Raw genomic sequence first — 111,651 nt, 5'->3', positions numbered from 1 at the left:
CGGATCTTCACCAAGCTCGGGCTGCGCGACCGGGTCCAGGCCGTGGTGTACGGCTACGAGGCGGGCCTCGTCCGCCCAGGCGAATGAACCTCGCTCCCAGGCTGCCGCGGCCGTCCTGGCTCGACGTCGTGCTGGCGCTCGCGGTCGCCGGTGCCGGTGTCGTCGAGGCGTTCGGGCGGGCCGGCGCCGGACCAGGGCAGGTGCACCGGCCGGGGCTCGTCGCCGCCGGGGCGTTGCTCGCCGGCGTGATCCTGCTGCCGCGCCGCCGCTTCCCGGTCGCGACCCTCGCCGCGCTGACGGCGCTGTCGGCCCTGTTCCGGTTCGCGGTCCTGGACGACGACTACCCGCTGACCGCCTGGCAGTTCTACTCCAACCTCATCCTCGTGCACACCGTCGGCAGCGCGGCGACAGGGCGGCGGGCCCGGGCCGCCGGCGCCGCCACCGTCCTCGCCGCCTACGCCCTGCTGCAGACGCTGCCGGGGCAGGACGTCGCGGAGGGGCTGATCGGCGCGATCTTCATGGGCGTCGCCTACGGCAGCGGTGTCCTGCTGCGGCGCCAGACGGACCGGGCGATCCGGATGGCGGAGCGGGCCGCGGTGGCCGCCGAGGAGGAGCGCACCCGCATCGCGCGGGAGCTGCACGACGTCATCTCCCATCACGTCAGCCTGATGACGCTGCAGGCCGGCGGGGTCCGGATGCTGCTGGCCGCCGACCCCGCCCGCGAACGGGAACGCGACCTGCTGCACAGCGTCGAGCGGGCCGGCCGCGACACGGTCGAGGAGCTGCGGATGCTGCTCGGCGTCCTGCGTGACGGGCGGGCGCCGGTCGGCCTCGACCAGCTCGACCGGCTCGCCGCGCCGCTGCGCGCCGCCGGCCTCGACGTCAGGATCGGGACCACAGGCAGGCCGCGACCGGTGCCGCCGGCGGTCGGGCTGGCCGCGTACCGCGTCGTGCAGGAGGCGCTGACGAACACGCTCAAGCACGCCGGGGCCGCGTCGGCGGACGTGACCGTCGGCTTCGCGCCGTCCGCGCTGACCGTCGAGATCAGCGACGACGGCACGCCGGCCGTGGCCGGCGCGGGGCACGGGCTCGCTGGGATGCGGGAGCGGGTCGCCCTGCACGGCGGCACCCTCCGCGCCGGGCCCGGCGCCGGCGGTTACACCGTCGCCGCGACGTTCCCGCTCGGATCCTGAGCCCACTCGGCGTCGGTCATCCGCAGCATCCGCACGCCGATCACGCCCGCGCCCGCGATGTAGAGCAGACTGCCGGCGATCATGCCGATCGGGTAGATCGGGCCGGTCAGCATCCCGGCCAGCATCGCCGGCGGTGCCCACCAGGGGACGCGCCGGTCGTACGCGAGCGCCAACCCCAGCAGGAGCACCCCGAGCAGACCGAGGAAGCCCGGCACCTGGAACCCCCACTGTGCCCCGCCGGCGGCGAAGGCGGCGTCGGCGAGGCGGTCGCCCGCCGCGGTGCCGAGGTCCGCCTCGAGCCGGGCGTAGAAGAAGTCACCGAGCATCAGCGCGGAGAAGTTGACGACGCCCAGCAGCGCGACGAGCCCGGCGATGTGCCCGAAGAGCACGGCGCGCCGGCGGACCAGGTGGATCATGCCGATGATGCCGGGCACGAGCAGGACCCAGCTCCAGTGCAGCAGCGCGGCGCTCACCGAGACCTGACCGGGGTGGCGCCCGTACGCGCCGTCGGCGGCGTCGCCGGCGCGCAGCGCGGGGTCGGTGAGCAGGCCCGCCACGTACACCAGCGGGGCGACGATCAGGCAGCCGCCGGCAAGGAGACGGCGAAGTTTGTGCGGCATAGCGACCTTTCAGACGGTTTCAGGTGACTCGACGGCATGTCGAGTCGGAACCGTAAGCCGGCCGCCGCGGCCCCGTCGTCAGCCGCAGCGATGACCCGGGTCCGCGCGGCGGCGGACCGCGCCCGCAATTGCTTAGGATCGGAGGCGTTGCGTCGATGTGAGGGCTGCAGGGTCGGCCGGATCGGGGTAGGCGAGCCGTGGATCGAGATCGGGACATGGCGATGGCCGCCATCCGTTCCGTCTACCGGATCACGGGGCGCATCAACACCGGCAGCACCGTCGTCGAGACGCTGAACCGGATCGCCGACGCCGTCGTCGAGCACGTCGGGTTCGGCGCCGCCGTGGTCAACTACCTGCATCCGGAGGGCGTGTACGAGGCGGTCGCGATCGCCGGGTCCGAGGAGGCGCGGGCGGAGCTGCTCGGCGTCCGGTACCCGGCGGCGGAGTTCGACGCGCACCTCGCCGCCGCCGACGAGTGGGGCCAGCTGCGGTTCCTGCCGCACGAGCGGCACAACGACGGCATCCAGTCCTGGATCCCCGCCGCCCCCGACGGCGCGGACGGCATCCCGGAGGAGGAGCGCTGGCACCCCCTCGACGCCCTGTTCGCGCCGCTGTGCGCGCCCGACGGCTCGCTCGTCGGCGTGCTCAGCGTCGACCTGCCCGCCGACGGCAGGCGGCCCGGCGCGTTCCAGCGCGAGCTGCTCGAGATGCTCGCCGCGCAGGCCGGCATCGCGATCAACAACGCCAACCTGGTCGAGGCGCTGCGCCGGGAGCGGCAGCACCTGGAGGCGAGCGAGGCCGCGTTCCGGCTCGCGTTCAACGGCGCCGGCACCGGCATGTGCATGATCGGCCTGGAGGGTGCCGACCTGACCCGCCTCGTCCGGGTCAACCCCGCGCTGTGCGAGCTGCTCGGGCGGGACGAGGACGTGCTCGTCTCGATGCGCTTCGGCGACTTCATCCACCCTGACGACTTCGAGCGCAGCCGGGAGGTGTTCGCCGGCGGTGCCGGCATGATCCGCGACTACGAGGTGCGCTGCGTCCGCGGCGACGGCGAGACGATCTGGATCTCCGCGACGATGTCGGTGGTCGCCGGGTCGCCCGCGTTCGCGATCACGCAGGTGCAGGACATCACCAGCCGCAAGGCCACCGAGGCCGACCTGGTCCGCAGGGCCTCCCGCGACCCGCTGACCGGGCTGGCCAACCGCGAGGCCGTCGCCGAGCCTCTCGCGGCCGCGATCCGGCGGGCCCGCACCGAGCAGGTGATCAGCGCGCTGTTCTTCTGCGACCTCGACGACTTCAAGATCGTCAACGACACCCTCGGCCACGAGGCCGGCGACGCGGTCCTCGTCGCCGTCGCGCAGCGCCTCCAGTCGCTGGTGCGGCCCACCGACACCGTCGCGCGCCTCGGCGGCGACGAGTTCGTCGTCCTCATGGGCAACGTCGCCGCCGGCGACCTCGGCGTGCTGGTGGACCGCCTCGAGCGCGCCGTCTGCGCACCCGTCACGCACCAGGGGCACATCATGCGGGTCAGGGTCAGCGTCGGTGTGGCCGTGATCGATGACACGGTCGAGGACGCGGGCGCCGCGCTGCGGGCCGCTGACCGCGCGATGTACCTGGTCAAGGGCGGTCGTCACGCCGGTGAGGTGACCAGGCGGGTGACGGCGTTCGGTGAGCGTTCGGGTGCTCAGGGTGGTATGCCGTTGCTGCGGTTGGCCCGGCCCGAGACGGCCCAGTAGTGTCGTTGCGTCCGCTCCGGTCGACCTGCACCGCATCGGTGCTGCCGGGCGGGCGCCGTCGAGTCGCGATCTTCGCGAGCCGGGGACCCATGCGCGTCCTCTGGGGTGCATCCGCGGCCTGGCCGCGGTAGGGCGAAACTTCCCGCCCGAACCCGTCAGCTAACCCGGTAGGCGGCACCGGAAGGAGTCTGCGTCGATGCCGGCCGCCCGCGCGCCCTCGTAACACCTCACCACTGGTTCCCCCCTTCCAGCATGCCGTCCTCAGGCGGCGTGCCGATGCCGCATGTCTTCTGCCTGCCAACGAAGGAAAACATCAGTAGTGAAGCCCATATTGAAGGTGTTGCCACGCCAGTTCCACCCGCGACATCGCCGGCTGGTGCCCGTGCTCGGCGCCAAGGCCGGCACCGTCTCGGTCGCCATCCTGTCCGCCACGCTGCTGGGCACCCTGCCGGCGGACTCGCCGGCGTCGATGTTCACCGGCTCCGCGTATGCCGAGTCAGCGGCCGCGGCCTGGTCCTGGCCGTCGCCGTCGTCCCTGTCCGCTTCGGGGCCGTCGGCCGCGCCCTCCGCCGGCGCGGCGCCGGCGCCCGCGACCGGGCCCCTGGCCGTCGCGGTGCCCGCCGCGCCCGCGCCGCCGGTGCCGCCGGTCGTCAGGCCCGTCGCCGGCCTCGACCAGCGGCAGATGGACAACGCCGCGATCATCGTCAAGCAGGGCCGGGCGCAGGGCATGCCCGACCGGGCCCTGGTCGTGGCGGTCGCGACCGCGATGCAGGAGAGCGACCTGTACAACGTCGCCAGCTCCGCCGTGCCCGCGTCCCTCGGGCTGCCGCACGACGGCACCTCGACCGACCACGACTCGGTCGGGCTCTTCCAGCAGCGGGCCAGCCAGGGCTGGGGGACCGTCGCCGAGCTGATGAACCCGGCCCACTCCGCGATGCTCTTCTACAACGCCCTCAACCGGGTCGAGGGCTGGCAGCGGATGAGCGTGACCGGCGCCGCCCAGGCGGTGCAGCGGTCGGCGTTCCCCGGCGCGTACCAGAAGCACGCCACCCGCGCGGAGCAGGTGGTCGCCGCCCTCTCCTGACGCGCACCCGCACCCGGCCGGCGCGCCTTCGGGGGAGCGCCGGTCAGGAGCGGGTCTGTGGATCGCCTTGTGGATCGCCGGTTGGGCGCGGGTTTTGTGGATCGCCGGCGGGGGTGCCGGTCAGGCCGGGTGGCGGGTCGCCCAGCGGGCCAGGGCGACGAGCTCGGCGACCGCGGCCGGCTCGGGGATCGCCAGGTCGAGGGCGACCAGGGCCTGCGCGAGGAGGTCGTCGGCCTGCTGGGCGCACCAGGAGCGGGCGCCGGAGCGTTCGACGACCTTCGCGGCGCGCTCCAGGTCGGCCTCGCTGAGGCGGCGGCCCTCGCGGTGCAGCAGGTCGGCCAGCTCGTCGGCGCCCGCGGCGAGGGCGGCGGCGACCGGCAGCGAGCGGCGGCGGCCGCGCAGGTCGGCGAACGCCGGGCGGCCCGTCACGGCCGGGTCGCCCCAGATGCCCTGCAGGTCCTCGGCGAACCGGACGGCCAGCCCGAGCCGCACGCCGAACAGCCGCAGCTGCTCCACCCGCGCCGCGTCGCCGCCGCCGGCGAGCGCGCCGAGGGCGCACGCGCAGCCGAAGAGGGCGCCGCTGCGCTGCTCGACCGCGGTGATGCACGCGCGGAGCAGGTCGTTGCCGGAGCGGTGCCGGGGCAGGGCGGCGTCCAGGGCCGTGTTGAGGTCGGTGTGCTGGCCGTGCAGGAGCTGCTGGACGGTGTCGCCGAGGATGCGGACGCCGGCCCGGTCGACGGACGCCGCACCGGACTGCCGGCGCGCGTCGGTGCACGGGTCGGGGGTGCCGTGCTGCTCGGTGAACCTGTCCCGGGTCGCCCGGTCCTGCCGCACCGGCTCCCTGGCGGGCGCAGCCGGCGCGGTGTCGGGGGTGGCGCGGCTGGCCTGGCGCAGCGGGCGCGGCACGCGTCTGGTCGGGTCGCCGGTCGCCGCCACGTCGAACGCGAGCGCCAGCATCGCCTGCCCGCCCAGCGTCGCCGGGTGCGGCCCCACCACGCTCCAGGCGGTCGGCCGGTGCAGGCGGGTCAGGTCGCCGTCGAACAGGTCCCGTTGCAGCCCCGACCAGTGGTGCACCAGCTCCACCGCGACGGCGCCCGACACCGCGTCGTGCGGGTCACCACCGACGGCGCCCGCGCAGACGAGGGTCAGTGCGGCGCGTGTACGGGCGGCGGGCGGATCCTCGTCGAGCCCGCCCAGCTGCAGCTCGGCCACCTCGCGCGACGGCTCCGGGAGCCGCCCGACGGCGGTGCGCAGCGGCGGCCCGACCAGCAGCTCCGCCCATGCGAGGACGTCGTCGACGGTGCGCAGCACGGTGACCATCAGCCGGAAACCCCCGGACGCGGGATCATCACCGGTAACGCACCACCCATCGGGCCAGGCATGGACAAGCGCCGATCTGATGTCGGCGCCGTGGACGGGTCAAGTATGCCGCCGGTGCCTGCCGGGCGTGCCCAAAACCACGATGGTGGGCGGGTCAGCGCATCGCCTGCAGCAGGGACGGATCCGGTGGCGACACGACTGCCGCCTGTCGGTGCCGGAGGGCCTCCCAGGCGGCCTTCGGCCCGGCCGCGACGTCCCTGGCCGTGTTGTACCAGATCGTCACCCGCTGGCATCCCTCGCAGAGGGCGGGCACCCCGTACGCGTCGACGCCCAGCCGCCGGCACAGCGTCACCGCACGGTGCAGGTGCAGCTCCTGGCTGACGAGAACGGCCTTCGTCACGCCGTACACGTCGCGGGCACGGCGGCACGTGTCATAGGTGTCGAGTCCGTGCGGGTCGACGACCATCCTGGCCGGATCGACGCCCTTGCCCGCCAGGTAGTCGCGCATGACCCGGACCTCATCTCCGGATCCGCCCTGCGCGTCACCGGAGATGAGCAGCGCCTTCACCTTGCCGGACGTGAGCAGTTGGGCGGCGACGTCGAGCCGCCCCTTGAGGAACGGCATCGGCTCCTGCCCGCCCGGCGCGACCTGGGCCCCGAACACGATCGCGACGCCCGCCTCCGGGGCCGTCGAGGCGGGACCGATCCGGCCGGCGGAGGCCGCTCGTACCCACACGGTCGGCGACAACACGATGACGGCGGCCGCGACGGTCCCCGTGAGCACGACCCTGAGCAGGATCCGGCGGCGCCGCTCCAGGCGGGTCTCGCGGCCGGCGGGGAGCGACTGCTTGTCGCGCGCCGCCCACCTGGCCCGCTCGACCTCGAACAGGAACCACGGCGGCACCGTGCCGTGCGTGCGCAGTGTCTCGCGCTCGTCCTCGCCGAGGTAGCCGGTGACGTGGTCGACGGCGAGCGAATACGCCGCCATCCGCGCCGCCCCACGCCCCTGGGACCGCAGCACCGCCCACGCGCCCAGCGTGGCGATCGTCAGCAGCCAGCCCCACGGCCCCAGCCGCCGGCTGCGCCGCCGCAACCGGTCCTGTACGGCCAGCCAGGCGACCCGCTCGTCCCGCAGTTTCGGCATGGCGGCAGCATCGCACGGTGATGTGCGCCCATGGTGCCCGTGTGGTGTTGGCCGTGTGAAGCCGTGGCTGTGTGGTTTTGCCCGGGTGAGGTCGTGGCTGTGTGGTTTTGCCCGGGTGAGGTCGTGGCCGGTGTGGTGTTGCCGGGGTGAGGTCGTAAATTGTCGTAGGCGCGAGGCAGGATGTAGGCCTCGGGTTGGGGAGGTGGCGTCGGGTGGCCGGCAAGATCAAGGACGAGGACATCGCCTTGGTACGGGAGCGCACCGCGATCGCGGATGTGATCTCCGAGCACGTGACGCTGAAGTCGGCCGGGGGCGGCAACCTGAAGGGGCTCTGCCCGTTCCACGACGAGAAGACCGCCTCGTTCAACGTCTCGCCCGCGCGCAACGTGTATTTCTGCCACGGCTGCGGCGCCGGTGGTGACGCCATCAAGTTCCTGATGGACCACGACCACCTGACGTTCGTCGAGTCGGTCGAGCGGCTCGCCGGCCGCGCCGGCCTGCAGCTGCAGTATGTGGAGGCGGGCAGCGCGCCGGTCCGCCAGACGGGCCAGAAGCAGCGGCTCATCGCCGCGCACGCCGAGGCGGCCCGCTTCTATGCCGAGCAGCTCGGCTCGCCCGGCGCCCGGCTGGCCCGCGAGTTCCTCGCGCAGCGTGGCTTCGGCCGCGAGGAGGCGGAGCGCTATGGCTGCGGCTTCGCGCCCGAGGGCTGGGACCCGCTGAGCAAGCACCTGCGGCTGAAGGGCTTCTCCGCGCAGGAGCTGATCACCGCCGGGCTGTCGAAGGAGGCCCGCTCGGGCAGCCTCATCGACCGGTTCCGCCGCCGCCTGCTGTGGCCGATCAAGGACATCTCCGGCGACGTGATCGGCTTCGGCGCACGGAAGCTGTTCGACGACGACGACGGCCCGAAGTACCTGAACACGCCCGAGACCCCGCTCTACAAGAAGTCCCACGTCCTGTACGGGGTGGACCAGGCCAAGCGCGAGATCGCCAAGCAGAGCAAGGTGGTCATCGTCGAGGGCTACACCGACGTGATGGCCTGCCACCTGTCCGACGTGCCCGTGGCGGTCGCCACCTGCGGCACCGCGTTCGGCGCCGACCACATCGCGGTCCTGCGCCGCCTGCTGCTCGACGCCGACGGCTACGGCGGCGAGATCATCTTCACCTTCGACGGCGACGCCGCCGGGCAGAAGGCCGCGCTGCGCGCCTTCGAGGACGACCAGCGGTTCGTCGCACAGACGTTCATCGCCGTCGGCCCCAACGGCATGGACCCGTGCGAGCTGCGCATGGCGAAGGGCCCCGTCGCCGTCCGCGACCTCGTCGCCGACCGGCAGCCACTGCTCGACTTCGCCCTCCGCTCCGTCATCCAGCGCTTCGACCTCGACACCGCCGAAGGCCGCGTCGGCGCCCTCAAGGCCACCGCCCCCCTGGTCGCGAAGATCAAGGACCGCACCCTGCGCCCCGAGTACGCCCGCAAGCTCGCCGGCGACCTGGGCATGGAGCTGGAGACGGTCCAGCGCGCCGTCGGCGCCGCCGCGAAGGGCGTCGTCGAGCCCCCACCCGCCGCCTCCACCCGCAAGATCCTCGCGCCGGACAGCGCCGAGGCCCTCGTCGAGCGCGAGGCGCTGAAGCTCGCCCTCCAGCAGCCCGCCCTCGCCGGCCCCATGTTCGACGTCATCGGCGCCGACATCTACGCCCACCCCACCTACACCGCGCTGCGCGCCGCGATCGCCGACGCCGGCGGCGCCTCGTCCGCGACCGGCGGGGCCGTCTGGATCGAGCGGGTCCGCGAGGCGTGTCCGGACCCGGCCGCCGCGGGCCTCGTCACCGAGCTGGCCGTCGAGCCGCTCCGCCTCGACGGCGAGCCCGACCCCCGCTATGTCGAGGCCACGATCGTCCGGCTGCAGCTGCCCGCCCTCAACCGCCGGATCGCCGACCTCAAGTCCAAGCAGCAGCGCATCAACCCGGTCACCCACGCCGACGAGTACCTGCGCCTCTTCAGCGAGCTCGTCTCCCTGGAGCAGCACGCGAGGGCGCTGCGCGACCGCGGCGCCAGCCGCTGGTGACCGTGCGCGTGCGGGGCGGGTGTTTCGGCGTCCGTGGCCGCTCGGGCGCCGGCGGGCGGTCGCTGCCGGTGGCCGGTGCGGTGTCGGCTTGCGACGGGTTGCTGGTGGCCGGCTCGGTGCCGGCTCGCGGCGGGGTTCCGACGGCCGGCTCGGTGTCGGCTCGCGGCGGGGTTCCGGTGGCCCGCGGCGCGGTCGCCGGCGGTGGTGCGTGGCCGGTTCGTGGTAGGTAGCAGGTCGGTGGGGTGCGGCCGGGGCCTGGTCCCGCGGTCGTCCGACAGAAGGAGAGCGTCGTGTTCGGCTTCCTGAAGAAGCGCCGCCTGCCGCCCGCGCAGCGGCCCGCCCTCGCCGACGACGAGCGCGTCGTGTCGTGGGCGGGCGCGACCGGCGATACCGTGGTCGTCGTCACCAACCTCGGCCTCTGGCTCCCCGGCGCGGGCGAGCGGCTCGGCTGGCACGAGATCCACAAGGCCACGTGGTCGGGCCGGCAGCTGGCCCTGATCGCCGCCCGGGAGCTGCCCGTCGACGCCCCCGGCGGGTACGTCGTCATGGAGGACCTGACGCCCCTGGTCATCACGCTGCTCGACCCCGACAGGGTGCCCGAGCAGGTCCGCACCAGGGTCAACAAGTCGATCGCGCACACCTCGCACCACCCGCTCACCACCGGCTTCGGCGTCCGCGTCGTCGCCCGCCGCGTCAGCGGCGTCGACGGCCTGCGCTGGACCGTCCGCTACGACGAAGGCGTCGACCCCACCGCCCCCGCCGTCACCGAACAGACCGCCGCCCTGGTCGCCGCCGCCCGCCAGTCGATCGGCACCCCCGCCTGACCCCACCCACCTGCCCCCGACCGCACCCGCAACGTTCCCTCCGTCCGGCCCTTCGGGTGGACGGCCCGCCACTAGCACCCGACCCAACCTCCAGCCCCCCGCGATACCACCGGGCAGCTCGCAACGCGCGGCCGCTGAGTGGTTGGGAGTGGCCGGCCGGGATCTGGTCCGCTGACGGTGGTGCTACTGGGCTGGCCCCGCGACGTGGGGTGGTTGCCACGCTGGCTGGTTGGGGTGGCTGGTCGGGAGCCTGGTCCGCTGATGGTGGGGTGCTGCTGGGGCGGCTCGCGACGTGGGGTGGTTTCGACGTTGGCTGGCTGGGAGTGGCCGGTCGGGATCTGATCCGCTGATGGTGCTGCTGGCTGGCCCGCGACGTGCGGTGGGTGCCACGCTGGCTGGCTGGGCGGCTGGTCAGGAGCCTGGCTGGCTGATGGTGGGGTTGCCGCTGGGGGCAGCTCGCGACGTGCGGTGGTTTCGACGCTGGCTGGTTGGGGTGGCTGGTCGGGAGCCTGGTCCGCTGATGGTGGGGTGCTGCTGGGGCGGCTCGCGACGCGGGGTGGTTGCGGTGCTGGGTGGTTGGGTCGGTCAGTCGGTGGCCGGCCCGCTGACGGCGGGTGTGCCCGGGGTCGAGTGTGCGGCGGGCGGGGGTGCGGATCGGCGACGACGGCGGATCAGGTGAACGGCGGCGGCAGTGACGAGCGCGACGTCCAGGAACGCCCCGGGCACCTTCGTCTTCGTCGCCAGCCCCAGGCTGTCGGGCAGCGTCAGCAGCGGCAACCCGGCCGCGGCGACCAGCACGACCGTGCGCAGCCGGCCGGTGAGTGTCGTGCCCGCGAGCAGGGCGATGCCGGCGATCGCGTACCAGGCGTAGAACACCGGGCCGAGCACCGCGGCCGCGAGCATGCCGCACCCCGCCGCGGTCAGCACCACGTCCTGCGCCCGTCTCCCCGTCGCGCCGCCAATCACGCCGACCGTCGCGCCGTCGGTCATGCCGCCGCCGGTCGCGCCGCCGCCGGTTACGCCGGCCGTCGCGCTGCTGGCCGTCGCGCGGTCGGCCGTGGCATCGCGGCCTGTGGCGACGTCGTCCCCTGGCTTGGGGCCCGTCGCGCTGCCGCTGTTGGTCGGTGTGCCGCCGGGGTGGGCGGCGCGGTGGAGTGAGGCCAGGGTGGTCGCGGTCCGCCACCACAACCCCACCAGGATCACCGCCAACGCTAGCAGTCCCACGGCCCGCGCGACCGCCACCGCCGTTGCGAACGACTCTGGGTGACCGATCACACGCAGCACGTAACCCACGGCCATGCCCACGCCGGTGGGGATGGAGAGCCACTGGACCATGGTGCTGGTCGAGCCGAGGGCGTGCAGGAAGCCGAGGCCGTGGCCGGTGAGCACCGCGAGGAGGGCGTAGGTCGCTCCGATCGTCACGCCGAAGGTGAGGGTGCTCGTCCAGCGGGCTCTGGTCGTACCGGCGCAAAACACCAACAGGAGGGCGAACGGCACGGCGCCGAGCGCGGTGACCTTGACGGCGACGGCGAGGCCGAAGGCGAGCCCGGACGCGGCGGCCGCCGCGAAGCCGGGCCGCCGCGCGGCGACGAAACCGGCCAGGACCAGGCCCGCGAGGACGACGTCGTTGTGGGCGCCGGAAACGACGTGGACGAGGACGAGCGGGCTGGCGGCGAGCAGCGCGTTGCCGCGGGAGAGGCGGTGCACGGCGGCGACGCACAGCACCAGGCCGAGCACGGCGGCGAGGCGCAGCAACAGGACGGCGGCGGGCAGGCTGCCGTGCGCGAGCCAGGCCGCGGCGCCCTCCACGGCGATCCACAGTGGACCGTAGGGCGTGGGGGTCTCGCGCCACAGCTCGGGCACGTCGGACAGCCACGTGCAGGGCAGTGCGGCGGGCCCCACCTCGTAGAGGTCGAAGCCGGCGTCGAAGAGCTGGCCCTGGCAGGCGTACGCGTAAATGTCGTGGCTGCCCAGCGGCGGCGCGACCAGCAGCGGGACGCTCCAGAGCGCGGCGGTGACCAGCAGGCCGCGCTGGTCGGTCTCGTCGCGCAGCGTCCACCAGGCGCGGATCAGCATCGCGAGGGCGACGAACCACACGATCACACCGAGCAGCCACGGCCCGTCGTGCGGCACTGGCTTGCCGGCCAGGAAACCGCTGGTGGCGAGGAGGACGGAAGCGGCCAGCCCGAGCCAGCGCGGGTTGACGCTCACCAGCACATGGTGCCAACCGGCCGTCGCCGGCGGCAAATCGGACCGATTTTTGTCAGACCCCCGGGTTAGTGTCGCCACGTGGCAGATGACGGAGCGCTGATCGCGGCCACCGGGCTGGTGAAACAGTTCGGTGACTTCACCGCGGTCGACGGGATCGACGTGCGGGTGCGGGCGGGGGAGGCGTTCGGGTTCCTCGGGCCCAACGGGGCGGGCAAGTCCTCCACGATGCGCATGATCGGCTGCGTGTCGCGACCGACCGGCGGCTCGCTGCGGATCCTGGGCATGGACGCGGCGCGGGACGGTTCGGCGATCCGGGCGCGGCTCGGGGTGTGCCCGCAGCAGGACTCGCTCGACCTCGAGCTGACCGTGCTGGAAAACCTGACGGTGTATGCGCGGTATTTCAACATCCCGCGCCGGGTCGCGCGGGCGCGGGCGATGGAGCTGCTGGAGTTCGTGCAGCTGGCGGACCGCGCCGGCGACAAGGTCGAGCCGCTGTCGGGCGGGATGAAGCGCCGCCTGACGATCGCGCGGGCCCTGGTCAACGAGCCCGAGATCGTGCTGCTCGACGAGCCGACCACCGGCCTCGACCCGCAGGCTCGGCACCTGGTGTGGGAGCGGCTGTTCCGGCTCAAGCAGCGCGGCGTCACGCTGGTGCTCACCACGCACTACATGGACGAGGCGGAGCAGCTGTGCGACCGCCTGGTCGTCATGGACGGCGGCCGGATCGTCGCGGAGGGCTCGCCGCGCGAGCTGATCGAGCGGCACTCGACGCGGGAGGTGCTCGAGGTGCGGTTCGGCACCGAGCCGCTCGACGGGTTGGCCGGCAAGCTGGAGGGCATCGGCGAGCGCGCCGAGGTGCTGCCCGACCGCATCCTGGTCTACACCGGCGACGGCGACGCGGCCGCCGCGCAGGTCCACGCCCGGGGGCTGACGCCGTCGAGCGTGCTGGTCCGGCGCGGGTCGCTCGAAGACGTGTTCCTGCAGCTCACCGGCCGGACGCTGGTGGACTGATGGCGCACCGGACCGCCCTGGCGCTCGAATACCACCTGGTGTCCTACAAACGCACCTGGCGGGCGAGCGTGTTCAGCTCGTTCGCGCTGCCGGCGATGTTCCTGGTCGCGATGGGGATCACCGTCGGGCACTACATCGACGAGCGGTCGACGTCGATCGGGGTGCCGTACCTGGACTATCTCGGACCCGGGCTGCTCGCCTCGACCGCCCTGCAGGTCGCGGTCGCCGACTCGACGTGGCCGGTGTTCGGCGGGTTCAACTGGACACGGGTCTACCACGCGATGCGGGCGTCGCCGCTCACGGTGGGTGACGTGCTGCGGGGACATCTGGCGTTCGTCACGCTGCGGGTCGCGCTGTCGAGCATCGGGTTCCTGGTGGTGCTGGCGCTGTTCGGCGCGCTGCACTCGTGGTGGGCGCTCACGACCCCGCTGGTCTCCATGCTGCTGGGTGTGGCGTGCGCGGCGCCGTGCTTCGCGTTCGCGGCGCGGACCGAGACCGATGGGGCGTTCGCGGTGCTGTTCCGCGTGGCGGTGGTGCCCATGACGCTCTTCGCCGGCGTGTTCTTCCCCGTGGAGAGCCTGCCCGTGGCGGCTCGGCTGCTGGCGTACGTGTCGCCGCTGTGGCACGGCGTGGAGCTTTCCCGGGCCGCGACCCTCGGCACCCCGACCGCCTGGGGGCTGCCCGCCCATGTCGCGGTCCTGGCGGTGTGGTGCGCGGTGGGCTATGTGCTGGCGGTGCGTTCGTTCACCCGGAAGCTGGGCGACTGATGGTCACGACACTGATCTTCCCGCGGGCGATGTCCCGTCTCGACCACCGCGCCTCCGGGGCCCTCTCCGTCACCGCGCGTAACCTCGCGGCGGCCCGGCACGCGGCGTACTGGTGGGTGCTGCTGTCCGGGTTCGTCGAGCCGCTGCTGTACCTGCTGTCGATCGGCGTCGGCGTTGGGCGGCTCGTCGGGGACATCGCGCTGCCCGACGGGCGGCTCGTGACCTATGCGCAGTTCGTCGCGCCGGCGATGCTGGCCGCCTCCGCGATGAACGGGGCGCTCGCGGAGACCACGATGAACTTCTACGGCAAGCTCAAGTTCATGCGCATCTATGATGCGACGCTCGCCACCCCGATCACGCCCATGCAGGTCTCCGTCGGCGAGCTCGTCTGGGCGATGTGCCGCGGCGGCATGTATTCCGCGGTCTTCCTCCTGGTCATGGCGGCGCTGGACCTCACCACGTGGGGGTGGGCGCTGGTGGCCTTACCCGTGACGCTGCTGGTGGGGTTCGCGTTCGGGGCGCTCGGGATGGGACTGTCGACGCTGCTGCGCTCCTGGCAGGACTTCGACTACATCAACGTGACCCAGTTCGGGCTGTTCCTGTTCAGCGGCACGTTCTCCCCACCGTCGGACTTCCCGGCGCCGCTGCAGGTCCTGATCGAGCTGACGCCGCTGTATCACGGCGTGGCCCTGCTCCGGGCGATCACGACGGGCTCGCCGGACTGGTCGCTGCTGTGGCACGTGGCGTACCTGGCCGCGCTGGCCGCGGTCGGCCTGACGATGGCCAGCCGCCGGATGGGCACGCTGCTGCTGAAGTGAGCGGCCCGCGCCTTCCAGCCGGCTGACGGCCCCGCGCTGGCAGGAGGTGCCCGCCACCGCTCGGGCATGTCGGCAGCATCGGGGACTCCGTGCTGCGCGGCTCCAGGCTGTTCGACTCCACGCTGCGCGGCTTCGGACGGTGCGGCTTCGGATGGTGCGGCTTCGGATGATGGTGCGGTTACGGGCGGTGCGGCTCCAGGCTGCGCGGCTTCGGACGGTGCGGTTACGGGCGGTGCGGTTACGGAAGGCGCGGTACGGAGGCGCGGTTACGGAAGGTGTGGCCTTCGGGCATGTGGCCCTTCGGGTGGTAAGGGCTTCGGGCGGCGTGGCCTCCGGGCGGCGCGGCTTGGGTGGTGCGGCTTGGGTGGTGCGGCTTGGGTGCGGAGGCTAGGCCGGGCCGGGTGGTGCGTGGGCTGGGCTGGGTGGGGCTGGGCCGCGCTTCGGGCTCGAGTCTGTCGCGGGTCCTGACCGCGCCGTCGTGGTGATGTCGATGTGGGATGTTGCGACGGCCGCGACCGTCGGCATCAGGATGGACCGGCGGCGCTGAGCAGGTCCCACGGCCATGACCGTCCTTCGATCAAGCGCTCAAGACCGGCAACGGCGCTGCCGCGATGTTCGCCGGACCGCATGATCCAAGGACGGATCTGGCGGTGTGTGCGGCCACGGTTGTCCTTCGATCGAGTGTTCGGGATCGGTGTGCGTGGCGTTGGGTGGCTGGTTGTCGCGGGTGCTGGCGTGATCCAAGGACGGATCTGGCCGTGTGGGTGGCCAGGGTTGTCCTTCGATCGGGTGCTTGGGATCGGTGTGTGCGCGGTGTCGGGTGGCTGGTCGTCGCGGGTGATGGCTTGATCCATGGACGGATGTGGCGGTGTGTGCGGCCAGGGTTGTCCTTCGATCGGGTGCTTGGGATCGATGTGTGCGCGGTGTCGGGTGGTCGGCCGTCGCGGGTGATGGCTTGATCCAAGGACGGGTCTGGCCGTGCTCGCGGCCAGGGGTGTCCTTGGATCATGTGGTCGAGTCCGTCGGCGGGGCTGTTGCCTGGTCCGGGTGCGGTGGTGCGTCCGGTGCTGTGGTCCAGGGGGCGGATCTGGCGGTGCGGGCAGACGCTGTTCGCCCAGGCCGCCCACAGGTGTTGATCAATGCCCAGATTTGCGGCTTTTGTCGCCCAGGCGATGTGCGATCCGCGGTGGGTTCAGTGATCGAGCTGTGGGTGGATCGTGCAACGTTCATCGCGAGACAGGGGCACGCGGGGTATTGGTCGACGTCTGTTCGCTGGGAGCGGGCCGGGGCTGGCGGGGTCCGTGATCCGGAAGGGTTTGTGCAGCTCAGGTGGCACAAGGTCTCCGGAGCGTGGGGAGTCCTGGTTACTGCGGAGGGCGGCCACCGGATGCGGCGCGTATGCGCCGCTTGGCCTGCCTCGCGTCTCGGTGCGGGCAGTGCGTCGCGGAGCGGCGCATTGGGGTGCGGGTGAGAATCCCCGCCGGGACCCGCCGCGAAGCGGTGGGGCGGAAGCACAGCATCCCGCCGGGGCCCGCCGCGGGAGCGGTGGGGGGAATTACAGCTTGAGCTGGGGAAACGCGGTAACGTTCGGAAGTGGGCCAACTTCCGTTGGATTCAGCAAAAGTTTGGTAACGGGAGATAGAAGACCTAGACGCGGCGCTTCGGAGGGCCTAAAGTCTCGACGCAACACGGGTGTAACGCATGGCACACGACCCGGCAACCGGCACCTCAGCGGAGGTGTGGTGGTGTAGCCGCGTGTCGCGGACGCCTGCCTGCGACCAGATGAGGAGGTGCCATTGTGAACACGGTCAGTGCGGTAGACGGCCCCGTTCAGTCGCGCCTGCTCCGCTTGTTGCGGGACACCGGTGCGTTGTCGCGTGCGGAGCTGGCGGATCGCCTGGAGGTGCCGCGGCCGCGGCTGCTCGCGGACCTGGACGCGCTCGTCGCGACCGGGCTCATCCGTGAGGCGGGCCCGGCGGCGAGTCGGGGCGGTCGCAGGTCGACGCTGGTGGAGCTGAACCCGGATCTGCGGTTCGCCGCGGTCGACCTGGGGGCGAGCTCGATCGACGTCGAGATCACCGACGGACGGCTGGAGCCGGTCGCGGCGTACGGGGAGCCCGCCGACATCAGGTCGGGACCGAAAGTGATACTGCAACGGGTCAACGAGATTCTGCACAAGTTCCGTGTGGATGGCTCGTTCGAGCGGTTGCACGCCATCGGCATCGGCGTGCCAGGGCCGGTCAGTTTCCGGGACGGCGTTCCGGTCTCGCCACCGATCATGCCGGGCTGGGACAGGTTCCCGGTGCGGGAGGTGCTCGGGCGCGAGTTCAACTGCCCGGTCGTCGTCGACAACGACGTGAACATCATGAGCATCGGCGAGCGCTACGGCGGCGTCGCGCACTCGGTGGACAACCTGCTCTTCCTCAAGGTGGGGACCGGCATCGGGTGCGGCATCTACCTCAACGGTGAGGTGTACCGGGGCACCGACGGGTGCGCCGGCGACATCGGGCACATCCAGGTCGACAGTCACGGGCCGGTGTGCTCGTGCGGCAACGTCGGCTGCCTGGAGGCCTTGTTCGGTGGCGGCGCGCTGGCGCGTGACGCGACGGCGGCGGCCCGCAGCGGTGCCTCACCGGCGCTCGCGGACCGGCTGAACGCCAACGGCATCGTGACCGCCAAGGACGTCGCCGACGGCGCCGCCGAGGGTGACGTCACGTGCATCCGCCTGATCCGTGACGGTGGGCGCCGGGTGGGTGGGGTGCTGGCCGGCCTGGTCAGCTTCATCAACCCGTCGATGATCGTGATCGGCGGCGGTCTCGCCGGCCTCGGTCACATCCTGCTGGCGGAGATTCGTAGCGTCGTCTACCGGCGTTCGCTTCCCCTCGCGACCGGCAATCTGCCGGTCGTCCTGTCCGAGCTCGGCCCCCGCGCCGGCGTTGTTGGCGCCGCGGTGCTGGCCAGCGAACTCGCATATGGACGGCCATCATGACAACTACGGACGAGATCGTCCTCAAACTTACCGATGTGGTGAAGACCTTCCCCGGCGTCCGCGCGCTCGACGGGGTCCAGCTGGAGGTGCGGGCCGGAGAGGTGCACTGCCTTCTCGGGCAGAACGGCGCCGGCAAGTCCACGCTGATCAAGGTGCTCTCCGGCGCGCACACCCCGGACTCCGGCGAGATCATGTGGCTGGGTCAGCCGGCCGCGTTCAACAGCCCGCAGACGGCCATGAAGGCCGGCATCGCCACCATCTACCAGGAGCTCGACCTCGTCGACGGCCTCAGCGTCGCCGAGAACATGTACCTCGGTCACGAGCCGCACAGCGCCGGGTTCGTCGCCCGGCGCACCATGCGCAACGGCGCGGCGGAGATCCTCGAGCGGCTCGGCCACGCGGAGATCCCCGTGGGCCGGGAGGTCGGCAAGCTGCCGGCCGCCGCGAAGCAGATCGTGAGCATGGGCCGGGCGCTGTCCCGCGAGGCGCGGCTGCTCATCATGGACGAGCCGAGCGCCGTGCTCGCCCATGACGAGGTGCAGAACCTGTTCCGCATGGTCCGCGCGCTGACGGCGCAGGGCATCGCGGTCATCTACATCTCCCACCGCATGGAGGAGATCCGCGAGATCGGCGACCGCGTGACGGTGCTCAAGGACGGCCGCACCACGGCGGCCAACCTCGACGCGAAGTCCACGCCGACCCGCGAGCTGGTCAGCAAGATGACCGGCCGCACCATTGAATACGTTTTTCCGGATAAATCAGACAGGCCGGCGGGAGAGCTGCTGCTCAGCGTCGAAGGCTTGAGCCTGGAGGGTCGGTTCAGCGACATCTCGCTGAACGTCCACGCGGGGGAGATCGTCGGGATCACCGGCCTGGTCGGCTCCGGGCGGTCGGAGGTGCTGGAGACCATCTTCGGCGCCCGCCGCGCCACCGCCGGCACGGTCGCGCTCGGGGGCAAGGTGCTGCGCAAGGGCAGCGTCAACGCCGCCGTGAAGGCCGGCATCGGCATGGCCCCCGAGGAGCGCAAGAGCCAGGCGCTGCTGCTCGGCGAGCCGATCTACCGCAACGTCACCCTCGCCGGGTTCACCCGCTTCGCCCGCATCGGCTTCACCGACGCCGGGCGCGAGCGCTCCGAGGCCCAGAAGATCACCCAGGGCCTCGACCTGCGCCCGAACGACGTCCGGCGCCCCGTGCGTACCCTCTCCGGCGGCAACCAGCAGAAGGTCGTCGTCGGCCGGTGGCTGCTGGGCGGCACCCGGCTGCTCCTGCTCGACGAGCCCACCCGGGGCGTCGACGTCGGCGCCCGCGCCGAGCTCTACCAGGTGATCCGCAGACTCGCCGACGAGGGTGTCGGTGTGCTGCTCGTGTCCAGCGAGGTGCCCGAGGTGCTGGGCCTGTCCGACCGCGTGCTCGTCATGCGTGAAGGACGGCTCGTACGGGAGGCTCCGGCGGACGAACTCGACGAAGACACCGTGCTCGACCTCGTGATGGCCGGCTCACTGCTGGACGGGGCCGATCTGGCGAGCACCGCCCCTGAAGGGACCGCAGCATGAGCACCGCGACCACACCGTCCGCCGACTCCGTGGAGCTGAGCAAAGGCGCGGCGAACGCCGCCGGGCAGGGCTGGTTGCAGCGGGACGGTGCCGACTCCGTCAAGCGCAACCTCGCCCTCATCGGGGTCCTGGTGCTGCTGCTGATCATCGGTGCCGTCACCCGTCCCGACATCTTCCTCGACCTCGACCGGCTCTGGTCCAACGAGCTGACCGTGCTGACCCAGGCGTCCAGCATCGGCGTGATCGTGGTCGGCATGACGTTCGTGATGATCAGCGGCGGCATCGACCTGTCGGTCGGCGCGCTGCTGGCCCTCGCCAGCGTCTGGTGCACCACCGTGGCGACCCAGGACATGGGGCCGGCCGCGATGGTCTTCACCGCGCTCGCCGTCGGTGCGGCCGCCGGCCTCGTCAACGGCGGTCTGATCGCCTACGGCAAGCTGGTGCCCTTCATCGCGACGCTCGCCATGATGCTGTCCGCCCGCGGTCTCGCCCAGAACATCTCCGGGTCGCACACCCAGATCACGTCGGACCCGTTCATCAAGAGCCTCGCCGGCGACCGGCTGCTCGGCGTCCCGTACATGGTCATCATCTTCGTGGTGGTCACCGCGCTCGGCTGGGTCCTGCTCAACCGCACCACCTTCGGCCGCCGCACCATCGCGATCGGTGGCAACGCCGAGGCCGCCCGCCTGGCCGGCATCAACGTCCGGTTGCAGACGATGCTGCTGTACGTGCTGTCGGGCCTCTGCTGCGGCATCGCCGCGCTGATGATCGTGTCCCAGACCACCTCCGGCAGCAACACCCATGGCGACCTGTACGAGCTCAACGCCATCGCCGCAGCGATCATCGGCGGCACCGCCCTCACCGGCGGTCGCGGCACCATCGTCGGCTCGCTCCTCGGCGTGCTGATCTTCACCCAGATCACGAACCTGTTCATCGTCAACAACCTGCAGCTGGACGTCCAGCGGATCATCAACGGCGGCATCATCGTCGCCGCGGTCCTCATCCAGCAGTTCCGGGTCGGCTCCTTCTTCCGGACCCGCCTCAACAGATAGGCACCTCGGTCCCACCTCGATAGGGCGCATCGCCACCGAACACCCAGCACCGCCGTCGACGACGGCAGTGTGGATCAACACGCCCAAAATGCAGCAAAACCTACCCGCCCCCCATCCCACAGACGACCAGGAGGTCGTGATGAGCGCATCCTCGGGTGACATGTCCCGCCGTAAGCTTCTCCTCGGCGGGGCCGCCCTCGGCGCCGGTGCACTGCTCGCCGGTTGCACGTCCAACGAGAAGAAGGACGACGACGCCGGCACCAACACGAAGGTGAACGCCGCCGCCTCTGAGGCGCCCGGCAAGGCCGTCACCATCGGCTTCTCGGCCCCCGCCGCCGACCACGGCTGGATCGGTGCCATCACCGCCAACGCCAAGGCGCAGGCCGCCAAGTTCTCCGACGTGACCCTGAAGGTCGTCGACGCCGGTAAGGACGCCCCCGCGCAGATCGCCGCGCTGGACACCCTGATCGGCTCGAAGCCCGACGCGATCGTGCTGCTGCCGCAGGACGGCGCGCAGCTCACCGAGATCGGCAAGAAGGCCACCGCGGCCGGCATCATCGTCATCAACCTGGACCGGGAGTTCTCCGACTCGGCCGCCTCGTTCTCGCTGATCAAGGGCGACAACTACGGCATGGGCATCGCCGCCGGCAAGTACATCGGCGAGAAGCTCAAGGGCAAGACCGACGCCGTCATCGGCGAGATCCCGGGCATCGACGAGCTCCAGCTGACCAAGGACCGGTCGAAGGGCTTCGCCGACGCGCTCAAGACCTACGGCCTGACCGTCAAGCACCGGGTCGCGGCGGGCTTCACCGTCGAGTCCGGCCAGAAGGCCGCGGCGAACCTGCTGCAGGCCGCGCCGAAGCTCGACGCCGTGTGGAACCACGACGACGACCAGGGCGTCGGTGTCCTCGCCGCGATCCAGCAGGCGGGCCGCAAGGAGTTCTTCATGGTCGGCGGCGCCGGCTCCCGTGACGCGATGGACCACATCAAGGCCGGCGACTCGGTGCTCACCGCGACGGTCACCTACCCGCCGTCGATGGCGTCCTCGGCGATCATCCTGGCCCGCCTCGCCGCCCAGGGCAAGGGCATGGGCGACCTGGTCGAGCTGCAGGTGCCGAAGCTGATCGTCCTGCAGTCCGAGACGATCACGAAGGACAACGTCGACAAGTACCTGCCGCTCGGCTTCAAGTCCTAGCAGGTCGTCAGGTAGAGCCAACCACCAGAAAGGAAACCGCCAGTGTCCACTCAGGGCAGCAGCGGGGAGCTGCGCGTCGGCATGGTCGGATACGCGTTCATGGGCGCCGCGCACTCACAGGCGTGGCGCACCGTGAACCGGGTCTTCGACCTGCCGGTGCGGGCGACCATGGTCGCCGTCTGCGGCCGCGATGGGGCGAAGGTGGCGGACGCCGCTAGCCGGCTCGGGTGGGCCGAAGCGGTGACCGACTGGCGCGAGCTGATCGCCCGGGACGACATCGACGTCATCGACGTCTGTACCCCGGGCGACAGCCACGCCGAGATCGCCATCGCCGCGCTCGAAGCGGGCAAGCACGTGCTGTGCGAGAAGCCGCTCGCCAACACGGTCGACGAGGCGCGCGCGATGGTCGCGGCGGCGGCGAAGGCCCGGGCGCTCGGCGTCCGGTCCGCCTGCGGGTTCAACTACCGCAGGGTCCCCGCCGTCACGCTGATGCGCAACCTCATCGCCGACGGCCGGCTCGGCGCCATCCGGCACGTCAGAGCCGTCTACCTGCAGGACTGGATCACCGATCCGAACTTCCCGCTCGTCTGGCGGCTCCAGAAGGACAAGGCCGGCTCGGGCGCGCTCGGCGACATCGGCGCGCACATCATCGACCTGACCCAGTTCGTCACCGGTCAGCAGATCACCGGTGTCACCGGCATCACCGAGACGTTCATCAAGGAGCGCCCGCTGCCGGAGGCATCCAGCGGGCTCTCCGCGAGCGCGGGCGCCACGACGGGTGAGGTCACCGTCGACGACGCCGCGGTCTTCGTCGCCCGGCTCTCCGGCGGCGGCCTGGCCACCTACGAGGCGACCCGCTTCGCGACCGGCCGCAAGAACGGGCTCAAGGTCGAGATCAACGGCGAGCTCGGCTCGCTCGTCTTCGACCTGGAGCGGCTCAACGAGCTCGAGTACTACGACGCCACGAAGCCGGCCGCCGAGCAGGGCTTCAGCCGCATCCTGGTGACCGAGGGCGAGCACCCGTACCTCTCCGCCTGGTGGCCGCCGGGCCACATCATCGGCTACGAGCACTCGTTCACCCACGAGATGCGGGACTTCATCGAGGCGGTGGCCACCGGATCGGATCCGACGCCGTCGTTCGAGGACGCGCTGCAGGTACAACTCGTGCTCGACGCCGTGGAGAAGTCCGACGCCTCCTGGGTCAGCGTGCTGGCATGAACGATCCCTACGCCCCCACTCCCGCGGACCGGTTCTCGTTCGGGCTCTGGACGGTGGGCTGGCAGGCCCAGGACGTCTTCGGCTCGGCATCGCGCGCGGCGCTCGACCCGGTCGAGTCCGTGCACCGGCTCGCGGAGCTGGGGGCGTACGGGGTGAGCTTCCACGACGACGACCTGATCCCGTTCGGCAGCGACGAGACCGTCCGGGACAAGCTGATCGGCCGCTTCCGCGAGGCCCTCGACACCAGCGGCATGGTGGTGTCGATGGCCACCACCAACCTGTTCGGCCACCCGATCTTCAAGGACGGCGCGTTCACCGCCAACGACCGTGCCGTCCGCCGGTTCGCGCTGCAGAAGGTGCTGCGCAACATCGACCTCGCCGCCGAGCTCGGCGCGCCGACCTACGTGCTGTGGGGCGGCCGCGAGGGCGCCGAGTCCGGTGCCGGCAAGCAGATGCGGGCGGCGCTCGACCGGTACCGCGAGGCCATCAACGCCCTGTGCGCGTACATCCGCGAGCGTGGCTACGACATCCGCCTCGCCATCGAACCGAAGCCCAACGAGCCCCGCGGCGACATCCTGCTGCCGACGATCGGCCACGCCCTCGCACTGATCTCGACCCTGGATGAGCCGTCGCGGGTGGGGCTCAACCCCGAGGTGGGGCACGAGGAGATGGCCGGGCTCAACTTCGCCCACGGCATCGCCCAGGCGCTGTGGCACGGCAAGCTCTTCCACGTCGACCTCAACGGCCAGCACGGCCCGCGGTTCGACCAGGACCTGCGGTTCGGCGCCGGCAACCTCCGCGGCGCCTTCTGGACCGTCGACGTGCTGGAGAACAGCTCCGGCTACCCGACGGCCTACGCGGGACCACGCCACTTCGACTACAAGCCACCACGTACCGAGGACGCCGCGGGGGTGTGGGTCACCGCCGCGGCGTGCATGCGCAACTACCTGATCCTCAAGGACAAGGTCCGTGCGTTCCGTGACGACCCCGAGGTGTCGGCGGCACTCGCGACGGCCCGCGTCGACGAGCTCTCGGTACCGACGCTGATGCCGGGGGAGTCGCTCTCGGCGCTGCGGGCCGAGGAGATCGACGTCGAAGCGGTGGCCGCCCGCGGGATGGCCTTCGAACGCCTCGACCAGCTCGCCATGGAGCACCTCCTGGGGATCAGGGGATGAGTCCCGCATAACGAAGCTTTTCCTCGCCGGCAGCGAGGGCCTTGCCGCGGTTGCGCCCCGCGGCAGGGTAGCCGGCGGGGAAGGGTCCGTCGGGCCGGCGCGGCACGTGTGCCGCGCCGGCGGACGGGCACAACTGAAGACGACATCATGACGGCGCGACGGCGCGCGCTCACGCCCATCGTGAAGGAACTGTCATGCCCAGAAGCACAGCCCGGAACTGGTTCGCCGCCGCTACGGCGGGCCTGCTCGCCGCGGCCACACTGAACCCGGTGCCCGCCAGCGCCGCCGACGCCCCGTACAAGGTCCTGGTCTTCTCGAAGACCGCGGGCTTCCGCCACTCGTCGATCCCCAACGGCATCGCCGCCGTCCAGTCGCTCGGCTCCACCAACAACTTCACCGTCACCGCCACGGAGGACGCCGCCGCGTTCACCGCCGCCAACCTGGCCCAGTACCAGACGGTCGTCTTCATGTCGACGACCGGGGACGTGCTCAACGACGCCCAGCAGACCGCCTTCGAGGCCTACATCCGTGGCGGCGGCGGGTACGTCGGCGTGCACGCCGCGGCCGACACCGAGTACAGCTGGCCGTTCTACGGCACGCTCGCCGGTGCCTGGTTCGCGTCGCACCCGGCGATCCAGCAGGCGATCGTGAACGTCGAGGACCGCAGCCACCCGGCCACGGCCCACCTCGGCGCCACCTGGACCCGCACCGACGAGTGGTACAACTACCAGACCAACCCGCGGGCCACGGCGCACGTCCTGGCCTCGCTCAACGAGTCGTCGTACTCGGGTGGATCGATGAGCGGCGACCACCCGATCACCTGGTGCAAGACCATCGACAGCGGCCGGTCGTTCTACACCGGCTTCGGGCACACCGAGGAGAGCTACGCCGACGCCAACTTCCGCAACCTGCTGCTAGGTGCCATCCGGTACACGGCGAAGCGCGTCGACGGCAACTGCGCGGCGCCGGTCCAGCCGTCCGGCAGCGTCTACCAGGCCGAGGCGTGGTCGGCGACCGGCGGCGTCCAGGTCGCGAACCACGCGGCCGCCGTCGGCGGCAAGACCGCCGGCTACATCGACAACAACGACTGGATCTCGTTCACCGGCGTGAACCTGTCCAACGTCACCGGCGTCACCCTGCGCTCGTCGTCGGCCGGCGCCGGCGGTACCGTCGAACTGCGCGCCGGAAGCACCACCGGCACCCTGCTCGGCAGCGCCGCGATCGCCAACACCGGCAGCTGGGAGACCTTCCGGGACGTGTTCACGCCGCTGGCGACCAACACCAGCACCTCGTTGTTCCTGGTCTTCCGCGGCACCGGCAGCTCCCTGTTCGACCTCGACCAGCTCACCCTGACGCGCTCCGCCACGACCCGCCAGGGCGAGGCGTGGTCGTCGATGAGCGGCCTGCAGGTCGCCGGGCACGCCCCCGCGACCGGTGGGCAGACCGCCGGGTTCATCGACAACAACGACTGGGCCGCGTACACCGGACTGTCGCTGGCCACCGCCGCCGGCGTCCGCGTCAAGTGGTCCTCGGCCGGCCCCGGCGGCACGATCGAGATCCGGGCCGGCTCGGCGACCGGCGCGCTGCTCGGCTCGCTCGCGGTCGCCAACACGGGCAGCTGGGACACGTTCCGCACGGCCTCGGTCGCCCTGGTCCCGAACGCGTCGACCACGCTGTGCCTGGTGTTCCGCGGCGGCAGCGGATCGCTCTTCGACGTCGACGAATTCACGGTGTTCAGCGCCTGAACTTCGGTCGCGGGTCCTCCCGCGACCGGACAGACGGGTAGCGGGGTCGCGACGCCGACCGGCCCCGCTGTCCGGGCCCCGTCCGCTCGGATGCACCACAGCACCTGCACAACGTCCCGGGTGGTGACGCCGACTCCCCCCGTGGCCGGGCAGGTGCGATCCGGGCGGACGGGTCGCCTATTTTTGGCTGTTGTACTGGCATCGCCTGGTTCCTAAACTGGGTGTTGCACCTGGTCGGCCCTTGGACAGGTGCGGGTGGGAGGCGCAACCCACCCGCGCCGCTGGTTGCGTTCATCGGCCTCTGTTCAGGTCTCTCCCTCGCGCCCTCATCACCGCCGTTACACCGGAGGAACTCTCATGGCGCGTCCGATCACGCTGTTTACCGGCCAATGGGCCGACCTGCCCTTCGAGGAGGTCTGCCGGCTGGCCTCGGAATGGGGCTACGACGGCCTCGAGATCGCCTGCTGGGGTGATCACTTCGAGGTCGACAAGGCGCTCTCCGACGAGTCCTACGTGGACCGCAAGCTGGAGACCCTGGCCAAGCACAACCTGAAGGTCTACGCGATCTCCAACCACCTGGTCGGCCAGGCCGTCTGCGACCACCCGATCGACCAGCGGCACCAGGGCATCCTGCCCGCCCGCATCTGGGGCGACGGGTCACCGGAAGGCGTCCGCCAGCGGGCCGCCGCCGAGATCGCGGACACCGCCCGCGCCGCCCGCAAGCTCGGCGTCGACGTGGTGGTCGGCTTCACCGGCTCGTCCATCTGGCACACCCTGGCCATGTTCCCGCCCGTGCCGCCGCAGATGATCGAGGACGGCTACCAGGACTTCGCCGACCGGTGGAACCCGATCCTCGACGTCTTCGACGAGGTCGGCGTCCGCTTCGCGCACGAGGTGCACCCCAGCGAGATCGCCTACGACTACTGGACCACCAAGCGCACCCTCGAGGCGATCGGCAACCGGCCCGCGTTCGGCCTCAACTGGGACCCGTCGCACTTCGTGTGGCAGGAGCTCGACCCGGTGAACTTCATCTTCGACTTCGCCGACCGGATCTACCACGTCGACTGCAAGGACGCGAAGGTCCGCACCGGCGACGGGCGCCGCGGCCGGCTCGCCTCGCACCTGCCCTGGGCCGACATGCGCCGCGGCTGGGACTTCGTCTCGACCGGCCACGGCGACGTACCGTGGGAGGACTGCTTCCGGGCGCTCAACGCGATCGGCTACAACGGCCCGATCTCCATCGAATGGGAGGACGCCGGCATGGACCGCCTCATCGGCGCGCCCGAGGCCCTGTCGTTCGTGCGTCGGCTGGCGTTCGACGCCCCGGCGGCCGCCTTCGACGCCGCGTTCTCGTCCTCGTCCTGACCCTGCACACGCGAAAGGCCGGCCTCGCGGCCGGCCTTTCGTGTCTTGTCGTTCTTAGTAGCTGGTGCCGCCGCTGGGGGTCGTCTTGGACGGACCCGTGGTCGCCAGCACGTCCCGCTCGATGGCCGGCGTGGTGGTCGTCTCCGAGGAGCCCATCAGCCGCTGCCCGAGATCGCTCTCGGCGAACCGGCTGTTGGCCAGCTTGTCGGTCACCATGGTCTTGCCCTCGCTGTAGAGCCGCGTCGCCTGCTCCTGGACGACCCCGGCGGCTTCCTGCACCGTCGGGCTCTCCTTGATCTTCAGGGCAGTAGCCTTGAGCTCTTCGTACTTCTCCCGACCAGCCCGGGCGCCGAGCACGAAGCCCGCGGCCAGTCCGCCGAGGAACAGTAGCTTGCCGCGCATAGCGACGAACCTCCTTCTGAGCGGCGCCCGGTCATCGTTGCGTCTTCAGCGCCGTCCTGGTCCTGAGTTACCCGTCCATCCTCGTTCCGACACATCGATCATGTACCCGTTTGCCGAGATCTGGCACACGATGGGATGGTCTCCGCCGCGCCGCGCACAACCCGCTGGCGCGACCCGGGGGTGCGTGCTGTACTCTTTGCCGGTCGCCCTGATTCACCGGGTTTCCCGGGGGTCTGAGCGCTGCAATCCCGCGTAGCTCAATTGGCAGAGCAGCCGGCTGTTAACCGGCAGGTTATAGGTTCGAGTCCTATCGCGGGAGCTCCAAACGGCCCCTTACCGGGGCCATTTTACTGCCCGGACCCTTTCCGGGCGGCGTCCCGCTTGCGCAGGTCGGTAAGCTTGCCATCGCTCGGGGCGGTAGCTCAGCGGGTTAGAGCAGGGGACTCATAATCCCTCGGTCGCGGGTTCGAGTCCCGCCCGCCCCACCGACCTGGGTGGACCCTGCTCGTGGTCCCTCCGGGACCGCTCGCCGGCGGTCGGCGGGATTCCCCGCGCAGCCTTCGGCTGCTCCCCATCGGGGGAGCTGCGCTCCACCCGCGCCCCCTCAAGACCGTCGCGGCGCCGACTTCGTGCGTGTGGCCGGCCGGATGGGTGTTGAGTGGTTGGCCTTCGATGTCGATCGTCCGGTTCGTGTGGTGCTTCGTGCGTCCCACCGACCGGGGTGGACCCTGCTCGTGGTCCCTCCGGGACCGCTCGCTGAGCGGTTGGCGGGGTTTCTTGCGCAGCCTTCGGCTACTCCCCGCCGGGGGAGCTGCGCTCCACCCGCGCCCCCTCAAGACCGTCGCGGCGCCGACTTCGTGCGTGTGGCCGGCCGGATGGGTGTTGAGTGGTTGGCCTTCGATGTCGATCGTCCGGTTCGTGTGGTGCTTCGTGCGTCCCACCGACCGGGGTGGACCCTGCTCGTGGTCCCTCCGGGACCGCTCGCCGAGCGGTTGGCGGGGTTCCTTGCGCAGCCTTCGGTTGCTCCCCGCCGGGGTAGCTGTGCTCCACCCGCGCCCCCTCAAGACCGTCGCGGCGCCGACTTCGTGCGTGTGGCTGGCCGGGTGCGTGCCGGGTGGCTGGCGTTCGACCGTGATTGTTGGGTTCGTGTGGTGCCTTGTGCGCTCGGCAGGTTTGGGCCGACCCCTGCTTGCGCTGCTGTTCTGGTGCGCTCGCGGGGGCATGTTCTTCTCCGCGCTCTTGTGGAGTCTGTGGTTTCACGTGGGAAGCTGCGGTCCATCCGCGCCCCCTCAAGGCCGTGGCTGCGCCGTCCTTTCTTCGGTTGGGCAGATGTGTGGTGAGCGGCTGACATCGGCCGTGATCGACCGTTGTGTGGTGGTTGTGTGCTCCGCCGATCTGGTTGACCGGGCTCCACGTCCCTCGTGATGAGCTCGTTTCTGAATGGTGGGTTCGGAACCGATGGCTCGCTGGCAAGGCGACCGCTTCCGTTGAGCTTCTTGGTGGTCAGCCTAGTGGCCGGGTACGACACTTCCGGCGTGTGGAGCGTGCCTGTGCGGACCGTCCGAACACTTTTCGTGGCTCCGGCGAACTACAGGTGTGATGCAACTGTGGACGACGTGGGGGAGGCGGGCTTGGTCGTGATGACGCAGCCCGGCGCAGCGCAGGACGCTGGTGCCGACCTCGTTGAACAGGCGAAACACGCGCCGGAGCGGTTCACTGCCGTGTTCGACCAGCACTACCGGCAGATCTACGCGTACGCGGCCCGGAGGCTCGGTCCCGACCTGGCCGAGGACGTGGCGTCGGAGACGTTCCTGGTGGCGTTCGACCGCCGGCACACGTACGACAGTGCGCGTGCCGGGGTGCGGCCGTGGCTGTACGGCATCGCGTCCAATCTCATCGCCCGCCATGCGCGGGCCGAGACGCGGCGGTACAGGGCCCTCGCGAAGGCTGTCGACGCGCAGGAAACGGGCGACCACGCCGACGCCGTCGCCGGGCGGCTCGACGCGACGGCTGTGCGCGGCCGCCTCGCGGAGGCGTTACGACGGCTGCCCGAGCCGGTCCGGGCGGTGCTGCTGCTCGTGGCGTGGGCGGGGCTCAGCCAGCAGGAGGTCGCGGCGGCGCTCGGTATCCCCGCCGGCACGGCCAGGTCCCGGTTGCACCGGGCGCGTCAGGAGATGCGGCAGGCGCTCGGCGCCGAGATCGAGGTGAGCGAGTGATGGACGAGATCGGCGCGCTGCGCGAGGCGTTCGGGGGCGACGAGGTCCCCAGCCAGGCAGCCGAGAACCGGGCCCGCGCGGCCCTCCACCAGCGGATGTCGTCGAAGGAGCAGCGAGTGACCAGCATGAGCCGCCGGAACCGCTTCGCCGTCACGGCCGGGGTCGTCGTGGCGGCCGCCGCCGCGGTCGTCGTCGCCGCGGTCATGGTGGTGGGGGGAGGCGGCGACCAGGCGGTGCCGGACGCCGCACCGGCGAAGGGGGTGCTGCCGTTCGCCCGCCCGGCCAGCGCCGCCGAGTACCTGGAGAACGCCGCCTGGACGGCCGAGCGCAAGCCGTGGAAGGACCCGCGGCCCGACCAGTTCATGTACATCGAGACGCTGGAACTGCGCAACAAGCCGGCCTACGAGAACGAGCACCCGAACGATCCGATCAAGACCGGCATGGGCGAGAACCGCAAGATCCAGGAGTGGAACAGCATCGACGGGCAGACCAGGGCGGGTTACAAGGACGGCCGGCTCGTGGTGACCAGGCGCGGGCAGGGCGGCGAGTACTGGGACCGGATCGCGTGGTCGACGATCACGTCGATGACCCGCCCGGACAAGGTGCCGGACGCCGTGCCCGGACCCGGTTCGATGGGCATCGAGCTGGACGCGTTCATCGGCCAGTACGTCGTGCCGCCGAACGTACAGGCGGCGATCTTCCGGCACCTGGCGCAGGCGCCCGGGATGACGATCAACCCCGACGCGGTGAACATCGACGGGCGCCCGGCGGTCGGGCTCGGCCGGATCATCGAGGGCTACCTGTCGCAGGAGCTGCTGTTCGACCAGCAGACGTACCAGTTCATCGGCGAGCGGCTGGTCGCCGTCAAGGACCACGTGAGCCACGGCGACGACGGCGACCACGTCAGCCACCGCGGCGACGTGTACCGCCAGGTCATCTACTCGAAGATGACCATCGTCGACCGCCCCGGCGACACGCAGTAGCGCCCGGACGCCGCCCCGAGCCGAACCGGCCGGGGCGGCGCTTCCGCGCGGGTGGTCAGCGCGGGTGGTCAGCGCGGTTGGTCAGCGCGGGTGGTCAGGTGGTGACGGTGACCGGGTGGGAGCGGGAGGATTCGCCGGCGGAGTTCAGGGCGGTCACCTCGAACGTGTGCGCGCCCGGCGGTACGTTCGTCACGAGGTACGCCGGGCCGTAGCTCCAGGCGATCCGCACCCCGTCGCGGTACACGTTGTAGCCGTCGGTGGCGGGCTGGACCGCTTCCCAGGCGAGCCACACCTGGCCCGGGGCGGGGGTGGAGGTGGCGACCGAGCGGGGGGCGTACGGCGGGGCGGCCTGGGCGGGCATGGTGTTCGTGGTGACGGGCTGCGACAGGGCCGACTCGCCGGCCGTGGTGACCGCCGACACCGCGTACGTGTGTGAGGTGCCGGGGGTGAGCCCGGTCAGCGTGACGGACGGTTCGGAGCCGGTGGTGGTCCGCAGCGCGCCGTTCTCGTAGACGCGGTACTGGCTGGCGCCGGGCGAGCCGGTCCAGGTGAGCCGCACCGAGTGGCTGGTGGTCTCGGACGGGCTCAGGTCGGTCGGGGGCGCCGGGACGGTGCTGGTGCTGTCCGGTCCGGAGAGCACGAGGTCGTCGGCCTCGAAGGCGGGCTGCGCGTACCAGCCGTGCACGTACACCCGGACGGTCGTGGTCGTCGGGCCGGTGGTGAAGGGGACCGACAGCCGGGTCCACTGGCCGCTCGGCGGCGACCAGGTCCCGCCGAACTCGGTGCCGAGGAAGGCGTACCCGCCGCGGACCCACCCGGAGACGGTGTACGACGAACCCGGCCGCACCGGCACGACCTGCGCGCACTCGGCGGTCGACGCGAGCGTCGGGGTGCCGGTCAGCGCGTACTGGCCGGAGTGCCCGCCCCAGGTGGTGGCCGTGCCGGCCGCGCAGGTCCATCGAGTGGAAGCCGCCTCGAACCCCGGGTTCGCCAGCAGGTTCACCTCGCCGGCCGCGGCCGCGGAGGGAGCGAACGGGGCGATACAAAGGCAGGTCGCGAGAGCGACCGTGGTCAGCCGGCGCACAGCGTGCCCCCTTTCCCGGGAACCGGACCGGCCTGTCGGCCGCGATTCTGTAAGGAAAGCTTCCTGAATCATTGCTGTCAATGCTGCGAACGGACGGGGCACCGGAGTGCCCCGTCCGGCGGCGCGTCAGACGGAGAGGGTCCAGACGTTGATGTAGCCGCTGTCGGACGCGGCGGCGTCCTGCACGATCAGCCGCCAGGTGCCGTTGCGGGCCTCGCTGGACAGGTTGAGCGTGTAGGTCTGGTCGATGTTGTCGGCGCTGCCCCCTTGGCGGTTGCTCAGGATGTACACGCTGCCGTCGGGTGCGACGAGCGACACGACCAGGTCGCCGCGGTACGTGTGGACGATGTGGACCTCGGCGGTGCTCGCGGCCGACGCGTTACCCGCGCAGCCGGCGATGGTCACCCTGCTCTCGACCGTGGACAGGTCGGCGGTGGACACGTCGGTGGGGTTGGTGGCGGTGCAGGTGGTGCCGTTCGTCGGAACGGGGTTGAGGGTCCAGGTGTTGATGTAGCCGTTGTCGCCGTTCGCGGCGTCCTGCACGCGCAGCCGCCAGGTGCCGTTGAGGGGCTCGGAGGAGAGGTTCAGGGTGTAGGTCTGGTCGATGTTGTCGGCGCTGCCCCCTTGGCGGTTGCTCAGGATGTACACGCTGCCGTCGGGCGCGACGAGCGACACGACCAGGTCGCCGCGGTACGTGTGGACGATGTGGACCTCGGCGGTGCTCGTGGCCGACGCGTTACCCGTGCAGCCGGCGAGGGTGATCGTGCTCTCCACCGTCGCCAGGTCGGCGATCGTCACGTCGGCGGGGTTGGTGCCGGTGCAGGTCCCGGCCGCGGCGGCGGGGGAGCCGCTCACCGCCACCGCCGCCGAGATCGCCAGCAGGCCCGCGCCGAGCCACCGCGTTGCCGATGTTCCCGCAGTACGCATTGCTTCTCCTCGTTGAACCGGTATCCCGCAGGCCCTGAGGGGTCCTGAACGGAAGGTCGCAACGAGGACGGCTGTCGGCGGCGGCCCGGACGTCGGGTTTTTGACGTATCAGGCGAGGCGCGAGAACTGGTAGTGCGCGATCCGCCAGGTGTCGCCGGAGCGGCGGACGAGCACGCCCAGGAAGCCGCGTACCGGAGCGCGGTCGGTGAACGTGAACTCGACCGCCGCGTAGCCGAGGACGAGGTCGTCGGACAGGCGGCGGGTCTCCCGGAGGTCGTAGGCGGCGGCGAGGCCGATCGGCTGCGGCGCGTAGTACGCGACGACGGCGGCCGGGCCGACACCGTACGGGTGCACGCCCTGGAAGATCGCGTCGTCGGTGAAGAGCGTCGCGACGCGGTCGGGGTCGTGGGCGTCCACGGCGGACTTCCAGCCGTCCAGGACGCCGCGGAGCACGGTTTCGTCGGACATGAAGGTCACCTCGTTTCAGTGGCCGGCGCTCTGGCCGCCGTCGACGTGCAGGATCTCGCCAGTTACGAAGCCGGCGGTCTCCAGGTACAGGATGGCGTCGACGATGTCGGAGGGGTCGCCGATGCGGCCGACGGGGGACAGACCGGCGAGGGCGTCGTGGGTCTCCGGCGGGTGCATCGGGGTGCGGATGACGCCGGGCGAGACGGCGTTGACCCGGATGCCGCGCGCCGCGTACTCGATGGCCAGGGACTTCGTGACGGCGTTGAGGCCGCCCTTGGTGAGCGCGGCGAGCGCCGCCGGCGCCCCGGAGGTGGGCTGGTCGACGATGCTGGCCGTGATGTTGACGACGTGGCCGCCGCCCCGGGTGAGCATCGCCGCGATCGCCCGCTGCGTCACGTCGAAGAACCCGCGCAGGTTGACGCCGGTCATGAGGTCGAAGTCGGCGGCGGTGTAGTCGGTGAACGGCTTGGCGACGAACACGCCGGCGTTGTTGACGAGGGTGTCGACGCGGCCGTACGCGCGCAGTGCCTCCTCGACGACGCGGGCGCCGACGGCGGGGTCGGCGATGTCGCCGGCGACGGTCAGCAGCAGCGGGTCGCCGGACGGCCCGATCGAGCGGGAGGTGGCGACGACGGCGTAGCCGAGCTTGCGGTACGCGGCGGCGACGGCCGCGCCGATGCCCTGGGAGGCGCCGGTGACGACGGCGACCGGGGGAGTGCTCATGGGTTTCCGTTCTGTGGTCGGGACTCGCGTGACTGGCAGCGGTGCGCGCAGGCGAGGCCTCCTACCCACGCGGAGCACCGCTATCCGCCTGGACGGCGGGTGCCGTTGACGGCCGGTTTTAGGGTGTGCGGGTGACCTCGTACGGGCCGGGCCTCCTCGATCTGATCCCCGACGCCGACGTCCTGGAGGGCGACCCGACCGGCGGGGACGGGGTCGCGTGGCTGCTGGAGCTCGCCGCGATCGGGCTGAGCCGGCGGTTCCGGGTCGCTGTGCACGAGCGGGTCGCCGAGTTCACCTACGACGACGGGCGGGTCGGGTGGCGGTGGCTGCCCGGCGACGAGGCGGCGCCGATCCTGGCGGCCGGCACGTGCTTCGGCGACGCCGACCGCGACTGGCCGGTGGCGATGGACCACGACCTGTTCGTGCCCAACTGCACCGCGCCCGAGGCGGGCAACGTCGGGGCGCCGGGGTCGCCGGTCGACGGCTGGTGCTACACGCCGATCGAGCCGGTCGTCTCGCGGATGCGCGAGGTGCTGGCGGAGATCGACCGCGGCGACTACGACTACGCCGCCGACGAGGCCGCGGAGCTGCTCGACCAGCTCGAGTTCTGCCGTACACACGACCTGATGCTCGCCGTGGTGTAGCCAGGTCCGAGGCGTCCGGCCGCCACCTGGTTCCGCTACAGCCGGATCTTCGACGACGATTCGGGGAGGGTCGATGGCTGCGGTTCGCGCTGGGTTCGTCGTTCGGGGCGGCGCCGTTCGTGTCCAGCGCCATCCGGCTGGGCCTCGCCGTCGGCCTGGGCATCTCCAACCCCGGCTCGATCTGGCAGGCCGGCGACGAGTGGAAACAGGCGGCCACCGCGCGCGAGGTGGTCAAGTCCCGGATGGTCAACGCGAACGCCAAGGTCGGCCCGCAGTGGATCGCGAGGACAAGGACGCCTCCGCCATCCTGCTCGCGGGCGTGGCGCCGCCGAAGGCCTTCCAGTCGCAGCCCGGCGGCGTCAAGGGCGCCGACTTCAAGGTGATCACGATCGACCACTCCCCGCTGACCGGCGGCAACGGGTATGTCGCGCCCCGGCGCGAGCTGCCCGGCCCGGCGAAATGAGATAGGAACAGCACGTGGACCCGAACATGGACCCCGACCGGCTGGTCGAGGAGTCGCTGCGGCAGATGTGGCAGGTCGAGGACTTCCAGCGCCGGTCGGCGGCGATGGTCGGCCATGGCGAGGCCCTCGACGGCCTCGTCACCGCGGAGGCGCGCGGCGACGCCGGGCTCTCCCGGATCACCATCGACCCGCGGGCGATGCGCAGCCCCGCGCAGGACCTCGGCGACGCGACCCTCCGGGCCGCCCAGGGCGCCCTGGAGGACCTGCGGCGCCAGACGATGGAGGCCATGCGCGAGATCCTGGGCGACGACGTGATGGGTGTCGTCGACGGTACCGGCGACCCCAGCAAACTGGTCGCCGAGGCCGAGCAGCGCTTCCAGGCCTCCGCCGACGAGGCGATGGAGACCCTCGAACGGCTCCGCCGCCAGGGCGGATTCTGATCATGTCGCCGGTCGTGCTGCGGCGGGCCCGGGCGCTGCACCGCAGCCACCGGGTCAGCCTGCTCGTGCTGGCGTTCCTCGTCCTCATGACCGCGTTCAGCGTCGCCGTGGCGGTGATCGACAGCCGCGACCACGACCTGCCCGCGTTCCTGTCGGCGCTCACGTTCGGCCTGCGCTGGGGCTGGACGGTCCTCGCCGTGCTCTGGGCCGCGCTGGCGCTGCTGCTGGTCGCCGCCGAGCTCGGCTGGCTGACGGGCACGACCACCCTGACCGACCGGGGCGTCGTCCTGCGGTCCGGCCGTCACGAGGCGACGGTCGGCTGGTTCGACATCGACGAGCTGCGTGCCGTCCCATCCGCCGGCGGCCACCTGTACCACCTGCGCACCACCGTCCCGATGCCCCGCCCGCCGCGCCTCGGCCTCCAGGGCCGCCGCGAGGCCTGGCTTGGCTGGCACCCCGGCGCCGACACCGCGGTGGCGGCCATCGCCCGTCCCCATCTCGGCGTCAAGTACCAGTCGCCACCCCGCTGACCTTCCTTTTCGCAGGGCCGCGTCAGCTTCGCAGGTTTTGCAGGGCCGCGTCAGCTTTGCAGGCCGCGTCAGCTTTGCAGGCCGCGTCAGCTTTGCAGAGCCGCGTCAGCGGCGCGTCAACGGCGGATCAGGGCCGGGGACGACGCTTTCGGCAGGCCGGCGGGGTACCGCCGGGAAGGACTGTCGAAGGGAGCAGAGCGGACATGCGGCTCAGTTTGCGGAAGGTGCTCGGTGGTCTCGCCGCCACCGTGGCGCTGATGGGGATGACGCTGGTGCTGAGCGGGGCACCGGCGGCGGCCGCCCCGGCGGAGAAGGCGGCGCCGCTGGCGGCGGGCGTGTTCCGGCCGATCAAGAACGTCGGCAACGGGATGTGCCTCCAGCCGGCGTCGACCGCGGAGTTCGCGGCGATCGTGCAGCAGCCGTGCGTCGCCGGCAGCATCGCGCAGGGGTGGCAGACGGTCGGCCTCGGCGGCACCAAGTACCGCTTCCTCAACCAGCTCAGCGGGTACTGCTTCGACGCCTTCGACGGGGCGTTCAACAACGCGCGGCTGCTGCAGGGGACGTGCGTGGCGATCAGCAACGAGGAGTTCAACACCGGCTCGACGCTGCCGAACGTGGTGCAGATCCAGTCGCGGGTCGGGTTCCGTGACACGGGCTACTGCGTCGACGTGCCCGGCGGGTCGGCGACCGCCGGCCTCGCGATGCAGATCTACCGCTGCAACGGCACCCTCGCGCAGCGCTGGGTCGTCGGGTTCGCCTAGCCCTCGCGGGTACGGACGGGCGGCGGTTCTCCCGCCGCCCGTTTTTTCTCAGAGGCCGACGGGTCGCCCGGCGATCGTCAGGTACGTGTAGCCGAGCCGGCTCAGCCGCTGCGGGTCGAGCACGTTACGGCCGTCGAGGACGACGGGGGTGCGCATGAGGCCGACGTACTTGCCCCAGTCGAGCTCCAGGTACTGCGGCCACTCGGTGACGAGCACGACGGCGTCGCTGTCGTCGAAGACCTCGTCGACGCTCTCGCAGAGGCTCGCGGCGAGCTCCGGCTCCTCGGCCCGGAACCGCTCGGCGGCGACCGGGTCGTGCAGCTTGACGCGGGCGCCCCGGGCGATCATCAGCTTGGCGATGTCGATCGCGGGGGAGTCGCGCAGGTCGTCGGTGTTGGGCTTGAACGCCAGGCCGAGCAGGCCGATCTTGCGGCCCTTGAGGATGCGCAGTTCGTCGAGGAGCTTGTTGACCGCCTCCTCGCGCTGGCGCTGGTTGACCTCGCGGGCGGCGGACACGATCGGCATGTCGTAGCTGTACTCGGCGGCCGTCGCGATCAGCGCCGCGGTGTCCTTGCCGAAGCACGACCCGCCCCAGCCGACACCCGGCTGCAGGAACCGCGAGCCGATCCGCGCGTCGAGCCCGGTGCCCCGCGCGACCTGGTTGATGTCGGCGCCGACCTTGTTCGCCAGCTTGCCGATCTCGTTGATGTAGCTGATCTTCAGGGCGAGGAACGCGTTCGCCGCGTACTTGATGAGCTCCGCCGAGGCGAGGTCCGTCGAGACGAGCGGGACCGCGCCGACCTCCTCGGGCCGCGGCAGGAACGTCGGCGCCGTGAACGACTGGTTGAGCACCGCCCGGTAGAGCCGGTTGAGCACGTCGAGGCTGCGCGGGTTGTCCGACCCGATGACGATCCGGTCCGGGAACAGCGTGTCGTGGATCGCCGACCCCTCGCGCAGGAACTCCGGGTTGGACGCCACCGCGAACTCGCCCGCGGCCCGCCGCGAGTGGAACTCCTCGAACGACTCCCGCAGGATCGACTCGACCCAGTTCCCGCTGCCGATCGGCACCGTCGACTTGTTGACCACGACGGTGAACTCGCCGTCGATGGTCTTGCCGATGCTCTCCGCAGCCATCCGCAGGAACCGCAGGTCAGGCTGCCCGTCCGGCAGCGACGGTGTCTGCACCGCGACGAACACGACCTCGGCGCCCGGGACACCCTCGGCGTAGTCGGTGGTGAACGTCAGGTTGTGCGCGGCCTCGTGCATGAGCTCGTCGAGGAACGGCTCGTAGATCGGTGAACGCCCCGCCCGCAGCAGGTCGACCTTCTCCTGGCTGAGGTCGACGCAGGTGACCTCGTGCCCGAGATAGGCCAGGCAGATGCCGGTGGTGAGGCCGACGTAACCGGTGCCCACGACGCATACCTTCACCCGGGCGATGATACACAGCCGTCATCTGCGACTGATTCCACATATTGGACAATTCGGCCACCCAGTCTGCTTCCAGACCGTGCCGGCGGGGGCCCTTGCGTGCCCCCCGCCGGCGTCGCGGCCGCACTACCCCCGCGGCTGGAAGACCCCGAAGTGGTTGCCCTCCGGATCGGTGACGTTGGCGAACACCGGCCCGTCCTCGATCCGCGTCGGCTGCACGAGCACCTTCCCCCCGGCCGCCTCGACCCGCTCACACACCCCCGGCACGTCCTCGACGACGACGAAGAAGATCGCATGCCCCGGCTGCCCCACCGCCAACCCACCCATGACCGACCCCTCGTCCGGCGTCGTGATCATCTGGTACGCCCCGTCCCCGCCGAACGTCCACCCGAACAACTCCCCGTAGAACCGCCGCGCCACCGCCGCATCACTGACCCCGACCTGAAACCACCCAATGCCGTTCATTTCACTCCTCAACACCGTCGTCTCCGAGCCGCGCGTCCTCCCGCCCGACCACTTGCCCACCACCTTCACCCCCTCCCACGACACCGTCCTGTCGGCATTTCCCCCCACCCTCACAACCACCGAGCCCGCCACCCACACCCCCCACCGTGATCAAAGGTCGGCCTTGGCCGCCCGGACAGCCACCCCGCGACTTCGATCACGCCAACCACGGCCCCGATCGCTTCACGGGGATGTGGGGACGGCGGCCGGGGCCACATCTCTGCGACCACGGCGCGGACGGTGCCTGCGAGGGCCGACCGTCACCGTGATCGAAGGACAGCTCTGGCCGTCCGGGCGGCCACCGGGCGACTTCGATCACGCCAACCACGGCTACGACTGCAGGGAATCGCGACGGCGGAGGCCAACTCTGCGGTCAGGTGCGTTGCACCGGTTTTGAACCACGGCGGCGAGTGCGTCATCGGTGGTCGGTGTGAGGTGGGTGGGTTGTGAAAGCCAACGACGGTGTAGAAGCACCGAACGACGCCCCCCGACGGCGCAGGACCATGCGAGAACGGTGTCGGGGGAGCGCCACCGCGACCACGGCGCGGACGGTGACTGCGAGGGGCGGCTGCCACCGTGATCGAAGGACAGCTCTGGCCGTCCGGGCGGCCACCGGGCGACTTCGATCACGCCGACCACGGCCCCGATCGCCCCACAGGGAAGCCGCGACGGCGGAGGCCAAATCCGCGGCCACGTGGGTTGCGCCGGTTGTGAAGCCCACGGCGGCGGGTGTGGCGTCGGCGGTCAGTGGGATGTGGTGGGTTGTGAAAGCCGACGACGGTGTTGAAGCACCGAACGACGCCCCCGACGGCGCTGGACCATGCGAGGACGGCGGCCGGAGACATCACCGCAACCACGCCACCTGGCGCCCGGACCCCAGCCGGGCGGAAAGAAACCCACCTCCGCGCTGGCCTGACCTGCTACCCAAAGGATCGGCGCACGCGGACAAGCAACCGTCGGGCGGGAGTGGGGTCAGGCGGCGATGGCGATCCGGGTGATGAGCTTGCCGGGGATGTCGAGGGCGTTGGGTGGCAGGGGGCGGGGGGTGGTGAGCTCGGGGGTGGGGGTGACGTCGTGGATGCGGTCGACGCGGAACGAGCGGACCGCGTCGCGGAGGCGGCACCAGGCCAGCAGATACCAGCCGGTGGGGCCGCCGAGATAGCCGACGGGCTCGATGTGGCGGCGGGTGGTGGTGCCGAAGCGGTCGGCATAGGCGATGTCGAGGACGCGGCCGGTGGTGAAGGCTTCGACGACCGCGGGGGAGACGGGGGCCGGGCCGGGGTCGGCGCCGTCGACGAGGTGGATGCGGGCGGCGAGCTCGGTGGCGCGGTGGACGTCGGCGGGGGACATGACGGCGAGGAGCTTGTGCAGGGCGGTGCGGGCCGGGGCGTGGAAGGGGGTGCCGTGAAGGCGGTGCAGGGCCACGGCGATCGCGACCGCCTCGGCTGGGGTCATGTTGAGCGGCGGGAGGGTGTGGGTGCGGTCGAGGGCATAGCCGCCGGTGCGGCCGAGGGAGACCCAGATCGGGACGCCGGACTGCTGCAGGGCGCTGATGTCGCGCTCGATGGTGCGGGTGGAGACCTCGAACCGGGTGGCGAGCCAGCGGGAGCTGCGGGGGCGGGGCGCCACCGCGCGCAGCTCCTCGACCAGCGCATATAACCGATCCGTCCGATTCACGCCGCCAGACTATCCACCAGGTACGACAAAAAATGGTGGAGCCAGGTCTACTGAACGGTGCCGGTGGCGTCCGTATGGTCGGTGCCGTGAGCGGTGTGTGGCAGGCGATGGCGAGGGCACCGCACCGGTTCCTGCTGTCGGGCTGGCCGCTGCGGTGTCTGCTGTACCTGCTGGGCAGCGTCGTCGTCGCGGTGGGTCTGCTGATGGCGCTCATCGCCGGCATCCTGTTCCCGCCGGCCGTGGTGTTCCTGGGGTTGCCGGTCGGGGCGCTGGAGCGGCGGCGGCTGCGGATCCTGGACCGGGTGCCGGTGCCCAGCCCGCATCCGGTGCCGAAGCCGGGGCGCGGTGGGTGGTTCCGGTCGCGGCTGGGTGAGGGCGCGACGTGGCGGGAGCTCGGCTACGTCCTGGCGCTGGCGTCGGTACTGCTGCTCGTCGACCTGGTCAGCCTCGGCCTGCTCGCCGACTGCCTGATCGTGGCCGCGGCGCCGGTGTTCGTGCAGGCGGGGGTGCCGTTCCAGTTCGGCGACCTGGTCGTCGACACCCGTGGGGAGGCGCTGGCGGCGACGGCGTTCGCGGTGCCGGCGACGGCGGTCGGGCTGTACGCGTTGAGCGCCGTCGCCGCGACGCAGGCCGCGTTCGCCCGGTGGCTGCTCGCGCCGCGCGACGCCGAGCTCAACCGCAGGGTCGAGGAGCTGTCCCAGTCACAGAAGAGGCTGGTCGACGCGTTCGAGGCGGAGCGCCGCAGGATCGAGCGGGACCTGCACGACGGCGCCCAGCAGCACCTGGTGCTGCTCGCGATGACGCTCGGGCTGGCGCGGCTGGAGGCCGGCGACGGCAAGGCGGCCCACCTGCTCGAGGACGCGCAACGGCAGGCGCGGCAGGCGCTGGCGTCGATCCGGGAGCTGATCCACGGCATCCACCCGCAGGTGCTCACGGACCTGGGCCTGCCGGCCGCCGTCGGGGAGCTCGCCGAACGCTGCCAGGTGCCCGTCGTCATCGACCTGCCCCTGGACCGGCGGCTGCCGGCGGCGGTGGAGACCACGGCGTACTTCGTCGTGTGCGAGGCGCTGACCAACGCGGTCCGCCACGCCGGCGCGTCCAGGATCACGGTCAGCGCCCGGATCACGCGGTACGTCCTCACGTTGACGGTCACCGATGACGGCCGCGGCGGCGCCGACCCCGCCACCGGCACCGGGCTGCGCGGCCTCGCCGACCGGACGGCGGTCATGGACGGCACGTTCACGGTCACCAGCCCGGCGGGAGGTCCGACGACGCTGCGGGTGGACCTGCCGTGCGGCCTGACCTAAGGTCGGCCGGCATGAAGATCGTGCTCGCCGACGACGCGGTGCTGCTGCGGGAGGGCCTCGCCAGCCTGCTCGAACGGTTCGGCCACACGGTCGCGGCCGCCGTCGGTGACGCCGAGGCGCTGCTCGGCGCCGCGCGGGAACACCGACCGGATCTCGTCATCACCGATGTACGGATGCCGCCGACGCACACCGACGAGGGCCTCCGCGCGGCGCTCACGCTGCGGGAGGACGACCCGCAGCCGGCGGTGCTGGTGCTGTCGCAGTACACCGCGACCGCCTACGCCGCGGAACTGCTCGCGCCCGCCGGGCGGGCCGGCGTCGGGTACCTGCTGAAGGACCGCGTCGGGGACATCACCGAGTTCGCCGACGCGGTCACGCGGGTCGCGGCGGGCGAGACCGTCATCGACCCTGACGTCGTGCGGCAGCTGCTGACGCGGCAGCGCGCCGCCGACCCCCTGGCACGGCTCACCCCGCGGGAGCGCGAGGTGCTGGGGCTGATGGCGGAGGGCCGGTCCAACGCGTGGATCGCCCGCGCGCTGCACGTCGGCGACGCCGCCGTCGCCAAGCACATCGGCAACATCTTCGCCAAGCTCGACCTGCCCGGCCCCGACGACGGCCACCGCCGCGTCCTTGCCGTTCTCAAGTACCTGCGCACCTGACCGAAAGAACGAAATTTGGGACCCCGAAAATGGGTCTTCGGGCTCAGGTGCCGCGGTCGTGCCGGTCCTAGCGTGGAAAGCGGTCAATCCCCCTTCCCCGCCAGGAGGAGCCTCATGTCAAGACTCAGGCGCGCGGCCGGCGTCATCGCCGTCGTGCTCGCCGCCGTCACCGTCACCGCCGTCAACATGGCCGACGCCGCCACCCCGCTCGTCGTGCAGGCCGAGTCGTTCGCCGCGCAGTCCGGGGTACAGGTGGAGACCACCGTCGACACCGGCGGCGGCCAGAACGTCGCGTATCTCGCCAACGGCGACTGGATGCGGTTCGACGGCGTCGACCTCGGCCCCGCCGGTGCCGTCACCGCCGCGGCCAGGGTCGCCTCCGCCGTCGGCAACGGCACCGTCGAGCTGCGGACAGGTTCGCTGACCGGGCCGCTGCTGGCGCAGTTCCCGATCGCGGCGACCGGCGGCTGGCAGGCGTGGACGACGCTGTCCGCGACCGGCACCCACGCCACCGCCGGCCCGCAGCCGGTGTTCGCGGTCCTGCGCAGCGGCGCGGGCGGCGACTTCGTGAACATCAACTGGTTCTCGTTCACCGCGGCCACGTCGAGCAGCAGCAGCCCGGCGGCGACCGGCTGGGTCGACGTCGACCAGGCGAAGTGGGGCGCGCAGCTCGCCGCGTTCAACGCGATGCCCATGGACCCCGCGCCCGCCGGCGCCGTCCGGGTCCCGGAGTTCAACGCGTCCTGCACGTACAGCCACTCCCGCAAGGACGACCCGATCGTCTTCCCCGGCCTGCCGGGCGCGTCGCACATGCACAGCTTCATCGGCAACCGGAGCACCGACGCCAACAGCACCGCCGACACGCTGCTGGCCAACGCCGGCACCAGTTGCGCGCCGGCGCCGGACCTCTCCGCGTACTGGGTGCCCACGCTGTACGAGCACGGCCAGCCGGTCGAGCCGAAGGCCGTCGTCGTGTACTACGGCTCCAGGCTCACGGACTCCAGCAAGACGGTGCCGTTCCCGCAGGGCTTCCGGATGATCGCCGGCGACGCGAAGCTGCAGGCGCCGACCCCGGCCGGCACCGTCAACCAGTTCTACTGCGCGGGCCCCGGCGGCGAGATCGGCCGCAGCGCCGACGGCAACTGGCCGCGGTGCGCGCCGGGCGCCTCACTGCTGTTCCAGCTCGTGTTCCAGGACTGCTGGGACGGCGCCCACCTGGACAGCCCGACGCACAAGGGGCACGTCGCCTACACGTACGACGGCAAGTGCGGCGGCGCGTTCCCGGTGGCGATCCCGTCGGTGTCGTTCGTCATCGCCTACCCGACGCCCGGGTCGATCGACGGGTTCACGCTGTCGTCGGGGATGGCGTCGTCGTTCCACGGTGACGCGTTCCTCGCCTGGGACAACGCGGCACAGGGCCACCGGGTGAAGAACTGCATCGTCCAGAAGGCCAAGTGCAACACGGCCGGGACGTTCTGATGCCGTGACCACGAGCGCCCACCGGTGTGGTTCGTCGCCGCGGTGCGGCCGGGCGCCTCCCCACCGGTGGGCGGGCCTCAGCCTGCTGCCGTGCACCGTCCGGCGGGCACCCGCCCACAACCCCGCCGAGCGGGTGTGGGCACGGCATCGGCGGGGTCGTCAGTGCAGCTGGATCTGGTTGACGTCGGGGGCCGGGCCCTCGTCGTTGAAGAACCGGATCCAGCTGGTGCCGGCCGGCAGGTGCACGCGCAGCGTCACGGTGGCGGGGATGCGCCAGTCGCCGGCGCCGCTCAGCGTGAGTGACTGGGTGGGGCCGTCGTTGACGGCGACGCGGAGCGTGCGGGTCTCGGCGGTCTCGTACGTGACGGTCATCGTCCGTTCGCCCGCCGCGGCGACGCCGGTGACGCGGATGGCGAGGGTGTTCGGTCCGCCGATGTAGCCGACCCGGCTGCCGCCCACGCAGGTCGGGCACTCGATGACGCGGGCGCCGTTGCGCAGGTTGGCCGCGTCGGCCGCATGCAGGCTGATCGCCGCGAAGGTCGAGGACCCGGCAGGTGTACGGGACGGCGAGGCCCCCGGGGCGGGCGCCGAGGTGCGTGGCAGCGCCGAGAGCGGCGTCGCCGGGGCGGGCGCGGTGAGGGTCGGCGTCGGCGGGACCGGCGCCGGCGAAGGCCCGCCCGGCGGGGGTGTCGAGGCGGTCGCGGCCGGCGGGTGGCCGCGACCGTCCGGCAGCACCAGCGGCGGCACGACCGTCGCCGTGGCGACGACCGCGACGGCGAGGGCCACCCAGCCGGCCCGCCGCACCCACTCCCGCCGCGCACCATCCACAAAGGACCCGGCGGAAGCAGCGGGAGACGGGTCGGTCATCGGCGGCCGGTCCACAGCAGGACCGCCTCCATGCGGCCGCGGACGTGCAGCTTCGCGAAGATGTGGTGGAGGTGGTTCTTCACCGTCTTCTCGGTCAGCAGCAGCCGGTGCGCGATCGCCGCGTTCGACAGCCCCTCCGCGAGGAGGTCCAGGACGTCCCGTTCGCGGCGGGTCAGCCGGTACCGGCCGAGCGTCTCCTCCTGCCGCTCCGCCAGCTCCTCCCGCGACGCCTGCGCCCGGACGGTCGCCGTCGCGACGGCCGCCGCGACCGGGGACAGCCACCCGTGCCCGGCGGCGACGGCGAGCACGGCCCGGCGCAGCTCGTCGGGGTCGAACGCGCCGTGCACCAGGTACCCGCGGGCGCCGCCGCGCAGCATCCGCCCGATGAGGTCGGGGTCGGCGTCGCTGGTGATGACGAGGACGCCGCTGAGCCGGCTCAGCTCGGCGAGCGCGGACAGCCCGTCGGCGACCGGCATCCGGTGGTCGAGGAGCGTCACGGCCGGGCGGTGCGCCTGTGCCTGCGTGACGGCCTCGCGCCCGTCCGCGGCCTCGGCGACGACCCGGACGCCGTCGAGGCCGTCCAGGTACCCGCGCAGCGCCGCCCGGACGATCGGGTTGTCGTCGACGATCAGGACCTCGATCATGCCGGCACCGTCACCTCGACGGTCGTGCCGCGGCCGGGGGCGGACGCGACGTGCAGGCTCCCCTGGATGGTGCTCGCCCGCTCGTACATGCCGATCAGCCCGAAGTGCTGTGCGGTGCGCAGCTCGGAGAGGTCGGCGGGCAGCCCGAACCCGCGGCCGTCGTCGTGGATGCGCAGGAGCAGGTGCCGGCGACCCTGGTGCAGGCTGACGGTGGTCCCGGCCGCCGACGCGTGCCGGGCGACGTTCTGCAGGGCCTCCTGGAGGATGCGGCACAGCTCGTAGCGGACCGCGACCGGCGGGTCGACGGGTGCGGTGACGAGTCGCACCGGGATGCCGTACACCTGCGACCAACGCCGGCAGATCGCCTGGACGGTGCCGGCGAAGTCGCCGTCGAGGGTGTCCAGGCGCAGGCCGTCGACGAGCTCGCGGGCCTCCTGGGCGGCCACCTCCGCGCCGCGGGAGACGGTGCCGGCGAGTTGCTCGGCGAGGTCTGGGTGGCGGCGCAGGGACTGGGGCAGCGCGAGCGCGGCGAAGCTCACCCCGCGCAGCGTCTTGGTGACGGAGTCGTGCAGCTCCCGGGCGAGGCGGGCGCGTTCCGACGCGGCGGCGGTACGTTGTGCGGAGGCGACGACCCGCACCGACAGCTCCATGTGGCGGCGCAGGGCGGCGGTCGCGACGGCGGCGCCGGCGGTGGCGAGGACGCAGCCGATCGGGAACGTGAGCATGAAGCCGGCGAGCTCCGGGTCGGCGCCGGCGGGCAGGACCGCGGCGGCGACGGTGTAGCCGAGCGCGGTGTAGCCGGCGGCGAGCGGCAGCGCGCGCATGCCGGCGAGGACCCCGGCGAGGGCGGACGCGCCGATGGCGCCGCAGTGGAAGACGACCCCGCCGCCGTCGAGGGCGAGCACACCGGCGACCGTGAGCGCGTCGGCGGCGAGGACGGGGACCGGGTGGCCCGCGACGTGCGGGTGGCGGGAGAGCACGGCGAGCCCGGCGGCGGTGGTGCCGGCGACGACGGCCAGGGCGGCGAGGAGCGGGCGGGGGTCGGCGACGAGACGGACCCCGACGGCGCCGGCGGTGAGCGTGGCGGCGGCCCGGGCGAGCAGCACCGCACGTCCCAGGGCGGCCGGTGCCACGACCCTGTCGACATGCTGCCCCACGGCCGGGACTCTACGCGTTCCGACGCTGGTCACATAGACAGCGATCGGCGCCCCGCCATGACGGGAACGGGGCGCCGACCGGTGTTCGTGCGTTACGGCAGCATGTAGTTCTCGTTGAGCGCCGCGCCGCGCTCCGGCTTGTACTGGTCGAAGCCGCGCGGGTCGCACTGCAGACCACCGTTGATGCAGTGGGTGGTCAGTGCGGCCAGGGTCGGCGGGTCCCAGGCGTTGTACACGTCGTAGTGGAACGAGTAGCCGCGGCCGCTGGAGAACGCCACGTTCGCCATGTTGCCGCTGACCGGCCACGCCATCTTGAACTCGATCATGTTGACGGCGACCGGGTGCGACGACGGGCAGACACCCACGACCGGGTAGGCCATGTGCGCCTTGTGGTCGGGCGAGTCCAGGTGCAGGCCGTCCCAGCAGCTGGGGGCCTGGAACCGGACGTTGAGCTGGCTGCCCGCGACACAGTTGGCGGGGATGTCCCACTGGCGGGTCAGGTCACCGCACTCGAAGCCCTCGACCGCGCCCGGGTGGTTCTTGAACTGGTCGAGCGTGGAGGACGGGCTGCCCACGACGTACCGCAGACCGGCCGGCATCGGCCGGACGCTGCGCCAGTCGAGGACGCCGCTCTTGTAGTAGATGACCTGGCGGCCGACGGGCTGCACGGCGACGCCGTTGTTGAGCAGGGTCGGCATCCAGTAGGCGGTCTTGTCGCCCGGCGTGATGCAGGCGGTGCCGCCGGCCTGCAGCGAGGACAGGGTCGTGTTGGCGTTGGTGGTGGTGTTGCCCATGAACGTGTGCGAGTGCGACGCGCCCGGCAGGCCGAAGAACACGATCGGGTCGTCGTTGAGGTTGCTGCGGCTCACCGAGCAGTTCGCCTGGAACTCGTGGTGCGTCGTCGGCGGGTTCGTCGCCGGCGGGGTCGCCGTCGACGGGGTCACGCCGGTGACCGGGTTGGGCGCGTCGACCCAGCCGGGGCCGCTGGTCGGCGGCGGGGTGCCGGTGGACGTGCCGTAGACCTTGAACTCCCACAGCGAGTAGCCGTAGCCGGTGCCGCGCTGCGTGCCGTACATCCGCACGTAGCGGCCGGAGCCGTTGACGTTGAGCGTCTGCGTGCCGCCGGTGCCGGTGGTGGTGCTGTAGATGCTCGTCCAGGCGTTGCCGTCGGGCGAGGTCTGGATCTGGAACGCCTTGCCGTAGGCGTTCTCCCACTGCAGGACGACCTGCGTGATGGTGGCGGTGGCGCCGAGGTCGACGCGCAGCCACTGCGGGTCGCTCCACTGGCTGCCCCAGCGGGTGCTCGGGTTGTTGTCGAACGCGCCGGCCGGCGGCGACTCACCGAGCTCCTGCGAGGAGGCGAGCGAGGGCTTGTTGAGCGAGAGCAGGGTGGCGTCGGCGGCGTCGGCGGCGGTCAGCTGGAACGCGCCGACAACCATCGATGCGACCACCGCGGTGGTGACCCCGATGGGGGCCAGGATTCTTCTGAGCCGTCTCGTACTCGGTCGTGTACTCATCGAGCTCCCAGGGTGTGGGCGGGCGCCGTCGCCGGTCCGGTGGTGCCTGACGCGCGTGAGGCGGTCGCGCGCGTCGCCGGTGCCGGCGGTGGTACCGGGTGGCGGGGAAGCGCCCGTTGGAGAGCGCTCTCCCAAATGTTGCGCCCGTGTGGCCGGTCCGTCAATACGTGGCGACGCTCTGCGGGTGCGAAAGCGCACATTCCGGGCGCAGCTCAGCGGAACTTAAGGCGCGAGTGGAGAGCGCTCTCCAGTTGATCGCGCGGCGTGCCCGATTTGCGCCTACATAGCGTGGTTTGACTGATACTCTCCGTGCACGGCTGAACGGGAGGTTGCCATGCGGCGAGAGACCCCGAGGATCCTGCACGTCACCGAGTCGATGAGCGGCGGCACGGCCGCCGCGATCGTCGAGTTCGTCCGCTCCACGCCCCAGTTCGAGCACCACCTGCTCTTCCGCGGCAGGGCCGGCAGAGCCGGTCGAGGCCGCGCCCGCACGGCGGCCCCCGACCTGCCGGTCCGGTTCGAGGACCTGTTCGCCGGCAGCCGCGACGCCGGCGGCGGCCTGAGCGGTGGCCTGGTCTCCCTCGGCCGGGCGCTGCGCGAGACCCTGCCCGCCGTCGCGCCCCGCGTCGTGCACCTGCACGGCGGCCGGGCCGGCCTCGTCGGGCGCACCGTGATCCCGGCGGTCGCCCGGTCCGCGACCGGGCCCGCGATCCTCTACACGCCGCACTGCTTCGGCTTCGAACGCACCGACCTGCCGGCCGTCGCGCTGCGCCTGCTGCGCGGCGCGGAGCGGGCCGTCGCCGCCTCGACCGACCTCGCCGTCTGCGTCAGCCCGCGCGAGGCCGGCCTCGCCACCGAGCTCGGCATCCCCGCCGTCGTCGTGCCCAACACGACCCGCGCCCGCCCCGCCCGCCCGGACCGCACCCGGCACACGGGGTCGGTCGTCACCGTCGGCCGGGTCGGCGCGCAGAAGGACTTCGACTTCCTCCTGCGGGTCAAGGCCCTGCTGCCCGACCCGCCGGGGGTCACCTGGACGTGGGTCGGCGGCGGCGACCCGCGCGGCGAGGCCGCCCTGCGCGCCGCCGGCGTCCGGGTCACCGGCTGGCGGTCACCGGCGGAGGTGCGCAACCATCTCGCCGCCGCCGACGCGTACCTGCACACGGCCGCCTGGGACAGCTGCCCGCTGCCGCTGCTGGAGGCGGCCGCGGCCGGGCTGCCGCTGGTCGCCCGCAGCATCCCCGCCCTGGACTCCATCGGCCTCGACCCGGACCTCGGCACCGCCGAGGCCGTCGCCGCCGAGCTCGGCACCGTCCTCGCCACCGGGCGGCCGTCACGGCCGCGGCTGCAGGAGGCGTTCGCCGCCCGGCACACGCCCCAGGCGCAGGCCGCCGCGCTCGCGGAGGCCTACGCCACCGCCCTGGGCGCGATCCCCGCCCCGGTCCCGCGCGCGTCGCACCCCGCGGCTGGATCGTTGACCGAAGTGGAGGTGACCAGGCGATGAGTGTCACGGTCAGCGTCATCATGCCCGTCTGCAGGACCGCTCGCGCCCTGCCTTCACTGCTCGCGACCCGGGTGCCCGACGGCGTCACCGTCGACCTGGTCGTCGTCGACGACACCGACGAGCTGGGGCCGGTGCCCGCCGGCGCACCGTTCCCGGTGCGGGTGCTGCGGCACGACGCCCCGCGCGGGCTGGCCGCGGCCCGCAACACGGGCCTGGCCGCGGCGACCGGCGAGTACGTCTGGTTCGTCGGCGGCGACGACTGGGTCGACCCGGAGCTGCTCGCCTCGCTCACCTCGGCCGTCCTCGGCGACGAGGACCGCGCCGACATCGTCGTGGCCGGCACGGTGCCCGTCACCGAGGACGGCGTCACCGGCCCGCCGCTGCCGCCCCGCGACACCGCCACGGTGTGGACCGGCCCGCAGGCCGTCGAGGAGTTCCTCTTCCGCCGCATCCGCTCCGGCGTGACGAACAAGCTCGTCCGCCGGGACCTGCTCGACGGGCTCGCCTTCCCGCACGGGCCGCGCCACGAGGACGTCGCCGTCATGGCCTGGCTGCTGCTGCGGGCGCGGACGGTCGCGTTCGTCGCCGGCCCCGCGTACTTCCACCTGAGCCGCCCCGTGTCCCGCTTCAACCCGCGCACCGCCGAGCGCGCCGCCGCCGTCGACGAGGCCCTGTTCGTCCTCGACGGCGCCGGCTCGCCCGCCGCCCGGCAGCACTTCCGCCTCAGGGCCGGCGCCCTCGCGGTCGCGGGCGCCGCGGCCCGCTCGTCGGCGGGGGAGCTGTCCGCCGACGCCTGGGACGCGGTCGGCGCCGCCCGCCGCGGCCTGCGCCCCCGCGACGCCTGGTCCGCGCTCCGGCACCGGCAGGTCGTCCTCGCCGCGGCGGTGCTGCTCATCAGGGCCGCCCCCGCGCTGTACGTCCGGCTCTACCGCGCCGCCCGCGCCGCCGACCGCCACCGCCACGCCCGCCTCGGCCGCCCGTGGCGCGGCGAGGCGGCCGCCCTCCAGTCCACCGCCGCCGGCGTCACGCTCGCCGCGGCCGGCACCACGCCCGCCGCCAGCGTCACGCCTGCCGTCCCGTCGCAGCCCGGCCCCGCCGACCAAGCCTCGCCGTGCGCCGCCGTCTCGAAGCCGGCGCCCGACGACATCGCCGACCAGAACGCCACCTCTGCCGAGGCGGTTGGTGACGCCGACGTCCGGTTCGTGGGTGATGCCGAGGTCCGGGCGGTCGGTCATGTCGACGTCCGGGTGGCGGGAGGCGCGGACGTTCCGGCGGTCGGTGATGCCGGTGACCGGGCGGCGGGCGATGTCGACGTCCACCGGGCAGCCGTCCCGGCGCAGGGGGCTGATGCCGCCGCAGCCCGGACCGTCCCTGCCGACGGGCCGGCACCCGCGGCCGGCGCGACACCCGACTCGGCCGACGGGTCTGACCTGGCCTCCGGCGCGGCGTCCGACGTGACGGCCATCGGCGCCGTGTCTGCCGAATCGTGCGACGCCGACCCGGGCCTTCCGCGCGAAAGCGACCTCGCCGACGCCGACCGCGACTGATCCCGTGCGGCTGACATCGCGCGCTGCTGACACCGAGCACGACTGACACCGGTGCGGTCAGTGTCCGCACAACGGGGTGCGGCGTCCAGGGGCAGAAGCCACAAACCCGGGCATTGACCAATGTTTGTGTGGTGCTGGGTGTGGTGTCTGGGTGGTCGGGTCTGGTGTCGTCGGCGTCGGGGCGACGGGTGTGGCGTCCAGGGGGCGGAAGTCGTAAGTCCGGGCATTGACCAATGTTTGTGTGGTGCTGGGTGTGGTGTCCGGGTGGTCGGGTCTGGCGTCGCTGGCGTCGAGACGCTGATCAATGCTTCACGTGCTGTTCCGACATCGATGGTTCGCTGCTGACGCCGAGCACGGCTGGCGCCGAGTGCGATCAATGTCCGCATGGCAGGGGTGCGGTGTCCAGGGGTGGAAGCCGCAAATCCGGGCATTGGCCAATGTCTGTGCGGCGCCGAGTGTGGGTTCGGGCGGTCCGGTCTGCTGCCGTCAGCGTTGAGGCGCCGATCGATGCCTCGTCTGTGCGGCTGTCGGGTGCGGGGTCCGGGTGGTCCGGTCCGGCGCCGCCGGTGTTGAGACGGTGATCGATTCCTTCTGCGCCCCTCCGGCATCGATGTTGCGCGATCCACCTGCATTTTGAAGATCAAACTGGGGGTGGATCGCGCAACGTCTATGGGGCAAAGGCCGCAAACGCGGGCATTGATCAGCGTGTATGCAGCGGGTTGTGGCGCCCGGGAGAGCTGCACACCGGGGGTCCGACGCCGTAAGGGCCGCCGTACCGTCGCGGAAAGGGCGGCAAGAGCGAGGGCTCAGAGCTGTGGAGGAGCCGCGATCCCGAGCAGGCCGAGGCCGGTCGCCAGCGTCGAGGCGGTCAGCGCGCACAGCGCGATCCGGTTGCCCCGCACGGGTTCGGGCGCCTTGAGCACGGGGCACCGTTCGTAGAAGGCGGTCACCGCCTGCGCGAGCTCGAACAGGTACGTGCAGAGCCGGTGCGGCTCGCAGCCGGCCGCGACGCCCGCGACGACGTCGCCGAACCCGTCCAGCCGCAGGATCAGCGCCCGCTCCACGTCCTCCAGCGGCGCGTCGGCCCGCACCGGCGGCACGGCGGAGCCGGCCTTCGCCAGCACCGACCGCAGCCGTGCGTGCGCGTACTGCAGGTACACGCTCGTGTTGCCGGTCAGCGCCATCATCCGGTCCGGGTCGTACAGGTAGTCGCGGGTCCGGCTGGTGGACAGGTCGGCGTACTTCACCGCGCCGATCCCGACCTCCCGGCCCCGTTCGGCGAGCTCCGGGGCGGGCAGCGACGGGTTCTTCGCCGCGACGACCGCCGTGGCCCGCTCGACCGCCTCGCCGAGCAGCCCGACGAGCGGGGCCGTGTCGCCGGACCGGGTCTTGAACGGCCGACCGTCCGCGCCCAGCACCATCCCGAACGCGGCGTGCACCGCCTCGACCTCCGGCGGCAGCCAGCCGGCCCGCCGTGCCGTGTCGAACACCATCCGGAAGTGCGGCGCCTGCCGCGCGTCGACGACGTAGACGATCCGGTCGGCCCGCAGGGTCGTGACCCGGTGCCGGACGGCGGCCAGGTCGGTGGCGGGGTACCCGAACCCGCCGTCGCTCTTGCGCACGATGAGCGGCGCGTCGGCGCCGTCGGCGAACACGCACAGCGCCCCGTCGCTGACCCGGGCCACGCCCGCGGCGGCCAGGTCCCCGGCGACGCCGGCCAGCATCGGGTTGTAGCTGCTCTCCCCGGCGATGTCGGCGGCGGTGAGCAGGACGCCGAGCCGCTCGTACACGTCGGAGAAGTAGCGCGTCGACTCCTCGACCATCGCGTGCCAGGCGGCGAGGCTGTCCGGATCGCCGCCCTGCAGCGCCACGACCCGCGCCCGCGACCGCGCCGCGAACGCGGGGTCGGCCTGGAACAGCGCGTACGCCGTCTTGTACCGCTGCGTGAGCGCCGACGTGTCCGCCGGGTGCTCCGCCAGGTACTGGATGAGCATCCCGTACTGGGTGCCCCAGTCGCCGATGTGGTTCTGCCGCACGACGGTGCCGCCGAGGTGGGTCAGGACCCGGGCGAGGGCGTCGCCGATGATCGTCGACCGGAGGTGCCCGACGTGCATCTCCTTGGCCACGTTCGGATGCGAATAGTCCAGCACCGTCCGGACGCCGGTCTCCGGCAGCCCGACCCCGAGCCGCGGGTCGGCGAGCCGCTCCGCGACCCGGCCGAGCAGCGCCTCCCCGGTCAGCGTGACGTTGAGGAAGCCGGGCCCGGCGACCCGCACGTCCGCGACGATGCCGCCGGGCAGCGAGGCGGCGACCTCGGCGGCGAGCTGCCGCGGGGGCCGCCGCAGCGGCCGGGCGAGCGCCAGGACGCCGTCGGCCTGCAGGTCGGCGTGCTCCGACAGGCGGACCTGAGGGTCGAAGCCGGCCGGGACGGACGGGAGGGCGGCGGTGATCCGGGCGGCGAGCAGCGCGGCGAACGACGGCACGACCATCGTGAGACTCCAGGCGAGGAAGGCAAAGGCGGGGACGGACGGCGGTGTGGTTACCGTCGTCGTCGCGTGGCCGCGCTCGTCGTCGTCATGGTGCGTCCACCATAACCGCGGATTCCAGTAGGGTCGCCGCATATTCTCGCGACGGGTCAGGCTCGGCATGCTGGCGGTCGCCATCGGCCTGGTCACGGTCGGTGTGCCACCGCTGCTGCTGCCGCGCGACCGCGACCCGTCGCCCTCAGCCGGTCCCGCAGCGGTTTCTTCGCCGGTACCGGCGGCCGGCGCCTCGCCGTCCGCGGTCGGCAACTCCGGTGGGTCTGCGGCGCAGTCGCAGCCCGCGTCCCCGGTTGCTCCAGCGGCGTCCCCGTGCGGCACCGCCGGCAGCGCCAGGCCCGCCTGCACCGTCTACGGCGCCGCCGTCGGCACCGGATGGAGCGTCCACAGCGTCGGGGTGAAGGTCGTCACCAACGGCGTCCTGCCCGGCACCGACCAGGTGGCGCTGCGGGTCGAGCCGAAGGAGAAGACCGCCGCCGTGGCCCTCGTCGCCGCCACCCCGGTGGCCGCGAGCCGGCTCACGTTCCGCGTCTACGGCGGCCGCGTCCACGGCACGGTCCTGCGCGTCACGGTGTCCGCGACACCCGACCCGGCCGGCACGCCGCCGCTCGTGCTCACCGCCCCCGTCGACGTGTGGACCCCGTTCGACGTCGACCTGCGCGAGCTCGCGCCCGGCCGCCCGGTCCGCCGCATCGACCTGGTCGTCGCGACCGACATGCTGCCCAACGCCTACCGCTTCTTCGTCGACGACCTCCAGCTGCACTGATGCCGCCACATCCTGTTCAACCAGCGGCGCCCGCGGCGATCGCGCGGGCGGTGCTGCTCGGGCGGGCGGCGATCGCGGCGACCGCGGCGGCGGCCGGGCTGCTGCTCGTCGACGACTGGTGGCGGATCGTGGCGGTGGTCGCGACGGTCGCGGCCGGCACCGTCGCGGAGGTGAGCGCCCTGACGCGGTGGCCCGCGGTGACCCGGCACCCGTGGCCGGCGCTCGCCGTGGACCTGGCGGTCGCCGTGGCGGTGCTGTTGCTCAGCCGGGGCGGGATGGCGTTCTTCTGCTACGTCGCCGGGTCTGCCGCGCTCGGCGGGGCGCTGCTCGGGATGCGGGCGCTGCTGCTGTGGGTGGTGCAGGCGGCCCTCGGGTTCGCCGCCGCCGGAGCGGTCCTGCGCGCCAACGACCCGCCGCCGGACGTGGCCGCGTTCGTCGTCGCGTTCCCGATGATCAGCGTGCTCGCCGGGATCGGGGCGGCCGCCGCGGCCGGCGCCCTGCAGCGCCACCTGGACCTCGCCGTCGACGTGGTCGCCGCCGCGCAGCGCTCCGCGGCCGCCTCCGAACGGGCCAGGCTGGCCCGGGAGCTGCACGACTCGGTCGCCAAGACGCTGCGCGGGGTGTCGTTCGCCGCGCTCGCCCTGCCGCAGTCGCTGCGCCGCCACCCGGACCTGGCCGAACGGCTCGCCGGCACCGTCTCCCGCGGCGCGGAGGCCGCCGCCCGGGAGGCCCGCGAGCTCCTCGAGGGGCTGCGGATCGACCACCTCGACCTCAGCTTCGCCGACACGGTCAGGGCGACCGCCCGCGACTGGTCCGACCGGTCCGGGATCCCGGTCCGCGTCGCCGCGGAGCCGGCGGAGCCCGGCGTCGAGGTGCGGTACGAGCTGGTGCGCATCCTGGCCGAGGCGCTGCAGAACGTCGCCCGGCACGCCGGCGCGTGGCGGGTCGACGTCGCGGTCCGCCGGGCCGGCGACCGCCTCGAGCTCAGGGTCAGGGACGACGGCCGTGGCTTCGTCCCGCGGGACCTCGCCGTGTTGCAGGCCGACGGCCACCTCGGCATCGTCGGCATGGCGGAGCGGGCCAGGGCGGTCGGCGGCTCGCTGCGGGTGTCCTCCGCACCCGGCCGGGGCACCGAGATCATCGCTGCCGTCCCGCTGGAGGCCCTGCCGTGACGATCCGCGTGCTCGTCGTGGACGACAACCCGGTCGTGCGGGAGGCGCTGCGGGGCGTGCTCGACCTCAGCGACGACGTCCGGGTCGTGGGGGAGGCCGGCAACGGCCGCGACGCGCTCGCCCTCGCGCTGCGGCACCGGCCCGACGTGACGCTCCTGGACCACCGCATGCCGATCGCCGACGGGCTGTCCATCGTGGACGAGCTGGCCCGGCACACCGCGGTGCTCGCCCTCACCAGCGACGCCACGCCCGGGGTGATCGCCTCGATGCTGCGCGGCGGCGCCCGCGGCTACCTGGTGCACGGCCACTTCGACCCGCCCGACCTGCTCCGCGCCGTCCGCGCCGTCGCCGCCGGGCAGGGCTGGCTGTCGCCGGTCGCCGCGTCCGTCGCCACCTCCGCGCTGCGCGAGCAGGGCAGCCGGCGGGCGGCCCGGGACCGGTTCGGCCTCACCGACCGCGAGCGCGACGTCCTCGACCTGCTCTGCGACGGGCTGTCCAACGCGGCGATCGCCGACCGGCTGCGACTGACCGAGAAGACGGTGAAGAACCACCTGTACAACATCTTCGCCAAGCTCCAGGTCGGCAGCCGCACCGAGGCGGTGGTCCGCTGGAGCACTGGGACTTTCGACTCATGACCGCCCGGGCGGGCCGGTCATAGGTTCGGCGGCGGGTGGCACCGTCGAACCGAAAGGCACCACAACCGTGCGCAGACAACTCGGGCTTCTCCTGGCGGCAGGCCTGCTGCTCGCCGCCTGCGACCCCAACCAGGGCCCGATCGTGACCGGCCAGCCGGCGCCTTCGTCGCCTTCGTCCCCAGTACCGGCGAATCCGACAAATCCGGTAAGTCCGTCTGCGTCTGGGGCCGGGTCCGCGGCGCCGGTGCCGACGGCCACCGCCTCGCCGGTCAAGACGTTCACCGACAAGCCACCGCAGGCGCAGTACCGCGAGTTCCACGCCAACTGCACCGAGACCCACCGCCTCAGCGACGACCCGATCGTCTTCCCCGGGCTCGCCGGCGCCGCGCACAACCACACGTTCGTCGGCAACCCCGCCGCGAACGCGACCTCCACCCCGCAGACCCTGCTGAAGGGCAGGACGTCCTGCGAGGACACGCTCGACGCGTCGTCCTACTGGTTCCCGACGCTGACCCGCAACGGCGCCGTCGTGCAGCCCGAGAAGGTCACCATCTACTACAAGTCCGGCGTCAAGGACTACCGGACCGTGCAGCCGTTCCCCGCCGGGTTCCGGCTCATCGTCGGCGACATGCGGCTGCAGGACGCCGGGCAGTTCACCGGCACCTGGAACTGCGGGAGCTACCTCGGCAAGGCCATCCCGCCGTCGTGCCCGCCGGGGTCGTCGCTGATCGTCCGGATGCAGGCGCCGAGCTGCTGGGACGGGCGCAGCCTCGACAGCGCCGACCACAAGTCGCACGTCGTCTGGCCGGTCAACGGCGTGTGCCCCGCGGGCAACCCGGTGCCGCTGCCCATGTTCGAGATGAAGGTGCCCTACAAGCTGCCCGGCGGCGACACCTCGGGCCTGCAGTACTCCTCCGGCAACGGCTCCTCGTTCCACTACGACTTCATGAACGGCTGGGACGCCGCCCGCCAGGCCGCGCTCGTCGCCCACTGCATCAACGGCGGCCGCCAGTGCAACGGCTACGGCATCGACCAGCACAAACCCTGACCACCCGCCAGCCCGCCGCGGGCCACACCACGCCACGGCCGACAAGCCAGCCGCCACCGTGCCGGCGAGCCGACCGTTACCGCGCCGGCGAGCCGACCGTCGCCGTGATCGAAGGACGGTTCTGGCTGCGCGGACGACCGCGGCACGACTTCGATCACGGCGACCACGCGATGCCGGCCGGTGCTCGCTGGCGACCATGGGATGCCCGCTGGTGCTGCTGGTGCTCGTCTCGGTGCGCTGGTGGTCGGGGAGCCTTCTGTGGTCGCGACAGGGTTGGCGAGCCGGCCGTCGCGGTGATCGAAGGACGGTTCTGGCTGCGCGGACGACCACGGCACGACTTCGATCACGGTGACGACGCGATGTCCGCCGCGGTGCTCGCCTTGGCGCGCCGCTTACTGGGTTCGGGCTTAGTTGTCCCGCTCGGAAACACACCCGACAAATGCGATATGTAGGATAAGTCCGGCACTTGTGCCGGACTTATCCGGGGGAGCGTTCGGTGGGAACTGTCGCCGCTGCCGCGCCGGAAGGGAGACAGGGGAGAAGTGGTGTGTGGCGGCGCAGGGCTCAGGACGCGGCGAGCCCCGTGGCGTAGGCGAGGATCACCAGCTGCACCCGGTCCCGGACGCCGGCCTTCGCGATCGCCCGGGTCACGTGGGTCTTCGCGGTCAGCGGGCTGATGAACAGCTCCCGCGCGATCTCCTCGTTGGACAGCCCGGCGGCGACCAGCCGGACCACCTCGACCTCCCGCGGGGTCAGCCCGGCGAGCCGGTCGTCGGGCACCCCCGACGGCCCGGCCGGGCGGTGCGCGAACTGCCCGATCACCCGGGCCGTGACGCTCGGCGACAGCAGCGCCTCGCCGGCCGCCACGACCCGGACCGCGCGGCGCAGCTCGTCGGGCTCGACCTCCTTGGTGAGGAAGCCGCTCGCGCCGGCCCGCAGCGCCGCGAACACGTTCTCGTCCGTCTCGAACGTCGTCAGGATCACGACCCTCGTCCCGGCGAGCTCCCGGTCCGCGACGATCCGCCCGGTCGCGGCGATCCCGTCGAGGCCGGGCATCCGGATGTCCATCAGCACCACGTCGGGCCGCAGCCGCCGGGCCTCCCGGACCGCCTCGTCGCCGGTGGACGCCTCGCCGACGACCGTGATGTCCCTCGTGCGCCGCAGCAGGCTGCTGAACCCGGCGCGCACGAGGGCCTGGTCGTCGGCGAGCAGCACGTTGACCGTCATGCGGGGATTGTCGCGTGTACGGCGAAGCCCCCGTCGCCCCGCGTGGTGAGCGACCCGCCGAGTGCCTCGACGCGCTCGCGCATCCCGGTCAGCCCGTGCCCTTCGGCCCGCCGGGAGCCCGCGCCGTCGTCGGTGACCGTCACCTCCGTCACCGGCCCGTAGCGGACGTCGACGGTGACGGTCCGCGCGCCGGCGTGCCGGACCGTGTTCGTCAGCGCCTCCCGCACCACCAGGCCGACCGCCGTGCGGACCGGCAGCGGCGCGTCCCCGCCGGCGACGGTGAGCCGCGCGTCGAGCCCCGCCTCGCGTACCTGCGACACCAGCGCCGCGAGGTCCAGCGGCTCGGCGGGCGGCCGGCGGTCGTCGCGGAGCACCCCGACCAGCGAGGACAGGTCGCCCATCGCCTTGCGGCGCACGTCCTGGGCCAGCCGCAGCGCCTCCCGGGCCTCGTCCGGCGCGCTGTCCAGGGCGTCCGCGGCGACGTTCAGGTGCACCCCGACGACGGTCAGCGTGTGCGCCACCGTGTCGTGCACCTCCCGCGCGACCCGCAGCCGCTCCTCGGCCCGCTGCTGCTCGATCGCCGTCCGTGTCCAGCGCTGCCAGTTGCCGGCCGCGACGGTCACGGCGAGCGCCGCCGTCAGCCACAGCGCGTCCGGCCCGACGTGCTGCAGCGTCCGCGCCGCGCCGTGCTGGAGCACCGTCCACTCCAGGTTGAACGCCGTGACCGCGTGGACGGCGCCGATCACGACGACGACCCGCAGGCGCGGCTTGGGGGCCAGCGTCGCCGACACGTACAGCAGCGTCACCGGCCACAGCCAGCCGCCCGTCGTCAGCTCCGCCACGCGCATCGCCACGACGCTGCAGATGCCCGTCACCAGCCCGGTGATCGGCCACCGCAGCTGCGCCCAGAGCAGCGCGGCCAGGGTCGTCGCGAGCGGCAGCGACCCCTCCGCGAGGTGCTCGCCGGACCCGCTGAGCACGGCGATGAACGTGACCGCGGCGAACGCGGCGACCATCTTCCTCTTCGTCATGGTGCCGAACGCTATGAGCCCGGCGTCGCCAGGTCGTCGTCCGCGCGGAGGCACCGTCCCGTACACCAAATGGAGTATCAGGCAGCAGGCTGACGTATGCCCGCCGTATCTGGTTAGCGTTTCGGCCCATGGAGCACCGCTGTGGCAAGCATGCCGTCCTGGCCAACCCGGCATCGCGCATCCCGATCTGGATGGAGTGCGCCGTCCACCGCTACACCCCGTACCAGATCGACCGCCGCTTCGCCGTCATCGTGAGCCTGGACTTCTCCTACGAGGAGACCGCCAACCTCTCCTGGATCATCGAACACGGCATGCTGTGAGGAGGGCGCACGCCGCCCCCCGGGGGCGCCGCTACGCCCGCGCGACTCGTTCGCCGGTCCCGTCGCGTGACAGGACGCCCGAGACGATGAGGTACAGCGCGGCGATGTAGGTCGCCATGACGACCAGGTTGCGACCCGGGAAGCCCAGGCCGGCGGCGCCCAGGCCGATGAGCAGGTCGGAGAGCAGGAACAGGAAGCCGCCGGCGGCGACGACGGGGGAGACGGCCCACGCCGCGGCCGCCATCGCGCTCAACGCCAGGCTGTACACCAGGATCGGCACCCGCAGATCGCCCAGCGACGGCCAGAGCACGGCGTTCAGCACGGCCCACAGGATCCCGTAGCCGAGCGCGACGAGCCGGCGGGGACGGCCGTGCCGCAGGAAGGCGACCAGGAAGCAGATCTGCGTGCCGAGGAAGCACGCCATGCCCAGCAGGAAGGGCACGGTGCCCGGCACGAGGAGCGCCACGTCGCCCGCGGTCGCGAAGACCAGGCCCCACCCGACGAGGCAGAAGCGCCCCAGGTGCCAGAGCAGCAGCGGCGCGAGGAGCGGCTTGGCGACCCACTGCAGCGGCTCCCACGACAGCGCGACGCCCGTGAGCTCCACCGCCGCGGCGGCGAGGAAGAGCCAGAGCTTCATGCGGCCGGCTGCCAGCCGGGACGGCCGAACACGAACCGCAGCCGCTGCCGCCACGTGGCCGCCGTCCGCACGTCGCGCCAGATGTCGCGGTACTCGTGGGTGGCGACCCGCAGCGGGTTGTAGGTGCCGATGTTCTTCGTCAGGCCGTAGACGACGCGGGCCTGTTCGGGCTCGAACGTGCCGAAGAGCCGGTCCCAGACGATGAGGATGCCGCCGTAGTTGCGGTCCAGGTACTCGGGGTTGGCGCCGTGGTGGACCCGGTGGTGCGAGGGGGTGTTCCAGAACCATTCGATGACCGCCGGCAGGCGGCCGACCCGCTCGCTGTGCAGGAAGAACTGGTAGGCGAGGCTGATCGACTGCTGCAGGAACACCATCCACGGCGGGATGCCCAGCAGCGGCAGGAACAGCCAGAACGGGGTGCCGGTCATCGGCGTCCAGCTCTGCCGCAGCGCCGTGGACAGGTTGAAGAAGACGCTCGAGTGGTGCACGACGTGGCCGGCCCAGAAGACGCGGACCTCGTGGTGCAGCCGGTGGAACCAGTAGTACGCGAAGTCGTCGGCGAAGAAGAGCAGCACCCACGTCCACGGGCTGGTCGGGTCGAGCTTGAGCGGGGTGAGGACGTAGAGGCCGGCGAACGCGAGCGCGACCAGGATCTTCCACGGCACGCCGATGATCTGGCTGCCGAGGCCCATGGACAGGCTGGTGGTGGTGTCGCGGACCTCGTAGCCGCGCTCCTCGTCGTCGGGCAGGAAGCGGTACGAGACCGCCTCCATGACGATCAGCAGCAGGAACGCGGGCACGGCGTAGAGCACGGCGGGGATCATGCTCGGGTCTCCTTGCGATCCGAGAGCGGGGCGGTGAGCAGGGCCTGGGCCGCGGCGAAGGCCGAGTCGGCGGCGCCGGCGGTGATGTGCGCGCCGAGCCGGCGGTGCCCGGCGACGTCGAGCAGCTCGGCGGTGCGCAGCGTGGGCGGGACGTGCCCGACGGCGAGCGCGCCGCTGACGAGGCTGTTGAACGCGAGGAGGTACGCGACGTTGCCGCTGCCGGCCACGATCGCCCGCCACAGCGCGATGTTCGCCTCGCCCATGCGGTCCAGGTCGGGCGCGGCGGCGGCGAGCGCGTCGACACAGGCCGTCACGTGTTCCTTGGCGGCGGGTGTACCGCGCAGCGCGCACAACCTGGCGGCGTCGGCGCCCAGGCAGGCGCGCATCTCCATCATGTCGCGCACGAGGGTGCCGACCGGCAGGATGTCGCCGCTGGACATGGCGAGGTCGAGCCCGGCGTGCGCCCGCCAGTCGAGGACCCGGGTCGCGCCGCCCTGGCTGACCTTCACCAGGCCGAGCTGCTGCAGCCGCCGCAGGGCCTCCCGGACGGCGTGCCGGTTCACCTCGAACGTCGCCGCCAGGTCCCGCTCGCTGGGGAGCGGGGACTCGGGTGCGTAGGCGCCGCTGACGATCGCGTCGCGCAGCTGCGCGAACACGTGGTCGGACACGGAGCTGCGGGGAGCCGGCGTCAACGTCACGCGGTGACTGTCTCACACATCAACTGGTTGGACCAGTGTCGAGAAGTGCGGAACCCGCCGGACGAGGGGCGGGCTCAGTCGGTCAGCTGGTCGACGATCTTCTGCGCGGTGGTGGCGTGCTTGGCGTACGCGCTGGCGAAGGCGCTGCGCTGCACGGCCTGGGCGGCGCCGGTGACGCTCATCGACTGCCAGCCGGAGACCTTCATCAGCCTCGTGTAGAACTTCGCCGACGCGATCGCCGGGTCCATCAGCTGCTCGACCGTGCCCCAGATGCTGACCCGCTGCTGGAAGATGCCGATCGAGTCGTAGTTGGTGCCGGTGCCCTCGTGCGGGAGCTTCAGCGACGCGGGGACCTTCGGGTTGGCCATGTTCTTCAGGTACGTCTCCTGCAGCGCGGTCGCGATCGCCACGACGTACGCGCGCTCGGGCAGCCCCATCTGCCGGCCGACCTCGATGACGATGAACGCGTTGTTGGTCGCCGCCTGGGTCAGCCCGGCGACCGGCTTCGGCACCAGGGACGCGCCCGGGGCGGAGGCCAGCTCGACCCCGCGGGCCGCGTTGGCCCGGGCGTTCGTCTCGTAGAACTTGGCGGCATCGAAGGAGGTGTCGTCGGTGACCGCCGCCGGCTCCTCCGGGAAGATCGCCCAGGAGACACCGACGCTGACCAGTGAGGCGACGAGAGCGACCGCGGCAAGCAGCACCATCCTGCTGAAATGCAGGCGGCGTGCGGCAGCGGGCCTACGCCGGGGGGTGGCGCCACGCACCGCGCAAGCTTAGGGAACGCGGCGCCCCATCCGGTAGTCGTCTTAACAAAACCTAAGGAACAGTGATCAGTCCGCGACGCTTGAGTAGCGGCTCGATCAACGGATCGCGACCGCGGAACGCCCGGTAGACCTCCATCGAGTCCGCGCTGCCACCCTTGGCGAGCAGCCCGTCACGGAACGCGTCCCCGAGCTCGCGGCGCAGGCCGCCCTGCTCGGTGAGCCAGTCGACGGTGTCCGCGTCGAGGACCTCGCTCCAGATGTAGGAGTAGTAGCCGGCGCTGTACGCGGCGCCGCTGAAGATGTGCGCGAAGTAGGCGGTCCGGTAGCGCGGCGGCACGAACGGCACCGCGACGCCGGCCCGCTCCAGCGCCGCCGCCTCGAAGGCGAGCACGTCGGTGACCGCCTCGGCCTCCTCGACGGTCAGCGTGTGCCAGGCCAGGTCGAGCAGCGTGGCGGCCAGGTACTCGGTGGTCGCGAAGCCCTTGTTGAACTGCTCCGCGGCCTGCAGCCGCTCCACCACCGACTGCGGCAGCGGCTCGCCGGTCCGGTGGTGCGTGGCGTAGTTGGCCAGGACCTCCGGCCACAGCATCCACACCTCGTTGACCTGCGACGGGTACTCGACGAAGTCGCGCGGCACCCGCGTGCCGGCGAACTTCGGGAAGTGCACCTGCGAGAAGAGGGTGTGCAGCGCGTGGCCGAACTCGTGGAACAGGGTGCGGACCTCGTCGAGCGTCAGCAGCGTCGGCTCGCCCTCCGGCGCCCGGTTGATGTTGAGGTTGTTGACGACGACCGGCGCGGTGCCGAACAGCCGCGACTGCGGCACGAGCGCGTTGGCCCACGCCCCGCCGCGCTTCGACGGCCGGGTGAAGAAGTCGCCGATGAACAGCCCGAGCGGCCCGCCGTCGCGGTCGAAGACCTCGAAGACGCGGGCGTCGCCGTGGTACGCGGGAAGGTCCGGCCGCTCCTCGAACCGGATGCCGTACAGCCGGCCGGCGGCGTGGAAGACGCCGTCGCGCAGCACCCGCTCCAGCTCGAAGTACGGCCGCAGCTCCGCCTCGTCGATCGCGTAGCGGTCCCGGCGGATCTGCTCGGTGTAGTACGCCCAGTCCCACGGCTGCAGGGTGAACGCGTCGCCGATCGCCTCCTGCAGGTCCTCGGCCTCGATCCGGGCGTTGGCGACCGCGGCCGGGGCGAGCTTCGCCAGCATCTCCTGGACCGCGCCGACGCTGCGGGCGGTGTTGTCGGCGATGTTGTAGGCCGCGTGGTGCTCGAAGCCGAGCAGCCGCGCCCGCTCCGCCCGCAGCCGCACGATCCGCAGCACCAGCGCGGTCGTGTCGTGGTCCCCACCCGCGGCACCGCCACCGATGCCGCGCCCGACGGAGGCGGTGTGCAGCCGCTCCCGGACCTCGCGGCTGTGCAGCGACGCGAGCGCCGGCTGGGCCGTCGGCAGGATCAGGTTCAGCGCATACCCGCCGGTCAGGCCCCGGTCGCGGGCGGCGACCTCGGCGGCGGCGATCGCGTCGGCGGACAGCCCGGCCAGGTCGGCGGCGTCCTCGACGACGACGGCGGCGGCCTTCATGCCGTCGCGGACCTTGTTGCCGAACTCGGTCGCGAGCGCCGCCAGCTCCGCGTTGAGCTCCCGGAGCCGCACGTGCTCCTGCTCGGACAGCCGCGCCCCGGCCCGGACGAACTCGGTGTGGTACCGCTCCAGCAGCCAGGCCGGCTCGGCGTCGAGGGCGAGGGCGTCGCGCCGGGCGTACAGCTGCTCGATGCGCTCGAAGAGCCGCCGGTCCAGCATGATCGCGTCGCCGTGCGCGGACAGCAGCGGCACCACCCGCGACTCGATCTCCTGCACCTCGGGGCTGGTGTCCGAGCTGGTGACGTTGAAGAACGCGGCGGACACGCGCTGCAGGACGCGTCCGGAGCGCTCCAGCGCGACGAGGGTGTTGTCGAACGTCGGCGGCTCCGGCAGGCTGGCGATGGCTTCGACCTCCGCCCGCTGCTCGGCCATGCCCCGCTCGAACGCGGGCAGGTAGTGCCCGGTCTCGATGCGGTCGAAGGGCGGCAGCTGGTATGGCAGGTCACTCGCGGCGAAGAACGGGTTGTCCGTGGTCACGTACCGACTGTATCGGGACGGATGTTTTCCGGCGGTCCGTGCAACCGATCGGACCGCCGGACCCGTGAGTTACGCATGACGGATCGGGACACGGCGTTCGCCGAGTACTTCGCCGCGCGGTCGGACGCGATGCGCGGCACGGCGTTCCTGCTGTGCGGCGACTGGCACCGGGCCGAGGACCTGACGCAGGTGGCGTTCACCAAGCTGTACCTGGTGTGGGACCGGGTCAGCCGGCACGAGGCCCTCGACGGGTACCTGCGGCAGACGCTCTTCCGGGTGTTCCTGGACGATCGCCGGCTCGGCTGGTGGCACCGGGTGCGGGTCACCGACCGGCCGCTGGACGCCGTCAGCCACGACCGGGCGCCCGACGACCGGATCGCGCTGCTCGCCGCCCTCGCCGCCGTGCCGGCCAGGCAGCGGGCGGTCCTGATCCTGCGGTACTGGGAGGACCTGTCCGTCGAGGAGACGGCGGCCCTGCTCAGTTGCACCACCGGCACCGTGAAGAGCCAGGCCGCGCGGGGGCTGCAGACCCTTCGCACGCACTTGCAGACCAGCAGCCACTCGCAAGCGACGAGGACGCAGACATGAACGAGGACGACTTCCGGGTGTCGCTGCGCGACGCCCTCGACAGCTCTACCCCGCCGCCGCCGATGTCACCGGCGGTGGCCGTCACCACCGGCCGCCGGGCGGTCCGCCGCCGCAACCTCGTCGCCGGCGGCGCCGGCCTCGGGGTGACCGCAATCGTCGCCGCCGTGGCGGTCGCGGTCGCCGGCGGGCCCGGTGCGGGCGCGCCGCTGCAGGTGGGGGCGCCGGGGCAGACGCCGCCGGCCGCCAACGCGACCGTCACCGCGCCCGGGGCGGGCACCGAGACCAAGGAGGTCTGGCCGACCGGCCCCGACGGGCAGCCGCAGCAGGACCGCACCGCCCGCGCCGGCCACAGGTTCGACCAGGGCGAGCAGCTCATGCGGGACCTCCTCGCGATCGTGCCCGCGGCGTACACGGCGCTGGACAACCCGGGCACCGACCAGCTGGTCTCGTCACGCATGTCGCAGGCCCAGTACGAGGGCAAGGTCGGCGGCAAGGACGCCTGGTCCTACCTGGCCAGCACCCAGCTCGGCAAGGACGGCGGCGTCGGTCAGCTGCTGGTCACCGTGTACGAGCCGGGCCTGGTCGCCGCGGCCGGGGACGCCTGCGCGGTCGCGGGCGGGTTCTGGACCGCCCCGGCGAGCTGCAAGCTGGTGACGACGACGGCCGGGGTGACCGTCGGCGTCGCGACCGGCGCCCCCGGCCGCGACTTTGACCAGTGGGCGGCCTACCGGTACCCGGACGGCACGGTGGTCTTCCTGGCCCAGGCGAAGTCGGACGACCGGCCCGGCGGCGGCGACAAGGGCCTCGCCGCGCTACCGCTGCCCGAGGACCGGCTCGCCGCCCTCGTGGCCGACGAGCGGTTCCACATCAAGGCCTCGTGACACAGGGCCGGGCCGCAGCAGCCGCCCGGCCCCGTACGCGAGACCCGCGCCGAGGGTGTTGACCAGCACGTCGTCGGTGGCGGAGACCCGGCCCAGGTCCAGGACGTACTGGAGCACCTCGACGGTCGCCGAGCCGGCCGCCGCCAGCAGCAGCACCGGGCCCAGGGTGAACCGCGGCCAGCGCAGCGGGGCGAACGCGCCGAACGCCGCGAAGACGAGCAGGTTGCCGACGATCTGCACGGCGGCCTCGGCGAACCCGGACGCCAGGATCCCGCCGAGGCCGCTGACCGGGTCCAGGTGCACCCGCCGCGCGTGCGACGACGGCGTGAGGATCATCCAGATCCACGGCAGCGTCCCCGACACCGACGCGACCAGGCCGAACGTCCGCCGCCGGTCGGGGGAGCGGCGCCGGGCGACGAGCCACCACAGCCCGCCGAGGACCAGGAAGACCGCGAGGACCGCGAGCCAGCGGAGCATCAGTGCGCGTGGGCGGGGACGCTGGCCGTCAGGCTGTCGGCGAGGACGGTGATCTCGTCGCCGGGGCAGTAGTCGAACCTGATCCGCACCTCGTCGCCGGGGAGCACCTCGACCGGCTCACGCATCGGCACGACCAGGTAGTTCATGGTCCAGTCGACGGAGCCGGGCGGCTCGTACAGCAGCGACAACAGGTTCTTGGTGATGACGCGCACCGCGTTGACCACGGCCGGCCGCTCCGCGACGAAGGTCAGGTCGCCGACGCAGTCGTGCGGCAGCGGGTCGGTGTAGAAGAACTGCTGGAACACCTGCGGCGGGGCGGCCTCGACGGTGCGCGGCTGGACGCTCTCCGGCAGCTGGAACACCGGCGCCGGCACCGTGTAGCCGAAGTACGTGAAGTCCTGCTCGACCGGCTGCACCGCCTGCACGCACGCCTCAGGCACGAAGCGCGGCAGCGGCCCGCCGATGTGCCGCAGGTAGCGGCGCTTGAAGCTGTTGATGACCTCGATCTGCCGCTCGCGGAGCAGGCCCACGTGCAGCATCTCGCACAGCACCACGTCGACCGGCTCCTCGGGCAGGTAGTCGCGGGCGTCGGCGTGCACGACGGTGACGGCGTCGCCGACCGCCGCCCGCAGCGCCGCCCGGGCGGTCGCGAAGACCCGCGGCTCGCGCTCGATCGCGGTCACCGTGGCGCCCTGCCGGGCGGCGAAGAAGGACAGGACGCCGGTCCCGCAGCCGAGGTCGAGGACCCTGGACCCGGGCTGGACGGTGTGGGCGATCGCGCCGGCGAACGCCTCCATCCGGCGGTCGTCGGACAGCAGCAGCGCCTGGTACTGCAGCGGGATCACGTCCGCCGGGAACCCGAGGTGCTCCAGCTCCAGGTGTTCCATGTGCAAAGCGTAGGCCCTAACGCAGGGCCAGACCGTCCCATCCGGCATAGCCGCGCACCTGGCGCCGCTCCCGGGCCCGCAGGACCAGCCAGCAGGTGGTGGTGAGCGCGGCGCCGGCGATCGCGTCGACGATGTAGTGGTTCGCGGTCAGCACGACGGCGGCCACCATCAGCACCGGCATCGCCGCGCCGAACGCCCGCAGCAGCGGTCTGGCGGCGGACTTGGACGCCGCGGCCAGGATCGCCAGGCCGATGAGCAGGTCCCAGCCGACGTGCAGGCTCGGCATCGCGGCGTACTGGTTGGTGAACATCGTCGGCTGGAGCACCCGGTACGCGCCGTCCGACTGCGTCACGGTGTCGACCAGGCCGAGCTCGGCCAGGCGCGGCGGGGCGAGCGGGAAGAGCATGAAGACGACCAGGCCGATCCCGCCGGACAGCAGCATCGCGTTGCGGGTGCGGTAGTAGATCGCCGGGTTGGTCCGCGCGAGCCAGATCAGGGTCGCGACGATGACCGGCCAGTGCCCGTAGATGTAGATCCAGTTGAAGAACGTCGCCACGGCGGGGGTGCCGGCGAACGTCGACTGCAGCCACGACTCGTGGAACAGCCCCACCGACTTCTCGAAGTCGACGACCTTCGCCGCGTTGGCGAGGGCCTGGTCCGTGGCGGCCTCCGTGGCGCCGCGGACCCCGAAGTACGCGGCGACCGCCGCCGTCACGATGCCGACCTGCCGGCCGAGACCGACCGGCCGCAGCGCCGGTTTCTCCCAGGTGATGGTCATGGCGTCCAGCCTCGTCACCGCGAGGCCGGAAGCCATCCAGGCGATGCACGGACCCGACCCTGATCTATGGCGCGGGCCGGTGTCAGGCCACCCCCTACGGGATCGCTACTTCTCCCCGACGTTCTTCAGGGGTGTCGGCTTCGCGATGTTCGCCGGCGCGTTCCACTTCTGCAGCTTGCCGCCGTCGCACGGCGCGGTGGTGAGCTTGCTGACCACGGTGCTGCCCTTGAAGATGTCCGCGGGGGGCAGCTTCGCGTCGTCGAGGTCCGTCGGGCTCAGGCACTGGCCGTAGGCGTCGACGATGATGTAGCTCGTCCCGTAGGTGCCTTCCTTGTACGACACCTTCCACTCGACGGCCTTCTTGTCGTCCTCGGCGGCGAGGAGCGCCGGGCAGGCCTTCATGGTGACGAAGTGCGGGGCGCCCGGCTTGAACGTCGTCAGGCAGTAGGTCTTGTTGTTCTTGTTGTCGTACGTGGTGATGCGGCCGCTGACCGTGCCCTTCTCGTCGGGTGCGAGCGGCACCACGAAGCGCTGGTTCCAGCCGACGCTGGTGATCACCGGGGCCTGCTTGCACGGCCACACGATGAGGAACCCGATGGTGACGTCGAAGTTGGTGACGTCGACGCACCGGCCGAACTGCTGGAAGTTGACCAGCTGGTTGGGTGCGTCGGCGGCGCCGGCGCCCACGGTCGCGTCCGGCGCGAACGTGCGGGTGTTGTCCGACGCGCCGCCGCACGTGGTGAGCTCCATGAAGGCGCCCTTCGTGGCGCCCGCCTTCGCGTGCATGCAGAGCGAGCCGAGGCTGGTGCCGTTGTTCGCGGTGTTCTGGAAGTTGGAGCTGTCGTTGAGGCTCCAGCGCTGGTAGTACGGGATGACCGGGCTGACCCCGCAGGTCTGGAACATCAGCAGCCCGCCGGCGACCGGGTCGGCGCCGGAGTCGATGCACATGCCGAGCGGGTTCTTGGCGGTCATCGACGAGACCAGCCGCAGCGTCAGGTCCTTCGTGTACGCGAACGTCTGCCGCGAGCTGCCGGTGTTGCACGGCTGGGTGGTGACGATCGTGCCGGTGGCGGGTGAGCCGGAGCCGGCGTCCAGGCAGTACGCCCCGCCGTAGAGGCGGAGCAGGCCGCCCTCGATGTTCTCGTTGGTGAACCGGAAGACGTACGTGGCCGACAGCTTCCGGGTCCGTCGGTCGCCGGCCTTGATGTCGTCGGTGGCCGCGCCCGGCTTGTCGGTGCCCAGCGACGTGATGACGGCGTAGGCCGGCGCCTTCTGGACCGTCAGGACCCCTGACTGCGCTGGCACACACGGGATCGTCTTGTTCACCGGGTCCTGATACTCGACGGAGACCTGGTAGCGGCTGGGCAGCATGTCGGTCACGCCGGCGGCCACGGTGCCGATCACGCCGCGCAGGGGGGTGAGCTCCGGGATGCAGACCAGGTTGGCGATGTCGCCGAGCGATCCGCGGATCCGGCCCATCACGATGTCGATGCCGGCCTGGGCGGCGTGCAGCGCCTGGGCCCGGTCGACCACCGCCGCGGTGTCGCGCAGCTGGGTGATCACCACCGGCACCATCAGCGTCGACAGCGACGTCCCGACGAGGGTCAGCATCATGGCGAGGGGCAGCGAACCCCGGTCGTCGCGCAGACGGAACCGCTTGAACATGCTCATCTGCTCGCCTCCGGGCAGATCTGGGCGGGCTTGGTGTTGCTGGTGGAGTTCAGCGCGGTGAACGTGATCTCGGTCGTCGCCTCGGCCTGCCCGCGACCGGGGTTGCTGGCCACCACCAGGACGATCCTCAGCCGCTGGTAACCGGTGTCCGTCTCCGGGGGCAGCAGCTTGAACGAGCTCTTCGCGACGTCGATCTCGTTGGCGAGCACGACCCACCTGCCGGGCAGCTTCGCCCCCTGAGGCCACACCTGGCGGCGCAGCACCTTGTTGGCCCGGTTCAGCTCCAGCTGGGCGCACTCCGGCTCGAGCCCGGCCGTCACCTCCGTGTTGAGGTACTCGACGAGCATGTTGCCGGCCGTGTCGGTGTGCTCCCGGCTGATCCCCGCCGCGTAGCGCACGTTGCGGTCCAGCCGCAGGAACGCGGTGTTGAGCTGCGACTGGGTCATCGCGACCAGCATGTTGTTGTTGCCGGCCTGGAACAGCTGCACCACACCGGTGGTGAAGATGGCCATCACCGCCGACATGATGCCGGTCGTCACGGCCATCTCGGCGAGGGTGACGCCGTCGTCCCGGCGCAGCCGCGCCGTGAACCTGAGGAGCCCGTTCATGCGGTCACCGTCCAGACGAACATGAAGACCGACTGGGCCTTGCTGGCGTCGGTCACGGTCAGGGTGACCGGATACGTGCCGGGCGTGGTCGGCGTACCGGAGATCTTGGTGCCGTTCAGCGTGACGCCGGTGGGCAGGCCGCTCTGGGTCCAGGTCAGCGCTCCGGTCCCGCCGGTGGCGGCCAGGGTGGGGAAGGTGGTGAACGCCGTGCCCTTGGCGCTGGTCAGGTTCGCCGTCCAGACCTTCGGGTCGTAGGACGGCGCGGTCACCCGCAGCCCCGAGGTCGCGGCGACGGTGACCGGCACCAGGGTGGAGTTGGTCACGCCCTTGCTGTCGGTGACGATCAGCTTGACCAGGTAGCGGGTCGTGCCGGACACCTTGCCGGTGACCTTCCCCGCGCTGTCGATGGACAGCCCGGACGGCATGTCCTCCGCGCTCCAGGTGTACGGTGCGGTGCCGCCGTACCCGATGACGTTCCCGGTGTACTGCGCGTCCTTGTCCAACGCGATCGGCGTCGTCGAGTTCGGGAACTGCACCGCCACCTTCCAGTTCAGCTGGAACGTCGCCGTGGCGGTCTTGCCGTTCTTGTCGACCACCGTCACCTTGATCGCCGTGTTCGTCGCCGCGGCGGTCGCCGGCTTCGTGCCGGTGATGAGGCCGGTGGTGGGATTGATCGACAGGCCGGCCGGCAGACCGGTCGCCGTCCACGTGAGCGGGGCGAGCCCGCCGGTCAGCGGCACCTGGTAGGACACGGGCAGGTTCGGGTCCCAGGCCTGGGTGGTCGGCGCGAGCGCCGGCAGCGCGGCCACCGTCCAGGTGAACGACGCGTCGTTGCTCGACATGGCGTCCGTGACCACGATCCGCACGACGTACGTGCCGGCGGTCGACGGGGTGCCGCTGATGACACCGGCCGGCGTCCACGTCAGGCCGGGCGGGAGACCCTCCACGGCCCAGGTCATCGGCGGGTAGACGGTCGTCGCGCTCAGTGTGAGCGGCGCCGCCAGCGGCACCGTGATCTCGTCCGCCCTGTTGCCGGGGTTGTCCGGCAGCGGTTTCGTGACGGTCATGCTCGGGTTGAAGATCGGGTCCGTCGTCGCCGCGCTGACCAGGGTCTGTGTCGTGTAGGAGCAGACCCCGCCGGTGCTCGCGCAGCCCCGGTCGTTCTTCCACGTGACGGCGACGATCACCCGGTAGAACGGTGCGGTGAGGACGCCGGGCAGCGACAACAGGTTGCAGAGACCGAGCTCGTCGAGCTTGCCCTGCAGGTTGGTCAGGTCGTTGCCGAGCGGCATGTTGCAGGAGCCGACGAACCAGTAGCGCTTGAACTGGTCGTCGGCGACCGTCACCGGCTCCGGGTCGATCGGCAGCGCCGGGACCGCCACGCTCTTGGCGAGCGGGCCGAGGCTGTCGTCGAAGGCCGGGGTCATCGTGGCGAGCAGGTCGCGCAGGGCCGGCAGGTCGAGGCCCGGGATGACGCCCGCCTTGAGGTCGTTGAGCTGCTTCGTCGCGTCCAGCCCGCCGCGGCCGGAGACGATGGTCGAGCCCGGCAGCGACTTGACCAGGTCGACGCCGTCGTGGGCGATCCGGACCGCGCTCTGCAGCCCGCGCTGCGTGTTGAGCGTCGTGGTCGTCGACACGAAGAACGTGGTCAGCGCGGTCATGACCACGCCGATGATCGCGATCGACGTCAGCGTCTCGACCAGGCTGAACCCGGCGTCGGAAGGGGAGGCCCGCCGCATGGTGTCCGCTACTTCCCGGTGGCGTAGAACGCCTGGATGGTCAGGGTCAGTGAGGTGCGCCCCTCGGTGGTGGCCAGGTTCGCGGTGCCGACCAGCAGCGCCCGGGGCTGCACCTTCTGCAGCTGGTCGAGGAACGGTTCGATCTTCGCGGCGGGACCGGCGGCCGTCAGGCTGATCGGCAGCGCGTGCACCGTCAGCGGCCCGGCGACGGCGAGGTCGGTCGCGCCCCCGACGCTGACCCCGCTGACGGTGACCCCGGTCAGGTCGCCCGCGGTCTGCACCTGGCGCAGCAGCGCCGCCACCGAGTCCGATGCCGGCAGCGCGTCGAGGTCCTTGCTCAGCTGTGCGGTGTACTGCCCGAGGTTCCGGTTCTCCTTGTCCAGGTCCGCGATCCGGGTGCGCAGCTTCGCCACCTCGACGGTCGTCTCGCCGGCCTGCGTTCTGAGGTCCTCGGCCTCCTGGTACCGCGGCTGGATGAAGAAGTAGTAGCCGGCCACCAGAAGGATGGCGGCGGTGAACGCGCCACCGAGGATCCAGAGCCGTTCGGGTCGCATCACTTGCCTCCGGACGCGCTCGGGGCCGCGCTGGGTGAGGTGAACCGCCCGCCGAGGGCCGCCTTGGTGATGTCGACGCGGATGGTGAAGTGGAGCCCGGTGTCGTCCTGGGTCGTCTCGGAGGGGAAGGGGTTGGCCAGCCCGGCGACCGTGCCGAGGGTGTCGACGTAGGCCGCGACCTCGTCCTTGGACGGCGCCGTGCCGGACAGGGTGAGCGTGCCGACCACGTCGCCGGCGTCGCCCGCGGGGTCCTCCAGGTTCAGCGAACCGGTCACGTTCGCCACCGCGACGTTCTTCGGCGCCGCCTTCCGCAGCGCGACGAGCAGGGCCGACCACGACATGTCCCGCTCCATCACGATCCCCAGCTGGGTCGTGATGTCCTTGATCTGCTGGCGGGTCGACTCCAGCTGCGTGTAGGTCGCCTTCTTGCGGTTCAGGTCGCGCCGGCTGTCCTGCACGGCGGTCAGCTCCGACTGCGCGTCGCCGGTCTGGGCGTCGGCGACCACGTACCACCCGAGCAGCAGCGCGACGCACACCGCCACGCCGGCGAGCACGAGCCGCCGCACCATCCGCAGCCGGCGCAGCTCCGTGATCTCCAGGGGCAGCAGGTCGGCGGCGATCGGCAGGATCCGCATCGTCCGTGCCGTCGCGTCGGGAAACGCGGGATGCGGCGCGCTCTCACGGGCCTTCTTCGCCGGTACGGGCGGTGCCGGCCCGTCCTGCGCGGCGCCCGGTGTGCTCTGCTGCGCGGCGTGGACCACCGCGGGCACGGCGGGCTGGACCATGGTCGCGGCGTCTTCGGCCGCCCGCGCCGGTGGCGCGGGGTGGACGGCGGCCTGCAGCGCCGCCGGCAGGGTGTCCTGAGCAGGCCCTGCGGCGGGGTGGCCGGATGGCTGGGCGGGCCACGCGGCGGGCTGCGTCGCGCCGGCCCCGGCGGTGGGCGGCAGCACGGGCGCGGTGCCAGGCGCGGGGGCCGGCGGCGTGGGGGCGGGCGGCATCGACGGCGGGACCGGCCGCGGTGGCGGCGGCACGCTGGCCTCCGGGAGCCCGGGCGGGGGCGCGACCGGGTGCGGGGGGCCGGGGCGTGGCGCGGTCTCCGGCGGCGTGGCCCCCGGTGGCATGGTCGCGGCCGGCATGGTCCGTGCGGTCACGGCGGGTGGTTGCGGCTCGGGGGCCGGGCGTGGCTTCGCGGGCGCGGTGAACTGGACGCCGGGCAGCGACCTGGTGGGGTCCGCGGAGGCGTCGGCCTCCTCCGGCGGCGCGGGCGTGACCGGCGGCGGAGTGTGCGGCGGTCGGGCGGCGAACCGGTCGGCGCCCGGCTGGGAGGCAGGCTGGGAGGCCGGAGAGGTCGGCTGCGGCGCCCACGTCTCGGCCGGCTGCGTCCGGGCCTCGGCCGCGCGGTCCCAGGTCTCGATGGGCTGGGTGCGGGCGTCGAGGGTGGCGGCCGGCTCGCCGGTGCCGGGCAGGATGAGCTCTCCGGCGATGTACCGGGGGAACTCCCGCCGCGGCGCGGCCGTGTCAGCCGCCGCCGACCGCGAGACGAGTGCCGCCGGGGCCGCCGCGGTGAGCGGCGGCAGTTCGACCCGCGCCTGCGGGTGGCCCGTGGCTTCGGGGCCGGTGGCTGCGGCGCCCGCGTTTGCGGGATCCGTGGCGTCCGGGGTGGCGGGCGGCCACGCCGGTGGCGGGCCCGACGGCACGACCGGCACGAGACGCTCCGGCTGCGTCGCCGGTGCCGCCTGCCACCAGCCGCTGTCGAGGGGGTCGGTGAGCGGGTCGGCCGGCCGGTCGCCGTTCGGCGGCACCGGCTGGTAGCCGCCCTGGGGCGGTTCGGTGCCGGTCGGCCGGTAACCGCCCCGGGGCGGCGCCGCCGGGCCCGGGTCGTGGTCGTCGTTGTCCGGGTCGTCGTCCCAGGACGGCAGGACGATGCCGGTGAGCTTGCGCTCCGGCTCCTCCTCCCACCAGGTGCCGCTCACGACGCGCCCGCCAGGGTCATGCCGACCGAGACGGCGGCGGACGCGCGGACCTGCTCGAGGCTGCCGTGCCGGACCCGGCGCAGGCCGCGCACCCGCATCACGGGGTCGACCGCGATCACCTCCACGCGCAGCTGGGCCTGCAGGGCGTCCAGGAGCCCGGGCAGCATCGAGCCACCCCCGGACAGGGCGAGCCGGCTGACCCGGGCCTGCCGTCCGCCGGCGGTGAGGTACGCGAACGAGCTGCCGATCTCGTTGATGAGCGGCCGGACCGCGTCCTTGAGCGCCGACGCGGTCTGCCCGTCGGTGTCGGTGCGCAGGCCGATGCGGCACTTGAGCTCCTCGGCCTGCTCGGCCGGGATGTCGAGCCGGTCGGCGACGGTCTTGGTGATCTCGTTGCCGCCGCGGGGGATGGTGCGCACGATGAGCGGCTCGCCGTCGTGGTGCACGATGACGCTGGTCGCGTGGGCGCCGATGTCGACCAGGGCCTCGACGTGCTCGTCGAGGCGGGACGCGGCGCGCAGCAGCGCGAACGAGGACAGGTCCACCCGGACCACGCGGAGCTTCGCCGCCTCGATGGCCCGGATGGCGGCGAGGACCGGCTCCTTCGGCGCGGCGACGAGCAGGCCGCGCACGGTGTCGCCGTCGGGGTCGGCGAGGGGGTAGAAGTCGATGAGCGACTTCTCCGGCGCGAGCGGCAGCGCGTCGCGGACCTGGAACGGCAGCGACTTGCGCATCTCCTTCGCCGGCAGGTTGGCGACCGTGGTCTCGCGGACCACGACCTGCTGGTGGGTGACGCCGAGCGCGACCTTGCGGCTGCGGAACCGATGCGTGGACCACAGCTGCTTCAGCGCCGTGGTGACGGCGTGCTCGTCCTGGACGGCGCCGTTCTGCACCACGCCGGGGCCCAGCAGGACGTGGCCGAAGTTGCTGATGACCGGCCCGTCCTTGCTGTTGCTGGTCTCCGCCGCACGGATGGACGTCGTGCCGATGTCCAGTCCGATGAGGTTGACGGCAGCCATCGTGCTCCTTAGAAAAGACCGTCAGGCGGGCAGGAGGATGGAGGTGTACCAGTCGGCGATCGGCGCGGCCGCGAAGAGCGCGACCAGCGCCCCGGCGAGCATCGACGGGCCGAAGGGCACCGCGGTCTTGCGCCCGGCACGGCCGCCGGCCATCAGCGCGATCCCGGCGATCCCGCCGAGGAGGAACGCCGCCAGGGTCCCGACGGCGAGCGGCGCCCAGCCCAGCCAGCCGAGGTACAGGCCCAGCACGCCGGCGAGCTTGACGTCGCCGAAGCCCATGCCGCCCGGGTACACCAGGGACAGCAGCAGATAGAAGGCGAAGAGCACCGCCATGCCCACCAGGCCACGCAGCCCCGCGGACCAGTCCCGCTCCAGCACCACGGCGGGCAGGAACAGGGCCGGCACCACCAGGTAGGACGGCAGGACGATCGCGTTGGGCAGGCGCAGCACGTCGAGGTCGATGAGGGCCAGGGCGACCGCGATCGCGGCGAAGTACAGCCAGGCGGGCAGCGCCGCCGACCAGCCCAGGCGGGCGGTGACGGCGACGAACAGCGCGGCCGTGCCGAGCTCCACCAGGGGGTAGCGGACGCTGATCGGGGCCCGGCAGTCGGCGCAGCGGCCGCGCAGCAGCAGCCAGCCGAGCAGGGGGACGTTGTGCCAGGGCCGGACCGGCGTCGTGCACTGTGGACAGTGCGAGGCCGGCCGGAGCAGTGACTCGCCGCGGGGGACGCGGTGGATGACGACGTTGAGGAACGACCCGATCGCGAGGCCGAGCACGCCGACGAGCGCGAGCAGCATCAGCGTGCTCCTTTCTTTGCGTCAGAGCCGGGTGTGGCGGCCCGTTGGAGACGGGCCGCCACAGCGTCGGACTGGACTGATCAGGGCGTCGCGGGCGCAGCGGCACCGATGCAGTCGGGAAGGTTGTCGTCGCTGGTCTTCTTGACCGAGCCGCCGACTGCGCTCTCGTACTTGTACACGACCTTGCCGTCCGCGTTCATGCCGCAGATGCGGTAGGTACCGGTGGTGAGCTCCTTGTACAGGAGGGTGTTGCCGGGCGAGAGGGTCGCGATCTGCTTGGACCCCGTGCCGGTCTTCGGCTCGAACGACACGCTGGCGCCGGCCGTGCCGACCGTGAGGACGTCCTTCGGGTACGTGTTGCCGTTCTCGGTGTAGAACTGCTCGACCGCGCTGACCGCGGCGCGGACGTCGGACTCGGCGGACTTGTTCGCCGCGCCCTTCCGGTAGTTCAGGTACATGGGGACGGCGATCGCGACAAGGACGCCGATGATCACGACAACGACGAGGAGTTCGACGAGCGTGAATCCGCTGTCTCCGGCGGCACGCTTCTTCTGCATCCTGCGCAGCGTTTCCTTCATGGGTGAGCCTCCTGCTCCTGCATGGGGTGTGGTGGTTGCGGCGAGGCTCCGCTGCCTGGCGCGCCGTTCGTTTTCAGTGGTGCTCAGGTGCTGTTCTCAGTTGCTCTGGATGTTCTGGTAGATCGAGAACATCGGCAGGTAGAGGCAGATGATCATCCCGCCGACCACGCCACCCATGACGAGCACCATGATCGGTTCGATGGACGCGGTGAGTGCGTCTGCCGCGCTGTCCACCTCTCGGTCGTAGAAATCGGCAACCTTCTCCAACATCTGACTGATTTGGCCGCTTTCTTCGCCGACTTCGACCATTTGCACGACCATCGATGGAAAGATCTTGTGGGTGCCGAGCTGCGAGGACATCGGCCGGCCCTCGCGCACCGCGTTCTGGAGATCGGCCATGGCGTTGCTGATGACAGCGTTTCCGGTGGTGGCGCCGACCACATCCAGGGCCTGCAGCACCGGCACGCCGACGCCGAGCAGGGTGCCGAGGTTGCGCGAGAACCGGCTCAGCGCGATCTTCGTGAACAGCGGCCCGAAGACCGGCAGCTTCAGCTTGATCTTGTCCACCCGCAGCCGTACCGCCGGGTTCGCCGCCATCATCTTCCGCAGCGTCACCGTGACCACGACGAACACGGCGACGATGAGCGGGCCCAGCCAGAAGAGCGTGTGACTGGCGTTCACGATGATCTTCGTGGGGAGCGGGAGCTCGCCGCCGAGCTGTTTGAACATCTTCTCGAAGATCGGCACGATGAAGATGAGCACCGCGCTGATCATCACGACGGTGAAGAGGAGCACGATCACGGGGTACGTGAGCGCGCTCTTGATCTTCCCGCGCAGCTGGGCGTCCTTCTCGAAGTTCGTGGCGATGCGGTCCAGGGCGTTGTCGAGGAAGCCGCCGGTCTCGCCGGCCCGGATCATCGCCACCATCAGCGTCGGGAAGACCTTCGGGTGCTTGCCGAGCGCGCCGGACAGCGACATGCCGCCCTCGATGTCGAGCCGGACCTCGCCGACCGCCTTCTTCAGCGACGGCTTCTGCGCCTGCTCCTCCAGCACCGCCAGGGAGCGCAGGAGCGACATGCCGGACTGCGTCATCGTGGCGAACTGGCGGGAGAACACCGACAGGTCCTTGAGCGTCGTCCGGTCGCCGAGCCCGGGGATGGTGATGTCGCGCTTCATCAGCGTGTCGGCGCTGGTGATGGCGAGCGGCGTCAGGCCCTGCTGGCGCAGCAGTTGCGCGGCGGCGAGCTCGTTGGACGCCTCGATCTTGCCCTTGGCGCGCTTCCCGTCGTGGTCGATCGACTGGTAGTCGAACGTCTTCGTAGCGGTCATGCCGTCACCTCGCGTCGCTCGCCGATTCGTTCGCTTCGCTCGCTCATGACGGGCTCACATCCGGCCGGCGAGACGGCGGAACTCCTCCGCCGAGTGGCACATCTCCAGCGCCGTCTCGTACGTGACGAGCTGCTGGCGAACCCGCTCGGCCAGGTGCTGGTCGAACGAGAGCATCCCGTCGTTGCCGCTGGACTGCATGAACGACGGGATCTGGTGGTTCTTGCCCTCACGGATCAGGTTCCGGATCGCCGGCGTGGCGAACATGATCTCCGTGACGATCGTGCGGCCCTGCCCGTCGGCGCGCGGCGCGAGGGCCTGCGTGACGACGCCCTGCAGCGCGTTGGACATCTGCGCCCGCACCTGCTGCTGCTGGTGCGGCGGGAAGATGTCGATGACCCGGTCGACGGTCTGCGCCGCGCTCTGCGTGTGCAGCGTCGCCAGGACCAGGTGACCGGTCTCGGCCGCGGTCAGCGCCGTCGACGTCGTCTCCAGGTCGCGCAGCTCGCCGACGAGGATGATGTCGGGGTCCTGGCGCAGCGCGTGCTTCAGCGCCATCGAGAACGACGTCGTGTCCGCGCCCACCTCCCGCTGGTTCACCAGGCAGCGCTTGTGCTCGTGCAGGAACTCGATCGGGTCCTCGATCGTCACGATGTGCGAGGAGCGGGTCCGGTTCGCCAGGTCCAGGATCGCGGCCAGGGTCGTCGTCTTGCCCGAGCCGGTCGGCCCGGTCACCAGCACCAGCCCGCGGTGCAGGTGCGCGAACCGCGCCACCTGCTCCGGCACGCCGAGCTGGTCGAGGGGCTTGATGTTGTGCGGGATCGCCCGGAACGCCGCACCGAACGAGCCGCGCTGCGCGTACAGGTTGACCCGGAAGCGCGACACGCCCTCGATGGCGTAGGCGAAGTCGAGCTCCTGGATCTGCTCGAAGTGCTTCCACTGGCTCTCGTTGAGCACGGCGGCGCGGACCAGCATCTCCGTGTCGGCGGGCGTGAGGTCGTCGTAGCCCGGCAGGTACCGCAGCCCGCCGTTGATCCGCACCGTCGGCGGCGCCCCGACGGTCAGGTGCAGGTCGGAGCCGCCGACGCGGACGAGCGACACCAGCATCGCGTCGAGCGAGGCGCGCTCGTCGCTGGTCACCATGGTCTCCACACGCGGCCCATCGGCAGTGCCCCGGCCGTGTTGAGGGTTACACGGCGACCCGGACGACCTCCGGGATCGAGGTCTGCCCCTCGGCGGCCTTCGCCAGCCCGTCGAGGCGCAGGTCGATGAGCCCCTCCCGGCGGGCGACGGCCTGGATCTCGTGCGCCGAGGCCCGGTCGATCGCCAGCTTCTCGATCTCCGCGGAGACCGGCATGACCTCGTGCAGCGCGATCCGGCCCCGGTAGCCGGTGTTGGCGCACGAACGGCACCCGACGGGTCGCCACAGCGTGCTGGGGGCGCCGAGGATGTCGTACGGCCACCGCGCGCCGACCAGCTCGGCCTCGGTCGGCTCGTACTCGGTGCGGCACCAGTCGCACAGCCGGCGCGCGAGCCGCTGCGCGAGCACGCAGTCGACCGACGAGCCGACCAGGAACGGCTCGATGCCCATCTCGACGAGCCGGGTGACCGCGCTCGGCGCGTCGTTGGTGTGCAGGGTCGACAGCACCAGGTGGCCGGTGAGCGCCGCCTCGACCGCCAGCTGCGCGGTCGTGCGGTCGCGGATCTCGCCGATGAGCACCACGTCGGGGTCGGAGCGCAGGATCGCCGGCAGCACCGCCGCGAACGTCAGGCCCGCCTTGTGGTCCACCTGCACCTGGTTGACGCCGGGCAGCCGGTACTCGACCGGGTCCTCCACGGTGATGATGTTGACCGTCGGCTTGCTGATCTCGGCGAGGGTCGCGTAGAGCGTCGTCGACTTGCCCGAGCCGGTCGGGCCGGTGACCAGCAGCATGCCGTGCGGCTTGTGGTACGACGCCGCGAAGCGCTCCGCGTTGGCCTTGCTGAAGCCGAGCTTCGCCAGCTTCAGGTCCATGCCGCTGGTGTCCAGGACGCGCAGCACGATCTTCTCGCCCCACACCGTCGGCAGCGTCGCGGTCCGCAGGTCGACCGCCCGCTGGTTGATCTCGACGGTGATCCGGCCGTTCTGCGGCACGCGCCGCTCGGTGATGTCGACGTTCGACATGATCTTCAACCGGGAGATCAGCGCCGACTGGACGTGCTTGGGCACGGTGTCGACCTCGTGCAGGACGCCGTCGATGCGGTACCGCACCCGCATGTTGTGCTCGCCGGGCTCCAGGTGCAGGTCGGACGCGCGGTTCACGATCGCCTGCTCGAGCAGCGAGTTGACGTACCGGACGATCGGCGCGTCCTCGTTGAGCGTCGTCAGGGCCGAGACGGCTGGCGTCGACTCCGCCCGCAGGCTCTCCGCGACCTCGCCGAGGTCGTTCTCCTCCCGCTTCAACCGGTCGATGATCTTGCGCAGTTCGGAGCGGGCCACCACGACCGGGCGGACCGTGAGGCCCGTCGCGGCGCGGACGTCATCCAGCGCCAGGACGTCACCCGGGTCGGTGATGCCGACGGTGATTTCGAGATCGTTGAGGGCGATGCCGAGGACCCGGTGCTTCAGGACGAGCGCCATCGGGATCTTCGTGATCGCCGCCGGATCGATCGGGTAACCGACCAGGTCCAGCGTCTGGATCCCGTACGCATCGGCGGACGCCTCGGTGAGCTGATCCTCGGTGACGATGTGGTCGTTGATGAGCACGGCGCGGATCGATCGCCCGGTGCGCTCCGCCTCCTCCGCCGCCCGGTCGACCGCCTGCGGATCCGCTCCACGTTCCTTCAGCGCGTCCAGCAACGGACTGAACGTCTGGTACATCTCACCCCCGAGTCCTCAACGGCATCATCGGCACCGATCCGGGTGACTTTCGGGATTCACCCCCGCCGGATGGTCGGTGCGCGTTGACGCGCCGCGTCCCCGTCATGAGGATGCTTCGCTGTGTCGGTTGCCGTCGTCGAAGATCCGTTGCCCGGCAAAATCAGTGTGTGGCGCGCGAGATGGGTCCTGATGCGCTACGGACGCCCCCCAGGGGCCCCACCGGAGGGAGTCGCCGCGACCGGAACGCTGTTGGCCCTGGTCACCGAGGTTGCCGCCCGGGTCGGGGTGGCCGCCCCCGACGCGGTCCTGCTCACCGGCCACGGCGTCGTCCGCGCCTGGGCCAGCCGCCGCCGGCGGGTCCTGCTCGTCGGGCTGCCGCTGCTGTACTGCCTGACCATCGACGAGATCCGCGCGCTGGTCGCGCACGAGCTCGCCGTCGTCGACCACCGCCGCGCCCACCTCGTCGCGCGGCTGCGGGACCTGTACGAGGAGGCCGCCGACCCGTCGCGCGTCGAGCTGCCCCCGCGGGCGGCGGCGGTGCTGCGCGCCACCCGCGAGTTCGCCACCGCCCTGGAGCGCAAGGCCGACCAGGCCGCCAGCAGCGCCTCCGGGCTGCACACCGCGGCCCGCGCGGTCGTGAAGGCCGACCTGGCCGAGTTCGAGTTCGCCGACCTCGCCTTCGACCTGGAGGAGCAGGTGTGGCAGCACGCGTCGGCGGCGATCCAGGACGTCCATGACGGCTGGCGCGCCGCGATCCGCGTCGGCGCGGTCCTCGCGTCCGTCGACGACGACACCCGGACCACCCTGATGAACCGGCACCCGAACCTCGCCGGCGCCATCGCGCCGCTGACCGCCGCGCACCTGTCGCTGCGGGCCGCGGACCTCGTGCCCCTCGACCCGCTTCCGGCCGCCGACGAGCGGGCCCTGGCCCGGCACGTCCTGCGCCGCTCACCGGCGGAGTGGACCACGTTCGCCGCGGTGCCGGCCACCGCCTGGCCCGGCTGGGTCGTCCGGCAGGCGCGCGCCGTGCACGACCAGGTCGCCACCCTGCTGGGCCGGCCGGCGAACGGCGACGCGGAGGTCGTCGAGGTGCTGCTGACCCGCCTCGACGAGCTGGTCGCCGCGAACTGGCCGGCGCAGCCCGAACCCCCGACCGAGCCCGAGGACCTCGACGCGACCCCGTCCGTGGTCGTGGTGATGGAGGCGGCGCTCACCTCCCGCGGCTGGCGCCGCGTCCACCCCGCCACGCCCGGCGTCCTGGCCTCGGAGTCGGGCATGGAGTGCAACCTGCACGAGCTCGCGGTCTCGCCGACGGCGCTGCCCGAGCTCCTGGCGCTGCTGTCCAGCTAGCGTTTCCCTGGTTTTCCCGGTTTTCCCGGTTTTCCTGGTTCCCTGGTTTCCCTGGTTTCCCTGGCGCGCTTCGGGTTTCCTTAGCGCGCTTCGGGCTTTCAGGCGCGCAGTTCGGTGCGCCAGGAGTGTCGCGGGTCGTAGCCGAGGACCTCGCGGGCCCGGTCGATGCAGAGCAGCGTCTCGAACTCGCCGAGCTCGCGGGTCAGCGGCACCTCCGGGAACACCTCGCGCATCAGCTCCGCCGACGGCCGGTCCATGATCGTGTCGGCGGCGGCGATCACGTACGAGCTCGCGCCCTCGACCGGCGCGTCGAGCGCGAGCCGGCAGGCGGCGGCCACGTCGCGCACGTCGACGTACCCCCACAGGTTCCACTTCCGCGAGTGCGGGTCGCTCCAGTAGCCGGGGACGGCGGCATAGTCCTCGGGCGCGTGGACGTTGGACAGCCGCAGGCCGACGAACGGGATGCCGCTCCACCCGGAGATCTCCCGGGCCAGGGTCTCGCCGACGACCTTCGACAGCGCGTAGGTCGTCGTCGGGAACGGGTAGTGCTCCTCGTCGACCGGCGCGAAGCGCGGGGGAGTGTCGAACGGCAGGCCCAGCGTCGTCTCGCTGGAGGACCACACGACCCGGCCCACGCCGGCGTTCTGCGCCGCGTGGAACACGTTGAAGTTCATCGCCGAGTTGCGGTTGAACGTCACCGCCGGCGGATACATGCCGGGCGCCGGGATGTTGGCGAGGTGCACGACGGCGTCGGCGTCCTGCACGACCTCGACCGCCTGGCCGTAGTCGGTCAGGTCGGCGACCATCATGGGGGTGCCGAGCTCGCTGAGGTGGCCGGCCTTGCCGACGGCGTCGGTGGCGACGACGTGGTGGCCGTGGGTGAGCAGGTCGGCGACGACCGCCCGCCCGGTCTTGCCGTGTGCTCCGGTGACGACGATCCGTGCCATGCCTACGTTTCTACCGCAGGCCCCGGTGCAGCAGTGCGGTGAGGGTGTCGATCGCCTCGTCGTCCGGCAGGCGCGGCTCGGGCGCGGTGAGGTGCGCGTAGGCGAACATCGCCAGCATCGCCCCCATCGCCTCGGCGACCACGGCGGGGCGGCCCGGCAGCGGGTGGCCGCGTGACGCGAGGAGCTCCAGGTGCTGCCGGAGGATCTCCGTGTCCTCGGCGAGGCGGGTGCGGGCCTGCCCGCTGAACGGCGCCTCCAGCATCGAGGACTGGAAGAGGGCGACCATCACCGGCAGGTGGGTCTTGAACGTGTGCCAGGCCGCGGCGACGTGGAAGCGCAGCTGCGCCTCGTCGGACAGGTCGTGGTCCGGGTCGTGGTCGGGGAGCGCCTCGCCGGCGGTGGCCTGCATGTCGGCCAGGAGCGCCCGCAGCAGCTCCTCCTTGCTCGCGAAGTGGTCGTAGAACGAGCCGACCGCCCGCCCGGCCTCGGCCGTGATGTCGCTGATCTTCGTGTTCAGGTAGCCGCGGGTGGCGAAGAGCCGCCGGGCGGCGTCCTTGAGCGCGGCGGAGGTCTGTGCCGCCTTCTCCCTGCGCGTGGCCATCGCGATCACGACCTCCTCTCCCTGACGGCCGCCCTCTTGAGTGCCGCCCACTTGAGTGCCGCGCTCTTGAGTGCCGCGCTCTTGAGGGCCTCCCTCTTGACGGCCGACCGTAGCAGCCAGTAAAACTGAATTGTAGTTCACCGAATCGAGATTCAGTTTTAGGAGACGGGCATGGAGGCCATGGTCATCGGGGGCGGGGTCGCGGGCCCGGTCGCGGCGATCGCGCTGCGACGGATCGGGTGGGAAGTGACGGTGCACGAGGCGTACGCGGACCCGGCGGGCGACGTCGGGTCGTTCGTCAGCCTCGGCGACAACGGGCTGCGGGCCCTCGACGCGATCGGCTGCCGGGACGCGGTCGCCGCCAGCGGCACCCGGCTGCCGCTGCTACGACTGCGCAGCGGCCGGGGCAAGCTGCTCGGCGAGGCCGCCCGCGGGCGGGTGACGCTCATGCGCGGGCACCTGGTCGAGACGCTGCGCACCGTGGCCCTGGAGTCGGGCGCGCGGATCGTCACCGGCCGCCGGCTGACCGGCGTCGGCCCCGGGCGCACGGCCGCGTTCGCCGACGGCACCACCGCGACCGCCGACCTGATCGTCGGCGCCGACGGCATCCACTCACGGCTGCGGACCGTCATCGACCCGGCCGCACCGTCCGCGCACTACGCGGGCCTGTGGACGGCCGGCGGCCGCTCACCACACCCGGTCGACCCGGACGCGTTCACAATCACGTTCGGCGCGAAGGCGACGATGGTGTGCGCCCCGACCCCCAGCGGCACCCTGTGGGCGGCGCAGGTCCCCTCACCCACGCCACCCACCGGCACACTGGACCACGCCGCACTGGCGGCACTGTTCGACACCGACCACGGCCCGGCGGCCACCCTGGTCCGCACCACCGACCACTGGCACCCCCGCACCGTGATGCATGCACTGCCGGCCGGCGTACCACGCTGGCACCGCGACGGCATGCTCGTCCTCGGCGACGCGGCCCACCCGATGGGCGCCGGCCAGGGCGCCAACCTCGCCGTCGAGGACGCGGTCGTCCTCGCCCGCTGCCTACGCGACACCCCCGACCTGAACACGGCCCTCACCCACTACGAAACCCTGCGCCGCCCCCGAACCACCCAGATGCTGAAGTTCGCCGGCGCAAACCGCGACGCAAAGATCGCCACCCCCTTCGCCGCCCGCATCCGCGACCTGACAATGCCCTTCTTCTTCCGCCGCTTCGCAACGACCTCCAGCGCCTGGATGCACGACTACGACGTCGAATGGAACAAGTCCAGCACCCCGCCCCCGCCGTCAACATGACGCCAGCCACCCCCACCACCGACCCCCCTCGTAGAAGACCGGCGCGTGGATGCAGCGAACTCCGTCAACGCCTCGACCTCGACGTCGCCCTACCGACGCCCGACGCCATCAGCCTTCTCGAGCACCTCCAGCTTCGGCACCCCGCGGAGAAGGCCGACGCGCGGGCGCACAACCACGGCATCGAATGGAACGCCGTCAGTGCCTCGGCCTAGTGTCGACGTAGGGGTGGTTCGGCGCCGGCGGCTTCTCAAACGGCTTCCGTCCCGGCGGGTTTGCGAAGAAGGACAGCGCATGACGCATGACGCACGGCGTCGAACGGAGGTCGGTCTGCCCCCCGGCCTTGGTGTCGGTGGGACGCGGTGGTGCCGAGTGGAGCACGGCCACTGCCTCGACCTCGGCGTTGACATGACGGTGGGCCGGGCGCCTGCGGCTCCTCGGCCGGCTTCCGTCCTGGTGGTTTGCGTGATGGGCGACGCATGGATGGACGGTTGCAGTGCCGAGCGGAATGCGGTCAGCGCTCCGGATTCAGTGCCGACATGACGGCGGCGGATGCGGCATTGGGTGAATGCCGTCAGCCTCGCGGCTTCGGTGTTGACGTGGCGGTGGACCGACGTCGGCCGCTTCTCGAACGGCTCCCATTCCGGCGGTTGCGGAGATGACGGCGCGTGGATGCACGGTGCGGTGTCGAGCGGAACTCGGTCAGTGCAGTGGGTTCGGTGTCGGTGTGGCGCGGGTGCGGCGTTGAGTGGAAGGCATTCAGCGTCGCGGCTTCGGCGTTGATGTGGCGGACCGGCGCCGGGCGGCTTCTCAAGCGGCTCCCGGACCAGCGGCTTGCGGAGAAGGTCGGCACGTAGGTGTACGACTACGGTGTTGAGCGGAATGTGGTCAGCGTTGTGGTTCGGTGTCGGCGTGACGCCGGGTGGTTGCGGTGTCGAGTGGAGCGCGGTCGGTGCTGCGGCTTCGGTGTCGACGTGGCAGTGGACCGGCGCTGGCGACTTCTTGAGTGCCTTCCGATCCGGTTGCTTGCGGTGATGGGCGGCGCGTGGATGTGCGTCGGCGTCGTCGAGTGGGACCCAGTCAGCGCTGTGGATTCGGTGTGGGTGTGGTGTGAGTGCGGCGTTGAGTGGGAAGGCCGGGGCCGCGGCTTCGGTGTTGATGCGACGGTGGGCCAGCGCTGGCGGCTCCTTGAGTGACTACCGTTCTGGTGGTTTGCGGAGATGGCGGCGGGTTGATGCGCGGGTGCGGTGTCCGGTCAGCGCCGTGGGTTCGGTGTCGGCGTGACGCGGGGTGGGTGCGGTGTTGAGCGGGACGACGTCGGGCCGCGGCCTTGGTGTTGACGTGGCGGTGGGCCGGCGCTGGCGGCTTCCCGAGCGGCATCCGTCGAGGCGGTTGCGGTGATGGGCGGCGCGTGGATGTGACGGCGTCGTCGAGTGGGAGACAGTCAGCGCTGTGGTGTCGGTGTGGGGCGGGTGCGGCGTTGAGTGGAAGGCCGGGGCGTCGCGGCTTCGGTGCGGACGTGGCGGTGGATCGGTGCTGGCGGGTTCTTGAGGGGCTTCCGTTCCGGTGGTTTGCGCAGATGAGGGCGCGTGGATGTGTGACGACGGCGTCGAGTGGGACGCGGTCGGGAGCGCGGCTTCGGTGTTGACGTGGCGGTGGATCGGCGCTCACGGATTCTTCTTGAGCGGCCCCCGTTCCTGTGGTTGTGGAGATGGGTGGTGTGTGGCGGCGGCGGTGAGTGGGACGGGGTCAGGGCCTTGGCTTTGGTGGTGGTTTGGGGCGGGGTGGGGGTGGTGTCGTGTGGAAGGCGGTCAGGGCCTCGGCTTCGGTGTTGACCTGGCGGCGGACCGACGCCGGTAGCTTGTCGAACGGCTCCCACGACACGACGCCGGTCTTGCTGACCGTCCAGGTGCCGGCGACCTGGCCGTCGACGAGGAACGTGCCGATCGACTGGGGCATCCGTACGTGGAACACCTTGGTGCGGTGCTCCTCCGGCAGGATCAGGGTCCGGCGGGCGTGTGCGAGCAGCGTCGCGTCGTAGGTGGGCAGGAACCGCACCGGCGCCGGGGTCTCCGGGTCCGGCAGCGGCTGGTCGGGCAGGTCGACGAGCTCCCGTCCGCGCTCGTCGCGGAACCGGCGCAGCTCCATCGTCGCCAGGACCTTGGCGACGTCGGTGACGCTCAGGCCGGCCCAGTCGGCGATCTCGGAGCGGTGCGCCGGGCCGAACCCGCCGAGATACCGGCGCACCAGCAGCTCCCGGGCTGCTTCGACGGTGATCTCGGGCGGGCTGACCCAGTCCTCCGCCAAGCCGAACAGGTCCGCGCGGCGGCGGGCCCAGGTGCCGGTCGGGGGCACGCGGACCATGTCGAGATGCATGCCGACGCCGCCGCGGACCTCCGGGCCGTAGAGCTGGTCGATCTCGGCCCGCTTGACCGGCCGCTCCCGCAGGAGCTCGCGCAGGCTCTTCGCGGCCTCGGTGAGCTCCGCGGGGCCGACGCTGTTGCGGATGACGCGGTGGTACCAGTCGCGCCGGGCGTCCCGGATCGCGATCAGGAACGGCCAGAAGTCGGCCCGCGAGACGAGGTGGATGGTGGCGCGCAGGATGGTCGCCTGGACGACCTCGCGGGCTTCCAGGAGCCGGGTCAGCGACTCCCGCTCGAAGCCTTCGATCCGGGTCCACAGCCCGATGTACATGGACGGGGCATACTGCGCCTGGAGCCCCGCCATCGTCTCCAGGACGGTGGGGGCGTCAGCTCGTACACGAGACGCCAACGACTGACGGGCAAGCAAAGCGCGGTTGAGGTGTCGCCACGTCAGCGTCCGTTCCATGCAGACACTCAAGCACAGGGGTATGACAAGAATCAGGCGACGTTACGCAGGGCGGCCTTGACGAGCTCCATGGTGCGGTCGTAGCTCATGCCCTGCTCGCGCAGGAGCCGGCCGCCGGTGCCGCGCTCTTCGCGCAGGATGCCGAGCAGGAGGTGCTCGGTGCCGATGTAGTTGTGCTTCATGGACAGCGCGACCCGAAGCGACAGCTCCAGCGCCTTCTTCGCGTCGTTGCCGAAGCGGTTGGGCAGCTTGCTGCGCCGGAACAGGAAGCCGCCGCGCCGGGGCGGCTCGGCCTGCTCGAGGGCGCCGGGGCCGAACGTCTGCTCGACGCTGCTGCGGACCGCGTCGAGGTCGATGCCGATCGAGCGCAGCGCGGCCGCGTCGTCGGTGCCGGTGAGGGTGGCGACGAACCCTTCGCGTTCCACGGCGCACGCCTGCAGTACATCGGCGGCGATCCCGCCGACCGTGAACATGGCGAGGACCAGGTGTTCGGTGCCGACCGTCCGGTGGCCGAGCGTGTTGGCCTCCTCGTGCGCGTTCTGGACCGCGGTGCGGGCGCGCTGGGTGAACCGTTCGAACATCACTGTGCTCCTGTCTCTGGTACCGGTGTCACTGTCCGGTTCGCGTGCTTCTTGTGGACCGCCTGGCGCGTCACGTCGAGGGCGTCCGCGATCTCCTGCCACGACCAGCCGTGCCGGCGGGCGTTGTCGACCTGGAGCACCTCGAGCGCGTCGGCGAGGCGGCGGAGCGCCACTGCCGCCCGCAGCCCGACTCTGGGATCGGGGCTGGCCGCGGCGTCGGCGAGATCGCCTGCTTCCGTCATGTGTCAACCGTAGTTGACGGCGTCGGTACGTGTCAACCGTAGTTGACAACTACGCTCCTGGCATGGACGCGCTGCCGGTCATCGACATCTCCGACCTGGACTCCGCCGCCCGCGGCATCGAGACGGCCTGCCGCGACAACGGCTTCTTCTACGTCACCGGCCACGGCGTGCCGTCGTCGCTGACCGACCGGCTCGACACGGCGGCGCGGGCGTTCTTCGACCTGCCGCTGCCCGCCAAGATGGAGATCGCGATGGCCCGCGGCGGCCGGGCGTGGCGCGGGTTCTTCCCCGTCGGCGCCGAGCTGACCTCCGGCGTCCCGGACCGCAAGGAAGGGCTCTACTTCGGCACCGAGCTCGGCCCCGACGCCCCGCAGGTCCGCGCCGGGCTGCCGCTGCACGGCGCGAACCTCTTCCCGGAGCAGGTGCCGGATCTGCGTCCGGCGGTGCTGTCGTACGTCACGCGAATGACCACGGTCGCGCAGACCGTGCTGCGAGGCGTCGCGCTGAGCCTCGGGCTGCCGGCCGGGTACTTCGCGGAGTCGTACACCGCCGACCCCACCGTCCTGTTCCGGATCTTCCACTACCCACCGTCCCCGCCCGACAGCGACGAGTGGGGAGTCGGCGAGCACACCGACTACGGGCTGCTGACGCTGCTGCTGCAGGACGGCAACGGCGGGCTCCAGGTGCGCACGCCCGACGGCTGGCTCGACGCCCCGCCGATCCCCGGCACGTTCGTGTGCAACATCGGCGACATGCTCGACCGGATGACCGGCGGATGGTACCGCTCGACGCCCCACCGGGTCCGCAACGTCAGCGGCAACGAGCGGCTGTCGTTCCCCTTCTTCTTCGATCCCGACTTCACCCGGCAGGTGCCGCCGCTGCCGAGCTCCGGTGGCTCCGAGGGTGCTCCGCGCTGGGACGGACAGGATTTGCGGGCATTCACCGGGACGTACGGCGAGTATCTGGTAGCAAAGGTGGGCAAGGTGTTTCCAGAGCTGTTCGCGGATACCCGTCACCAGGGGGTACCTCGCATCGGTTAGACCCTTGCAAGCTTGTACACGCAGGTCAGAGGGCTGGCACGATGACGGGAGCAAACCTGTTCACGGTGTACCTACCGTTTGAGTCACCACACCGCAACAGGAGGCCCCCGATGACCACCCCGACGCCCACCACGACCCGCAAGCTCACCAACCTCGACAGCGAGCAGGGCATGCTCGTGTTCCTCGCCGCGCTCGTGCTGCTCAGCATGATCGGCGTGATCGTCGTCGGCGGCTGAGCGGGGTTCCTGTCTTTTCGCAGAAAGTGCAATCGGCGGGACCCTTCATTCCGTCATGGGGGTATGACCTCCGACGCCTCGCTCGAACAGGAGCTGCGGGACGTGTTCCAACGCCACGAGCATCTCGCCGACGATCCCGGCTTCTCGCTGCGGCGTTCCCGCAAGGACCCTTGGTGGGCGCGCTCGCTGGTGGTGGCGGGCGCGCTCATGATGATCGTCGCGGGCGGCGCGTTCGTGGCGAAGGACGCCGTGATCGGCTACGCCACGAGCAACGTCAAGCAGGAGGACCTGATCGTCTCGGCCGCCGAGCAGCAGGGCCGGCACGTCACGATCAGCGGCGCGAAGAACATCCTGCTCATGGGCATCGACCCCCGCCCCGGCCAGGACGAGTCCGAGGCGATCCGCTCCGACTCGATCATCATCCTGCACATCCCGGCCTCGCACGACTCCGCGTACCTGGTCTCGATCCCGCGTGACACCTGGGTGAAGATCCCCAAGTTCAACAACGGCAAGAATTCGTACGCCGGCGGCCACGACAAGATCAATGGCGCCTTCGCCATCGGTGGCCTCGACACCACGGGCAAGGAGCAGCGCAAGTTCGGCGTCACCCTGCTCGCCGACACGATCAAGGAGAACTGGGGCATCACCTTCGACGCCGCCGCCATCATCGACTTCACCGGCTTCCAGAACGTCGTCAACGTCCTTGGCGGCGTCGACATGTACGTCGATCAGGAGGTCAAGTCGGTCCACATCGGCCACGACGCCAAGGGCGAGACCAAGGTCCCCTACATCCAGCGCGACAACGGCAGCGGCGGCACCACCCTCATCCCGATCTCCGGTGTCACGCCGCAGACGTACCACGTCGGCTTCCAGCACCTGGAGTCCTGGCAGGCGCTCGACTACGTCCGCCAGCGCGAGACCCTCCCGAACAGCGACTACGACCGCCAGCGTCACCAGCAGCAGTTCATCAAGGCCCTGTTCAAGCAGATCCTCAGCAAGGACGTCCTCACCGACCCCGTCAAGCTCAAGAAGGTCCTCGACGTCATCGGCCAGTCCATGACCATCGACTCCGGCGGCATCGGCCTCGACGACTGGATCTTCGCCATGAAGGGCATCACCGGCGACAACCTGCTGACCATCAAGACGAACAACGGCACCTTCTTCTCGTCCCCGCAGAACCCCTCCGCCGAAGCCCTGGACCCCACCACCCTCGCCCTGCTCGACGCGGTCCGCACCAACACCGTCCAGGACTTCATGTCCCAGCACACCGGCCTGATCTCCTAGAGGCTGTGCTTCCGCCCCACCGCTGCGCGGCGGGTCCCGGGGGGATTCTCACCCGCACCCCAATGCGCCGCTGCGCGGCGCACAGCCCGCGCGTCCCGCGCTGGCTGGGATCGCGCGTGCGCGCCGCATCCGGCGGCCGGCCTCGCGGGTGCCGGCCGTTACGGGAACCAGCACCCACGGGTGGCGAACTCGACGCGTCTGTGGAGGGTGACCGGGTCCGTGATCGAAGGATGGATCCGGCCACGCCGACGGCCAGAACCGTCCTTTGATCAAGCTGGGTCCGCGAAGATCGGCATTCGGAGCGCAGCCCGTCCGCGCGGCGGCGGCTTGACAATCGAAGCGTGGCGATGGCGGAACCCGGCAGGTGTGCGCCGCTGCCGCACAGATGGCGGGCGAGCCTGGACGGTTCTACCCGGAGGACGGCGGTCGAGCGGAAGTTGGCAATCCGGTCGAGAGAGGCAGCACTGACCTAGGGCGGGCTGCGGCTCGATGTGCGAGATGGCACCGGTGAGTGGCTGCGCGGCGGGCGGGACCAGATCGCGGTGGTGGCGGTGTCACCTTCCGTGCTGAAGTGGCTGCCGACGATGCCGGCGCAGGAGGTAACCCGCCCGAGAGCGCGGGCCGCTGTTGGGGCCGAGCGGGAACGCGGCCGGAAGGTCGGACGTGGTGATGACCGCTGCGGGCTTGCCGGATGGCCGCCGAAGATGACGGTGATGGGTGGGCCGAAGGTGGCGGCCACCTGAGGGGTCTTGCGGCTGCTGGGCGGTCGGGGGAGAGGCCGGCGGGACCGTAGCGGCGGCGACTGCTGGCTTGCCGGAGTGGTTGTCGACGGTGCCGGCAGCGGGCGGGCCGGGTGAAGCCGGGCAGGGAGGTGCGGGCGGAGTTCGTGGCGGCGGAGATCAGATCGTGGTGGATACGGCGGCGCACCGGCTCGAGTGGCTGTCGACGATGCAGGTGGTAGCTGGCGGGGCCGGAGGGAACGGGCGGCTGAGGGGAAGCGGCCGTTGGGTTGGGCCGTAGTGGCGGTGGCTGGTTGTTCGTTGGAGCGGTTGCAATAGGTGCCGGCGGTGGGCGGGCTGAGTGAAGTCGGCAGGGTGTCGAGGCCTCGTCGCTGCCATCGAGCAGAGCGGAGTTTCAGGGGGCCGGCGCGCTGACTGGAGTGGTTGCCGAAGATGCCGGGCGGAAGTGGCGGGTAGGCAGGACGTTGCTGTCGTTGATCGCGGGGCGGGCTCTGCGGGACCGGGTGGGGCTGCATGGCGGTGAGTTGGACTGTGGTGGTGTCGCCGTCCTTGCTGGAGTGGCTGTTGACGATGCCGGCGGGGTGGTGGTCGCCCCAGGGGAGGGCGGTTGCTGGGGGCTGTGGGGAGTGGCCGGCGAGGGCCGCCTGTTGTTGGGGTGGCTGTCGAAGGTGCCGGCGGTGGGTGGACTGGGTGGAGCCGGCCGGGTGTCGATGCCTCGTCGCTGCCATCGAGCAGGCGGAGTTTCAGGGGAGCTGGGCGCCTGTTGGGCAGGGAGGGGCGGGGCGGAGTTCGTGGCGGTGTCGAGGGTCAGGTCGTGGTGGCTGCCGAACGATGCCAGGACGAAGTGGCGGGTGGGGCCGGGCAAGGCGTTGAGGGCGTCGATCGTGGGGCGCGTCAGGGGAGCGGATGGGCCCCAAAGCGGTGGGTTGGGCCGTGGCGTTACCGCCCTTGCCGGAGTGGTGCCGGTCGCGGGCGGGCTGGGTGAAGGCGGGGCAGGGTCGAAGCCTGCCATTGAGCAGAGCAGGCTCAGGGGAGCAGGGCCTTGTGGGGAAGGAGGGGCGGACTCCGCGGGGCAGGGACGGGCGGTGTTTGTGGTGGGGGCTCCAGGACGGCCCCGCCGGCGGTGGAGGTCAGATCGTCGTAGCGACGACGGTGCGGTTGATGGGAGGTGGGGCCGCCCCCAAGAAAAGAAGGGCGGCCACGGTGGGTGGGTCAGATTGTGGTGGTGGTGGCGACGGCGGTGAGTTCGCTGGAGTGGCTGCCGAAGATGCCGACGGTTGGGGGGCGGGGGGTGAAGCCGGGCAGGGTGTCGAGGCCGTCGCTGCCGTCGACCAGGCGGAGCTTCAGGGGGCCGGGGCCCTGCAGGACGAGGGTGACCTCGATGCCGTCGGTGGGTGGGCCGTGGAAGACGACGCCGAAGCGGTTCTGGTCGGGGAGGTACGGGACGGCGTCGCGGCCGGCGACCGTGGCCTGCTGGACGCGGTGGGAGCCCGGCTCGGCGTAGAAGGAGACGAAGCGGACAGGGCGCTGGGAGGCGAGGCGGAAGGTGACGGTGCGGCGGTCGCCGGTGGTCGTGTCGGACAGGACGGTGGCGGTGGGGGCGGGCAGCGGGGCGGCCTCCGCCGGGCCGGTGGACAGCTCGCCGGCGGGCAGGACCGGGAAGAGCTCGTCGAGGGAGCGGTGGTCGCGGACATACCGCGAGGTCCAGGCGCCCGGGGACTGCTCCAGGCTGACCCACTGGGCGGTGCCGGTGTCGCGGTCCAGGGCGTACATGAGGTGGGTCGGCTCGGGGTGCGTGGCGTCGAACCGGTCGGCGACCATGCCGGTCGTGGTGCAGACGAGCGCGACCACGAGCGCCGCGAGCGCGGGGGTGGCGCCGAGAAGGCGGTGCCGGTCGGCGTCTGCGGGGCGGAAGAGGGGCTCCAGGGCGGGCAGGGCGGCGAGGCCGAGCAGGGCGGCGAAGAGCCCGGGGGCGGCGCCGGTCGCGAGGCCCAGGGCGGGGAAGAAGAGGGCGACGGTCGGGGCGAGGATCAGCACGGCGACGCCCGCGCCGGCGGTGAGGACGGCGGTGGCGAGCCAGGGGCGCGGCACGTACAGCGCGGCGATGCCCGCGAGGGCGCCGAACAGGGCGGGCAGCGCCACCAGGTAGGAGCCGCCGGGGATCGCCGCGGCGAAGACCAGGCCGAGCACGGCGAGCAGGCCGAGGGCGCCGGTGAACAGCGGGACGGGGCCCAGCCGGCGGCGGCTCAGCGCATACCAGCCGAGCAGGACGGCGGCGGTGAGCGCGACGACGCCGAAGCGGAACCAGGTGGGCCGGGCCGGGTCGAGCAGCTCGCCATAGCCGGGGCGCAGCGCGACCAGCAGCGTCCACAGCAGCTGGGCGGCGACCGCGACCGCGATGAGCGGCACGAGGGCGAGGCCGAGGCCGGCGAGGCTGCGGGGGACCGAGGTGAGGCCGCGGCGGCGGGCCAGGAACACCAGGGCGGCGACGGCGAGCAGGGCGAGGACGGCGATCGGCCAGGTGAGCGCGGCCGGGTAGCGCACCAGCAGGCCCGCGAACGGGAAGTACACCGCGTCGCCGGCGGCGGGGCGCAGCAGCGGCGGGAGGTCGGCGGCGCCGAGGGTGCGGGCGAGGGCGAGCGCGTTGTCGCCATGGTGCTGGAGGCTGGCCCGGTTCATCGTCGAGGGCCGGTCGAACGGGCTGTGGTAGACGCTGGAGCCGTCGATGTACGCCGTGTTGAGGCCGGTGAACCGCGACTGCCCCAGGAACGGGGTGAAGTCGGTGTCGTTGGACAGCAGCCGGTAGACCTCGACGGCGAGGCTGGTGCCGACCGGGTGCGGGGTGCGGGCATAGACGTCGATGAGATCGGCGTTGCCCACGGAGGTCTGGAACATGACGGCGGGGCCGCTGCTGCCGCGGGCCTCGAAGTTGAGCACGACGGACGGCTTCTGGCCGAGGGGGTGCCGGCTGACGAACGCCTCGGCGCCGCACAGGCAGGCCTCCTCGGCGTCGGTGAACAGGAACACGACGTCGTTGCGCGGCGGGGCGCCGGTCGTCATGGCCCGGGCGACCTCGAGCAGGGTGCTGCTGCCCGCGCCGTCGTCGTTGGCGCCGAAGCTGACCTGGACGGAGTCGTAGTGCGCCATGAGGACGACCTGGCCGGTGGAGGCGGAGCCGGGCAGGACCGCGACGACGTTGCGCACGCGGGCCATGCCGCCGTCGCCGAACTTGCCGGCGTTGACCCCCACGGTGTCCTGGACCTCGGGGCGCAGCCCATAGCCGGTGAGGGTCGCGACGATGTGCTCGCGGACCCGGTCGGCGGCGGGGCTGCCGGTGACGTGCACCTCCTGGCCGATCCGCTCGACGTGGGTGAACGCGCGGGCGGCGGAGAAGTCACCGGCGGGTGCGGAGGCGGACCGGGGCGCCGGCGGCTGGACGTCGGCGATGCCGAGGACGGCGAGCAGGGCCAGGACCGCGAGGGCCGCCGCGGCCGTGAGGGGTCGCCGCGGCGGTGCGGCGAAGCTTCGGTCGGACAAGGTGTGCCTCCTGTGGGGTGAGCACATTCTGCACGCCCCCACCGACAAAAAACCGTCTGCGGCGACCCGAACGGAGTGCGGTGGGTCATGAACGGGTGCCGGATGGTTGTTGGGGGCCCGGAAGCCCTCCGGACTGCCTAGCGTCATCGTCCATGAACAACGAACTCACCCCCGCCGCCCCGACCGCCTTCGACGCGAGCTACCTCGCCACCGCCGAGCTCGACGCCCGCTTCCACCTCGACCAGGTCATGGCGATGGTCGGCGTCGACGGCCTGGTGGCGGCCCTGGCGCAGCCGTTCCTGCTGGCGAAGGTCGACCAGCACGCCGCCGCGGTCCGGCAGAGCATCACCGCCGCCGGGAAGGCCGTCGACTCGATCTCCCTCGCCGGGTACGCCCGGAGCGTCATCGCCGTCCACCAGCGGCACGGCCGTCCGCTGCCGACCCCGGAGACCATCGACTGGCAGGACGCCGACTGGACCGTCCTGCGCCTGGTGGCGGTCTGCTCCCTCGCGGACGCGGTGGATGCGTTCTGAGAGGACAACCGAACCACCCGCACGCGCGTCGATGTGCCATGACACGCCTGCCGTCCCTCGCACTGATCGTCCTGCTCGCCGCCTGTACCCCGGAAGCAACCGGTACAGAAGCGCACAAAAGCCCCACAAATGCCGCGACCGCCAGCGCAACGGAGCGCCCAACCCCCACCCCGGCCGCGACGCCACAGCCCCGCCCGACAGGAAATTGGGCCGAGCCGACCACGAAGGTCACCGTCCCGCACAACCCGGCCGTCCCCCCGGTGCCGGTCCTGGTCGAGGTGCGCGCCGGTGACCACGCCGCCGACGGCTACGAGCGGATCACGTTCGCGTTCAGAGGCCCGCTTCCCTCGTACAGCTTCCAGATCGTGCGCCAGGTGGTGCGGGACGGCTCCGGAGACCCCGTCACCCTGCCCGGCACCACGAAGCTGAGCATCGTCTTCACCCCGGCCCGCAGCGAGGCCGGCACCGGCCCGCGCGACGTCGGCTACCGCCGCCTGCGGGGCTACGAGCAGGTCGGCGACTACGAGGGCTACGTCAGCTACGGCCTCGGCGTCGAGGGCACCGCGCAGGTCCGGTACGGCGAGAGCACCCGCCCGGACGGGACGAACGTGGTCGCACTGGACATACGGGTCTAGCGGCGGCCGCGACCCGAGGACTCGTTCCACCGGAAGTGGACGAAGAGCCGGCCGAAGTTGTCGGAGTCCTTCTCCACCCGGTGGTACAGCGCCTTGATCTCGCGCTGGTCGAGGAAGCGCAGGACCCGCTTCTTCAGCGCCCCCGACCCCTTCCCGGGGATGATCTCGACGAGGGTGGCCCGCTTGGCCACCGCCTCGTCGATGATCCCCTTCAACGCGCGTTCGATGTCGCCGCTGCGGTTGAAGATGTCGTGGAGGTCCAGCTTGAGCTTCACGCCCCTAGTCTGACACCGGCCCGCCGGACACCGGCAGCCCAGCACGCTTCCACGCCTGGAAGCCGCCGGCGAGGTCGGTCGCCCGGTGCAGGCCCAGGTCCTGCAGCGAGGCCGCGGCGAGCGAGGACGTGTAGCCCTCGGAGCAGAAGACGACGACGGGCAGGTCGAACCGGTCGGCGACGGGCAGCCGCGCGTCGCTGCGGGGGTCGAAGCGCCACTCCAGCACGTTGCGCTCGACGATCAGCGCGCCGGGGATCTCCCCTTCGAGCGCCCGCTGCGCGGCCGGGCGGATGTCGACGAGGACCGCGTCCCCGGGCACCTCGGCCGGCGTCACGCGGGTCAGCCGCGACCGGGCGGACGCCAGGATCTCGTCGATGGAACGCCCGCTCACCAGTCCGCCCCCGCCTGTTGGATGGCCTCCACACTAAGCCGCCCCTCGTGCAACCGGTAGCGGGTCATCACCGTGAGCGCCGGGCTGTACGCGTGGACGGTGATCGCGGGGCGCGTCCCGGCGTTGACGACCCGGTGCACGTGGTGCGCGCCGAAGCGCCGCCCGGACCCGGCGGACATCGTGGTGTTGAGCAGCGACCCGTCCCGCACCGTCTGCTCGACGACCTCGCCGGACACGACGGTGAACGCGCCGGACGACCCGCCGTGGTCGTGCAGGTCGGTGGCCTGTCCGGGCAGCCAGGTGAGCAGCCACACCTCGTGGTCGTCGGCGGCGTACAGCTTGCCGTACCAGCGCTGGCGGGGGTTGAAGCGGGGTTCGAACGGCCAGGACGCCGGATCTTCGGCGTGCCAGCGTGCGACGGAGAGCAGGTCCGTCCGGGTCGAGACTGTCATCGCAGATTCTCCAGTATTCGCATCTACTTAGTAGGAATTAGTACCACACCTGATCGCCGTGCGCGACGGGACAGGCGGATGTGCGCGAAATGACAGCGGCGTCAGGCACCCTGACGGAGGACACACCAAAGGGGGAACACCACCATGACCTTCGCTTTCCAGGCCACCGGCCTGGTCAAGCGCTTCGGCAGCACCACCGCCCTCGCGGGCGTGGACCTCGCCGCCGAGCCGGGCACCGTGCTCGGGGTCCTCGGACCCAACGGCGCCGGCAAGACCACCGCCGTGCGCATCCTCGCCACGCTGCTGCGCCCCGACGCGGGCACCGCGGTCGTCGGCGGGCACGACGTCGTCAAGCGCCCCGCCGAGGTCCGCCGCATCAGCGGGCTGACCGGGCAGTTCGCGTCCGTCGACGAGGACCTGACCGGGACCGAGAACCTGGTCCTCATCGGCCAGCTGCTGGACCTGCGCCGGCGCGACGCGAAGAGCCGCGCGGCGCACCTGCTCGCCGAGTTCGACCTCAGCGAGGCCGCCGACCGGCCGGTCAAGACGTACTCCGGCGGCATGCGGCGCCGGCTCGACCTGGCCGCGAGCCTGGTGGGCCGGCCGGCGATCGTCTACCTGGACGAGCCGACCACCGGCCTCGACCCGGCGAAGCGCGAGGACGTGTGGAACATGGTCCGGGCGCAGGTGCGGGAGGGCACCACGGTGCTGCTGACCACGCAGTACCTGGAGGAGGCCGACGCGCTCGCCGACGAGATCTCCGTGATCGACCACGGCAAGGTCATCGCGCACGGCACGCCGGCGCAGCTCAAGCACATCGTCGGCGGCCAGACGATCAGCGTCCGCCCGGCCGACCCGGCGCACCTCGACACGGTCGAGGCGGTCCTCGGGGCGATCTCGAAGGGCCGGGTCGAGTCGCGGGGGCGCGGCGTGCTGTCGGTGCCGGTCGACGACGCCAAGGCGCTCGGCACCGTGGTCCGCCGGCTGGAGGAGGCCGGCATCGACGTCATCGAGCTGTCTCTGCACCTGCCGAGCCTCGACGAGGTCTTCTTCACGCTCACCCGCGGCACGGACAGGAAGCAGGAGGTGGCGGCATGACCACGCTCACGGCGGCGGTGCCGGGACGGCCGTTCGGCCTGGTCAGGCACAGCCTGGTGATGGCGCGGCGCAGCCTCATCAAGACGATGCGCACCCCTGAGCAGCTGCTGGACGTGACGCTCCAGCCGATCATCTTCATCGTCCTGTTCGTGTACCTGCTGGGCGGCGCGATCGCCGGCTCCCGGCACGACTACCTGCAGTTCCTGCTGCCGGCGCTGCTGGTGCAGAACGTGCTCTTCGCGTCGGCGCCGACCGGCGTCAGCCTCAACACCGACATCAAGACCGGCGTGTTCGACCGGTTCCGCAGCCTGCCGATCGGGCGGTCCGCGCCCCTCATCGGCGGCGTGCTCGGCGACATGATCCGGTTCGTGGTGTCGATCGTGGTGATGCTCGGCTTCGGGTACGCCCTGGGCTTCCGCTTCGGGACCAACGCCCTGGCCGTCCTGGCCGGGTGCCTGCTGGTGATGTTCATGGCGTTCAGCTTCAGCTGGATGTTCGTGCTGCTCGGCATGCTGGTCAGGGAGCCCGGCGCGGTCCAGGGCCTCGGCTTCGTGATCATGTTCCCGCTGACCTTCGGCACCAACGTGCTCGTGCCGACGAACACGCTCCCCGGCTGGCTGCAGGCGTGGGTGAAGGTCAACCCGGTCGCCGACGCGATGCAGGCGGCCCGCGGGCTGATGGTCGGCGGCCCGGTGCTCGACGCCGTGGTCAAGACCCTGCTGTGGTCGGTGGGCATCCTGGCGGTCTTCGCGCCGCTCGCCGTCCGCGCCTACCGCCGCAAGGCCTGAGCCGCCGGCGCGGGGTCCGAGATCAGCGACATCGCCGCGGCGCGGTCCATCTCCGCGCCGCGGCGCACGGCGTCGTCGAACGCGGCGTCGCCGAGGGCCTCGCGCAGCGCCGCCGCCTGCAGCGGCAGGTCCGCGTTGGACAGGTCGTCGCCCCCGCCGAGCGTGCGGGCCACCCCGAGCAGCTCGGCGGCGGTCACCGGCAGCCCCGCGGCGGCGGCGAGCGCCGAGCATCCGATCGCGACCTGTGCCACGACTGGCATGTCTCTCGCCGGTACGGCCAGCGAAAGCGCCTCCGACAGCCGTTCGCGGGCCGCCGGCAGGTCCCCGCGCGCCAGGTCGAGCCGCGCCCGCCCGATCAGCAGGATCGCCTGGTACTGCGGCGCGACCAGCGGCGAGTGCTCCTGCTTGCGCCACGCGGCCGTGTAGCAGCGCTCCGCCTCGTCGAGGTCCCCGTCGTGGCGGGCCAGGTGGCCGAGCTCCAGCAGCGCGTGGGACGCGTCGCGGGGCAGCACCACCGGGTCCTCGGTGAAGCGGAGCAGCTCGGCGCGGGCCGCGGCGGGGCCGTCGATGTGGCGGCGCAGCGCGGCGAGCCGGATCCGCTGGTACGCCTCGCTGGTGTGCACGCCGAGCTGGTGATGCAGCTCGATCGACTCGGCGAACAGCGCCGCGGCGGTCGGGTGGTCGCCGCGGCGGGCCCGCGCGTCGGCGATCGACGCGAGCGTCATCGACAGCCCCCACCGCTCGCCGACCTCCCGGAACGCGACCGCCGCCGCCTCCTGCGCGGTGAGCATGCCGGCGATGTCGCCGTCGTTCTCCCGCAGGTGGCCGAGGATCGACAGCAGCATGCCCCGCGACCACGGCTCGACCGGCGCGGCGAGGCGGCGCTGGATCGCGGCCTCGCCGTTACCGCTGTCGTCGCGGAACATCATCACGACCGGTTCGACGAGGGACACGAACGGGTGGCCGGTGCCCGGCGGCACCCGCGCGGCGAGGGCGATGAGGTCGTCGAGGAGTCCTTCGGCGTACTGGAAGTCCCCGGCGAAGCCGCTGTTGATGACGTACACGGCGAAGACGACGGTGCGCGCGTCCAGCGGGACGTCGCCCGGGACGGCGAGGATCCGGCCGAGCAGGGCCGCGGCCTCCGCGTGGTTGTCCTCGAACGTCCAGAACCAGGCGCACGCCGCCCCGAGCCGGAACGCGGTGACGGCGTCGCCGCTGTCGCAGACGTGGGTGACGGCCGCGTGCAGGTTCGCCCGCTCCGGGCGGAGCCGGGCCAGCCAGTCGACCTGCGCCGCGGTCCGCAGGTGCGGCTCGGCCCGCTCGGCGAGCGCGAGGAAGTGGGCGGCGTGCGCCGACCTGACCTGTCCGCCCCGGCCGGCCCGGGCCAGCTCGTCGAGCGCGAACTCCCTGATCGTCTCCAGCATCCGGTACCGGACGGTGTCGCCCGCAGTGCCGTCGTTGAGGACCTGCAGCAGCGAACGGTCGACCAGGGCGTCCAGGTGCGGCTCGGCGTCCGGTACACCTGCCGCCGCCGCTGCCGCCTCGGCGTCGAACGTGCCGGGGAACACCGCGATGGCGGCGCTGAACTCGCGCTCCGGCTCCTCCAGGAGGTCCCAGCTCCAGGCCACGACCGCGTGCAGGGTCCGGTGCCGCGGCAGCGCGGTGCGGCTGCCGCCGGTCAGCAGCCGGAACCGGTCGTCGAGGCGGGCGGCGAGCTGCTCGGCGGTGAACGACCGCAGCCGGGCGGCGGCGAGCTCGATCGCGAGGGGCAGCCCGTCGAGCCGGCGGCAGATCTCCGCCGCGGCCGGCGTCACCTCGAACCCGGGCCGCACGGCCTCGGCACGGTCCCGCAGCAGCCGCACCGCCGCGTCCGCGGTGAGGGGCCCGACCGGGAACAGCGACTCGCCGAGGATGCCGAGCGGCTCGCGGCTGGTCGCCAGGACGCGCAGCTTCGGGCAGCGGCCGAGCAGGTCCTCGGTGAGCGCGGCGGCGGCCGCCACGACGTGCTCGCAGTTGTCGAGGACGAGCAGCGCGTCGGTGGGCGCGAGCAGCTCCGCGATCCGGCCGGGGACGTCGAGGCGGCGGGCGACCTGCGGCGGCTCGAGCTGCCCGCCGGTGTCCAGGGCGCGCAGGACCGCGGCGGGCACGTCGGCGGCCTCGGCGACGGGGGCGAGCTCGACCAGCCACGCGGCGTGCGGGTCGTGGGCGGCGACCGTCGTCGCCAGCCGGGTCTTGCCGGCGCCGCCGGGCCCGACCAGCGTGACGAGCCGGCGGTCGAGGATCTGGGTGCCGAGCCGGTCGACGTCGTCGTCGCGGCCGACGAAGCTGGTCAACGGGGTGCGCAGGTTGCCGGCGGGGCGGTCGGTGAGGGCCCGCAGGTGCGCCCGGCGCAGCCGGGGCGACGGGTCGACGCCGAGCTCCTCGGCGAGGTGGTGCCGGCACTCCTCGAACGCGGCGAGGGCCTCCGCGCGGCGGCCCTCGGCGTGCAGCGCCTCGACCAGGTGGGCGGCGAGCCGCTCCCGCAGCGGGTGGGCGGCGGTGAGCTCCCGCAGCCGCGCCACCAGCCCGGGCGCGCGCGGGCCGGCGGCCTCGACGTGGTCCTCGATCGCGGCGAGCCGCAGCTCCTCCCAGCGGGCGGCGAGCGCGTCGTCGACGGCCGGCGGGCCCCGCCACAGGTCGAGGGCCTCGGCGAGCAGCGCCGCGGCGCGGGCCGGGTCGCCGTCGCGCAGCTGTGCCTTGCCGGCCGCGGCGAGCCGCTCGAACCGGTAGGCGTCGACGTCGTCGGGGGCGAGGTCCAGCTTGTACCCGCCGGCGCCGGACACCAGTGCCGGGTCGCCGCCGAGGGTCTTGCGCAGCCGCGACACCAGGGACTGCACGGCGTTCGCGGGGTCGGTGGGGGTGGCGTCGGGCCACAGCGCGACCGCGATCTGCTCGACGGACACGAGCCGGCCGGGCTCGCAGGCGAGCCGGATCAGCAGCGTCCGGAGCCTGGCGCCGCCGACGTCGACCGGTTGCCCGCCGACGTCGACCGTCAACGGCCCGAGGATGCCCACCCGCATGCGCACCACTGTGCCACCCTCCGGTGGAGGGCGGCACAGGGCTTTTCCCGGGGTGCTTTAGTACACGCTGACGCCGTACACGCTCAGCGGTTCGGTGACCGGCTGGAAGTACGTGACGCCGCCGCTGCTGCAGTTGCCGCTGCCGCCGGACGTGAGACCCAGCGCGATCGAACCCGCGAACAGCGAGCCGCCGCTGTCACCGGGCTCGGCGCAGACCGTGGTGCGGATCAGGCCGCTGACCTGGCCCTGCGAGTACGTGACGGTCGCGTTGAGCTGCGTCACGGACCCGCTGCGCACGCCGGTGGTGGAGCCGCTGCGGCGCACCGACTGGCCGACGGTCGCGTTGCCCGCGGCCGTGATGTCCTGGAACGAGCCGTTGTACAGCGACACGTTGCCGGGGTGGGCGACACCCGCGGCGTACCGGACGATGCCGTAGTCGTTGCCGGGGAAGCTGGTGCCGGCCCGGGTGCCCAGGACGGAGCCGCCGCTGGTCGTCCAGGTCGCGCCGATGTTGGTGCAGTGGCCCGCGGTCAGGAAGTAGTACGTGCTGCCGCTGACCACGTTGAAGCCGAGCGAGCACCGGGAGCCGCCGGCGTAGATCGCCTGGCCGCCGGAGATGGTCGGCCGCAGCTCACCGGGGAGCCGCTCGATTTTCGCGCCGCTGCCGAGCGACGCGACGGTCGCCTCGATCGTCTTGACGTGCTCGGGCGACACCGTCGGGTCGATGGAGACGACCACCTGGTTGGCGACCGGGTCGACGGCCCAGGCGGTGCCGGGGATGGCGACCTTCGCGTCGAGCGTCGAGGTGATGCGGGCCAGTTCGACGCCGCTGTGCTTCACCTTGCGGGCGACGGCGCCGGTCGCCTCGACGCTCTTGGCGGTGTTGGCGTCGGTGACGGTGACGACCATCTTGCCGAGCTGGGCGTCCCAGTAGGAGCCGGCGGTGGCGAGCCCGAGCTGCGAGACGAGGGCGTCGGTGCTGCCGAGCGGCGCGGCCTGGGCCGGTGAGGGCATGAGGACCGAGCCTGCGACGAGGGCGGTGCCCGCGGCGATGACCGCGGCGCTACGGAGTCTGGACCTTGTGAGTCTCACGTGAGCCTCCCCTATATCGGTACCGATAAATATCGGCCGCGACCGATGCTGTCATCGGCAGGGGAGGCGCACAAGAATCTCGTCCAAATTGCCCCATAGCACCCGTGTCATATCACTAAGCGGCTATCCCTTCTAGCAGGTATGCGCTGATTGGCCAGTACAGGTGCGGCTGGACGTTGTCGTCGATCGGCACCGTCACCGAGACCCGGCCCTCGGCCTCGCCCACGAACAGCGCCGGGTCGTTGCTGTCGGCGAACGACACCACGTCGAGCCCCGCCGCGGCGGCCGCGCCGGCGAACCCGTGGTCGGCGAACACCAGGTCCGGCATGGGCTGTCCGGTGCGCTCCAGCTCGCCCAGCATCTCCCGCATGCCGTCCGGGGAGTGCGTGTGCCACATCGCGATGCCCCGCTCCGCGCCCATGGCCACGCCGCCGATGTACCGCACGGCGAGGGGGAACTCGCGGCCGTCGTACCGGCCCGGCTTCGCGAACGGGGCGCCCGCCGCCGGGGTCAGGATCTCGCACCCCGCGGCGCGCAGCGCGACGACGACCGCCAGGTGCACCTCGACGATCCCGGCCGGGTGGCCGGACGCCACCAGGACGCGTTCCTTGCGCCGCGCCGCCTCCCGCAGCCGGTCCCGCATCCTGTCCAGCGCGGCCACCGTCTTGTACGGGTCGATCACGTCCGTGCCCGTCGACCGCTCCGGGTCCGGGTCGATGCCGACCCGCTCGGCCATCACGCCCAGCACCTCGGCGAGGGTCCAGGTCTTCAGCGGCGGCAGGCCGAACAGGTAGCCCTCATGTCCGTCGGCGAACGCCGCGGCGTTGCCGTGATTGGATGCCCGGGTGGTCTCGACATCGCCGGCAAGAAGTGCGTCACGAAGATAACTCACGAGCTCAGGCATGTGACCCATGGTATGCAAGCACCCCTGCGGCGCCGAGGAATGCGGCTTAAGGTCACAGTCATGGCCGACGTGTATCTCGAGGTGACCGACAAGAAGGTGTTCGCGGCTTGCCTGGACTGGCCGGGCTGGGGCCGCTTCGCGAAGACCGAGGACGACGCGCTGGAGGCCCTTGCGGCGTACGGCGCGCGGTACGAGCCGATCGCCACGGCGGCCGGCTACTCGTTCCCCGCCGCGCCGGCGTTCAAGGTCGTCGAACGGTGCCCGGGGACCTCCGCCACCCAGTTCGGCGTCCCCGACGCCCACCCCGACGCCGACGGCCGCGCCGTCTCCCGGGCCGTCGCGACCCGGCAGAAGAAGCTGCTCACCGCCGCGTGGGCGGCGTTCGAGGCGTTCTCCGCGACCGCTCCCGCCTCGCTGCGCAAGGGCCCGCGCGGCGGCGGCCGGGACCGCGACAAGATGATCGACCACGTCGTCGGCGCCGAGGCCGGGTACGGACGCAAGATCGGCATCAAGCATCCGCAGCCGGCGATCACCGACACGGAGGCGATCGCCGCGCTCCGGGAGGACATCCTCACCGTCCTGGGCCGCGCCAGCGACGGCTCGCCGCTGACCGACAACGGCTGGACCAGCCGCTACGCCACCCGCCGCTACGCCTGGCACGTCCTGGACCACCTGTGGGAGATGCAGGACCGGGCCGAGTAGCCGGGGTTGTCCACAGGAAGAAGATCTTGCTTCCAGTGGGTGCCGGGCGGCTTTTACGGTTGGTGTCATGACGGCGCTGCCCGGCTTCCGGCGGTCTCCAGCTGGTGGCTTCCGGTCGGCGGTGGCCTGGTTGTGGTGGCTCTTCCGGTTGGAGGTGCGGCGGTGGCGGTCACGGCTCTTCCGGCTGGCGGCGGCGCGACGGCTGCTGCGGTCACGGTCGACGATGTGTGGCGGGTCCGCGGCGACTGGCGGGCGATGCGCGAGGCGGCGCTGCGGCTGCACGACTCCCGCCGCGCTACTGCCGCCGCGGCCGCCGGCGCACCGACCGCGGCCGCTGCGACCGCCGATGCCCTGCGCCGGTCCGCCGCGACGCTGTGCCACGGCCAGGAGCTGCTCACGGCGATCCTGGACCGGCTCGACGTGCCGATGACCCTGCACGAGGACGGCCGCCTGACGTTCTACCCCGCGGACGCCGAGGACCTGGCGTCCCTCCGCCGCGCCGAGCTGGCCGCCCGCGAGATTCAGACCGCCCTGTCCACGATCATCGCCCACCACCGCGCCGCCGCCCGTTGACGCCGCCGCCTGTTGAGGCGGCTTTGCGTTGAGGCGGCTGCCTGTTGAGGCGGCTGCCTGTTGAGGCGGCTGCCTGTTGAGGCGGCTGCCTGTTGAGGCGGCTGCCTGTTGAGGCGGCCGCCGTTGACGCCGCCGCCGTTGACGCCGCCGCCGTTGACGCCGCTGCCCGTTGACGCTGCCGCCTGTTGACGCGCCCGCCTGTTGACGTTGCCGCCGTTGACGCGGTCGCCTGTTGACCTCGGCTGCCCGTTGACGCCCCGCCACAACCCTCATCCCCTGGCCGCCGTCTGCTGCGCCGCTCTCGCATGGTCCGGTGACCGTCGAGGGCGTTTCCACCCGCTCGGCCGGGCACCGCGGGCGTCCGTGCCGGCGTCGTGCGCCCCGCTCCGGGGAAGGCCGCGTGGTCCGGAAGAGCCTCGGGGAACCGAGGCCTCCCGGACCGTGCGAGGGGCGGGTTACTTGGCGCCGGCCTTGTCCAGGGCGGCCACGGCGCCGCGGTGGAGGGGGACGGGGTCGGTCTTGCGGACGGTTTCCAGGGTGATGCCCTTGGCGGCGGCGTTGGCGCGGACGAGGTCGTCGCGCTTCTCGACCAGGGTCTTCGTCAGGACGCAGGCGAGGTTGGCGTCCATGTCCTCGCGGACGAGCAGGACGTTGGGCACGACGATGGTCTTGACGTCGGCGGGGGTCTTGTACGTCGCGGCGGTGATCGTGCCTTCCTGATAGGCGGGGCCGAGCTTCTGCATCTCCGGCAGCAGGCTGCCGAGGTCGAGCAGCTGGACCTTGTCGGCGCTGGTGGTGAACAGGTCGGTGACGCCGCCGGTGGGCAGGCCGCCGGAGAAGAAGAAGGCGTCGATCGCGCCGGTCTTCATCGCCTCGGTGGTCTTGCCCAGGTCGAGGCGCTGCGCCTGGATGTCGGTGTCGGGGTTGAGGCCGGCGGCGGTGAGGATGCGCTTGGCGACGACCTCGGTGCCGGAGTTGGGGGAGCCGGTCGAGATGCGCTTGCCCTTCATGCCGGCGACGGAGGTGATGCCGGCGTCCTTGCGGACGACGACCTGGGTGGCGTTGTCGTAGATGCGGCCGAGCGCGGCGATCTTCACCGGCTTGCCGTCGAACGCGGCCTTGCCCTGCACGGCGTCGGTGGCGCTGTCGAAGAGGGAGAACGCGACCTGGTACGTGCCCTTGTCGAGGCCCTGGATGTTGGCGACGGAGGCGCTGGTCTCGGCGGCGGTCGCCTTGACCTTGTCGTTGGTGGCCTTGGTGACCTGGGTGGCGAGGGCGTTGCCGACGACGTAGTAGACGCCGGTGGTGTTGCCGGTGGCGATGGAGATGCGGGTGTCGGCGGTGACCTCACACGTGATCGCCGCCGCCGTGTCGGTCGCCTTCGTGTTCGCGTCCTGCCGGCCCCCGCAGCCGGCCAGCGCGATCAAGGTCAGTGGGACGAGCAGGATCCGGGGTTTCATGCGCGTTCCTCCTAATCAACGTCACCAGCACCGCCGCCAGGAGGAGCGCGGCGCCGGTGAGCACGGTCCACAGGGACAGCCAGAGCAGGGCCAGGGCGGCCAGCCCGGTCAGGACGCGGGCCACGGCGGGCGCCGGGCCGATGCCGAGCAGGTAGCCGCCGGCGGCCACGGACAGCGCGAACACGCCGAGCGCCTAGGCGACCAGGGCGAAGCCGATCTCGGTGAAGCCGCCGAAGCCGAGCAGCGAACGACCGGCGGGGGTCACGACGAAGGCGATCGGGACGAGGTAGGCGGGTAGCGCGTACCGCAGCGTCTGCCACATCGTGGGGAACACCTTGCCGCCGGTGACGGCCGCGGCGGCCACGGCCGCGAGCGCGGTCGGCGGGGTCGCCTCGGACAGGACCGCGAAGTAGAAGATGAACATCGCGGTGGCCGGTTCGTCGACCCCGAGCTCCAGCAGCGCCTGGCCGATGATGACCCAGCCGATGATGAAGGACGCGGTCACCGGCACCGCCAGGCCCAGCAGCGTCAGGGCGACCGCGGCGAACACGGCCGTCAGCGCGATCACCGCGGTGTCCCCGGACGCGAGCGACTGCGCCCAGTCGACCATCAGGCTCGACATCTGCGGTCCGAGGCCGGTCTTGGTGGTGCTGGCGGTGATGATGCCCGCGGCGACGCAGACGGCGACGACCGGCAGTACACCACGGACGCCCGCGGCGAGGGAGAGCAGCAGCCGGCGCGGGGTGAGCCGGTGCCGGCGGTCGAGGAAGGAGAGCAGCGCGGCCAGCGCGGTCGCGTAGATCACCGCGCGGGTCGCGGGCTGCTCCAGCGCGAGCAGCACGATGATCACCAGCAGCGACGCGAAGTGGTACCCGAACCGGCCCAGCAGCGCCCACGGCGACCGCACCCGCAGCTGCACCGGCCGCGCCCCGAACCGCCGGGCGTCGATCTCGACAGCGAGGAGGATGCCCAGGTAGTACAGCAGCGTCGGGATCGTCGCCCAGCCGAGCACCGACAGGTACGACACGTCCAGGTACTCCGCGATGATGAACGCGGCCGCGCCGAGCGTCGGCGGGGACAGGATCGCACCCACGCCGGCCGCCGCGAGCATGCCGCCGGCGCGGTCCGCGGGGTAGCCGGCGCGGCGCAGGATCGGCCAGGTGACGGCGCCGATGCTGACCGTGGTGGCGGCGCCGGACCCGGACACCGTGCCGAGGAGGAAACCCGACGCGACGGCGGTGCGCCCCGCCGCCGAGCGCGACCGGCGGAACGCGGCCACGGACAGCTCCACGAAGAACGCGCCCGCCCCGGACGCGTCCAGGACGGCGCCGTAGATGGTGAAGAGCACGATGTACGACGCGGCGACGTCCAGCGGGGTGCCGTAGAAGCCGCTCTGCGAGTTGTAGAGCGCGTCGACGATCTGGTCGAAGTCGAGCCCCAGGTGGGCGAGCGACCAGTGCTGCGGCAGGTAGCCGCCGTAGTAGTCGTACGCGAGGAACACCGCGCACACGACCGGCAGCACCCATCCTGTGGTGCGCTGGCACGCCTCCACCACCAGCAGCAGCAGCGCCGTGCCCATCGCCACGTCGACCGGGTCGAGCTGCCCCTGCCGGTCCATGAACGCGTTGTAGCCGCCGCTGGCGAACGGCAGCAGCGGATAGGCGCACGCCACGAGCGCCACGACGGCGAGGACCCAGTCCCCGGGGGTTGTTCCGGTGGCGGTTTTCGCTCCGGTACGGCGGAGCCTCAGCCCCGACGGGTACACCACGAACACCAGCGGCAGGACCCCCGCCAGGAACAGCGTGAGGTAGAACTGGCCACCCTGCGCGAGCGGGCGGAACACCTGCCACAGGACGAGCGCGGCGGTGGCGGCGGCGACGACCGTGACGCCGGCCTCGACCGCCCCGCCGAGCCGCCGGCCGGGCTTCTCGTCCTCGAACTGCGCGGCGAGCTCCCGGACGCTCTCCTCCCGGAGGGTCGCATCCACATCCGTCAGTTCATCGGCTGCCTTGACGTCGTCGTCTGGTTCCAGCACGGCCCGGAGAGTACAAGATTTCATGAATATTCGTAACCGTGAAAGTTGAGCTTTTGGTCGCGAACGGGCAACGGTGGGTCACAGGGCATGATTTGTGGCGTGTACGAGCTCGACGTGATCGCCGACGACAGCCTCGGCCGCTTCGTCTCCCGCTGGTACGGCCTGCCCGACCGCCCCCGCCGCGACCTCGACCTGCCGCCCGGCCTGCCCGCCGCGCTCGCCGACTGGCACCGCGTCGCGTCCCGCTACTCCCTGCCCTTGAGCCGCGACCACGTGATGCTCGCCCCCGCCGACCTCACGGAGTCCGCCGGCCTGGTCCGCTTCTGGTCCGGCACCGACGACTGGTACTCGTACGCCCCCGGCCCCACCGACCCGCCCGTGTTCGAGAACGACACGACCGCGACCGGCCTGCCGCTGTCGAGGTTCCTCGTGTACGCCGCCGTCTACGAGGCCACGTACACCCCGCTGCACGGCCTCGTCTGCCTGTCCCCGGCCCCCGACGGCCTCCGCCAGGTCCAGCTCCGCCTCCGCGAACTGGACGACCCGCTGTGGCACTGGCCGTCCCCGGCCACCCGCTACTACGGCGACGACGACCTCCTCGCCCACCTGGGCCCCGACCGCATCATCATCTCCGCCCGCCACCGAGACGCCCTGGGCCGCTTCGACAACCTCAACCTCCCCTGGACCTGGGACTCCCGAACCCCCTGACCCCACCCCGAGCCACGCACGGAGAAGGCCTGCCCCCGGGACCGCACCGCGCATGAGCGGAGCACGCGGCCGACGGTGCACGCCCGCTCAATGCCGTAGCGGGCACCATCGGTCGGGGGGTGGGGGTGGTTGTCGCGACTGCCTGGACGGCCGGGAGTCGGCGCTGGGCAGCGGACCGGAGCGATCGCATGCGGTGGCTTCGGGGACACCGGAGAGTCTGGGCGCCGTCGTGGTGGTGGGGCGACGCGGCCGGGCGGCTGCTCGTCGGCGGCGTGAGCGTGGCGGCCGGCGGATTCGGAGTGATAGGAGGTGCTGGGGGTGGTGCAGTAGCGGACGGCGCGGTCGCGCGACTCGTCGGCGCTGGTGCCGCCCCGATGGATGGTGGCTTCGAGGACGCCAGAGGGCCTGGAGGTGTTGTGGTGGCGGCGTTCGGGCCGGGCGCCCGCTCGTCGACGGCGTGGTGTGGCGGCCGGCGGATTCGGAAATGGTGGGAGGTGCCGGGCGTGGTGCGGTAGCGGACGGCGCGGTCGCGCGACTTGTCGGCGGTGGCGCCGGCTCGGTGGGCTGCGGCTTCGGGGTGCCAGGGGGCTGGGGTGCGGTGGTGTCGGGTTTGGGGCTGGGCGACTGCTTGTCGGCGGCTTGTCGGCGGTGGCGCCGGCTCGGTGGGCTGCGGCTTCGGGGTGCCAGGGGGCTGGGGTGCGGTGGTGTCGGGTTTGGGGCTGGGCGACTGCTTG

General features: G+C 72.0%; 101 protein-coding genes, 2 tRNA genes, 1 pseudogene and 1 riboswitch (1 of these 105 only partly in view). Of the genes and pseudogenes, 51 read left to right on the top strand and 53 right to left on the bottom strand.

All coding sequences use genetic code 11. From position 1 onward, the window contains the following. Window positions 1–87, top strand: the final stretch of a protein-coding gene (locus AB0J72_RS09495; protein ID WP_363396762.1) for a response regulator transcription factor. Its footprint begins 579 nt before the window's first position; the window shows 87 of its 666 coding nt (coding positions 580–666); its start codon lies off the left edge, out of view; the stop codon is at window positions 85–87. Further along, entirely contained in the window at window positions 84–1,193 is a 1,110-nt protein-coding gene (locus AB0J72_RS09490) for a histidine kinase (RefSeq protein ID WP_363396759.1), read from the top strand. The genes AB0J72_RS09495 and AB0J72_RS09490 overlap by 4 nt, the downstream gene beginning before the upstream one ends. Here AB0J72_RS09490 and AB0J72_RS09485 read toward each other — a convergent pair. Then, complete coding sequence (locus AB0J72_RS09485) at window positions 1,157–1,813, bottom strand: hypothetical protein (RefSeq protein WP_363396756.1); 657 nt, start codon at window positions 1,811–1,813, stop codon at window positions 1,157–1,159. The two genes, AB0J72_RS09490 and AB0J72_RS09485, sit on opposite strands and share 37 nt — an antisense overlap. A 221-nt stretch (window positions 1,814–2,034) precedes the next feature. Here AB0J72_RS09485 and AB0J72_RS09480 point away from each other — a divergent pair, with 221 nt between their 5' ends. Both AB0J72_RS09480 and AB0J72_RS09475 read left to right on the top strand, forming a co-directional pair. Further along, a complete protein-coding gene (locus AB0J72_RS09480) occupies window positions 2,035–3,549 on the top strand; it encodes a diguanylate cyclase (RefSeq protein WP_363396753.1) in 1,515 nt (504 codons plus the stop codon). Window positions 3,550–3,595: 46 nt separating this feature from the next. Beyond that, a riboswitch (cyclic di-AMP (ydaO/yuaA leader) is annotated at window positions 3,596–3,738 on the top strand. 151 nt (window positions 3,739–3,889) lie between these two features. Beyond that, window positions 3,890–4,633: a hypothetical protein gene (locus AB0J72_RS09475; protein ID WP_363396750.1), complete on the top strand. Its 744-nt coding sequence runs from the start codon at window positions 3,890–3,892 to the stop codon at window positions 4,631–4,633. A gap of 120 nt (window positions 4,634–4,753) precedes the next feature. Here AB0J72_RS09475 and AB0J72_RS09470 read toward each other — a convergent pair whose 3' ends face one another. Both AB0J72_RS09470 and AB0J72_RS09465 read right to left on the bottom strand, forming a co-directional pair. Continuing rightward, entirely contained in the window at window positions 4,754–5,953 is a 1,200-nt protein-coding gene (locus AB0J72_RS09470; protein WP_363396747.1) for a polyprenyl synthetase family protein, read from the bottom strand. Between the two features lie 154 nt (window positions 5,954–6,107). Beyond that, a complete protein-coding gene (locus AB0J72_RS09465) occupies window positions 6,108–7,097 on the bottom strand; it encodes an ElyC/SanA/YdcF family protein (RefSeq protein WP_363396744.1) in 990 nt (329 codons plus the stop codon). Window positions 7,098–7,309: 212 nt separating this feature from the next. On the opposite strand from AB0J72_RS09465, the gene dnaG reads away from it, so the two are divergent. Both dnaG and AB0J72_RS09455 read left to right on the top strand, forming a co-directional pair. After that, window positions 7,310–9,160 carry a DNA primase gene (gene dnaG, locus AB0J72_RS09460; RefSeq protein ID WP_363396741.1) on the top strand — a complete coding sequence of 617 codons (1,851 nt, stop codon included), beginning with the start codon at window positions 7,310–7,312 and terminating at the stop codon, window positions 9,158–9,160. A 290-nt stretch (window positions 9,161–9,450) separates the two neighbouring features. Further along, a complete protein-coding gene (locus AB0J72_RS09455) occupies window positions 9,451–9,984 on the top strand; it encodes a hypothetical protein (protein ID WP_363396738.1) in 534 nt (177 codons plus the stop codon). Window positions 9,985–10,569: 585 nt separating this feature from the next. Here the strand turns inward: AB0J72_RS09455 and mptB are convergent. Beyond that, window positions 10,570–12,195: a polyprenol phosphomannose-dependent alpha 1,6 mannosyltransferase MptB gene (gene mptB / locus AB0J72_RS09450; protein WP_363396735.1), complete on the bottom strand. Its 1,626-nt coding sequence runs from the start codon at window positions 12,193–12,195 to the stop codon at window positions 10,570–10,572. A 78-nt stretch (window positions 12,196–12,273) separates the two neighbouring features. Between mptB and AB0J72_RS09445 the strand changes: the two genes are divergently transcribed. From AB0J72_RS09445 to AB0J72_RS09395, 11 genes are all read left to right on the top strand, one after another. Continuing rightward, window positions 12,274–13,206, top strand: coding sequence for an ABC transporter ATP-binding protein (locus AB0J72_RS09445; protein ID WP_363396732.1), 933 nt, complete (start codon window positions 12,274–12,276; stop codon window positions 13,204–13,206). Then, the gene (locus AB0J72_RS09440) at window positions 13,206–13,973 is read left to right on the top strand and encodes an ABC transporter permease (protein WP_363396729.1); all 768 of its coding nucleotides are present in this window, start codon (window positions 13,206–13,208) and stop codon (window positions 13,971–13,973) included. The genes AB0J72_RS09445 and AB0J72_RS09440 overlap by 1 nt, the downstream gene beginning before the upstream one ends. Further along, window positions 13,973–14,791, top strand: coding sequence for an ABC transporter permease (locus AB0J72_RS09435; RefSeq protein WP_363396726.1), 819 nt, complete (start codon window positions 13,973–13,975; stop codon window positions 14,789–14,791). Before AB0J72_RS09440 ends, AB0J72_RS09435 begins: the two co-directional genes overlap by 1 nt. A 1,798-nt stretch (window positions 14,792–16,589) precedes the next feature. Further along, window positions 16,590–17,780, top strand: a complete 1,191-nt coding sequence (locus AB0J72_RS09430; RefSeq protein ID WP_344506037.1) for an ROK family transcriptional regulator — start codon at window positions 16,590–16,592, stop codon at window positions 17,778–17,780. Then, a complete protein-coding gene (locus tag AB0J72_RS09425; RefSeq protein ID WP_363396723.1) occupies window positions 17,777–19,333 on the top strand; it encodes a sugar ABC transporter ATP-binding protein in 1,557 nt (518 codons plus the stop codon). Before AB0J72_RS09430 ends, AB0J72_RS09425 begins: the two co-directional genes overlap by 4 nt. Beyond that, window positions 19,330–20,385 carry an ABC transporter permease gene (locus AB0J72_RS09420; protein WP_363396720.1) on the top strand — a complete coding sequence of 352 codons (1,056 nt, stop codon included), beginning with the start codon at window positions 19,330–19,332 and terminating at the stop codon, window positions 20,383–20,385. The genes AB0J72_RS09425 and AB0J72_RS09420 overlap by 4 nt, the downstream gene beginning before the upstream one ends. Before the next feature lie 160 nt (window positions 20,386–20,545). Beyond that, the gene (locus AB0J72_RS09415) at window positions 20,546–21,580 is read left to right on the top strand and encodes a substrate-binding domain-containing protein (RefSeq protein ID WP_363396717.1); all 1,035 of its coding nucleotides are present in this window, start codon (window positions 20,546–20,548) and stop codon (window positions 21,578–21,580) included. Window positions 21,581–21,661: 81 nt separating this feature from the next. Beyond that, a complete protein-coding gene (locus AB0J72_RS09410) occupies window positions 21,662–22,798 on the top strand; it encodes a Gfo/Idh/MocA family oxidoreductase (RefSeq protein ID WP_363397113.1) in 1,137 nt (378 codons plus the stop codon). Next, window positions 22,795–23,973, top strand: a complete 1,179-nt coding sequence (gene xylA, locus AB0J72_RS09405; RefSeq protein WP_363396714.1) for a xylose isomerase — start codon at window positions 22,795–22,797, stop codon at window positions 23,971–23,973. Before AB0J72_RS09410 ends, xylA begins: the two co-directional genes overlap by 4 nt. A gap of 194 nt (window positions 23,974–24,167) precedes the next feature. After that, window positions 24,168–25,718: a ThuA domain-containing protein gene (locus AB0J72_RS09400; RefSeq protein ID WP_363396711.1), complete on the top strand. Its 1,551-nt coding sequence runs from the start codon at window positions 24,168–24,170 to the stop codon at window positions 25,716–25,718. A gap of 357 nt (window positions 25,719–26,075) precedes the next feature. Continuing rightward, window positions 26,076–27,083, top strand: a complete 1,008-nt coding sequence (locus AB0J72_RS09395) for a sugar phosphate isomerase/epimerase family protein (RefSeq protein WP_344506043.1) — start codon at window positions 26,076–26,078, stop codon at window positions 27,081–27,083. A 54-nt stretch (window positions 27,084–27,137) separates the two neighbouring features. Here AB0J72_RS09395 and AB0J72_RS09390 read toward each other — a convergent pair whose 3' ends face one another. Next, window positions 27,138–27,485, bottom strand: coding sequence for a hypothetical protein (locus AB0J72_RS09390; RefSeq protein WP_344506044.1), 348 nt, complete (start codon window positions 27,483–27,485; stop codon window positions 27,138–27,140). 246 nt (window positions 27,486–27,731) lie between these two features. On the opposite strand from AB0J72_RS09390, the gene AB0J72_RS09385 reads away from it, so the two are divergent. From AB0J72_RS09385 to AB0J72_RS09370, 4 genes are all read left to right on the top strand, one after another. Next, window positions 27,732–27,804 (top strand) — tRNA-Asn (locus AB0J72_RS09385). A gap of 92 nt (window positions 27,805–27,896) precedes the next feature. After that, window positions 27,897–27,970, top strand: a tRNA-Ile gene (locus AB0J72_RS09380). Between the two features lie 1,122 nt (window positions 27,971–29,092). Then, the gene (locus AB0J72_RS09375) at window positions 29,093–29,701 is read left to right on the top strand and encodes a sigma-70 family RNA polymerase sigma factor (RefSeq protein ID WP_363396707.1); all 609 of its coding nucleotides are present in this window, start codon (window positions 29,093–29,095) and stop codon (window positions 29,699–29,701) included. Then, the gene (locus tag AB0J72_RS09370) at window positions 29,701–30,684 is read left to right on the top strand and encodes a CU044_5270 family protein (protein ID WP_363396704.1); all 984 of its coding nucleotides are present in this window, start codon (window positions 29,701–29,703) and stop codon (window positions 30,682–30,684) included. Before AB0J72_RS09375 ends, AB0J72_RS09370 begins: the two co-directional genes overlap by 1 nt. A gap of 94 nt (window positions 30,685–30,778) precedes the next feature. Here the strand turns inward: AB0J72_RS09370 and AB0J72_RS09365 are convergent, their stop codons facing one another. The 4 genes and pseudogenes from AB0J72_RS09365 to AB0J72_RS09350 all read right to left on the bottom strand — a co-directional run bounded on the left by AB0J72_RS09365 (window position 30,779) and on the right by AB0J72_RS09350 (window position 33,886). Then, window positions 30,779–31,687 carry a carbohydrate binding domain-containing protein gene (locus AB0J72_RS09365; RefSeq protein WP_363396701.1) on the bottom strand — a complete coding sequence of 303 codons (909 nt, stop codon included), beginning with the start codon at window positions 31,685–31,687 and terminating at the stop codon, window positions 30,779–30,781. A gap of 207 nt (window positions 31,688–31,894) precedes the next feature. Continuing rightward, window positions 31,895–32,590 (bottom strand): annotated as a pseudogene (locus AB0J72_RS09360) (proprotein convertase P-domain-containing protein); the annotation flags it as partial. A 213-nt stretch (window positions 32,591–32,803) separates the two neighbouring features. Beyond that, the gene (locus AB0J72_RS09355) at window positions 32,804–33,163 is read right to left on the bottom strand and encodes an SgcJ/EcaC family oxidoreductase (protein WP_363396698.1); all 360 of its coding nucleotides are present in this window, start codon (window positions 33,161–33,163) and stop codon (window positions 32,804–32,806) included. A 15-nt stretch (window positions 33,164–33,178) separates the two neighbouring features. Further along, a complete protein-coding gene (locus AB0J72_RS09350) occupies window positions 33,179–33,886 on the bottom strand; it encodes an SDR family oxidoreductase (RefSeq protein ID WP_363396695.1) in 708 nt (235 codons plus the stop codon). A gap of 131 nt (window positions 33,887–34,017) precedes the next feature. Between AB0J72_RS09350 and AB0J72_RS09345 the strand changes: the two genes are divergently transcribed. From AB0J72_RS09345 to AB0J72_RS09325, 5 genes are all read left to right on the top strand, one after another. After that, entirely contained in the window at window positions 34,018–34,530 is a 513-nt protein-coding gene (locus AB0J72_RS09345; protein WP_363396692.1) for a hypothetical protein, read from the top strand. A gap of 274 nt (window positions 34,531–34,804) precedes the next feature. Beyond that, entirely contained in the window at window positions 34,805–34,993 is a 189-nt protein-coding gene (locus AB0J72_RS09340; protein ID WP_363396689.1) for a hypothetical protein, read from the top strand. A 14-nt stretch (window positions 34,994–35,007) separates the two neighbouring features. Further along, window positions 35,008–35,433: a YbaB/EbfC family nucleoid-associated protein gene (locus AB0J72_RS09335; RefSeq protein ID WP_363396686.1), complete on the top strand. Its 426-nt coding sequence runs from the start codon at window positions 35,008–35,010 to the stop codon at window positions 35,431–35,433. 2 nt (window positions 35,434–35,435) lie between these two features. Beyond that, a complete protein-coding gene (locus AB0J72_RS09330; RefSeq protein ID WP_363396683.1) occupies window positions 35,436–35,963 on the top strand; it encodes a hypothetical protein in 528 nt (175 codons plus the stop codon). A 203-nt stretch (window positions 35,964–36,166) separates the two neighbouring features. Then, window positions 36,167–36,724, top strand: a complete 558-nt coding sequence (locus tag AB0J72_RS09325) for an RICIN domain-containing protein (protein WP_363396680.1) — start codon at window positions 36,167–36,169, stop codon at window positions 36,722–36,724. Window positions 36,725–36,772: 48 nt separating this feature from the next. Here the strand turns inward: AB0J72_RS09325 and AB0J72_RS09320 are convergent, their stop codons facing one another. The 3 genes from AB0J72_RS09320 to AB0J72_RS09310 form a co-directional block, all read right to left on the bottom strand. Continuing rightward, window positions 36,773–38,152, bottom strand: a complete 1,380-nt coding sequence (locus tag AB0J72_RS09320) for a UDP-glucose/GDP-mannose dehydrogenase family protein (protein ID WP_363396677.1) — start codon at window positions 38,150–38,152, stop codon at window positions 36,773–36,775. A gap of 126 nt (window positions 38,153–38,278) precedes the next feature. Then, window positions 38,279–38,617 carry a VOC family protein gene (locus tag AB0J72_RS09315; protein ID WP_363396674.1) on the bottom strand — a complete coding sequence of 113 codons (339 nt, stop codon included), beginning with the start codon at window positions 38,615–38,617 and terminating at the stop codon, window positions 38,279–38,281. A gap of 1,011 nt (window positions 38,618–39,628) precedes the next feature. Then, on the bottom strand, window positions 39,629–40,333 hold the full coding sequence (locus AB0J72_RS09310) for a YafY family protein (RefSeq protein WP_363396671.1): 705 nt from the start codon (window positions 40,331–40,333) through the stop codon (window positions 39,629–39,631). A gap of 86 nt (window positions 40,334–40,419) precedes the next feature. On the opposite strand from AB0J72_RS09310, the gene AB0J72_RS09305 reads away from it, so the two are divergent. From AB0J72_RS09305 to AB0J72_RS09295, 3 genes are all read left to right on the top strand, one after another. Continuing rightward, on the top strand, window positions 40,420–41,640 hold the full coding sequence (locus AB0J72_RS09305) for a sensor domain-containing protein (RefSeq protein ID WP_363396669.1): 1,221 nt from the start codon (window positions 40,420–40,422) through the stop codon (window positions 41,638–41,640). A gap of 11 nt (window positions 41,641–41,651) precedes the next feature. Beyond that, complete coding sequence (locus tag AB0J72_RS09300; protein WP_363396666.1) at window positions 41,652–42,299, top strand: response regulator transcription factor; 648 nt, start codon at window positions 41,652–41,654, stop codon at window positions 42,297–42,299. Window positions 42,300–42,413: 114 nt separating this feature from the next. Further along, on the top strand, window positions 42,414–43,778 hold the full coding sequence (locus AB0J72_RS09295; RefSeq protein WP_363396663.1) for a DUF1996 domain-containing protein: 1,365 nt from the start codon (window positions 42,414–42,416) through the stop codon (window positions 43,776–43,778). A gap of 159 nt (window positions 43,779–43,937) precedes the next feature. On the opposite strand, the gene AB0J72_RS09290 is transcribed toward AB0J72_RS09295, so the two are convergent. From AB0J72_RS09290 to AB0J72_RS09275, 4 genes are all read right to left on the bottom strand, one after another. Continuing rightward, window positions 43,938–44,645 carry a hypothetical protein gene (locus AB0J72_RS09290; RefSeq protein ID WP_363396660.1) on the bottom strand — a complete coding sequence of 236 codons (708 nt, stop codon included), beginning with the start codon at window positions 44,643–44,645 and terminating at the stop codon, window positions 43,938–43,940. After that, entirely contained in the window at window positions 44,642–45,289 is a 648-nt protein-coding gene (locus AB0J72_RS09285; RefSeq protein WP_363396657.1) for a response regulator transcription factor, read from the bottom strand. The genes AB0J72_RS09290 and AB0J72_RS09285 overlap by 4 nt, the downstream gene beginning before the upstream one ends. Beyond that, window positions 45,286–46,446, bottom strand: a complete 1,161-nt coding sequence (locus AB0J72_RS09280; protein WP_363396654.1) for a histidine kinase — start codon at window positions 46,444–46,446, stop codon at window positions 45,286–45,288. The genes AB0J72_RS09285 and AB0J72_RS09280 overlap by 4 nt, the downstream gene beginning before the upstream one ends. 92 nt (window positions 46,447–46,538) lie before the next feature. Continuing rightward, the gene (locus AB0J72_RS09275) at window positions 46,539–47,885 is read right to left on the bottom strand and encodes a DUF1996 domain-containing protein (RefSeq protein ID WP_363396651.1); all 1,347 of its coding nucleotides are present in this window, start codon (window positions 47,883–47,885) and stop codon (window positions 46,539–46,541) included. A gap of 412 nt (window positions 47,886–48,297) precedes the next feature. Here AB0J72_RS09275 and AB0J72_RS09270 point away from each other — a divergent pair, with 412 nt between their 5' ends. After that, complete coding sequence (locus AB0J72_RS09270) at window positions 48,298–49,464, top strand: glycosyltransferase family 4 protein (protein ID WP_363396648.1); 1,167 nt, start codon at window positions 48,298–48,300, stop codon at window positions 49,462–49,464. Then, entirely contained in the window at window positions 49,461–51,011 is a 1,551-nt protein-coding gene (locus AB0J72_RS09265) for a glycosyltransferase family 2 protein (RefSeq protein WP_363396645.1), read from the top strand. The genes AB0J72_RS09270 and AB0J72_RS09265 overlap by 4 nt, the downstream gene beginning before the upstream one ends. Before the next feature lie 806 nt (window positions 51,012–51,817). On the opposite strand, the gene argS is transcribed toward AB0J72_RS09265, so the two are convergent. Beyond that, a complete protein-coding gene (argS, locus tag AB0J72_RS09260) occupies window positions 51,818–53,500 on the bottom strand; it encodes an arginine--tRNA ligase (protein ID WP_363396642.1) in 1,683 nt (560 codons plus the stop codon). A gap of 157 nt (window positions 53,501–53,657) precedes the next feature. On the opposite strand from argS, the gene AB0J72_RS09255 reads away from it, so the two are divergent. From AB0J72_RS09255 to AB0J72_RS09240, 4 genes are all read left to right on the top strand, one after another. Beyond that, window positions 53,658–54,317 carry a hypothetical protein gene (locus AB0J72_RS09255; RefSeq protein WP_363396639.1) on the top strand — a complete coding sequence of 220 codons (660 nt, stop codon included), beginning with the start codon at window positions 53,658–53,660 and terminating at the stop codon, window positions 54,315–54,317. Then, window positions 54,317–55,489, top strand: a complete 1,173-nt coding sequence (locus AB0J72_RS09250) for an ATP-binding protein (RefSeq protein WP_363396636.1) — start codon at window positions 54,317–54,319, stop codon at window positions 55,487–55,489. The genes AB0J72_RS09255 and AB0J72_RS09250 overlap by 1 nt, the downstream gene beginning before the upstream one ends. Continuing rightward, a complete protein-coding gene (locus AB0J72_RS09245; RefSeq protein ID WP_363396633.1) occupies window positions 55,486–56,124 on the top strand; it encodes a response regulator transcription factor in 639 nt (212 codons plus the stop codon). The genes AB0J72_RS09250 and AB0J72_RS09245 overlap by 4 nt, the downstream gene beginning before the upstream one ends. A 244-nt stretch (window positions 56,125–56,368) precedes the next feature. Next, window positions 56,369–57,172: a DUF1996 domain-containing protein gene (locus tag AB0J72_RS09240; RefSeq protein ID WP_363396630.1), complete on the top strand. Its 804-nt coding sequence runs from the start codon at window positions 56,369–56,371 to the stop codon at window positions 57,170–57,172. 564 nt (window positions 57,173–57,736) lie between these two features. Here the strand turns inward: AB0J72_RS09240 and AB0J72_RS09235 are convergent. After that, window positions 57,737–58,399, bottom strand: coding sequence for a response regulator transcription factor (locus AB0J72_RS09235; protein ID WP_363396627.1), 663 nt, complete (start codon window positions 58,397–58,399; stop codon window positions 57,737–57,739). Then, entirely contained in the window at window positions 58,396–59,430 is a 1,035-nt protein-coding gene (locus tag AB0J72_RS09230; RefSeq protein ID WP_363396624.1) for a histidine kinase, read from the bottom strand. Before AB0J72_RS09230 ends, AB0J72_RS09235 begins: the two co-directional genes overlap by 4 nt. Window positions 59,431–59,558: 128 nt before the next feature. Here AB0J72_RS09230 and AB0J72_RS09225 point away from each other — a divergent pair, with 128 nt between their 5' ends. Further along, window positions 59,559–59,750: a hypothetical protein gene (locus tag AB0J72_RS09225; protein ID WP_344506080.1), complete on the top strand. Its 192-nt coding sequence runs from the start codon at window positions 59,559–59,561 to the stop codon at window positions 59,748–59,750. Between the two features lie 31 nt (window positions 59,751–59,781). On the opposite strand, the gene AB0J72_RS09220 is transcribed toward AB0J72_RS09225, so the two are convergent. From AB0J72_RS09220 to AB0J72_RS09200, 5 genes are all read right to left on the bottom strand, one after another. Then, window positions 59,782–60,387: a lysoplasmalogenase gene (locus AB0J72_RS09220; protein WP_363396621.1), complete on the bottom strand. Its 606-nt coding sequence runs from the start codon at window positions 60,385–60,387 to the stop codon at window positions 59,782–59,784. Then, window positions 60,384–61,211 (bottom strand): sterol desaturase family protein, encoded by an 828-nt coding sequence (locus tag AB0J72_RS09215; RefSeq protein ID WP_363396618.1) that lies wholly within the window; start codon window positions 61,209–61,211, stop codon window positions 60,384–60,386. The genes AB0J72_RS09220 and AB0J72_RS09215 overlap by 4 nt, the downstream gene beginning before the upstream one ends. Further along, entirely contained in the window at window positions 61,208–61,909 is a 702-nt protein-coding gene (locus AB0J72_RS09210; protein WP_363396615.1) for a GntR family transcriptional regulator, read from the bottom strand. The genes AB0J72_RS09215 and AB0J72_RS09210 overlap by 4 nt, the downstream gene beginning before the upstream one ends. 74 nt (window positions 61,910–61,983) lie before the next feature. Continuing rightward, window positions 61,984–62,613, bottom strand: a complete 630-nt coding sequence (locus tag AB0J72_RS09205) for a hypothetical protein (RefSeq protein WP_363396612.1) — start codon at window positions 62,611–62,613, stop codon at window positions 61,984–61,986. Between the two features lie 112 nt (window positions 62,614–62,725). Beyond that, on the bottom strand, window positions 62,726–64,789 hold the full coding sequence (locus AB0J72_RS09200; RefSeq protein WP_363396609.1) for a M3 family metallopeptidase: 2,064 nt from the start codon (window positions 64,787–64,789) through the stop codon (window positions 62,726–62,728). Window positions 64,790–64,864: 75 nt separating this feature from the next. On the opposite strand from AB0J72_RS09200, the gene AB0J72_RS09195 reads away from it, so the two are divergent. Together AB0J72_RS09195 and AB0J72_RS09190 are read left to right on the top strand one after the other, a co-directional pair. Further along, a complete protein-coding gene (locus AB0J72_RS09195) occupies window positions 64,865–65,377 on the top strand; it encodes a SigE family RNA polymerase sigma factor (RefSeq protein WP_363396606.1) in 513 nt (170 codons plus the stop codon). Further along, entirely contained in the window at window positions 65,374–66,258 is an 885-nt protein-coding gene (locus AB0J72_RS09190) for a hypothetical protein (protein WP_363396603.1), read from the top strand. Before AB0J72_RS09195 ends, AB0J72_RS09190 begins: the two co-directional genes overlap by 4 nt. Here AB0J72_RS09190 and AB0J72_RS09185 read toward each other — a convergent pair. The 14 genes from AB0J72_RS09185 to AB0J72_RS09120 all read right to left on the bottom strand — a co-directional run bounded on the left by AB0J72_RS09185 (window position 66,190) and on the right by AB0J72_RS09120 (window position 81,526). Beyond that, a complete protein-coding gene (locus AB0J72_RS09185; protein WP_363396600.1) occupies window positions 66,190–66,735 on the bottom strand; it encodes a VanZ family protein in 546 nt (181 codons plus the stop codon). The genes AB0J72_RS09190 and AB0J72_RS09185 overlap by 69 nt on opposite strands. After that, window positions 66,735–67,622, bottom strand: coding sequence for a methyltransferase domain-containing protein (locus AB0J72_RS09180; RefSeq protein ID WP_363396597.1), 888 nt, complete (start codon window positions 67,620–67,622; stop codon window positions 66,735–66,737). Before AB0J72_RS09180 ends, AB0J72_RS09185 begins: the two co-directional genes overlap by 1 nt. A gap of 16 nt (window positions 67,623–67,638) precedes the next feature. Then, on the bottom strand, window positions 67,639–68,400 hold the full coding sequence (locus AB0J72_RS09175; RefSeq protein WP_363396594.1) for a phosphatase PAP2 family protein: 762 nt from the start codon (window positions 68,398–68,400) through the stop codon (window positions 67,639–67,641). Window positions 68,401–68,505: 105 nt separating this feature from the next. Next, window positions 68,506–70,071, bottom strand: a complete 1,566-nt coding sequence (locus AB0J72_RS09170) for an RICIN domain-containing protein (protein WP_363396591.1) — start codon at window positions 70,069–70,071, stop codon at window positions 68,506–68,508. Beyond that, window positions 70,068–70,679, bottom strand: coding sequence for a hypothetical protein (locus AB0J72_RS09165; RefSeq protein ID WP_363396588.1), 612 nt, complete (start codon window positions 70,677–70,679; stop codon window positions 70,068–70,070). The genes AB0J72_RS09170 and AB0J72_RS09165 overlap by 4 nt, the downstream gene beginning before the upstream one ends. Beyond that, window positions 70,676–72,418 carry an Ig domain-containing protein gene (locus tag AB0J72_RS09160; protein ID WP_363396584.1) on the bottom strand — a complete coding sequence of 581 codons (1,743 nt, stop codon included), beginning with the start codon at window positions 72,416–72,418 and terminating at the stop codon, window positions 70,676–70,678. The genes AB0J72_RS09165 and AB0J72_RS09160 overlap by 4 nt, the downstream gene beginning before the upstream one ends. 8 nt (window positions 72,419–72,426) lie before the next feature. After that, window positions 72,427–72,972 carry a type 4a pilus biogenesis protein PilO gene (gene pilO, locus AB0J72_RS09155; RefSeq protein WP_363396581.1) on the bottom strand — a complete coding sequence of 182 codons (546 nt, stop codon included), beginning with the start codon at window positions 72,970–72,972 and terminating at the stop codon, window positions 72,427–72,429. Beyond that, the gene (locus AB0J72_RS09150) at window positions 72,972–74,945 is read right to left on the bottom strand and encodes a hypothetical protein (RefSeq protein ID WP_363396579.1); all 1,974 of its coding nucleotides are present in this window, start codon (window positions 74,943–74,945) and stop codon (window positions 72,972–72,974) included. Before AB0J72_RS09150 ends, pilO begins: the two co-directional genes overlap by 1 nt. Next, entirely contained in the window at window positions 74,942–75,964 is a 1,023-nt protein-coding gene (pilM, locus tag AB0J72_RS09145; protein ID WP_363396576.1) for a type IV pilus assembly protein PilM, read from the bottom strand. The genes AB0J72_RS09150 and pilM overlap by 4 nt, the downstream gene beginning before the upstream one ends. A 21-nt stretch (window positions 75,965–75,985) precedes the next feature. Beyond that, complete coding sequence (locus tag AB0J72_RS09140; protein ID WP_363396573.1) at window positions 75,986–76,762, bottom strand: prepilin peptidase; 777 nt, start codon at window positions 76,760–76,762, stop codon at window positions 75,986–75,988. An 80-nt stretch (window positions 76,763–76,842) separates the two neighbouring features. Beyond that, a complete protein-coding gene (locus tag AB0J72_RS09135) occupies window positions 76,843–77,340 on the bottom strand; it encodes a prepilin-type N-terminal cleavage/methylation domain-containing protein (RefSeq protein WP_363396570.1) in 498 nt (165 codons plus the stop codon). A 96-nt stretch (window positions 77,341–77,436) separates the two neighbouring features. Next, window positions 77,437–78,669 carry a type II secretion system F family protein gene (locus AB0J72_RS09130; RefSeq protein ID WP_363396567.1) on the bottom strand — a complete coding sequence of 411 codons (1,233 nt, stop codon included), beginning with the start codon at window positions 78,667–78,669 and terminating at the stop codon, window positions 77,437–77,439. Between the two features lie 54 nt (window positions 78,670–78,723). Beyond that, the gene (locus tag AB0J72_RS09125; RefSeq protein ID WP_363397110.1) at window positions 78,724–79,809 is read right to left on the bottom strand and encodes a type IV pilus twitching motility protein PilT; all 1,086 of its coding nucleotides are present in this window, start codon (window positions 79,807–79,809) and stop codon (window positions 78,724–78,726) included. A gap of 46 nt (window positions 79,810–79,855) precedes the next feature. Beyond that, entirely contained in the window at window positions 79,856–81,526 is a 1,671-nt protein-coding gene (locus AB0J72_RS09120; RefSeq protein WP_363396564.1) for an ATPase, T2SS/T4P/T4SS family, read from the bottom strand. A gap of 189 nt (window positions 81,527–81,715) precedes the next feature. On the opposite strand from AB0J72_RS09120, the gene AB0J72_RS09115 reads away from it, so the two are divergent. Next, window positions 81,716–82,876, top strand: a complete 1,161-nt coding sequence (locus AB0J72_RS09115; protein ID WP_363396561.1) for a hypothetical protein — start codon at window positions 81,716–81,718, stop codon at window positions 82,874–82,876. A 98-nt stretch (window positions 82,877–82,974) separates the two neighbouring features. Here the strand turns inward: AB0J72_RS09115 and AB0J72_RS09110 are convergent, their stop codons facing one another. Together AB0J72_RS09110 and AB0J72_RS09105 are read right to left on the bottom strand one after the other, a co-directional pair. After that, window positions 82,975–83,823: an NAD(P)-dependent oxidoreductase gene (locus tag AB0J72_RS09110; RefSeq protein ID WP_363396558.1), complete on the bottom strand. Its 849-nt coding sequence runs from the start codon at window positions 83,821–83,823 to the stop codon at window positions 82,975–82,977. A gap of 10 nt (window positions 83,824–83,833) precedes the next feature. Then, on the bottom strand, window positions 83,834–84,424 hold the full coding sequence (locus AB0J72_RS09105) for a TetR/AcrR family transcriptional regulator (RefSeq protein ID WP_363396555.1): 591 nt from the start codon (window positions 84,422–84,424) through the stop codon (window positions 83,834–83,836). 171 nt (window positions 84,425–84,595) lie between these two features. Between AB0J72_RS09105 and AB0J72_RS09100 the strand changes: the two genes are divergently transcribed. Both AB0J72_RS09100 and AB0J72_RS09095 read left to right on the top strand, forming a co-directional pair. After that, window positions 84,596–85,726, top strand: coding sequence for an NAD(P)/FAD-dependent oxidoreductase (locus AB0J72_RS09100; RefSeq protein WP_363396552.1), 1,131 nt, complete (start codon window positions 84,596–84,598; stop codon window positions 85,724–85,726). A gap of 854 nt (window positions 85,727–86,580) precedes the next feature. Then, window positions 86,581–86,919: a hypothetical protein gene (locus AB0J72_RS09095; protein ID WP_363396549.1), complete on the top strand. Its 339-nt coding sequence runs from the start codon at window positions 86,581–86,583 to the stop codon at window positions 86,917–86,919. A 553-nt stretch (window positions 86,920–87,472) separates the two neighbouring features. Here AB0J72_RS09095 and AB0J72_RS09090 read toward each other — a convergent pair. The 3 genes from AB0J72_RS09090 to AB0J72_RS09080 form a co-directional block, all read right to left on the bottom strand. Continuing rightward, on the bottom strand, window positions 87,473–88,450 hold the full coding sequence (locus tag AB0J72_RS09090) for a winged helix DNA-binding domain-containing protein (RefSeq protein WP_363396546.1): 978 nt from the start codon (window positions 88,448–88,450) through the stop codon (window positions 87,473–87,475). A 134-nt stretch (window positions 88,451–88,584) separates the two neighbouring features. Beyond that, window positions 88,585–89,133, bottom strand: coding sequence for a Clp protease N-terminal domain-containing protein (locus tag AB0J72_RS09085; RefSeq protein ID WP_363396543.1), 549 nt, complete (start codon window positions 89,131–89,133; stop codon window positions 88,585–88,587). Then, a complete protein-coding gene (locus AB0J72_RS09080; RefSeq protein ID WP_363396540.1) occupies window positions 89,133–89,375 on the bottom strand; it encodes a helix-turn-helix domain-containing protein in 243 nt (80 codons plus the stop codon). The genes AB0J72_RS09085 and AB0J72_RS09080 overlap by 1 nt, the downstream gene beginning before the upstream one ends. Window positions 89,376–89,437: 62 nt before the next feature. Here AB0J72_RS09080 and AB0J72_RS09075 point away from each other — a divergent pair, with 62 nt between their 5' ends. From AB0J72_RS09075 to AB0J72_RS09065, 3 genes are all read left to right on the top strand, one after another. Beyond that, complete coding sequence (locus AB0J72_RS09075; RefSeq protein WP_363396537.1) at window positions 89,438–90,415, top strand: 2-oxoglutarate and iron-dependent oxygenase domain-containing protein; 978 nt, start codon at window positions 89,438–89,440, stop codon at window positions 90,413–90,415. A gap of 110 nt (window positions 90,416–90,525) precedes the next feature. Next, on the top strand, window positions 90,526–90,651 hold the full coding sequence (locus AB0J72_RS09070) for a hypothetical protein (RefSeq protein ID WP_363396534.1): 126 nt from the start codon (window positions 90,526–90,528) through the stop codon (window positions 90,649–90,651). Between the two features lie 63 nt (window positions 90,652–90,714). After that, a complete protein-coding gene (locus AB0J72_RS09065; protein WP_363396531.1) occupies window positions 90,715–91,935 on the top strand; it encodes an LCP family protein in 1,221 nt (406 codons plus the stop codon). A gap of 1,952 nt (window positions 91,936–93,887) precedes the next feature. On the opposite strand, the gene AB0J72_RS09060 is transcribed toward AB0J72_RS09065, so the two are convergent. Further along, complete coding sequence (locus AB0J72_RS09060; RefSeq protein ID WP_363396528.1) at window positions 93,888–96,212, bottom strand: M28 family peptidase; 2,325 nt, start codon at window positions 96,210–96,212, stop codon at window positions 93,888–93,890. A gap of 152 nt (window positions 96,213–96,364) precedes the next feature. Between AB0J72_RS09060 and AB0J72_RS09055 the strand changes: the two genes are divergently transcribed. Beyond that, the gene (locus AB0J72_RS09055) at window positions 96,365–96,745 is read left to right on the top strand and encodes a DUF6401 family natural product biosynthesis protein (protein ID WP_344506112.1); all 381 of its coding nucleotides are present in this window, start codon (window positions 96,365–96,367) and stop codon (window positions 96,743–96,745) included. 38 nt (window positions 96,746–96,783) lie between these two features. Further along, a complete protein-coding gene (locus AB0J72_RS09050; protein WP_363396523.1) occupies window positions 96,784–97,380 on the top strand; it encodes a hypothetical protein in 597 nt (198 codons plus the stop codon). Here the strand turns inward: AB0J72_RS09050 and AB0J72_RS09045 are convergent. Genes AB0J72_RS09045 through AB0J72_RS09035 form a run of 3 tightly spaced genes read right to left on the bottom strand, consistent with a single transcriptional unit; the run spans window position 97,377 to window position 98,498 of the window. Next, on the bottom strand, window positions 97,377–97,655 hold the full coding sequence (locus AB0J72_RS09045; protein ID WP_363396520.1) for a Smr/MutS family protein: 279 nt from the start codon (window positions 97,653–97,655) through the stop codon (window positions 97,377–97,379). The two genes, AB0J72_RS09050 and AB0J72_RS09045, sit on opposite strands and share 4 nt — an antisense overlap. Window positions 97,656–97,659: 4 nt before the next feature. Further along, a complete protein-coding gene (locus AB0J72_RS09040) occupies window positions 97,660–98,046 on the bottom strand; it encodes a rhodanese-like domain-containing protein (RefSeq protein WP_363396517.1) in 387 nt (128 codons plus the stop codon). Then, window positions 98,043–98,498, bottom strand: coding sequence for a cysteine dioxygenase family protein (locus tag AB0J72_RS09035; protein WP_363396514.1), 456 nt, complete (start codon window positions 98,496–98,498; stop codon window positions 98,043–98,045). Before AB0J72_RS09035 ends, AB0J72_RS09040 begins: the two co-directional genes overlap by 4 nt. Window positions 98,499–98,642: 144 nt before the next feature. Between AB0J72_RS09035 and AB0J72_RS09030 the strand changes: the two genes are divergently transcribed. Next, window positions 98,643–99,596: an ATP-binding cassette domain-containing protein gene (locus AB0J72_RS09030; RefSeq protein ID WP_344506117.1), complete on the top strand. Its 954-nt coding sequence runs from the start codon at window positions 98,643–98,645 to the stop codon at window positions 99,594–99,596. Beyond that, complete coding sequence (locus AB0J72_RS09025; protein WP_344506118.1) at window positions 99,593–100,384, top strand: ABC transporter permease; 792 nt, start codon at window positions 99,593–99,595, stop codon at window positions 100,382–100,384. The genes AB0J72_RS09030 and AB0J72_RS09025 overlap by 4 nt, the downstream gene beginning before the upstream one ends. Here the strand turns inward: AB0J72_RS09025 and AB0J72_RS09020 are convergent. From AB0J72_RS09020 to AB0J72_RS09010, 3 genes are all read right to left on the bottom strand, one after another. Then, entirely contained in the window at window positions 100,366–103,443 is a 3,078-nt protein-coding gene (locus tag AB0J72_RS09020) for a BTAD domain-containing putative transcriptional regulator (RefSeq protein WP_363396510.1), read from the bottom strand. The two genes, AB0J72_RS09025 and AB0J72_RS09020, sit on opposite strands and share 19 nt — an antisense overlap. Before the next feature lie 57 nt (window positions 103,444–103,500). Next, window positions 103,501–104,535: a S1 family peptidase gene (locus AB0J72_RS09015; RefSeq protein ID WP_363396507.1), complete on the bottom strand. Its 1,035-nt coding sequence runs from the start codon at window positions 104,533–104,535 to the stop codon at window positions 103,501–103,503. 115 nt (window positions 104,536–104,650) lie between these two features. Continuing rightward, the gene (locus AB0J72_RS09010; RefSeq protein WP_363396504.1) at window positions 104,651–105,439 is read right to left on the bottom strand and encodes a phosphatase; all 789 of its coding nucleotides are present in this window, start codon (window positions 105,437–105,439) and stop codon (window positions 104,651–104,653) included. 60 nt (window positions 105,440–105,499) lie between these two features. On the opposite strand from AB0J72_RS09010, the gene AB0J72_RS09005 reads away from it, so the two are divergent. Both AB0J72_RS09005 and AB0J72_RS09000 read left to right on the top strand, forming a co-directional pair. After that, the gene (locus AB0J72_RS09005; protein WP_363396501.1) at window positions 105,500–106,141 is read left to right on the top strand and encodes a hypothetical protein; all 642 of its coding nucleotides are present in this window, start codon (window positions 105,500–105,502) and stop codon (window positions 106,139–106,141) included. A 162-nt stretch (window positions 106,142–106,303) separates the two neighbouring features. After that, complete coding sequence (locus tag AB0J72_RS09000; protein ID WP_363396498.1) at window positions 106,304–106,714, top strand: hypothetical protein; 411 nt, start codon at window positions 106,304–106,306, stop codon at window positions 106,712–106,714. A gap of 455 nt (window positions 106,715–107,169) precedes the next feature. Here AB0J72_RS09000 and AB0J72_RS08995 read toward each other — a convergent pair whose 3' ends face one another. The 3 genes from AB0J72_RS08995 to AB0J72_RS08985 are packed head-to-tail and all read right to left on the bottom strand — an operon-like array spanning window position 107,170 to window position 110,209. Continuing rightward, entirely contained in the window at window positions 107,170–108,174 is a 1,005-nt protein-coding gene (locus AB0J72_RS08995) for a TAXI family TRAP transporter solute-binding subunit (RefSeq protein WP_363396495.1), read from the bottom strand. After that, window positions 108,062–108,358: a hypothetical protein gene (locus AB0J72_RS08990; protein ID WP_363396492.1), complete on the bottom strand. Its 297-nt coding sequence runs from the start codon at window positions 108,356–108,358 to the stop codon at window positions 108,062–108,064. The genes AB0J72_RS08995 and AB0J72_RS08990 overlap by 113 nt, the downstream gene beginning before the upstream one ends. Window positions 108,359–108,367: 9 nt before the next feature. Beyond that, a complete protein-coding gene (locus AB0J72_RS08985) occupies window positions 108,368–110,209 on the bottom strand; it encodes a TRAP transporter fused permease subunit (RefSeq protein WP_363396489.1) in 1,842 nt (613 codons plus the stop codon). A gap of 99 nt (window positions 110,210–110,308) precedes the next feature. On the opposite strand from AB0J72_RS08985, the gene AB0J72_RS08980 reads away from it, so the two are divergent. Further along, window positions 110,309–110,917 carry a hypothetical protein gene (locus tag AB0J72_RS08980; protein ID WP_363396486.1) on the top strand — a complete coding sequence of 203 codons (609 nt, stop codon included), beginning with the start codon at window positions 110,309–110,311 and terminating at the stop codon, window positions 110,915–110,917. Window positions 110,918–111,651: the final 734 nt, after the last annotated feature.

The sequence above is a fragment of the Dactylosporangium sp. NPDC049742 genome, assembly GCF_040674675.1.
GTDB classification, from domain to species: Bacteria; Actinomycetota; Actinomycetes; order Mycobacteriales; family Micromonosporaceae; genus Dactylosporangium; species Dactylosporangium maewongense.
The sequence above is the reverse complement of the archived record's forward strand: the minus strand, read 5'-3'. Positions and strand labels throughout refer to the sequence as shown.

What these genes read in the sequence shown, in the direction of transcription:
- AB0J72_RS09490 (WP_363396759.1), top strand. Translation starts at nt 84, where the DNA reads ATGAACCTCGCTCCCAGGCTGCCGCGGCCGTCCTGGCTCGACGTCGTG.
- AB0J72_RS09485 (WP_363396756.1), bottom strand. Translation starts at nt 1,813, where the DNA reads ATGCCGCACAAACTTCGCCGTCTCCTTGCCGGCGGCTGCCTGATCGTC.
- AB0J72_RS09480 (WP_363396753.1), top strand. Translation starts at nt 2,035, where the DNA reads ATGGCCGCCATCCGTTCCGTCTACCGGATCACGGGGCGCATCAACACC.
- AB0J72_RS09470 (WP_363396747.1), bottom strand. Translation starts at nt 5,953, where the DNA reads ATGGTCACCGTGCTGCGCACCGTCGACGACGTCCTCGCATGGGCGGAG.
- AB0J72_RS09465 (WP_363396744.1), bottom strand. Translation starts at nt 7,097, where the DNA reads ATGCCGAAACTGCGGGACGAGCGGGTCGCCTGGCTGGCCGTACAGGAC.
- AB0J72_RS09440 (WP_363396729.1), top strand. Translation starts at nt 13,206, where the DNA reads ATGGCGCACCGGACCGCCCTGGCGCTCGAATACCACCTGGTGTCCTAC.
- AB0J72_RS09435 (WP_363396726.1), top strand. Translation starts at nt 13,973, where the DNA reads ATGGTCACGACACTGATCTTCCCGCGGGCGATGTCCCGTCTCGACCAC.
- AB0J72_RS09425 (WP_363396723.1), top strand. Translation starts at nt 17,777, where the DNA reads ATGACAACTACGGACGAGATCGTCCTCAAACTTACCGATGTGGTGAAG.
- AB0J72_RS09420 (WP_363396720.1), top strand. Translation starts at nt 19,330, where the DNA reads ATGAGCACCGCGACCACACCGTCCGCCGACTCCGTGGAGCTGAGCAAA.
- AB0J72_RS09415 (WP_363396717.1), top strand. Translation starts at nt 20,546, where the DNA reads ATGTCCCGCCGTAAGCTTCTCCTCGGCGGGGCCGCCCTCGGCGCCGGT.
- AB0J72_RS09410 (WP_363397113.1), top strand. Translation starts at nt 21,662, where the DNA reads ATGGTCGGATACGCGTTCATGGGCGCCGCGCACTCACAGGCGTGGCGC.
- xylA (WP_363396714.1), top strand. Translation starts at nt 22,795, where the DNA reads ATGAACGATCCCTACGCCCCCACTCCCGCGGACCGGTTCTCGTTCGGG.
- AB0J72_RS09400 (WP_363396711.1), top strand. Translation starts at nt 24,168, where the DNA reads ATGCCCAGAAGCACAGCCCGGAACTGGTTCGCCGCCGCTACGGCGGGC.
- AB0J72_RS09395 (WP_344506043.1), top strand. Translation starts at nt 26,076, where the DNA reads ATGGCGCGTCCGATCACGCTGTTTACCGGCCAATGGGCCGACCTGCCC.
- AB0J72_RS09390 (WP_344506044.1), bottom strand. Translation starts at nt 27,485, where the DNA reads ATGCGCGGCAAGCTACTGTTCCTCGGCGGACTGGCCGCGGGCTTCGTG.
- AB0J72_RS09370 (WP_363396704.1), top strand. Translation starts at nt 29,701, where the DNA reads ATGGACGAGATCGGCGCGCTGCGCGAGGCGTTCGGGGGCGACGAGGTC.
- AB0J72_RS09355 (WP_363396698.1), bottom strand. Translation starts at nt 33,163, where the DNA reads ATGTCCGACGAAACCGTGCTCCGCGGCGTCCTGGACGGCTGGAAGTCC.
- AB0J72_RS09350 (WP_363396695.1), bottom strand. Translation starts at nt 33,886, where the DNA reads ATGAGCACTCCCCCGGTCGCCGTCGTCACCGGCGCCTCCCAGGGCATC.
- AB0J72_RS09330 (WP_363396683.1), top strand. Translation starts at nt 35,436, where the DNA reads ATGTCGCCGGTCGTGCTGCGGCGGGCCCGGGCGCTGCACCGCAGCCAC.
- AB0J72_RS09325 (WP_363396680.1), top strand. Translation starts at nt 36,167, where the DNA reads ATGCGGCTCAGTTTGCGGAAGGTGCTCGGTGGTCTCGCCGCCACCGTG.
- AB0J72_RS09315 (WP_363396674.1), bottom strand. Translation starts at nt 38,617, where the DNA reads ATGAACGGCATTGGGTGGTTTCAGGTCGGGGTCAGTGATGCGGCGGTG.
- AB0J72_RS09300 (WP_363396666.1), top strand. Translation starts at nt 41,652, where the DNA reads ATGAAGATCGTGCTCGCCGACGACGCGGTGCTGCTGCGGGAGGGCCTC.
- AB0J72_RS09295 (WP_363396663.1), top strand. Translation starts at nt 42,414, where the DNA reads ATGTCAAGACTCAGGCGCGCGGCCGGCGTCATCGCCGTCGTGCTCGCC.
- AB0J72_RS09290 (WP_363396660.1), bottom strand. Translation starts at nt 44,645, where the DNA reads ATGACCGACCCGTCTCCCGCTGCTTCCGCCGGGTCCTTTGTGGATGGT.
- AB0J72_RS09285 (WP_363396657.1), bottom strand. Translation starts at nt 45,289, where the DNA reads ATGATCGAGGTCCTGATCGTCGACGACAACCCGATCGTCCGGGCGGCG.
- AB0J72_RS09275 (WP_363396651.1), bottom strand. Translation starts at nt 47,885, where the DNA reads ATGGTTGTCGGCGCGTTCCAGCTGACCGCCGCCGACGCCGCCGACGCC.
- AB0J72_RS09270 (WP_363396648.1), top strand. Translation starts at nt 48,298, where the DNA reads ATGCGGCGAGAGACCCCGAGGATCCTGCACGTCACCGAGTCGATGAGC.
- AB0J72_RS09265 (WP_363396645.1), top strand. Translation starts at nt 49,461, where the DNA reads ATGAGTGTCACGGTCAGCGTCATCATGCCCGTCTGCAGGACCGCTCGC.
- argS (WP_363396642.1), bottom strand. Translation starts at nt 53,500, where the DNA reads ATGGTCGTGCCGTCGTTCGCCGCGCTGCTCGCCGCCCGGATCACCGCC.
- AB0J72_RS09255 (WP_363396639.1), top strand. Translation starts at nt 53,658, where the DNA reads ATGCTGGCGGTCGCCATCGGCCTGGTCACGGTCGGTGTGCCACCGCTG.
- AB0J72_RS09250 (WP_363396636.1), top strand. Translation starts at nt 54,317, where the DNA reads ATGCCGCCACATCCTGTTCAACCAGCGGCGCCCGCGGCGATCGCGCGG.
- AB0J72_RS09235 (WP_363396627.1), bottom strand. Translation starts at nt 58,399, where the DNA reads ATGACGGTCAACGTGCTGCTCGCCGACGACCAGGCCCTCGTGCGCGCC.
- AB0J72_RS09230 (WP_363396624.1), bottom strand. Translation starts at nt 59,430, where the DNA reads ATGACGAAGAGGAAGATGGTCGCCGCGTTCGCCGCGGTCACGTTCATC.
- AB0J72_RS09225 (WP_344506080.1), top strand. Translation starts at nt 59,559, where the DNA reads ATGGAGCACCGCTGTGGCAAGCATGCCGTCCTGGCCAACCCGGCATCG.
- AB0J72_RS09220 (WP_363396621.1), bottom strand. Translation starts at nt 60,387, where the DNA reads ATGAAGCTCTGGCTCTTCCTCGCCGCCGCGGCGGTGGAGCTCACGGGC.
- AB0J72_RS09215 (WP_363396618.1), bottom strand. Translation starts at nt 61,211, where the DNA reads ATGATCCCCGCCGTGCTCTACGCCGTGCCCGCGTTCCTGCTGCTGATC.
- AB0J72_RS09205 (WP_363396612.1), bottom strand. Translation starts at nt 62,613, where the DNA reads ATGGTGCTGCTTGCCGCGGTCGCTCTCGTCGCCTCACTGGTCAGCGTC.
- AB0J72_RS09195 (WP_363396606.1), top strand. Translation starts at nt 64,865, where the DNA reads ATGACGGATCGGGACACGGCGTTCGCCGAGTACTTCGCCGCGCGGTCG.
- AB0J72_RS09190 (WP_363396603.1), top strand. Translation starts at nt 65,374, where the DNA reads ATGAACGAGGACGACTTCCGGGTGTCGCTGCGCGACGCCCTCGACAGC.
- AB0J72_RS09185 (WP_363396600.1), bottom strand. Translation starts at nt 66,735, where the DNA reads ATGCTCCGCTGGCTCGCGGTCCTCGCGGTCTTCCTGGTCCTCGGCGGG.
- AB0J72_RS09180 (WP_363396597.1), bottom strand. Translation starts at nt 67,622, where the DNA reads ATGGAACACCTGGAGCTGGAGCACCTCGGGTTCCCGGCGGACGTGATC.
- AB0J72_RS09175 (WP_363396594.1), bottom strand. Translation starts at nt 68,400, where the DNA reads ATGACCATCACCTGGGAGAAACCGGCGCTGCGGCCGGTCGGTCTCGGC.
- AB0J72_RS09170 (WP_363396591.1), bottom strand. Translation starts at nt 70,071, where the DNA reads ATGAGCATGTTCAAGCGGTTCCGTCTGCGCGACGACCGGGGTTCGCTG.
- AB0J72_RS09165 (WP_363396588.1), bottom strand. Translation starts at nt 70,679, where the DNA reads ATGAACGGGCTCCTCAGGTTCACGGCGCGGCTGCGCCGGGACGACGGC.
- AB0J72_RS09160 (WP_363396584.1), bottom strand. Translation starts at nt 72,418, where the DNA reads ATGCGGCGGGCCTCCCCTTCCGACGCCGGGTTCAGCCTGGTCGAGACG.
- pilO (WP_363396581.1), bottom strand. Translation starts at nt 72,972, where the DNA reads ATGCGACCCGAACGGCTCTGGATCCTCGGTGGCGCGTTCACCGCCGCC.
- pilM (WP_363396576.1), bottom strand. Translation starts at nt 75,964, where the DNA reads ATGGCTGCCGTCAACCTCATCGGACTGGACATCGGCACGACGTCCATC.
- AB0J72_RS09140 (WP_363396573.1), bottom strand. Translation starts at nt 76,762, where the DNA reads ATGCTGCTCGCGCTCGTCGGCGTGCTCGGCCTCGCGATCGGGTCGTTC.
- AB0J72_RS09135 (WP_363396570.1), bottom strand. Translation starts at nt 77,340, where the DNA reads ATGAAGGAAACGCTGCGCAGGATGCAGAAGAAGCGTGCCGCCGGAGAC.
- AB0J72_RS09130 (WP_363396567.1), bottom strand. Translation starts at nt 78,669, where the DNA reads ATGACCGCTACGAAGACGTTCGACTACCAGTCGATCGACCACGACGGG.
- AB0J72_RS09125 (WP_363397110.1), bottom strand. Translation starts at nt 79,809, where the DNA reads ATGGTGACCAGCGACGAGCGCGCCTCGCTCGACGCGATGCTGGTGTCG.
- AB0J72_RS09120 (WP_363396564.1), bottom strand. Translation starts at nt 81,526, where the DNA reads ATGTACCAGACGTTCAGTCCGTTGCTGGACGCGCTGAAGGAACGTGGA.
- AB0J72_RS09115 (WP_363396561.1), top strand. Translation starts at nt 81,716, where the DNA reads ATGCGCTACGGACGCCCCCCAGGGGCCCCACCGGAGGGAGTCGCCGCG.
- AB0J72_RS09110 (WP_363396558.1), bottom strand. Translation starts at nt 83,823, where the DNA reads ATGGCACGGATCGTCGTCACCGGAGCACACGGCAAGACCGGGCGGGCG.
- AB0J72_RS09105 (WP_363396555.1), bottom strand. Translation starts at nt 84,424, where the DNA reads ATGGCCACGCGCAGGGAGAAGGCGGCACAGACCTCCGCCGCGCTCAAG.
- AB0J72_RS09100 (WP_363396552.1), top strand. Translation starts at nt 84,596, where the DNA reads ATGGAGGCCATGGTCATCGGGGGCGGGGTCGCGGGCCCGGTCGCGGCG.
- AB0J72_RS09090 (WP_363396546.1), bottom strand. Translation starts at nt 88,450, where the DNA reads ATGGCGGGGCTCCAGGCGCAGTATGCCCCGTCCATGTACATCGGGCTG.
- AB0J72_RS09085 (WP_363396543.1), bottom strand. Translation starts at nt 89,133, where the DNA reads ATGTTCGAACGGTTCACCCAGCGCGCCCGCACCGCGGTCCAGAACGCG.
- AB0J72_RS09080 (WP_363396540.1), bottom strand. Translation starts at nt 89,375, where the DNA reads ATGACGGAAGCAGGCGATCTCGCCGACGCCGCGGCCAGCCCCGATCCC.
- AB0J72_RS09075 (WP_363396537.1), top strand. Translation starts at nt 89,438, where the DNA reads ATGGACGCGCTGCCGGTCATCGACATCTCCGACCTGGACTCCGCCGCC.
- AB0J72_RS09070 (WP_363396534.1), top strand. Translation starts at nt 90,526, where the DNA reads ATGACCACCCCGACGCCCACCACGACCCGCAAGCTCACCAACCTCGAC.
- AB0J72_RS09065 (WP_363396531.1), top strand. Translation starts at nt 90,715, where the DNA reads ATGACCTCCGACGCCTCGCTCGAACAGGAGCTGCGGGACGTGTTCCAA.
- AB0J72_RS09055 (WP_344506112.1), top strand. Translation starts at nt 96,365, where the DNA reads ATGAACAACGAACTCACCCCCGCCGCCCCGACCGCCTTCGACGCGAGC.
- AB0J72_RS09050 (WP_363396523.1), top strand. Translation starts at nt 96,784, where the DNA reads ATGACACGCCTGCCGTCCCTCGCACTGATCGTCCTGCTCGCCGCCTGT.
- AB0J72_RS09035 (WP_363396514.1), bottom strand. Translation starts at nt 98,498, where the DNA reads ATGACAGTCTCGACCCGGACGGACCTGCTCTCCGTCGCACGCTGGCAC.
- AB0J72_RS09030 (WP_344506117.1), top strand. Translation starts at nt 98,643, where the DNA reads ATGACCTTCGCTTTCCAGGCCACCGGCCTGGTCAAGCGCTTCGGCAGC.
- AB0J72_RS09025 (WP_344506118.1), top strand. Translation starts at nt 99,593, where the DNA reads ATGACCACGCTCACGGCGGCGGTGCCGGGACGGCCGTTCGGCCTGGTC.
- AB0J72_RS09020 (WP_363396510.1), bottom strand. Translation starts at nt 103,443, where the DNA reads ATGCGGGTGGGCATCCTCGGGCCGTTGACGGTCGACGTCGGCGGGCAA.
- AB0J72_RS09010 (WP_363396504.1), bottom strand. Translation starts at nt 105,439, where the DNA reads ATGCCTGAGCTCGTGAGTTATCTTCGTGACGCACTTCTTGCCGGCGAT.
- AB0J72_RS09005 (WP_363396501.1), top strand. Translation starts at nt 105,500, where the DNA reads ATGGCCGACGTGTATCTCGAGGTGACCGACAAGAAGGTGTTCGCGGCT.
- AB0J72_RS08995 (WP_363396495.1), bottom strand. Translation starts at nt 108,174, where the DNA reads ATGAAACCCCGGATCCTGCTCGTCCCACTGACCTTGATCGCGCTGGCC.